98 protein-coding genes, 2 tRNA genes, 2 pseudogenes and 1 riboswitch (2 of these 103 cut by a window edge) are annotated in these 114,699 nt (G+C 70.0%); of the genes and pseudogenes, 38 read left to right on the forward strand and 64 right to left on the reverse strand.

Going from position 1 to position 114,699, the window contains the following annotated elements; all coding sequences use genetic code 11:
- From Q0747_RS05695 to Q0747_RS05715, 5 genes are all read right to left on the reverse strand, one after another.
- Nucleotides 1-81, reverse strand: a tRNA-Leu gene (locus Q0747_RS05695); it reaches 3 nt to the left of the window's first position.
- Nucleotides 82-173: 92 nt separating this feature from the next.
- Nucleotides 174-1,406: a kynureninase gene (locus Q0747_RS05700; RefSeq protein ID WP_298252484.1), complete on the reverse strand. Its 1,233-nt coding sequence runs from the start codon at nucleotides 1,404-1,406 to the stop codon at nucleotides 174-176.
- 41 nt (nucleotides 1,407-1,447) lie between these two features.
- Nucleotides 1,448-2,341: a MaoC/PaaZ C-terminal domain-containing protein gene (locus tag Q0747_RS05705; protein ID WP_298252486.1), complete on the reverse strand. Its 894-nt coding sequence runs from the start codon at nucleotides 2,339-2,341 to the stop codon at nucleotides 1,448-1,450.
- A 98-nt stretch (nucleotides 2,342-2,439) separates the two neighbouring features.
- The gene (locus Q0747_RS05710; RefSeq protein WP_298252488.1) at nucleotides 2,440-3,810 is read right to left on the reverse strand and encodes a 3-oxoacyl-ACP reductase; all 1,371 of its coding nucleotides are present in this window, start codon (nucleotides 3,808-3,810) and stop codon (nucleotides 2,440-2,442) included.
- On the reverse strand, nucleotides 3,810-5,126 hold the full coding sequence (locus Q0747_RS05715; RefSeq protein ID WP_298252490.1) for an acetyl-CoA C-acetyltransferase: 1,317 nt from the start codon (nucleotides 5,124-5,126) through the stop codon (nucleotides 3,810-3,812). The genes Q0747_RS05710 and Q0747_RS05715 overlap by 1 nt, the downstream gene beginning before the upstream one ends.
- Nucleotides 5,127-5,189: 63 nt before the next feature.
- Here Q0747_RS05715 and Q0747_RS05720 point away from each other — a divergent pair, with 63 nt between their 5' ends.
- Nucleotides 5,190-5,945 (forward strand): TetR/AcrR family transcriptional regulator, encoded by a 756-nt coding sequence (locus Q0747_RS05720; RefSeq protein ID WP_298252492.1) that lies wholly within the window; start codon nucleotides 5,190-5,192, stop codon nucleotides 5,943-5,945.
- On the forward strand, nucleotides 5,942-8,071 hold the full coding sequence (locus tag Q0747_RS05725) for an acyl-CoA dehydrogenase (RefSeq protein ID WP_298252493.1): 2,130 nt from the start codon (nucleotides 5,942-5,944) through the stop codon (nucleotides 8,069-8,071). Before Q0747_RS05720 ends, Q0747_RS05725 begins: the two co-directional genes overlap by 4 nt.
- Nucleotides 8,072-8,457: 386 nt before the next feature.
- Here Q0747_RS05725 and Q0747_RS05730 read toward each other — a convergent pair whose 3' ends face one another.
- Nucleotides 8,458-9,960: a GntP family permease gene (locus Q0747_RS05730; protein WP_298252495.1), complete on the reverse strand. Its 1,503-nt coding sequence runs from the start codon at nucleotides 9,958-9,960 to the stop codon at nucleotides 8,458-8,460.
- A 158-nt stretch (nucleotides 9,961-10,118) separates the two neighbouring features.
- Here Q0747_RS05730 and Q0747_RS05735 point away from each other — a divergent pair, with 158 nt between their 5' ends.
- Genes Q0747_RS05735 through Q0747_RS05750 form a run of 4 tightly spaced genes read left to right on the forward strand, consistent with a single transcriptional unit; the run spans nucleotide 10,119 to nucleotide 13,994 of the window.
- On the forward strand, nucleotides 10,119-11,600 hold the full coding sequence (locus tag Q0747_RS05735; RefSeq protein ID WP_298252497.1) for a four-carbon acid sugar kinase family protein: 1,482 nt from the start codon (nucleotides 10,119-10,121) through the stop codon (nucleotides 11,598-11,600).
- Nucleotides 11,584-12,534 carry an NAD(P)-dependent oxidoreductase gene (locus tag Q0747_RS05740; protein ID WP_298252499.1) on the forward strand — a complete coding sequence of 317 codons (951 nt, stop codon included), beginning with the start codon at nucleotides 11,584-11,586 and terminating at the stop codon, nucleotides 12,532-12,534. The genes Q0747_RS05735 and Q0747_RS05740 overlap by 17 nt, the downstream gene beginning before the upstream one ends.
- Nucleotides 12,515-13,246, forward strand: coding sequence for a FadR/GntR family transcriptional regulator (locus Q0747_RS05745; RefSeq protein WP_298253047.1), 732 nt, complete (start codon nucleotides 12,515-12,517; stop codon nucleotides 13,244-13,246). Before Q0747_RS05740 ends, Q0747_RS05745 begins: the two co-directional genes overlap by 20 nt.
- Nucleotides 13,230-13,994, forward strand: coding sequence for an SDR family NAD(P)-dependent oxidoreductase (locus tag Q0747_RS05750; RefSeq protein ID WP_298252500.1), 765 nt, complete (start codon nucleotides 13,230-13,232; stop codon nucleotides 13,992-13,994). The genes Q0747_RS05745 and Q0747_RS05750 overlap by 17 nt, the downstream gene beginning before the upstream one ends.
- Nucleotides 13,995-14,027: 33 nt before the next feature.
- On the opposite strand, the gene glgA is transcribed toward Q0747_RS05750, so the two are convergent.
- Nucleotides 14,028-15,221, reverse strand: a complete 1,194-nt coding sequence (glgA, locus tag Q0747_RS05755) for a glycogen synthase (RefSeq protein ID WP_298252502.1) — start codon at nucleotides 15,219-15,221, stop codon at nucleotides 14,028-14,030.
- 123 nt (nucleotides 15,222-15,344) lie between these two features.
- Between glgA and glgC the strand changes: the two genes are divergently transcribed.
- Both glgC and pepN read left to right on the forward strand, forming a co-directional pair.
- Nucleotides 15,345-16,589, forward strand: coding sequence for a glucose-1-phosphate adenylyltransferase (glgC, locus tag Q0747_RS05760; protein WP_298252504.1), 1,245 nt, complete (start codon nucleotides 15,345-15,347; stop codon nucleotides 16,587-16,589).
- Nucleotides 16,590-16,623: 34 nt separating this feature from the next.
- Nucleotides 16,624-19,233 carry an aminopeptidase N gene (gene pepN / locus Q0747_RS05765; protein WP_298252506.1) on the forward strand — a complete coding sequence of 870 codons (2,610 nt, stop codon included), beginning with the start codon at nucleotides 16,624-16,626 and terminating at the stop codon, nucleotides 19,231-19,233.
- On the opposite strand, the gene Q0747_RS05770 is transcribed toward pepN, so the two are convergent.
- From Q0747_RS05770 to Q0747_RS05785, 4 genes are all read right to left on the reverse strand, one after another.
- Entirely contained in the window at nucleotides 19,218-20,294 is a 1,077-nt protein-coding gene (locus tag Q0747_RS05770; protein ID WP_298252508.1) for a biotin/lipoate A/B protein ligase family protein, read from the reverse strand. The two genes, pepN and Q0747_RS05770, sit on opposite strands and share 16 nt — an antisense overlap.
- A 190-nt stretch (nucleotides 20,295-20,484) precedes the next feature.
- Entirely contained in the window at nucleotides 20,485-20,742 is a 258-nt protein-coding gene (locus Q0747_RS05775) for a type B 50S ribosomal protein L31 (protein WP_148600134.1), read from the reverse strand.
- Between the two features lie 115 nt (nucleotides 20,743-20,857).
- On the reverse strand, nucleotides 20,858-21,661 hold the full coding sequence (locus Q0747_RS05780) for an RNA methyltransferase (protein ID WP_298252511.1): 804 nt from the start codon (nucleotides 21,659-21,661) through the stop codon (nucleotides 20,858-20,860).
- Between the two features lie 79 nt (nucleotides 21,662-21,740).
- Nucleotides 21,741-22,526: an ABC transporter ATP-binding protein gene (locus tag Q0747_RS05785; RefSeq protein ID WP_298252513.1), complete on the reverse strand. Its 786-nt coding sequence runs from the start codon at nucleotides 22,524-22,526 to the stop codon at nucleotides 21,741-21,743.
- Between the two features lie 125 nt (nucleotides 22,527-22,651).
- Between Q0747_RS05785 and serB the strand changes: the two genes are divergently transcribed.
- Nucleotides 22,652-23,533, forward strand: a complete 882-nt coding sequence (gene serB, locus Q0747_RS05790; protein WP_298252515.1) for a phosphoserine phosphatase SerB — start codon at nucleotides 22,652-22,654, stop codon at nucleotides 23,531-23,533.
- A gap of 19 nt (nucleotides 23,534-23,552) precedes the next feature.
- Here serB and Q0747_RS05795 read toward each other — a convergent pair whose 3' ends face one another.
- Both Q0747_RS05795 and Q0747_RS05800 read right to left on the reverse strand, forming a co-directional pair.
- The gene (locus Q0747_RS05795) at nucleotides 23,553-24,302 is read right to left on the reverse strand and encodes an SDR family oxidoreductase (RefSeq protein ID WP_298252517.1); all 750 of its coding nucleotides are present in this window, start codon (nucleotides 24,300-24,302) and stop codon (nucleotides 23,553-23,555) included.
- A 66-nt stretch (nucleotides 24,303-24,368) separates the two neighbouring features.
- On the reverse strand, nucleotides 24,369-25,103 hold the full coding sequence (locus tag Q0747_RS05800) for a beta-ketoacyl-ACP reductase (RefSeq protein WP_298252519.1): 735 nt from the start codon (nucleotides 25,101-25,103) through the stop codon (nucleotides 24,369-24,371).
- Between the two features lie 159 nt (nucleotides 25,104-25,262).
- Here Q0747_RS05800 and Q0747_RS05805 point away from each other — a divergent pair, with 159 nt between their 5' ends.
- Genes Q0747_RS05805 through Q0747_RS05815 form a run of 3 tightly spaced genes read left to right on the forward strand, consistent with a single transcriptional unit; the run spans nucleotide 25,263 to nucleotide 26,796 of the window.
- The gene (locus Q0747_RS05805; protein ID WP_298252521.1) at nucleotides 25,263-25,673 is read left to right on the forward strand and encodes a DUF3099 domain-containing protein; all 411 of its coding nucleotides are present in this window, start codon (nucleotides 25,263-25,265) and stop codon (nucleotides 25,671-25,673) included.
- Nucleotides 25,666-25,956, forward strand: a complete 291-nt coding sequence (locus tag Q0747_RS05810; protein WP_298252524.1) for a hypothetical protein — start codon at nucleotides 25,666-25,668, stop codon at nucleotides 25,954-25,956. The genes Q0747_RS05805 and Q0747_RS05810 overlap by 8 nt, the downstream gene beginning before the upstream one ends.
- A complete protein-coding gene (locus Q0747_RS05815) occupies nucleotides 25,957-26,796 on the forward strand; it encodes an SURF1 family protein (protein WP_298252526.1) in 840 nt (279 codons plus the stop codon).
- Between the two features lie 12 nt (nucleotides 26,797-26,808).
- On the opposite strand, the gene Q0747_RS05820 is transcribed toward Q0747_RS05815, so the two are convergent.
- On the reverse strand, nucleotides 26,809-28,407 hold the full coding sequence (locus tag Q0747_RS05820) for an ABC-F family ATP-binding cassette domain-containing protein (RefSeq protein ID WP_298252528.1): 1,599 nt from the start codon (nucleotides 28,405-28,407) through the stop codon (nucleotides 26,809-26,811).
- Nucleotides 28,408-28,572: 165 nt separating this feature from the next.
- On the opposite strand from Q0747_RS05820, the gene Q0747_RS05825 reads away from it, so the two are divergent.
- Genes Q0747_RS05825 through Q0747_RS05835 form a run of 3 tightly spaced genes read left to right on the forward strand, consistent with a single transcriptional unit; the run spans nucleotide 28,573 to nucleotide 30,570 of the window.
- Entirely contained in the window at nucleotides 28,573-29,211 is a 639-nt protein-coding gene (locus Q0747_RS05825; RefSeq protein ID WP_298252530.1) for a biotin transporter BioY, read from the forward strand.
- The gene (locus Q0747_RS05830) at nucleotides 29,204-29,914 is read left to right on the forward strand and encodes an energy-coupling factor ABC transporter ATP-binding protein (RefSeq protein ID WP_298252532.1); all 711 of its coding nucleotides are present in this window, start codon (nucleotides 29,204-29,206) and stop codon (nucleotides 29,912-29,914) included. Before Q0747_RS05825 ends, Q0747_RS05830 begins: the two co-directional genes overlap by 8 nt.
- On the forward strand, nucleotides 29,911-30,570 hold the full coding sequence (locus Q0747_RS05835; protein WP_298252534.1) for an energy-coupling factor transporter transmembrane protein EcfT: 660 nt from the start codon (nucleotides 29,911-29,913) through the stop codon (nucleotides 30,568-30,570). Before Q0747_RS05830 ends, Q0747_RS05835 begins: the two co-directional genes overlap by 4 nt.
- Before the next feature lie 175 nt (nucleotides 30,571-30,745).
- Here Q0747_RS05835 and Q0747_RS05840 read toward each other — a convergent pair whose 3' ends face one another.
- The 6 genes from Q0747_RS05840 to Q0747_RS05865 form a co-directional block, all read right to left on the reverse strand.
- Complete coding sequence (locus tag Q0747_RS05840) at nucleotides 30,746-31,075, reverse strand: metal-sulfur cluster assembly factor (RefSeq protein ID WP_148600123.1); 330 nt, start codon at nucleotides 31,073-31,075, stop codon at nucleotides 30,746-30,748.
- Between the two features lie 54 nt (nucleotides 31,076-31,129).
- Entirely contained in the window at nucleotides 31,130-31,888 is a 759-nt protein-coding gene (gene sufC / locus Q0747_RS05845; protein WP_298252537.1) for a Fe-S cluster assembly ATPase SufC, read from the reverse strand.
- 62 nt (nucleotides 31,889-31,950) lie between these two features.
- The gene (locus Q0747_RS05850; protein WP_298253048.1) at nucleotides 31,951-32,310 is read right to left on the reverse strand and encodes a non-heme iron oxygenase ferredoxin subunit; all 360 of its coding nucleotides are present in this window, start codon (nucleotides 32,308-32,310) and stop codon (nucleotides 31,951-31,953) included.
- Complete coding sequence (gene sufD, locus Q0747_RS05855; protein ID WP_298252539.1) at nucleotides 32,307-33,644, reverse strand: Fe-S cluster assembly protein SufD; 1,338 nt, start codon at nucleotides 33,642-33,644, stop codon at nucleotides 32,307-32,309. Before sufD ends, Q0747_RS05850 begins: the two co-directional genes overlap by 4 nt.
- A gap of 2 nt (nucleotides 33,645-33,646) precedes the next feature.
- Nucleotides 33,647-35,131 (reverse strand): Fe-S cluster assembly protein SufB, encoded by a 1,485-nt coding sequence (gene sufB, locus Q0747_RS05860; RefSeq protein ID WP_298252541.1) that lies wholly within the window; start codon nucleotides 35,129-35,131, stop codon nucleotides 33,647-33,649.
- Complete coding sequence (locus Q0747_RS05865) at nucleotides 35,131-35,955, reverse strand: metalloregulator ArsR/SmtB family transcription factor (protein ID WP_298252542.1); 825 nt, start codon at nucleotides 35,953-35,955, stop codon at nucleotides 35,131-35,133. The genes sufB and Q0747_RS05865 overlap by 1 nt, the downstream gene beginning before the upstream one ends.
- Before the next feature lie 126 nt (nucleotides 35,956-36,081).
- Here Q0747_RS05865 and Q0747_RS05870 point away from each other — a divergent pair, with 126 nt between their 5' ends.
- The 3 genes from Q0747_RS05870 to Q0747_RS05880 are packed head-to-tail and all read left to right on the forward strand — an operon-like array spanning nucleotide 36,082 to nucleotide 38,806.
- Nucleotides 36,082-37,032: an ABC transporter ATP-binding protein gene (locus Q0747_RS05870; RefSeq protein WP_298252544.1), complete on the forward strand. Its 951-nt coding sequence runs from the start codon at nucleotides 36,082-36,084 to the stop codon at nucleotides 37,030-37,032.
- Nucleotides 37,029-37,826 carry an ABC transporter permease gene (locus tag Q0747_RS05875; RefSeq protein WP_298252546.1) on the forward strand — a complete coding sequence of 266 codons (798 nt, stop codon included), beginning with the start codon at nucleotides 37,029-37,031 and terminating at the stop codon, nucleotides 37,824-37,826. The genes Q0747_RS05870 and Q0747_RS05875 overlap by 4 nt, the downstream gene beginning before the upstream one ends.
- 5 nt (nucleotides 37,827-37,831) lie before the next feature.
- Nucleotides 37,832-38,806 (forward strand): heme A synthase, encoded by a 975-nt coding sequence (locus Q0747_RS05880; protein WP_298252548.1) that lies wholly within the window; start codon nucleotides 37,832-37,834, stop codon nucleotides 38,804-38,806.
- Between the two features lie 25 nt (nucleotides 38,807-38,831).
- Here Q0747_RS05880 and Q0747_RS05885 read toward each other — a convergent pair whose 3' ends face one another.
- Nucleotides 38,832-39,731, reverse strand: a complete 900-nt coding sequence (locus Q0747_RS05885; RefSeq protein ID WP_298252550.1) for a dihydrodipicolinate synthase family protein — start codon at nucleotides 39,729-39,731, stop codon at nucleotides 38,832-38,834.
- A 78-nt stretch (nucleotides 39,732-39,809) separates the two neighbouring features.
- Nucleotides 39,810-40,754 (reverse strand): heme o synthase, encoded by a 945-nt coding sequence (locus Q0747_RS05890; protein WP_298252552.1) that lies wholly within the window; start codon nucleotides 40,752-40,754, stop codon nucleotides 39,810-39,812.
- A 350-nt stretch (nucleotides 40,755-41,104) separates the two neighbouring features.
- On the opposite strand from Q0747_RS05890, the gene tkt reads away from it, so the two are divergent.
- Genes tkt through pgl form a run of 6 tightly spaced genes read left to right on the forward strand, consistent with a single transcriptional unit; the run spans nucleotide 41,105 to nucleotide 49,411 of the window.
- The gene (gene tkt / locus Q0747_RS05895) at nucleotides 41,105-43,291 is read left to right on the forward strand and encodes a transketolase (RefSeq protein ID WP_298252554.1); all 2,187 of its coding nucleotides are present in this window, start codon (nucleotides 41,105-41,107) and stop codon (nucleotides 43,289-43,291) included.
- A gap of 59 nt (nucleotides 43,292-43,350) precedes the next feature.
- Nucleotides 43,351-44,460 (forward strand): transaldolase, encoded by a 1,110-nt coding sequence (tal, locus tag Q0747_RS05900; RefSeq protein ID WP_298252556.1) that lies wholly within the window; start codon nucleotides 43,351-43,353, stop codon nucleotides 44,458-44,460.
- A gap of 5 nt (nucleotides 44,461-44,465) precedes the next feature.
- On the forward strand, nucleotides 44,466-46,121 hold the full coding sequence (locus tag Q0747_RS05905; RefSeq protein ID WP_298252558.1) for a glucose-6-phosphate isomerase: 1,656 nt from the start codon (nucleotides 44,466-44,468) through the stop codon (nucleotides 46,119-46,121).
- Nucleotides 46,118-47,665 carry a glucose-6-phosphate dehydrogenase gene (gene zwf / locus Q0747_RS05910; protein WP_298252560.1) on the forward strand — a complete coding sequence of 516 codons (1,548 nt, stop codon included), beginning with the start codon at nucleotides 46,118-46,120 and terminating at the stop codon, nucleotides 47,663-47,665. Before Q0747_RS05905 ends, zwf begins: the two co-directional genes overlap by 4 nt.
- Entirely contained in the window at nucleotides 47,662-48,606 is a 945-nt protein-coding gene (locus Q0747_RS05915; RefSeq protein ID WP_298252562.1) for a glucose-6-phosphate dehydrogenase assembly protein OpcA, read from the forward strand. Before zwf ends, Q0747_RS05915 begins: the two co-directional genes overlap by 4 nt.
- Nucleotides 48,596-49,411: a 6-phosphogluconolactonase gene (pgl, locus tag Q0747_RS05920; RefSeq protein ID WP_298252564.1), complete on the forward strand. Its 816-nt coding sequence runs from the start codon at nucleotides 48,596-48,598 to the stop codon at nucleotides 49,409-49,411. The genes Q0747_RS05915 and pgl overlap by 11 nt, the downstream gene beginning before the upstream one ends.
- A gap of 60 nt (nucleotides 49,412-49,471) precedes the next feature.
- On the opposite strand, the gene secG is transcribed toward pgl, so the two are convergent.
- From secG to Q0747_RS05980, 12 genes are all read right to left on the reverse strand, one after another.
- Nucleotides 49,472-49,723: a preprotein translocase subunit SecG gene (gene secG / locus Q0747_RS05925; RefSeq protein WP_298252566.1), complete on the reverse strand. Its 252-nt coding sequence runs from the start codon at nucleotides 49,721-49,723 to the stop codon at nucleotides 49,472-49,474.
- Between the two features lie 54 nt (nucleotides 49,724-49,777).
- Nucleotides 49,778-50,593 (reverse strand): triose-phosphate isomerase, encoded by an 816-nt coding sequence (gene tpiA, locus Q0747_RS05930; RefSeq protein WP_298252568.1) that lies wholly within the window; start codon nucleotides 50,591-50,593, stop codon nucleotides 49,778-49,780.
- 94 nt (nucleotides 50,594-50,687) lie between these two features.
- Nucleotides 50,688-51,938, reverse strand: a complete 1,251-nt coding sequence (gene pgk / locus Q0747_RS05935; protein ID WP_298252570.1) for a phosphoglycerate kinase — start codon at nucleotides 51,936-51,938, stop codon at nucleotides 50,688-50,690.
- 12 nt (nucleotides 51,939-51,950) lie between these two features.
- Complete coding sequence (gene gap, locus Q0747_RS05940) at nucleotides 51,951-52,961, reverse strand: type I glyceraldehyde-3-phosphate dehydrogenase (protein WP_298252572.1); 1,011 nt, start codon at nucleotides 52,959-52,961, stop codon at nucleotides 51,951-51,953.
- A 116-nt stretch (nucleotides 52,962-53,077) separates the two neighbouring features.
- Nucleotides 53,078-53,701 (reverse strand): superoxide dismutase, encoded by a 624-nt coding sequence (locus Q0747_RS05945; RefSeq protein WP_298252574.1) that lies wholly within the window; start codon nucleotides 53,699-53,701, stop codon nucleotides 53,078-53,080.
- Between the two features lie 114 nt (nucleotides 53,702-53,815).
- Nucleotides 53,816-54,796, reverse strand: a complete 981-nt coding sequence (gene whiA, locus Q0747_RS05950; protein WP_298252576.1) for a DNA-binding protein WhiA — start codon at nucleotides 54,794-54,796, stop codon at nucleotides 53,816-53,818.
- 9 nt (nucleotides 54,797-54,805) lie between these two features.
- Complete coding sequence (gene yvcK / locus Q0747_RS05955; protein WP_298252578.1) at nucleotides 54,806-55,828, reverse strand: gluconeogenesis factor YvcK family protein; 1,023 nt, start codon at nucleotides 55,826-55,828, stop codon at nucleotides 54,806-54,808.
- Entirely contained in the window at nucleotides 55,828-56,727 is a 900-nt protein-coding gene (rapZ, locus tag Q0747_RS05960) for an RNase adapter RapZ (protein ID WP_298252580.1), read from the reverse strand. The genes yvcK and rapZ overlap by 1 nt, the downstream gene beginning before the upstream one ends.
- A 98-nt stretch (nucleotides 56,728-56,825) precedes the next feature.
- On the reverse strand, nucleotides 56,826-58,925 hold the full coding sequence (uvrC, locus tag Q0747_RS05965; protein ID WP_298252582.1) for an excinuclease ABC subunit UvrC: 2,100 nt from the start codon (nucleotides 58,923-58,925) through the stop codon (nucleotides 56,826-56,828).
- Between the two features lie 113 nt (nucleotides 58,926-59,038).
- Nucleotides 59,039-59,695: an HAD hydrolase-like protein gene (locus tag Q0747_RS05970; protein WP_298252584.1), complete on the reverse strand. Its 657-nt coding sequence runs from the start codon at nucleotides 59,693-59,695 to the stop codon at nucleotides 59,039-59,041.
- Nucleotides 59,696-62,608, reverse strand: coding sequence for an excinuclease ABC subunit UvrA (gene uvrA, locus Q0747_RS05975; RefSeq protein ID WP_298252586.1), 2,913 nt, complete (start codon nucleotides 62,606-62,608; stop codon nucleotides 59,696-59,698).
- A gap of 85 nt (nucleotides 62,609-62,693) precedes the next feature.
- Nucleotides 62,694-63,071, reverse strand: coding sequence for a GntR family transcriptional regulator (locus tag Q0747_RS05980; protein WP_298252588.1), 378 nt, complete (start codon nucleotides 63,069-63,071; stop codon nucleotides 62,694-62,696).
- A 101-nt stretch (nucleotides 63,072-63,172) separates the two neighbouring features.
- Between Q0747_RS05980 and Q0747_RS05985 the strand changes: the two genes are divergently transcribed.
- The 4 genes from Q0747_RS05985 (at nucleotide 63,173) to Q0747_RS06000 (ending at nucleotide 68,352) form a co-directional block, all read left to right on the forward strand.
- Entirely contained in the window at nucleotides 63,173-63,808 is a 636-nt protein-coding gene (locus tag Q0747_RS05985; RefSeq protein WP_298252590.1) for an MBL fold metallo-hydrolase, read from the forward strand.
- An 80-nt stretch (nucleotides 63,809-63,888) separates the two neighbouring features.
- Nucleotides 63,889-66,432 carry an RNA helicase gene (locus tag Q0747_RS05990; RefSeq protein WP_298252592.1) on the forward strand — a complete coding sequence of 848 codons (2,544 nt, stop codon included), beginning with the start codon at nucleotides 63,889-63,891 and terminating at the stop codon, nucleotides 66,430-66,432.
- A 43-nt stretch (nucleotides 66,433-66,475) separates the two neighbouring features.
- Nucleotides 66,476-66,967 (forward strand): GNAT family N-acetyltransferase, encoded by a 492-nt coding sequence (locus tag Q0747_RS05995; protein WP_298252594.1) that lies wholly within the window; start codon nucleotides 66,476-66,478, stop codon nucleotides 66,965-66,967.
- Between the two features lie 86 nt (nucleotides 66,968-67,053).
- On the forward strand, nucleotides 67,054-68,352 hold the full coding sequence (locus Q0747_RS06000) for an alpha/beta fold hydrolase (protein WP_298252596.1): 1,299 nt from the start codon (nucleotides 67,054-67,056) through the stop codon (nucleotides 68,350-68,352).
- Between the two features lie 45 nt (nucleotides 68,353-68,397).
- Here Q0747_RS06000 and Q0747_RS06005 read toward each other — a convergent pair whose 3' ends face one another.
- From Q0747_RS06005 to coaE, 3 genes are all read right to left on the reverse strand, one after another.
- Nucleotides 68,398-69,510, reverse strand: coding sequence for a TerC family protein (locus tag Q0747_RS06005; RefSeq protein WP_298252598.1), 1,113 nt, complete (start codon nucleotides 69,508-69,510; stop codon nucleotides 68,398-68,400).
- A gap of 164 nt (nucleotides 69,511-69,674) precedes the next feature.
- Nucleotides 69,675-71,750, reverse strand: a complete 2,076-nt coding sequence (uvrB, locus tag Q0747_RS06010) for an excinuclease ABC subunit UvrB (RefSeq protein ID WP_298252600.1) — start codon at nucleotides 71,748-71,750, stop codon at nucleotides 69,675-69,677.
- 77 nt (nucleotides 71,751-71,827) lie between these two features.
- A complete protein-coding gene (gene coaE / locus Q0747_RS06015; protein ID WP_298252602.1) occupies nucleotides 71,828-72,793 on the reverse strand; it encodes a dephospho-CoA kinase in 966 nt (321 codons plus the stop codon).
- Nucleotides 72,794-73,072: 279 nt separating this feature from the next.
- On the opposite strand from coaE, the gene Q0747_RS06020 reads away from it, so the two are divergent.
- From Q0747_RS06020 to Q0747_RS06030, 3 genes are read left to right on the forward strand one after another with little or no spacing between them, the layout of a single operon-like run.
- Nucleotides 73,073-73,207, forward strand: a complete 135-nt coding sequence (locus Q0747_RS06020; protein WP_367277684.1) for a hypothetical protein — start codon at nucleotides 73,073-73,075, stop codon at nucleotides 73,205-73,207.
- Nucleotides 73,161-74,627 carry a RecQ family ATP-dependent DNA helicase gene (locus Q0747_RS06025; protein ID WP_298252604.1) on the forward strand — a complete coding sequence of 489 codons (1,467 nt, stop codon included), beginning with the start codon at nucleotides 73,161-73,163 and terminating at the stop codon, nucleotides 74,625-74,627. The genes Q0747_RS06020 and Q0747_RS06025 overlap by 47 nt, the downstream gene beginning before the upstream one ends.
- Nucleotides 74,628-74,670: 43 nt before the next feature.
- The gene (locus Q0747_RS06030) at nucleotides 74,671-75,843 is read left to right on the forward strand and encodes a methyltransferase (RefSeq protein WP_298252606.1); all 1,173 of its coding nucleotides are present in this window, start codon (nucleotides 74,671-74,673) and stop codon (nucleotides 75,841-75,843) included.
- A gap of 175 nt (nucleotides 75,844-76,018) precedes the next feature.
- Here the strand turns inward: Q0747_RS06030 and rpsA are convergent, their stop codons facing one another.
- From rpsA to polA, 3 genes are all read right to left on the reverse strand, one after another.
- Nucleotides 76,019-77,500: a 30S ribosomal protein S1 gene (rpsA, locus tag Q0747_RS06035; protein WP_148601179.1), complete on the reverse strand. Its 1,482-nt coding sequence runs from the start codon at nucleotides 77,498-77,500 to the stop codon at nucleotides 76,019-76,021.
- A gap of 212 nt (nucleotides 77,501-77,712) precedes the next feature.
- Complete coding sequence (locus Q0747_RS06040) at nucleotides 77,713-79,014, reverse strand: GNAT family N-acetyltransferase (protein WP_298252610.1); 1,302 nt, start codon at nucleotides 79,012-79,014, stop codon at nucleotides 77,713-77,715.
- A gap of 28 nt (nucleotides 79,015-79,042) precedes the next feature.
- Entirely contained in the window at nucleotides 79,043-81,691 is a 2,649-nt protein-coding gene (polA, locus tag Q0747_RS06045) for a DNA polymerase I (RefSeq protein ID WP_298253050.1), read from the reverse strand.
- Between the two features lie 181 nt (nucleotides 81,692-81,872).
- Between polA and Q0747_RS06050 the strand changes: the two genes are divergently transcribed.
- The gene (locus Q0747_RS06050; RefSeq protein WP_298252612.1) at nucleotides 81,873-82,361 is read left to right on the forward strand and encodes a hotdog fold thioesterase; all 489 of its coding nucleotides are present in this window, start codon (nucleotides 81,873-81,875) and stop codon (nucleotides 82,359-82,361) included.
- 31 nt (nucleotides 82,362-82,392) lie between these two features.
- On the opposite strand, the gene Q0747_RS06055 is transcribed toward Q0747_RS06050, so the two are convergent.
- Both Q0747_RS06055 and ligD read right to left on the reverse strand, forming a co-directional pair.
- Nucleotides 82,393-82,773, reverse strand: coding sequence for a response regulator transcription factor (locus tag Q0747_RS06055; protein ID WP_298252614.1), 381 nt, complete (start codon nucleotides 82,771-82,773; stop codon nucleotides 82,393-82,395).
- 9 nt (nucleotides 82,774-82,782) lie between these two features.
- Nucleotides 82,783-83,820 carry a non-homologous end-joining DNA ligase gene (gene ligD / locus Q0747_RS06060; protein WP_298252616.1) on the reverse strand — a complete coding sequence of 346 codons (1,038 nt, stop codon included), beginning with the start codon at nucleotides 83,818-83,820 and terminating at the stop codon, nucleotides 82,783-82,785.
- Between the two features lie 129 nt (nucleotides 83,821-83,949).
- On the opposite strand from ligD, the gene Q0747_RS06065 reads away from it, so the two are divergent.
- The 4 genes from Q0747_RS06065 to Q0747_RS06080 all read left to right on the forward strand — a co-directional run bounded on the left by Q0747_RS06065 (nucleotide 83,950) and on the right by Q0747_RS06080 (nucleotide 88,903).
- Nucleotides 83,950-84,705: a LamB/YcsF family protein gene (locus Q0747_RS06065; RefSeq protein WP_298252618.1), complete on the forward strand. Its 756-nt coding sequence runs from the start codon at nucleotides 83,950-83,952 to the stop codon at nucleotides 84,703-84,705.
- Nucleotides 84,702-86,432: a 5-oxoprolinase/urea amidolyase family protein gene (locus Q0747_RS06070; RefSeq protein WP_298252620.1), complete on the forward strand. Its 1,731-nt coding sequence runs from the start codon at nucleotides 84,702-84,704 to the stop codon at nucleotides 86,430-86,432. Before Q0747_RS06065 ends, Q0747_RS06070 begins: the two co-directional genes overlap by 4 nt.
- Before the next feature lie 11 nt (nucleotides 86,433-86,443).
- Complete coding sequence (locus Q0747_RS06075; RefSeq protein ID WP_298252622.1) at nucleotides 86,444-88,174, forward strand: biotin carboxylase N-terminal domain-containing protein; 1,731 nt, start codon at nucleotides 86,444-86,446, stop codon at nucleotides 88,172-88,174.
- A 123-nt stretch (nucleotides 88,175-88,297) separates the two neighbouring features.
- Nucleotides 88,298-88,903, forward strand: coding sequence for a GntR family transcriptional regulator (locus tag Q0747_RS06080; protein ID WP_298253052.1), 606 nt, complete (start codon nucleotides 88,298-88,300; stop codon nucleotides 88,901-88,903).
- Between the two features lie 43 nt (nucleotides 88,904-88,946).
- Here the strand turns inward: Q0747_RS06080 and Q0747_RS06085 are convergent.
- Together Q0747_RS06085 and Q0747_RS06090 are read right to left on the reverse strand one after the other, a co-directional pair.
- Nucleotides 88,947-89,540, reverse strand: a pseudogene (locus Q0747_RS06085) (divalent metal cation transporter); the annotation flags it as partial.
- Nucleotides 89,541-89,662: 122 nt separating this feature from the next.
- A tRNA-Leu gene (locus Q0747_RS06090) sits at nucleotides 89,663-89,744 on the reverse strand.
- Nucleotides 89,745-89,882: 138 nt separating this feature from the next.
- On the opposite strand from Q0747_RS06090, the gene Q0747_RS06095 reads away from it, so the two are divergent.
- Nucleotides 89,883-90,485, forward strand: coding sequence for an ANTAR domain-containing response regulator (locus Q0747_RS06095; protein ID WP_298252624.1), 603 nt, complete (start codon nucleotides 89,883-89,885; stop codon nucleotides 90,483-90,485).
- 104 nt (nucleotides 90,486-90,589) lie between these two features.
- Here Q0747_RS06095 and pyk read toward each other — a convergent pair whose 3' ends face one another.
- The 11 genes and pseudogenes from pyk to hisI form a co-directional block, all read right to left on the reverse strand.
- Nucleotides 90,590-92,080 (reverse strand): pyruvate kinase, encoded by a 1,491-nt coding sequence (gene pyk / locus Q0747_RS06100; protein WP_298252626.1) that lies wholly within the window; start codon nucleotides 92,078-92,080, stop codon nucleotides 90,590-90,592.
- Between the two features lie 48 nt (nucleotides 92,081-92,128).
- Nucleotides 92,129-93,586: a glutamate synthase subunit beta gene (locus tag Q0747_RS06105; protein WP_298252628.1), complete on the reverse strand. Its 1,458-nt coding sequence runs from the start codon at nucleotides 93,584-93,586 to the stop codon at nucleotides 92,129-92,131.
- Nucleotides 93,579-98,189 (reverse strand): glutamate synthase large subunit, encoded by a 4,611-nt coding sequence (gltB, locus tag Q0747_RS06110; protein WP_298252631.1) that lies wholly within the window; start codon nucleotides 98,187-98,189, stop codon nucleotides 93,579-93,581. Before gltB ends, Q0747_RS06105 begins: the two co-directional genes overlap by 8 nt.
- A 317-nt stretch (nucleotides 98,190-98,506) precedes the next feature.
- The gene (gene lgt / locus Q0747_RS06115) at nucleotides 98,507-99,505 is read right to left on the reverse strand and encodes a prolipoprotein diacylglyceryl transferase (protein ID WP_298252633.1); all 999 of its coding nucleotides are present in this window, start codon (nucleotides 99,503-99,505) and stop codon (nucleotides 98,507-98,509) included.
- Entirely contained in the window at nucleotides 99,502-100,344 is an 843-nt protein-coding gene (gene trpA, locus Q0747_RS06120) for a tryptophan synthase subunit alpha (RefSeq protein WP_298252635.1), read from the reverse strand. Before trpA ends, lgt begins: the two co-directional genes overlap by 4 nt.
- The gene (gene trpB, locus Q0747_RS06125) at nucleotides 100,341-101,696 is read right to left on the reverse strand and encodes a tryptophan synthase subunit beta (protein ID WP_298253053.1); all 1,356 of its coding nucleotides are present in this window, start codon (nucleotides 101,694-101,696) and stop codon (nucleotides 100,341-100,343) included. The genes trpA and trpB overlap by 4 nt, the downstream gene beginning before the upstream one ends.
- A 168-nt stretch (nucleotides 101,697-101,864) precedes the next feature.
- Nucleotides 101,865-102,689 carry an indole-3-glycerol phosphate synthase TrpC gene (trpC, locus tag Q0747_RS06130; protein WP_298252637.1) on the reverse strand — a complete coding sequence of 275 codons (825 nt, stop codon included), beginning with the start codon at nucleotides 102,687-102,689 and terminating at the stop codon, nucleotides 101,865-101,867.
- Nucleotides 102,690-102,995, reverse strand: a complete 306-nt coding sequence (locus Q0747_RS06135; protein ID WP_298252639.1) for an HGxxPAAW family protein — start codon at nucleotides 102,993-102,995, stop codon at nucleotides 102,690-102,692.
- An 82-nt stretch (nucleotides 102,996-103,077) separates the two neighbouring features.
- The gene (locus Q0747_RS06140; protein ID WP_298252641.1) at nucleotides 103,078-103,803 is read right to left on the reverse strand and encodes a Trp biosynthesis-associated membrane protein; all 726 of its coding nucleotides are present in this window, start codon (nucleotides 103,801-103,803) and stop codon (nucleotides 103,078-103,080) included.
- Nucleotides 103,800-105,389: an anthranilate synthase component I gene (locus Q0747_RS06145; RefSeq protein WP_298252643.1), complete on the reverse strand. Its 1,590-nt coding sequence runs from the start codon at nucleotides 105,387-105,389 to the stop codon at nucleotides 103,800-103,802. The genes Q0747_RS06140 and Q0747_RS06145 overlap by 4 nt, the downstream gene beginning before the upstream one ends.
- A gap of 175 nt (nucleotides 105,390-105,564) precedes the next feature.
- A pseudogene (gene hisI / locus Q0747_RS06150) lies at nucleotides 105,565-105,948 on the reverse strand (phosphoribosyl-AMP cyclohydrolase); the annotation flags it as partial.
- Nucleotides 105,949-106,041: 93 nt separating this feature from the next.
- Here hisI and Q0747_RS06155 point away from each other — a divergent pair.
- Entirely contained in the window at nucleotides 106,042-106,686 is a 645-nt protein-coding gene (locus tag Q0747_RS06155; protein WP_298252645.1) for a TIGR03085 family metal-binding protein, read from the forward strand.
- Nucleotides 106,687-106,772: 86 nt separating this feature from the next.
- Here the strand turns inward: Q0747_RS06155 and hisF are convergent, their stop codons facing one another.
- From hisF to aspS, 9 genes are all read right to left on the reverse strand, one after another.
- A complete protein-coding gene (hisF, locus tag Q0747_RS06160; protein ID WP_298252647.1) occupies nucleotides 106,773-107,543 on the reverse strand; it encodes an imidazole glycerol phosphate synthase subunit HisF in 771 nt (256 codons plus the stop codon).
- Between the two features lie 10 nt (nucleotides 107,544-107,553).
- Nucleotides 107,554-108,399, reverse strand: coding sequence for an ATP phosphoribosyltransferase (gene hisG / locus Q0747_RS06165; protein WP_298252649.1), 846 nt, complete (start codon nucleotides 108,397-108,399; stop codon nucleotides 107,554-107,556).
- Between the two features lie 49 nt (nucleotides 108,400-108,448).
- Nucleotides 108,449-108,712: a phosphoribosyl-ATP diphosphatase gene (locus Q0747_RS06170; RefSeq protein ID WP_148601157.1), complete on the reverse strand. Its 264-nt coding sequence runs from the start codon at nucleotides 108,710-108,712 to the stop codon at nucleotides 108,449-108,451.
- A gap of 67 nt (nucleotides 108,713-108,779) precedes the next feature.
- Entirely contained in the window at nucleotides 108,780-109,265 is a 486-nt protein-coding gene (ribH, locus tag Q0747_RS06175) for a 6,7-dimethyl-8-ribityllumazine synthase (RefSeq protein WP_298252653.1), read from the reverse strand.
- Nucleotides 109,266-109,375: 110 nt separating this feature from the next.
- Nucleotides 109,376-110,023, reverse strand: coding sequence for a 3,4-dihydroxy-2-butanone-4-phosphate synthase (gene ribB / locus Q0747_RS06180; RefSeq protein WP_298252655.1), 648 nt, complete (start codon nucleotides 110,021-110,023; stop codon nucleotides 109,376-109,378).
- Nucleotides 110,020-110,670 (reverse strand): riboflavin synthase, encoded by a 651-nt coding sequence (locus Q0747_RS06185; protein ID WP_298252657.1) that lies wholly within the window; start codon nucleotides 110,668-110,670, stop codon nucleotides 110,020-110,022. Before Q0747_RS06185 ends, ribB begins: the two co-directional genes overlap by 4 nt.
- Nucleotides 110,671-110,706: 36 nt before the next feature.
- Complete coding sequence (gene ribD, locus Q0747_RS06190) at nucleotides 110,707-111,798, reverse strand: bifunctional diaminohydroxyphosphoribosylaminopyrimidine deaminase/5-amino-6-(5-phosphoribosylamino)uracil reductase RibD (RefSeq protein ID WP_298252659.1); 1,092 nt, start codon at nucleotides 111,796-111,798, stop codon at nucleotides 110,707-110,709.
- Complete coding sequence (gene pnuC, locus Q0747_RS06195) at nucleotides 111,795-112,478, reverse strand: nicotinamide riboside transporter PnuC (protein ID WP_298252661.1); 684 nt, start codon at nucleotides 112,476-112,478, stop codon at nucleotides 111,795-111,797. Before pnuC ends, ribD begins: the two co-directional genes overlap by 4 nt.
- Nucleotides 112,479-112,600: 122 nt before the next feature.
- Nucleotides 112,601-112,742: riboswitch (FMN riboswitch) on the reverse strand.
- 171 nt (nucleotides 112,743-112,913) lie between these two features.
- Nucleotides 112,914-114,699 carry the 3' portion of an aspartate--tRNA ligase gene (gene aspS, locus Q0747_RS06200; protein ID WP_298252663.1) on the reverse strand. It continues 17 nt past the right edge of the window, so 1,786 of the gene's 1,803 nt are visible here — the last part of the coding sequence; its start codon lies off the right edge, out of view — the gene reads right to left on this strand; its stop codon occupies nucleotides 112,914-112,916.

Consider the following 114,699-nt stretch of genomic DNA (forward strand, 5'->3'; position numbering starts at 1 on the left):
GCGGAGGGGGACTTGAACCCCCACCCTCAATAAGAGGACTAGCACCTCAAGCTAGCGCGTCTGCCATTCCGCCACCCGCGCGGGTGGTTTTCCGCGGCCTGAACCGCTGAAAGCAACGAGAAGGACTCTACACGAGAATGGCTGCGATGGTGAATCGGCGCGTCTCGGCCGCGCTATGCCGCGGCATCCAGCCGGGCCGCGATCGCCTCGATGGCCAGCGCGGTCTCCTCGAACGACGTCGACAGGGGCGAGAGTCCCAGCCTGATGCCGTCGGGGTTGCGGTAGTCGGGGATGACGCCCTCCTTCCACAGCTCGGGCACCATGGCCGCGAAGGCGGGGTGGTCGATGGTGATGTGCCCACCGCGTCGGGCAGCGTCGCGCGGTGACGCCAGGACCACGCCGTGGGGCGCGAGGAGCGTGTCGACGGCGTCGACGGCGAACGCCGTCAGCGCCTCGGACTTCGTGCGGACGGCGTCCAGGCCGACGCCGTCGATCACGGAGAGCATGTCCTGGACGGGGAGCATGCCCATAATCGGCGGCGTGCCGGAGACCAGGCGTCTGATGCCATCGGCCGGCTCGTAGGCGGAGCCCATCCTGAACGGATCGGCGCTGCCCAGCCAGCCCAGGATCGGCTGGTCCAGGGTCGGCAGGTGCCGCTCGGCCACGTAGGCCCAGGCCGGGGCTCCCGGCCCGCCGTTGAGGTACTTGTAGCTGCAGCCCGTGGCGAAGTCGACGTCCCAGGCGTCCAGTTCCGCGGGGACGGAGCCCACGGAGTGGCTCAGGTCCCACAGGACGAGGGCGCCGGCGTCGTGGGCGATGCGGGTGATGGCCGGGACGTCGGCGATGAAGCCGGAGCGGTATGCCACGTGGCTCAGCAGCACCAGGGCGGTCTGCGCCCCGACGACGGCGGTGACGTCGTCGGGCGTGGCGCCGCCGTCGTAGTCCACGTCCAGCCAGCACACCGTGAGACCGCGTTCGCGGGCGATCCCCTCGACGATGAACCTGTCGCTCGGGAAGTTGTCCCGGTCCACCACGATCTCGGTGCGCTCCGGCCGTGCGGCGACGGCGGCCCGCGCTAGCTTGTACAGCAGCACGCTGGTGGAGTCGGCCACCACGCACTGGCCCTCCGCGGCGCCGAGCGCCACCCGGCCGAGCTGGTCGCCGATCCGCTGCGGCAGAGCCAGCCAGCCCTCGTCCCAGCCGCGGATGAGGCGCCCTCCCCACTGGTCGTGGACGAACGAGGTGAGCGTGTCGACGGTCGCCGCGAGCGGCCGTCCCAGTGAGTTCCCGTCCAGATACGCCCGGACGGAGTCGTCGGGGGCATCGAGGAAGAGCTTGCGCTGGGCGGCCAGCGGATCGGCGGCGTCGAGCGCGGTGGCGCGATCGAAGAGAGCGGTACGGGTCATGCGCCCAGTCTAGGTCTCGGTACGCCCGCGTGGTCCGTTGTTCAGCCAGTCGTCGGTGCTCCGGGAAGGTTGCGGTCCGCGTGCACCCACCCGGTGAAGTGTGGTCTCCGCAGCTCGGTCGACCACCCGACCACGTCGATCCTTCCGCCGTCCTCGTCCGAGCGGCGGAAGGACGTGGTCACGGAGCCGGGCAGCGGGACCGGCGTGTGGAAGTCGATGCGCCAGTCGATGACGCCCGACGGCGCCGGGACGGCCCGGTCCACCATCCGCGCGGCGAGATACATGCCGTGGGCGATGGCGCCCTTCATGCCGAGCAGCTTCGCCGTCGGCCGGCTCAGGTGGATGGGGTTCCAGTCCCCGGACACCGCTGCGTACCGGCGCCCGATCCCGGCGTCCAGACGCCACACGCCGGTCGGCACGGGCGGCGAGAACGCCGGGCGCTCCGGTGCGTCCGGCGTACCGGTACCGGAGGCGATCCGCACGCCGCGCGCCAGATAGACCGAGCGGCCCGTCCACACGCGCTCGCCGCCCACGCTGACCTCCGTCACCAGGTCCACCTGGGTGCCGGCGGCGTGTGCGCGGAGGTCCTCGGCCCGGGCCGTGATGTCGAGCTTCTCGGAGACGCCGACCTGGCGGCTCTGGTGCACCTCGTTGCTCAGATGCACCATGCCGAGCAGTGGCAGCGGGAAGTCGGTCCGCGCCAGGACGCTCATCGCGACCGGGAACGCGAGGGTGTGCAGATAGGCCGTCGGCAGCTGGTCCCGCATGGTCGAGCGCAGCAGGTGCTGGAAGCGTGCCAGTTCGGCGGGATCAGCCGTGATGCCCCGGACCGCGTGCTGCGCGTCGGGCAGCTGCGACGGCGCGTGCTCCCGGCCGACCCGGCGTCGTGCCGCCAGTGCGAGCGCCTGGCGGTAGAGGCCGGGCAGACCGGGCACCTGGTCCAGCTCCGTCGTGTCACCCGACGCTGTCCCAGTAAACCCTGTCCCATCCGGCCCGGTCCCATCCGACGCGGTTCCACCTGCCATCGGCCCGCTCACGCTCCGACCAGATTCTGGCCGCAGACGCGGACCACCTGACCGTTGACGCCGGCCGCGGCGTCGGACGCCAGGAAGGCGATCGTCTCGGCGACGTCCACGGGCAGGCCGCCCTGCTGCAGACTGCTCAGGCGCCGCGCCACCTGCCGAGTGAGAGGCGGGATCTTCGCCGTCATGTCCGTCTCGATGAAGCCGGGGGCGACGGCGTTGATGGTGCGGGCTCCGCCGTCGAACGCTGCTGCCTGCGCCCGGACCATGCCCATGACGCCGGCCTTGGAGGCAGCGTAGTTGCTCTGGCCGCGGTTGCCCGCGATGCCGCTGGTGGAGGCGAGGCCTATGATGCGCCCGGTCGGCGAGAACACCGGGGAGGCGAGGAACTGCTCGTTCATGAGCAGCTGCGACGAGATGTTCACCGCGATCACAGAGTCCCAGCGGGCGGCGTCCATGTTGGCCAGCAGCTTGTCACGCGTGATACCGGCGTTGTGCACCACGATATCCAGCGTGCCGTAGCGCTGCCCCACGTGCTCGAGGATCCGCGTCCCGGCATCGGGGTCGGTGATGTCCAGCTGCAGCGCCGTGCCTGCTACCCGATTGGCCACCTGCGCCAGCTGTTCGCCGGCCGCCGGGACGTCGACGGCGATCACGTGGGCTCCGTCGCGGGCGAGGATCTCCGCGATCTTCGCACCGATGCCGCGGGCCGCTCCCGTGACCACGGCCGTCCTGCCGGCGAGGGGCCGGTCGGGGATGCCCTCGGCGGCGGTGGCCGCCGCGACGTCGGACACGCTGTCCTCGGGTACCGCCCGCACCTCGATGAACTGCCCGTCCACATAGGCACTCTTGCCCGAGAGGAGGAAGCGCAGTGCGCCGATCGTGGAGGGGTCCGTCGTCGTCGTCTCTCCCCGCAGGACGATGCCGTTGGCCGTGGCACCTCCCCGCAGCTCGTGCGCCACCGACCGCAACGCGCCGTCGATGCCCTGCCGTGCGGCGGCCCGTGCCGGATCGGTCGTGTCCTCAGCCGCCCGGGAGATCCCCACCACGCGCCCTCCCGGGACGAGCAGCTTCACGGCCTGACCCAGTTCCAGCAGCGGCGCGGAGAGATCGGCGGGTGAGTCCGCGGCGTCGAGCACCACGACGGCGGCGCTGAGCTTCTCGCCGGGCAGCACGTGGCGCCGGACCTCGACGTCCCAGCCCAGGATGACCTCCGCGAGCGCATCCGCCCCGGCGCCGGAACCGGCCACCAGGACCGGCCTCGTGGCCAGAGCCTCGCCCGGGGTGTAGCGCCGCAGGACGGACGGCCGGGGCAGCCCGAGGGCCTTGGCGAGCCTTGCCGCGAGCGGTGTGTTGACGAGCTCCACGTACCGGTCGGTCATCAGTTCCTCGCCTCGAGGATCGCGACGACGCCCTGGCCGCCGGCCGCGCAGACCGAGATCAGGCCGCGACCGCCCTGCTCGGACAGCGTCTTGGCCAGCGAGGCGACGATGCGCCCGCCGGTTGCCGCGAACGGATGGCCGACGGCCAGGGAGGAGCCGTTGACATTGAGCTTCGAGCGGTCGATGCTCCCGAGCGCGCCGTCCAGGCCGAGGACGCGCTTGCAGTAGTCCTCGTCCTCCCAGGCTGCCAGTGATCCCAGGACCGTCCCGGCGAAGGCCTCGTGGATCTCGAAGAAGTCGAAGTCGTCGAAGGTGAGGCCGTTGCGCGCGAGCAGGCGCGGCATCGCATGGACCGGCGCCATGAGCAGGCCCTCCTCGCCGTTGACGAAGTCCACGGCAGCCGCCTCGGCGTCCACGATGTTCGCGAGCATGGGCAGATTGTGCGCGGTGGCGTACTCCTCGCTGCCGAGCAGCACGACGGCGGCGCCGTCGGTCAGGGGTGTCGAGTTGCCCGCCGTCATGGTGGCCGGGGTCTCCAGCGCCTTGCCGAACACGGGCTTGAGGGTCGCGAGCTTCTCCACCGAGGTGTCGGGGCGGAGATTCGCGTCCTTCACGAGGCCCCGGTAGGGGGTCATCAGATCGGTGAAGAACCCGCGCTCGTAGGCGGCGGCGAGATTGTGATGGCTCCGGTAGGCCAGTTCGTCTTGGGCCTCCCGCGTGATCTGCCAGGCCGCCGTCGTGATGGCCTGGTGCTCCCCCATGGACAGTCCGGTCCGCGGTTCTCCCGTTCCCGGCGCGTTCGGTGAGAGGTCCTTCGGTCGGAGGGTGCTCAGGATGCGGATCTTCTGCTGGGTGGTCTTCGCACGGGACAGGTCCAGCAGCACACGGCGCAGGCCCTCGCTCACGGCGATCGGGGCGTCGGACGCGGAGTCGACGCCTCCTGCGATACCGGAGTCGATCTGCCCGAGCTTGATCTTGTTGGAGAGTCCCACGACCGTCTCCAAGCCGGTGGCACAGGCCTGCTGCAGATCGTAGGCCGGCGTCTCGGGGGACAGCGCGGAGCCGAGGACTGCCTCGCGCGTCAGGTTGAAGTCGCGGGAGTGCTTGAGGACCGCACCCGCTGCCACTTCTCCGATGCGCTCGCCCTGCAGTCCGAAACGGGCCACGAGCCCGTCCAGCGCTGCGATGAGCATGTCCTGGTTGGAGGAGTACGCGTAGGCCCCACCGGAACGGGCGAACGGGATGCGGTTGCCGCCGATGACGACGGCCGTGCGGGGTGAGCGGGCGGTGGTCTGGGCTTCGGCCTGATCTGCCATGGGAGTACTCCTGGTGGGAGAGGTGAATTATCGATACCTATCGTAGCTGATACGCTTGGTATCATGAAGTTGGCCCCCGCCCCCTCGAAGGCATCCGCGGCGCCGGATGATCGTTCCGACCTCGTCCCCGACGGGCGCTCCAGCCGCTGGGCGGAGCACCGCACCGAACGTCGCAGGGAGCTCATCAAGACTGCGCGGCGGGCCATCGACGCCCTCGGTCCGGGGGCGTCCATGGAGGACATCGCGGCCACCGCCGACACCTCCAAGTCGGTGTACTACCGCTACTTCGGCGACAAGACCGGGCTGCAGCGGGCCGTGGCGGAAGTGGTGATCGCCCAGATGCAGCAGAAGGTGCTCGACGCCGCGAAGGCCGCGACCGGTCCACGGGAGGGCTTCCACTCGATGGTGCTGGCCTACCTGCAGATGGCCAGGACGTCACCGAACGTCTATGCCTTCGTCACGCGTGTGGGGATCGCCGAGTCGAGCGCGGCGGGCGGGGACGGCGACGACACGCTCGCACATTTCCTCGCCTCCGTGACCGCGATGATCTCGCGCCCCATGCGCGCCTACCTCCTCGCTCCCGAACGCTCCGCGGGCCCCGAGGACGCTGCCCCCGAGTACTGGCCCACGGCGGCGATCGGCATGGTGCGGGCCGTGGGCGAACAGTGGCTCTCCACACCACCCGGGCCGCGCCGACCCACCGAGGAGCAGCTCGCCCGGTACATCACGGGCTGGCTCTTCGACGGCATCAGCCATGACGGGACCCTGCTGCACCCCCTCTCCTCCCCCAGCCGTCCCCAAGCGAAGGACACGCCATGACACAGACCCTCTCCGTTCCACAGCAGATCCCTGCCACCGCCGAGATCACCGACGACGACCACGCCGCCGTCGACACCGCCGCGCTCGGCGAGCTCCTCCTGGGACGGTGGGCCGACGTCCGCCGCACCGCGCGTGAGCTTGCCGGTCGGCCCGAGGTGCACAAGATCGAAGGCCTCACGCACCACGACCACCGCGCACGCTGCTTCGATCAGCTGCACTACCTGGTCGAGCAGCAGGCGGTGCACCGGGCTTTCCCGGCCGCCTTCGGTGGGGAGGACAACCACGGCGGCAATGTGGCCGGTTTCGAGGAACTGGTGATCGCGGATCCCTCGCTGCAGATCAAGGCCGGCGTGCAGTGGGGCCTCTTCGGCTCCGCCGTGCTGCACCTCGGCACGGCGCAGCACCACGAGGCCTGGCTGCCGGGCATCATGTCCCTGGAGATCCCCGGCTGCTTCGCCATGACCGAGACGGGCCACGGCAGCGACGTGGCGAGCATCGCCACTACCGCCACCTTCGATCCGGCGACGGACGAGTTCGTCATCGACACACCCTTCCGCGCGGCGTGGAAGGACTACATCGGCAACGGGGCCATCGACGGGCGGGCGGCCGTCGTGTTCGTCCAGCTCATCACCAACGGCGTCAACCACGGTGTCCACGGTCTCTACGTGGAGCTCCGTCACGCGGACGGGTCCTTCAGGCCCGGCGTCGGCGGGGAGGACGACGGCATCAAGGGCGGTCTGAACGGTATCGACAACGGCCGCCTGCACTTCGACGGCGTCCGGGTGCCGCGGACCAATCTGCTGAACCGCTACGGCGACGTCGCGCCGGACGGCAGCTACAGCTCGCCCATCGCCTCGCCGGGCCGGCGTTTCTTCACGATGCTCGGCACCCTCGTGCAGGGGCGCGTGTCCCTCGACGGCGCGGCGGTCGCGGCGAGCAAGCTGGCCCTGACCGCCGCCATCACCTACTCGACGCAGCGGCGGCAGTTCAACGGTTCGTCGGATCTCGTGGAGGAGGTCCTGATGGACTACCAGCGTCACCAGCGGCGCCTGCTGCCGCGGCTCGCAGCGACCTATGCGGCGTCCTTCGCCCACGAGGAACTGCTCGAGAAGTTCGACGACGTCTTCTCCGGACGGCACGACACCGACGAGGACCGCCAGGACCTCGAGACCCTCGCCGCGGCACTGAAGCCCCTGAGCACCTGGCTGGCTCTGGACACCCTGCAGGAGTGCCGGGAGGCCACCGGGGGCCAGGGCTTCCTGATCGAGAACCGGTTCGCGTCGCTGCGCGCCGACCTCGACGTGTACGTGACGTTCGAGGGCGACAACACGATCCTCCTCCAGCTCGTGGCCAAGCGATTGCTGACCGACTACGCCAAGGAGTTCAAGGGCGTGGACTTCGGCGTGCTGGCGCGCTACGCGGTGTCCCAGGCCGCAGAGAAGACCCTGCACCGGTCCGGTCTGCGCCGCGTGGCGCAGACGGTGGCGGACTCGGGCTCCGAGAGGAAGTCCGCGATCGCGCTGCGCGACGAGGACACGCAGCGTGAGCTCCTCTCGGACCGCGTGCAGTCCCGCGTCGCCGATCTCGCCGCCGTCCTGCGCGGGGCGAAGGGCATGACCCAGGAGAAGTCCGCGGCCCTGTTCAACGAGCACCAGAACGAACTGATCGAGGTGGCCCACGCGCACGCCGAGCTGCTCCAGTGGGAGGCGTTCTCGCGGGGACTGCAGAAGATCGACGACCCGGGGACCAAGGAGGTCCTGACGCGACTGCGCGATCTGTTCGGGCTGTGCCTGATCGAGAAGGACCTGGCGTGGTTCCTCATGAACGGCCGGCTCTCCTCCCAGCGGGCCCGTACCCTCGACGGGTACATCAACCGCCTGCTGACGAAGATCCGGCCGCACGCGCTCGATCTCGTGGAGGCGTTCGGCTACGGACAGGAGCACCTGCGCTCGGCCGTGGCCAGCGGGGCCGAACGGGAACGGCAGGAGGAGGCGGCCGCCTACATCCGGCGCCGCCGCGCCAGTGGAGACGCGCCGATCGACGAGAAGACCCTCCTCGCTCGCGCGGCCCGGGAGAAGAAGGCCAGGAAGGCGAGGAAGACCGGGGCTGCGGCTGCCGCGAACTAGGGCGCCCGGCCCGGACGCCTCGATCCGTCGGGGGTGCGCCGTCCCCACCGGGGTTGCGGCGTCCCACCGGGGGTGCGCCGTCCCCACCGGGGTTGCGGCGTCCCACCGGCGGTGGGCGGTCCCACCGGGTTGCGGCGTCCCACCGGCGGTGAGCTCTCGCGTTCGAGGAGGGCCGTCGATCCCACCCTTCCGGGCCCGCCGGTGGGAACCACCGGTCGCTCCCACCGGTCAGGTCTCAGCAGTGGGATCGACGGTGGGATTCGGCCCAAGAGACTCCCCCGATCCCACTGTTCAGCCCCGAAGAGTGGGATCGGAGGAGCGTTCGACCGTACTCACGCGTGAATCCCACCATTCGCCCTCCAGGAGTGGGATCGACCGTCGCGAGATCAGCCGAGGACTGCGTTGGCGATGAACAGCAGCGGGATCGACCCCACCCAGACCGCTGTCGTGATGCCCGACCAGCCCCTGAGTGCTGCGACCCCGTCGAGACCGGCAAAGCGAGTGACGACCCAGAAGTAGGAGTCGTTGAAATAGCTGAACACCATCGAGCCGGCCGTGCAGGCCAGGGCCGCGACGATGGGATCGATGCCGAGCGACCCGACGAGTGGAGCCGTCACCGAGGCTGCGGTGATCATCGCGACAGTGCCCGAACCCTGTGCGATACGTACCAGTGTGGCGATGAGGAACGGCACCAGGAAGGCCGGCAACGGAGTACCTGCAATCGCCTCGGCGAGGGCATCGCCCACGCCTGAGCTCCGTAGTACCTGACCGAGTGCGCCACCGGCACCGGTGATGAGAAGAATCAGGCCGGCCGACGCGGCAGCCTCACCGAACCAGGCCTGCACCTTGGAGCGCGGGGTCCAGCGCGGGAGCAGGACGTAGACGGCGAGGATGACCCCGATGACGAGTGCGACGACAGGATTGCCGATGAACGCCAGGGGAACCACCCACGACGACGGCGTGTACTCGCCGCCGATCACACCCTGGTTGTTCTGGTCGATCGCGCCACTGACGGTGTTCATGATGATGAGGAGCAGGGGCACCAGCAGCGGCAGGGAGGCGACGAAGGCACCGACCGTGTGCGGCCTTGCGCCCGCGGGAGGGGTGCCGAGAGCGTTGTTGTCGACCTCCATCGACGGACCTGCCTCTTCCTCCGCGGTGCCGGCGCCACTGTGGTGGTCGCTGTCCTGATCGGTAACAGCAGTGCCACCCCGACGACCGGATGTGGCGAGGGCCGCGCCGTAGACCGCTTCACGCACTGTCTCGTTCATGGACGGCTCGAGCTTCGGGCCCATCCACCGTGCGTAGAAGACGACGACCGGTAGCAGCAGGACGGTGAACGCCAGACCCGCGAGGATCAGCGCGCCCAAGTCGGCCCCAAGGATACCGGCGACTGCGAGCGGACCCGGCGTCGGAGGTACGAGGTGGTGGGTCAGGGTCATTCCACACCCGAGGGCGAGTGCAAGCGTGATGTACCCGGCGCGCTTGACCCTGGCGATGGACCGGGCCAGTGGGTTCAGGATGACGTAGCCGGAGTCGCAGAATACCGGAATGGACACCAGGGCGCCCACGCTACCCAGGGCCCAGGGCTCACGGCCCTTCCCGAAAAGTTTGAGGAAGGCCAGCGCCAGGGAATTGGCGGCGCCGGACACCTCGAGAATCTTCCCGATCCCGACGCCGAGGCCGATGACGATGCCGATCGACGCCAAGGTGTTCCCGAACCCCGTCGTGATCGACGAGACGATGTCCAATGGCGCCTGCCCGGCGACGAGGCCCGTTACGAGCGCTGCGATCAACAGTGCGACGAACGCATCGAGCCGGGTCTTCAGCACCAGAATGATGATGGTGGCGATACCCAGCACGAGTGCCAGAAGAAGTTGTATGTCCACGGAGTGCTCCTCGATCAGCTGAGCAGGCCTCGTTGCCCTCTCAGGTGGTGACACCTGCCCGGATCCTGCGTTGACGGGCACTGTGCTGCCTGTCACACTAGCACTGGACATATGACATCTGACAAGTACCCCAAGGCGTCGGAAGAGGAAGCGGACCATTGATACTCGAAGACGAGTTGCTCGCCAGCTACCCTCCCGTCCGGGCCATCGGACCTGAGGTGATCGCCGACGCGGTTCGGGCCTCCGGGCGGATTCTAGTCGTTCTCGACGATGACCCGACCGGCACCCAGTCCGTCGCCGACCTCCCCGTCCTCACCTCTTGGGAGCCGAGCGACTTCGCATGGGCCTTCGCCCAGCGGATCGGCGGCGCTCCGGCACCGGCGGTCTACGTCCTCACCAATACCCGTAGCCTCGACCCCGGCACCACCGCGTCCCGCAACCGCGACGTCGTCACCAATGCCCTCGATGCTGCCCGATCGGTGGGAGTCGCTCTCGGGTTCGTCAGCCGAAGCGACTCGACCCTCCGCGGTCACTTCCCGCTCGAGACCGATGTCATCGCGTCCGCCCTCCAGTCCGAGACGGCTGTCGCGACCGACGGCGTCGTCATGGTTCCGGCCTTTCCCGATGCCGGACGCATCACCATCGGTGGTGTCCACTACCTTCGTGGCGGCGCCGGCGTCCTCACCCCGGTCGCTGCGACCGAGTTCGCCCGGGATGCCACCTTCGGCTTCACGTCATCGGACCTGGGGGACTACGTGGCGGAGAAGACCGGCCGGTCGGCTGACGCGGTCATCCGGCTGGACCTGTCGATCGTGCGCAGCGGCAAGCAGGGCATCGCCGATGTCCTGGACACCGCCGTCGACGCCGTGCCCATCGTCGTCGACGCCGTCACCGAGGACGACCTCCGCGCTCTCTCGCTGGGCCTCGAGGAAGCCGAACGCCGCGGTAAGAAGCTGCTCTACCGTGTGGGACCACCGTTCGTCCGCGCCCGGATCGGGCAGAGTGAGCGTCCTCCGCTGACTGCGGGAGAAGTCTTCGCCGACCTCGACGCCCCCGACTCCGGTGGACTGATCGTGGTGGGATCCCATGTGGGCCTGACGACCCGGCAGCTCGACGCCCTGGTGCTACGGCGGCCCGATGCCCGGCTCGTGGAACTTGACGTCGAGGCCGTCCTCGATCCGATCCGGCAGGACGCGGGCGTCGCCGATGCGGTGCGTGCCGTCGTCGACGGCCTTCCCCACGGCGAGGTCGTCCTCCACACCAGCCGCCGCCTGATCCGCTCCGACGACCCGGGGCAGAGCCTCGAGATCGCCCGGACCATCTCGGAGGCAGTGGTCGCCGTCGTGCGCCGGACCATCGCCGCGACGCCGGTCCGCTTCGTGATCGCCAAGGGGGGAATCACATCCTCCGACGTCGCCGCGCACGGGCTGTCCATCCGTCACGCACTGGTACGTGGACCGATGCTGCCCGGCATAGTCTCCCTCTGGCAGCCGTCCGACGGACCCGCGCGCTCCATTCCGTTCGTGGTGTTCGCCGGCAACGTCGGCACCGACGCCTCCCTCGCCGACGTGGTGGACATCCTCCGCTCCCCCGCTGCTGCTTCTCCTACGACGGGACCCCCTGATGACTCCTTTTACTGACCGGACTCCGCACACGGTGGCAGTCCTCGGTCTCGGCGCCATGGGCCTGCCCATGGCCGGCCGATTGGCCGCCGCCTTCCCCGTCATCGGATACGACCCGGTGCCGACCTCACGGAAGCGAGCCGAGGAGACCGGACTCGAGTGCGCCGCGACGGCCGCCGAGGCAGCCGTCAGGGCAGGCATCGTGGTGCTCGCGGTCCGAGACGCAGCCCAGGTGGAGGAGGTTCTCTTCGGGGACGACGGGATCGCTCCTGTCCTCGCGCCGGGTGCCGTCGTCGTGATGACCAGCACCGTAGGGGTCGACGCCGTCGCATCCTGGACCGAGCGGCTCTGTGACCTCGATATCGCACTGGTCGACGCGCCGCTCTCGGGCGGGCCCGTGCGCGCCGGCGGAGGCGACCTGCTGATCGTTGTGGGCGCCCACCCGGACGCACTGGAGACCGCACGTCCCGTACTGGAGCGGCTTGCGTCGACGTTGACCGTGATCGGGGACAAGGCCGGTGATGGCCAGGCGATGAAGACGGTCAATCAGCTGTTGTGCGGTGTGCACATCGCCGCAGCCGCTGAAGCGCTGGCGCTCGCGGACGCGTTGGGGCTGGACCAGCAGCTGGCGTTGGCCGCGCTGGAGACCGGGGCGGCGTCGTCGTTCATGCTTTCCAACCGCGGGCCACGCATGGTGCAGGGGTACGACGGCGACGCCGAGGTGCTCAGCCGACTGGACATCTTCGTGAAGGACCTGGGCATCGTGGGCAAGGCCGCCAGGACCGCCGGACTGGCCGCGCCCGTCGCCGCGGCGGCCGAGCAGCTGTTCCTGCTCGGGCAGACCCAGGGCATGGGGACCGCCGACGATTCGGCAGTGATCAAGGTCGTCGCACCCCAGCGGCGCGTACCGGCTGCCGAAGGGACCTGCGGTGATGCGGAAACCGCTCGCTGAGTCGGTGTTCGACGACCTGCTCGAACGGATCATCGACGGCACCTATCCGCCCGGCGCGGCGCTCCCGCCGGAGAACGATCTGGCGATGTCGTCCGACGTGAGCCGGCTGACGGTGCGGGAGGCGCTGAAGCAACTGCAGGCGCAGAACATCGTCCAGGTGAAACGCGGCCTAGGCACCTACGTCAATCATGCTACGCAGTGGACCGACCTGCAGGCCGTCCTGCGGTATGCCTCCACCGCCGCGGACTCGCCCGATATCTCACTTCGCCTGCTGGAGATCCGGCGGATGGTGGAAACCGGTGCTGCCGAGCTGGCAGCCCTGCACGCCAACGATGTCGACATCGCCCGGATGGAGGAAGCCAACACCGCGCTGCAGGCGGCCCACGAGGCGAGGGACCTCGACGCCGTCACCGCATCGGATCTCGCTTTCCACGACGCGATCCTCAGGGCTTCGGCCAATCCGTTCCTGCCGGTGATCCTCGGGCCGTTGAGTCAGCTGCTGTACACGATGCGGCGGGAGACGTCGTCGTTCCACGAGGTGCAGCAGCACGCCATCGACCATCACACCCTGGTGCTGGAGGCGATCCGTACGCGGAGCCCGGAGGCGGCGCGGAAAGCGATGCAGGCCCACATCAACCAGACCTACGACGACTACGAACATTTCATCCACCACAAGAACACCACCAGGAGATCACGTGACCTTCCCGATTGAACGCACAGCTGTCCTCACCGGAGCAGCCTCCGCCCGTGGCATCGGTCGCACGACGGCCGACCGGCTGGCACGCGACGGCTGGTCCATCGCGATACTGGACATCGACGGCGCCGCGGCCGAGGAGGCGGCAGCGGACATCGCGCAACGCCACGGCGTCCGGGCGGTCGGCGAGGCAGTCGATGTCTCCGACGAGGCGTCGGTGGACGCAGCCATCACCAAGGTCGAGGCGTCGGTGCCGCCGATCGTCGCGCTGGTGAACCTCGCCGGGATCAGCTCTCCCACCGCGTTCATGCAGGAGACCAAGGAAGCGTGGGACCGGGTGTTCGCGGTCAACATGACCGGTACGTTCCTGGTCACGCAGCGCGCCCTGCACGGCATGATCGAACGCAAGCTCGGCCGCGTGGTCAGTATCTCGTCCATCTCGGCCCAACGCGGTGGTGGCACGTACTCGAAAGTCGCCTACAGCGCGTCGAAGGCCGGCATCATCGGTTTCACCCGTGCTCTGGCCCGCGAAATGGGCGAGCACGGCATCACGGTCAACGCCGTCGCTCCCGGCCCGGTGGACACCGACATCATGGGCGGCACCCTGACCGAGGAGCGCAAGCAGGACATGTCCAGGGACATCCTGATGGGCCGGGTCGGCACCGTCGACGACATCGCTGCCCTGATCTGCTTCCTGGTGGGTCCCGACGCCGGGTACATCACCGCCGCCACCTACGACATCAACGGAGGCCTGCAGGTCTCCTAGCCCGGGCAGGTACCGGCAGTCCGCCGACCGGGACTACAGCACGCTGCGGTAGACCTCCAGCGTCGCCCCGGCGATGGAGCCCCAGTCGAAGTGCTGCTCTGCCCGGGCGCGACCGGCGGCACCCATCCTGGCTGCCCTCTCCGGGTCCTGCACCACGGCGGTGAGCGCAGCGGCGAAGTCGGTCACGAAGGCCTCCGGATCGAGCGGTGTCCCCGTGCCGTCCTGGACCTGCTCGAGCGGCACCAGGATGCCGGTGACGCCGTCGTCGACGACCTCGGGGATACCGCCCGTGGCGGAGGCGACGACGGCCGCGCCGCAAGCCATCGCCTCGAGGTTCACGATCCCGAGCGGCTCGTAGATCGAGGGGCACGCGAAGACGGTCGCGTGGCTGAGGATCTGGACCACCTCTCTCCGGGGCAGCATCTTCTCGATGAGCACCACCGAGCCGCGCCTCGCCCGGAGGTCGTCGATGAGTCCCTGCGTCTCGGCGGCCAGCTCGGGCGTGTCGGCGGCGCCGAGGCACAGGACGAGCTGGACGTCCGCGGGAAGATGTGCCGCCGACCTCAGCAGGTAGGGCACACCCTTCTGCCGCGTGTTGCGCCCCACGAAGACCACGCTCGGCCGGTCGGGATCGATGCCGTGGGTGCGCAGCACGTCGTCGTCCTCGTCGCGTGACCACTGGGAGACGTCGATGCCGTTGTGGACCACGTGCACCTTTCCCGGATCGACGTCGGGGTAGCTGCGGAGGATGTCGGCGCGCATGCCGGCAGAGACGGCGATGACGGCGGCCGCCGCCTCGTAGGAGGTCTTCTCGGCCCAGGACGAGAGCGCGTAGCCCCCGCCGAGCTGCTCGGCCTTCCACGGGCGCAGCGGCTCGAGGCTGTGCGCGCTCAGGACGTGCGGGATGCCGTGCAGAAGGGCTGCGAGATGACCTGCCATGTTGGCGTACCAGGTGTGGGAGTGGACCAGGTCTGCGCCGCCGATGCCCTCGAGCATCTGCAGGTCCGTCCCGAGGGTCTGGACCGCGGCGTTCGCCCCGAGGAGACCCTCGGGGACACCGTACGAGGACACCGAGGCACCGTGGTACTCGCCCGGCCGGGGCGCTCCGAAGGCGTGGACCCTCAGGTCCACCTGGCCGGCGAGGACCCGGCTGAGCTCGGCGACGTGCACTCCCGCCCCTCCGTAGATCTCGGGCGGGAACTCTTTCGTCACGATGTCTATACGCACCCCCTCAACGTAGTGCAGTGGGTCCGAGTCCTCTAGTGTGAGGTGACCGGAACGGTTCCGGGACGAAGACCTGCGCCCCGTCCGGGCAGCGGTCGACCGGGCAGTGAAGAGCGGGAGGTCGACGTGGCACCGAAGAAAGTACTCGCCGTCGTACTGGCAGGCGGGGAGGGCAAGCGGCTCATGCCGCTGACGGCCGATCGCGCGAAACCCGCGGTTCCCTTCGCGGGGAGCTACCGTCTGATCGACTTCGCCCTGTCGAACCTCGTCAACTCCCGGTACCTGCAGATCGTGGTGCTCACGCAGTACAAGTCCCACAGTCTCGACCGGCACGTGTCGGAGACGTGGCGCATGTCGACCCTCCTGCAGAACTACGTCGCATCGGTGCCGGCGCAACAGCGCAGGGGCAAGAGCTGGTTCCTCGGCAGCGCCAATGCGATCTACCAGTCGCTGAACCTGATCCATGACGCGCAGCCCGACATCGTGGTGGTGATCGGCGCGGACCACGTCTACCGTATGGACTTCGAGCAGATGGTCGACGCCCATGTGAAGAGCGGTGCCTCCGTCAGCGTCGCCGCCGTGCGCCAGCCGATGGATCTCGTCGACCAGTTCGGGGTCATCGAGGTGGATCCGGAGGACAGCGGACGCATCAAGGCCTTCGTCGAGAAGCCTTCAAGCACCCCCGGTCTTCCCGACGACCCCGACAGTTTCCTCGCGTCGATGGGCAACTACGTGTTCACCACCGACGCCCTGCTGAAGGCTCTCGAGGAGGACGCCGGACGCCTCGACACGAAGCACGACATGGGCGGGGACATCATCCCCTACTTCGTGGAGCGCAACGACGCCGCCGTGTACGACTTCACGATGAACGAGATCCCGGGCTCCACCGACCGCGACCGTCAGTACTGGCGCGACGTGGGGACCATGGACTCGTACTACGACGCCAACATGGATCTCATCTCCCCGTTGCCGCTGTTCAATCTGTACAACCTGAAATGGCCCATCTACACGCGGCAGAGCATCTCCCCGCCCGCGAAGTTCGTGCGCAGCTCCTCGGGCCGCTCGGGCGGGGCCCACGACTCGATCGTCTCGGCCGGCGTCGTGGTCTCCGGCGGGGCCGTCCAGTCCTCCGTCCTCGCCACCGACGTCTTCGTCGACGACGCCGCGGAGGTGACCGGCTGCGTGCTGCTCGACAAGGTCCAGGTCGGCGCCGGTGCCATGGTGCGCCGGGCGATCATCGACAAGAACGTGCGGATCCCCGCCGGTGCGCGGATCGGTGTCGATGCCGACGCGGACCGCCGGCGCGGCTTCGCCGTCACCGACTCCGGACTGACCATCATCAGCAAGGGCCAGGCCGTCCCTCCGGAGTGAGAGCACAGCCGGTACTGCGTGGTTGAATGACCGGATGGAGAACGAGAACCTGGGCCGGGACGAAGCCGCCGCACGCTCTGCACTGCTGGAGACCGAGAGCTACGCCGTCGAACTCGACCTCTCGGGGGCCCGCGCGGCCGGGGAGACCACCTACCCGAGCACCACGACGATCGTCTTCGCGTGCCGTGAGCCGGGCAGCAGCACCTTCCTCGACTTCATCGGCGAGGTCGTCGGGCTGGAGCTGAACGGTACGGTGCTCGACCCCGCCGCGGCGAGCGACGGCGCCCGGGTGGCGCTCCACGACCTGGCTGCGCGCAACACCGTGACCGTGACCGGGCGTGCACGCTACAGCTCCAGCGGCGAGGGCCTGCACCGTTTCGTGGACCCGGCCGACGGCGAGACGTATCTCTACACGCAGTACGAGCCCGCGGACGCGCGGCGCGTCTTCGCCGACTTCGAGCAACCCGATCTGAAGGCCACCTTCTCCTTCAGCGTCATCGCACCCGCGGACTGGACGGTCGCCTCCAACGGTGCCGAGGCGGACGTGATCGCGTCCGAGCACTTCCCCACACCGGTCTCGCGCTGGACGTTCACCCCGACCCGGCGCATCTCCACCTACATCACCACCGTGCTCGCCGGCCCCTACCACCGCGAGACCGATGTCTGGACGGGCAGGCCCGGCACGGCCGGCGAGGGCCTCGAGGTCCCGCTCGCCCTCTACTGCAGGCGGTCCCTCGCGCCCTCGCTGGACGCACCGGAGATCTTCGACACGACCAGGCGCGGACTCGATCTCTTCCACGATCTCTTCGACTACCCCTACCCGTTCGGCAAGTACGAGCAGGCCTTCGTGCCGGAGTACAACCTCGGAGCCATGGAGAACCCCGGTCTCGTGACCTTCACGGAGGACTACGTCTTCCAGTCCGCGGCCACCGAGGCGCAGCGGGAGGCCCGGGCGAACACGATCATGCACGAGATGGCCCACATGTGGTTCGGCGATCTGGTGACCATGTCGTGGTGGGACGACCTGTGGCTCAAGGAGTCCTTCGCCGACTACATGGGTGCACTGGCCGTGGCGGAGGCGACGCGGTGGAGTTCCTCCTGGGTCAGCTTCGCGAACCGCCGGAAGGCGTGGGCCTATGTCCAGGACCAGCTCCCGACGACGCACCCGATCGTCGCGGACATCCCGGACCTGGAAGCCGCGAAGCAGAACTTCGACGGGATCACCTACGCCAAGGGCGCGTCCGTGCTGAAGCAGCTCGTGGCCTTCGTGGGCCGGGACGCCTTCTTCGCTGCCGCACGGACGTACTTCCGGAAGCACGAGTACGGGAACACCACGCTCGCCGATCTCCTCGACGTCCTCGCCGACGCCACGGGCCAGGACCTGGACGCCTGGTCGCGGTCCTGGCTGCTGACCTCGGGAGTCCCTGCCCTGCACGCGGAGGTCACGGTCGAGGCGGGCCGCTACACCGACGTCACCATCGTGCAGGACGCGCCGGATCCCGTCACCGGTCGCCAGGAGCCCCGCCCGCACCGCATCCGGGTGGGCCTGTACGACGTCGACGACGACGGCCGGCTGGTCCGCACGTCCTCCGAGTCCGTGACGGTCGAGGGTGCACGCACACCGGTCCCCGCGCTCGCTGGCAGGCCCCAGCCGGAGCTGCTCCTGCTCAACGACGACGATCTCACCTACGCGGCGATCTCCTTCGACGAACGCTCCCTCTCCACGCTCCTGACCTCCATCCACCGGCTGCGCGATCCGCTGGCGCGCGCCACGTGCCTCGGCGCCCTGTGGACCAGTACCAGGAATGCGCTGCTGCCGGTCCCCTCCTACCTCGGAGCGGTGCTGCTCGCCGCCCCGGCCGAGACGAACGTCGGTGTGCTCCAGGTCATGCTGGCGAACGCCCGTGCTGCGATCGAGACTCTCGCGCCCGCGGACCTGCGTCCGGAGCTGCACGACCAGCTGGCGACGTGCCTCCGGGACGGCCTGCGCGAGGCGCAGGCCGGGTCCGATCTGCAACTCGTCTGGGCGCGTGCGCTCGCCCTCACCACCCGCAGCACGAGGAGCTCGGCGGACCTGGTCCGTGCGGTCCTGGACGGTGACGAACGGATCCCGGGACTGCGCGTCGACGCCGAACTGCGGTGGTTGTTCCTGCAGGCCCTCGCTGCCCAGGGACGGATCCTTCCGGGCGAACTGGAGACCGAACGCGAGGCGGACAGGACGGCGTCGGGCCGGGTCGGCTTCACGCTCGCCTCCTCGGCGATCCCCGACGCCACCATCAAGAGGGCCACCTGGGACGAGGCCGTGCACAACGACCGGCTGTCCAACGACCTCCTCAGCGCGGCGATCGAGGGCTTCGTGCTCGGACCCCGCGAGCTCCTGGTGCAGTACGAGGAGCCGTACTTCGGGATGCTCCGCACCGTCTGGGCGACGCGCGGGATCGAGATGGCCAGCAGGATCGTCCGGGGCCTGTACCCGGGGCGGCAGGACCTCGTGTCGACCCCGGAGGACCACGCCGTCGTCGTGCGTACGGACGCCTGGCTGACGGCCAATCCGGACGCGCCAGCGGCCCTGCGCCGCATCATCGTGGAGGAGCGCGACCACCTGCTGCGCTCCCTGCGGGGCCAGGCTCAGGGGACGCGGTAGAGCCAGTCCTCCGTGCCGAACTTCTGCCCCACGAGCTCCTCGGCCCGCCGCAGGTCGTCGGCGGTCAGGGAGGCGTCCACGGCACCGTAGCGTCGCCGGAAGGTCTCCGTCATGACGTCGATGATCTCCTCGCGCGAGATCCCCGTCTGGCGGCGCAGCGGGTCCACGCGCTTCTTGGCGCTCCCGGTGCCCTTGTCGGAGAGCTTCTCCTTGCCGATCCGCAGCACCTCGAGCATCTTGTCGGCGTCGATGTCGTAGCTCATTGTCACGTGGTGCAGCATGCCACCGCCGGCGAGGCGCTTCTGCGCGGCCCCTCCGATCTTCCCGATGCTCGTCGCGATGTCGTTGAGCGGCTGGTACCAGGCCTCGATGCCGAGTGTCCCCAGTGCCTCCATGACCCACGCGTCGAGGAACGGGTAGGAGTCGGCGAAGCTGAGGCCGTCCACGAGCGACTGCGGGATGTAGAGCGAGTAGGTGATCGCGTTGCCGTGCTCCATGAACATCGCCCCGCCGCCGCTGATGCGGCGCACCACCGTGACGCCGTGGCGTGCGGCGCCCTCGGGATCGATCTCGTTGCGCACGGACTGGAAACTGCCGATCACCACCGACGGCGCTTCCCACTCCCAGAACCGCAGCGTCGGATTCCGCAGGCCGGCGCCGACGTCACGGGACAGGATCTCGTCCATGGCGACGTGCATGGCCGTGGGGAGCGGGGTGGGAGGGATGATCTCCCACCGGTGGTCGGAGAAGCCGGACGCCTTGCCCAGGGCACGGCGCACGGCCGTGGCGATGGCGACGGGCGAGAAACCGAACAGCACCACCGACGGGTCCAGGGCGGCCGTGATCGCGGCTGCGAGGTCGCCCGGTCCTGTCGCGGCGGGCAGTCCCTCGAGGGCCGCGTTGATGTCGAGCAGCGCCTCGTCGGGTTCGAGGAAGAAGTCGCCGTTCACGGACACGTCGACGAGGCGCCCGTCCGCCACCGAGAGGTCGACCGCGGTGAGTTTCCCGCCCGGGGTCTTGTACTCGCCGTGCAGTCGCTCGGAGTCCGCTGGATGGGCCATGGGTACTGCTCTCCTCGATACGGGGTGGACCTGGGCTGGAGTGCCCTGCTGGTTCATCGGTAGGTCACCGGTGGGTTGTTCATCGGTCGATCATCGGTGGGTCGATCACCGGTTAAACGGGAGAAGCCACACCGGGCGGGCATGGCTTCTCCTCGAGGACGGGGTGCTCGGCACCCGGCGCGATGCTGGGCTACTTCTTGCCGCCGAAGTTCTTGAAGCGTGCGTTGAAGCGCTCCACGCGACCGGCGGAGTCCATGATCCGCTGCTTGCCCGTGTAGAACGGGTGCGACTCCGAGGAGATCTCGACCTCGATGAGCGGGTACGTGTTGCCGTCCTCCCACTCGATGGTCTTGGACGATCCGGCGGTCGACCTGGTCAGGAACGCCTTGTCGGAGGCCAGGTCGCGGAACACGATCGACTGGTACTTGGGGTGGGTGTCAGACTTCACGGGACTACCTTCTCTGGTTGCCTGGATTTTGCCAGGCACGGGTGGTGGAAAGAGTGGCAACGGGGCCAGCTGTCCATACTAGCGCAGCAGCGTGCCCGCCGCGAGAAGGGCCCGGTCAGGCGCGGCACTGCCAGAAGGCGACGGCGGCCGCCGCTGCCACGTTCAGCGAGTCCACCCCGGCGTGCATGGGGATGGTGAGTGTGACGTCGGCGCGGTCGAGGGCGCCTGCGCTCAGACCGTCGCCCTCCGTTCCGAGCAGCAGGGCCAGGCGCTCGTGCGCGCGGGCGTCGAAGTCGTCCAGCGGCGTGGCACCGGCGCCCAGCCCGAGCGCGGCGACGGTGAACCCTGCAGCGCGGAGGCGGCCGAGATCCTCCGGCCAGCTGCCCAGCCTGAGCCAGGGCACCTGCAGGACGCTCCCCATGCTCACCCGGACCGCGCGGCGGTACAGCGGATCGGCGCTGCGCGGGCTGAGCAGCACGGCATCGACCCCGAGGGCGGCGGCGGACCGGAAGACCGCGCCGAGATTGGTGTGGTCGATCATGTCCTCGATCACGGCGATGCGCCGGGCGGAGGCCAGCAGGTCGGGCAGATGCAGGGGCTCCGGCCGATGCATGGCGGCCAAGGCGCCGCGGTGGAGATGGAAGCCCGTGATCGCCTGCAGCGCGGTCTCGGAGGCGATGAAGGCCGGGATCGCGGGGAATCGTGCGAGCACGTCCTCGAGCCCCGGCAACCAGGCAAGGGTGAGCAGGAACGAGCGCGGGGCGTGCCCGGCGTCGATCGCCCGGCGCAGCACCTTCGGTCCCTCCGCGATGTAGAGCCCCTCGACGGGTTCCTTCAGCAGCCGGAGCTGGACGTCCGTGAGCCCCAGGTAATCGGAGATCCGCGGGTCGTCGGCAGCGGATATCTCGACGATCGGCATCAGGAGTCCCCCGTACGGCCTGGACGACCCGCGCCACCCGTAGGACCCGGGCGACCCGGGTGCCCGGAGGTCCGTCCGGTCACGCCCGGGCGACGGCGCCGTAGCGGCCGTTCTCCTCGCTCACCCTGAGCTCGACGCCGAACGCCGCGCCGAGATTCTCCTCGGTCAGCACCTCCCCGATGACCCCGGACGAGACCACCGCCCCGTCGCGCAGCAGCATGGCGTGCGTGAAGCCGGGCGGGACCTCCTCGAGGTGGTGCGTGACGAGCACCATGGCGGGCGCGTCCTCGTCCCGGGCCAGCTCGCTCAACCGGCGCACGAGATCCTCCCGTCCGGCGAGATCGAGGCCGGCAGCCGGTTCGTCCAGGAGCAGCAGCTCCGGGTCGGCCATGAGTGCCCGGGCGATCTGCACGCGCTTGCGCTCACCCTCGCTCAGCGAGCCGAAGGGCCGGTTCATGAAGCGTGACACCCCCCAGGTGTCGAGCAACCGGAACGCGCGGCGCTCGTCGAGGCGTTCGTACTCCTCGCGCCAGCGGCCCGTGACACCGTAGGAGGCCGTCACGACGACGTCCAGGACGGTCTCCTGCTCCGGCACCTGCGCGGCGAGGGCGGCCGAGGCGAACCCGATACGGGGGCGCAGCTCGAAGACGTCGACGGCGCCCATCACCTCGTCCAGGATCCCGACCACGCCGCTGGTGGGGTGGAGGCGCGCTCCGGCGAGCTGCAGCAGGGTGGTCTTGCCCGCTCCGTTGGGGCCCATGACGACCCACCGCTCCCCCTCGCCGACCTGCCAGTCGATGCCGTCGAGCAGCGTCTTGCCACCCCTGACCAGGCTCACTCCTGCCAGTTCCAGAACGTCACTCATGGTCCTAGACACTAGGCTAAGGAGCAGCTCCGTGGCGACATCGGCGGACCGCCGGCCAGGGGTCGGGGCACGGACGCGCGACGCCGGGACGATGCGACGCCGGGACGACGGAACAGGAACGGATCATGACGCCGAACCCACGGGTGGTGGCCTATGCCGAACGGCTCGACGACGGTCACCGCACCTCCCTGCTCGCGGTCCTGCGCGAACTCGGACGGATCGTCGACGAGGCGTCCGCACGGACACCGACGTTCGGGGTCCTCACCCTGGAGCTCGTCCCGTCCGCTCCGGCGTCGAGGATTTGTGCCGCCGTGTCCGCCTGGACCGCGGCGAGCGGTGTCGGTGCCGCCGTCGTCCCGGCACCCGTGTACCGGCCCGGACCGAAGCTGCTCCTCCTCGACGTCGATTCGACCCTCATTAGGCAGGAGGTCGTCGAACTGCTCGCCGTCCACGCGGGCCGGGAGGCGGAGGTGGCCGCCGTGACCGACGCCGCCATGCGGGGCGAGCTCGACTTCGCGCAGTCGCTGCACCAGCGGGTCCTCGCCCTGCGGGGACTCCCGGTCTCGGTCATCGACGACGTCGTCGACCGGATCGAGCTCAGTGTCGGTGCCGAACGGCTCGTCAGCGCCTACCACCGCGCGGGGCACCCCGTGGGCGTCGTGTCGGGCGGCTTCTCCCAGGTGCTGGAGCCGCTGGCGGCACGGCTCCGCCTCACCTTCGCGGTGGCGAACGAGCTGGAGATCGCGGACGGCCACCTGACCGGCCGCGTCGCGGGGGCCGTCGTCGACCGCCGCACGAAGGAGCGGGTGCTGCGCGAGGCCGCCGCACGCGCGGCCGTTCCCCTCACCGCGACGCTCGCGGTGGGCGACGGCGCCAACGACCTCGACATGTTGGCCGCCGCCGGCCTCGGCATCGCGTTCAACGCCAAACCCGCCGTGCGTGCCGCGGCGGGGGCGGCCCTCGATCTGCCGGACCTCGACGTGGTCCGGCACCTGTCGGACGTCTGACCGCCCTGCCGGCCGAGGGTCAGCCCTTGGCCAGGAAGTCCTCGGCGCCACCCACGTACTCGGTGTGCCCGGTGGGTACGTCACTCGTGACCATCCGGACGATCTCGGTGGCGAACTCCGCCACGGAGTAGAGCCGCCCGGCCTCCTGCCGCCGCGCCTCGATGGCACCCGGTGCGGCGCGGTCCAGCAGGGTGGCCGTGACCGTTCCCTCGATCATGTCCCCGGAGACCACCACGAGGGAGATGCCCTTCGCCTCCAGCTCCGGGATCATGGCCCGCAGGGCGTCCTCACCGGCCCGCTTGCTGCGGGCCACCGGCTCGTAGGCCTCCATGGTCTCGACCTTCTCCACGAAGTGCGCCTGGTGGCTCGTGATGAACACCACGCGCGAGCCCGGGGGCATCACCTCCACGGCCGCGGTCAGCATGGCCACCTGGGCATCGCGATTGAGCCGCAGGGCGTAGTCCTCCCCCATCGTGGACTCCATGCCTCCGGAGGCGTTGAGCACCAGCAGGTCCAGCCCGCCGAACGAGGTCACGGCGGCGTCGACGAGCGCCGCAGGACCGTCGGGGGCGGTCAGGTCGGCCCCCACGGCGACTGCCCGCCCGCCCGCGGCTTCGATGCCGGCGACCACCTTGGTGGCGCGCGGCGCCTTCTGCCGGTAGTTGACGACGACGGCGGCACCCTGCGCCGCGAGCTGCGTCGCGACGTCGGCGCCGATGCCGCGTGAGGATCCGGTGACGATTGCTGTGGTGCCCTCGAGGGTGGCCATGATGCTCCTTCTGGTCGGGGTGGACGCTGTGCCGGGGACGGCCGGGGACGGCCGGGGACGACGGGCTCAGTGGCCCATGCCGAGACCGCCGTCGACGGGGATGACGGCGCCGGAGATGTAGCCGGCCGAGTCCCCGGCGAGCCAGGAGACCACGCCGGCGACCTCCTCCGGGGAGGCGAAGCGGCCCGCGGGGATGGTGGCGAGATAGCTCTTCCGGGTGTCCTCGGGCAGTTCGGCCGTCATGTCGGTGTCGATGAAGCCGGGAGCCACCACATTGGCGGTGATCCCGCGGGACCCCAGCTCGCGGGTGATGGACCGGGCCATTCCCACCAGTCCGGCCTTGGAGGCCGAGTAGTTGATCTGGCCGGGCGCGCCGTACAGACCGGTCACGCTCGAGATGAGGATGATGCGCCCTCGCTTCAGGCGGAGCATGCCCCGTGAGGCGCGCTTGACCACCCGGAAGGCGCCCGAGAGATTGGTGTCGACGACGTCGGTGAAATCGTCCTCGCTCATGCGCAGGAGCAGCGTGTCACGGGTGATCCCGGCGTTCGCCACGAGGACCTCGACCGGGCCGTGCTCCGCCTCGACCTCGGCGAAGGCGGCGTCGATCTGCTCCCCGCTCGTGACGTCGGCCCGGACGCCGAGCATCCCGGCGGGAATCTCACCTTTTCGGTAGGTGATGGCAACCTTGTCGCCGTTGGCTACGAATGACCTTGCGATAGCAAGTCCGATACCGCGGTTGCCCCCGGTGACCAGGACACTCCGACCGGTCGTCGTCTTGCTCTCTGCACCAGGTGCCAAGGGGAAACTCCTCTGTCTGCGGACCCGGAAAGGTCCGTGGTGTTCTTCGATTCGTGGAAGAACCTCTGTCGAACTGTCCCGACGATCCTAACGGCGCTTTCCTCGACTTCGGGAACGGGACCCGGAGTGAGATAATGGGGGGAGTCTTCTTGGAGTGTGATGAGCAAGCAAACCAAGCACAACCCAGACATCCACAGCATCTCCGATGCGCGTGAGTCCCACACCGACGAGATGCGAAGCCGCATGATCCGGTACTCGGTGTCCATGAGCATCCGCCTCATCTGTTTCGTGCTCGTCTTCGTCGTCCCCTACCCGTGGCTGCAGTGGGTCATGATCGCCGGGGCGGTGTTCCTGCCGTACTTCGCCGTGATCCTCGCGAACGGCGGGAGCGACACCAGCCGCATCCGCCACAGCGACGCCCTGATCGATCGTGCGCCGGTGCGGGAGATCGAGGCGAAGGTCAGCGACGCGGGAGCCGACGACGACACGGTGCTCAGTGGCGAGGTACTCGACGATCCCCCGGCTCCGCACGGCGCCCACACCCCGGGGAGGACGGCCGCCGATGCCTGACCCGTCGGCGCAGCCACGACCCCCTGCCGGGCAGGCGGGTCTCGGTCTGTTCGCGGCACCGCAGCGCGACGACGGCCGGCCGGTCTGCTCGCGTAAGAACTGCCGTGCGCCTGCCCTCTGGCAGGTGCTGTGGAACAATCCGCGGATCCACACACCCGAACGGCGGAAGGCCTGGGGTGCGTGCGCCGATCACAGGACCTGGTTCGAGGAGTACCTGGGAGAGCGCGGCCTGTGGAAGGAGACACTTCCCCTCGCCGCCGACCAGCCGATGGAGACCCGCTAGGTGTACCGCTTCCTGTTCTCCGCGCGCTGGCTGGGCTGGCTGGCGCTGGTGATGCTGATCGCCGCCGGGTGCGTCGGCCTCGGACGATGGCAGTTCGAGCGGCGGGAGGCGGTCGTCGCCGATATCCAGCGCATCGAAGCGAACTACGACGCCGAGCCCGTGGACTACGTCCCGGGCGAGAGGCTCCTCGACAGCTACGACCCGGCCCGGGAATGGACTCCGGTCACCTTCAGGGGTACCTACGACGTCGGGCAGCAGGTCGTCGTGCGGAACCGTCCCCTCAACGGCCAGCCCGGCTACGAGGTGCTCACCCCGCTGAGGCTGGAGGACGGCTCCGCCGTGGTCATCGATCGCGGCTGGCTGCCGATCGGCAATGCGGAGGCCGGGCGCCCTGACGAGATTCCCGTGCCTCCCCGCGGCCAGGTGGAGGTCACGGCCCGGATCAAGCCGGCCGAGCCGGCCGTGAACCGCGGTGCCCCCGAGGGCCAGGTGGCCTCCATCGACCTCGCGTCGCTGGCCGAGGGACTCGACTACCCGCTGCAGGACGCGGCCTACGGGCTGCTGGACGTGGAGCGGCCCGCCGCGGCACGGACCCCCATCGCTCCGCCGAAACCCTCGATCGACGAGGGACCCCACCTCTCGTACGCCCTGCAGTGGTTCGCATTCGGCGTCCTCGCGTTCGTGGGCCTCGGCTACGCCGCCCGGCAGCAGCGCCGCAGCGACGCGGAACGGGAGGGTACGCGGACCGAACCCACCTCTCGTCGTCGACGTCCCACGGCCGAGGAGGAGGAGGATGCCATCCTCGACTCCCAGGCCCTGCGCGACGAAGCCCGTCGGTGACCGGGCAACGAGTCAGGCGAGGGTGACGAGCTCCAGGTAGTCCTGGTTCCACAGGTCCTCGACGCCGTCGGGCAGCATGACCACACGCTCCGGGTCGAGCGCGTCGACCGCCCCCTCGTCGTGGCTGACCATGACCACCGCACCGCTGTAGTTCTTCAGGGCGCCGAGGATCTCGGCGCGGCTGGCGGGGTCGAGGTTGTTCGTGGGCTCGTCGAGCAGCAGTACGTTGGCGGAGGAGGCCACGATGGTCGCGAGGGCCAGACGGGTCTTCTCTCCGCCGGAGAGCACGCCGGCCGGCTTGTCGACGTCGTCGCCCGAGAAGAGGAACGAGCCGAGGATGCCGCGCACCTCGGCGTCCTGCATGTCGGGTGCGGAGGACTTCATGTTCTCCAGGACACTGCGTTCGGTGTCCAGCGTCTCGTGCTCCTGCGCGTAGTAGCCCACCTTCAACCCGTGGCCCGCGATGACGCGTCCGGTATCGGGTTCGTCGACGCCGGCCAGCATGCGCAGCAGCGTGGTCTTCCCGGCGCCGTTGAGGCCCAGGATCACCACCTTCGACCCTCGGTCGATCGCCAGGTCCACATCGGTGAAGATCTCCAGCGATCCGTAGGCCTTGCTGAGTCCCTCCGCCGTCATGGGGGTCTTGCCGCACGGCGAGGGCTCCGGGAAGCGCAGTGCTGCCACGCGGTCGGTGGCGCGCACCGCGTCCAGGCCGCCGAGCAGGCGCTCGGCACGTTTGGCCATGTTCTGTGCGGCGACCGCCTTCGAGGCCTTGGCCCGCATCCTGTTGGCCTGGTCCATGAGGACCTGCGCCTTCTTCTCGGCATTGGCCCGTTCGCGCTTGCGGGCGCGCTCGTCCGTCTCCCGCTGGAGCTGGTAGCGCTTCCAGCCCATGTTGTAGATGTCGATGGTGGCCCGGTTGGCGTCGAGCTGGAACACCTTGTTCACGGTGGCCTCGAGCAGCTCCACGTCGTGGCTGATCACGATCAGCCCGCCCTGGTGGTTCTTGAGGAAGTCGCGCAGCCACGTGATCGAGTCCGCATCGAGGTGGTTGGTGGGCTCGTCGAGCAGCATGGTCTCGGCTCCGGAGAACAGGATGCGGGCGAGCTCCACCCGGCGGCGCTGACCACCGGAGAGGGTTCTCAGCGGCTGGTTCAGGATCCGCTCGGGCAGCGCCAGATTGGAGGAGATCGCAGCGGCCTCGGCCTCGGCGGCGTAACCTCCGCCCGAGAGGAAGGCCGCCTCGATCCGGTCGTAGCGCGCCATCGCCTTGTTGCGCACCGAGGTCTTCTCGCTGGCCATGTCCTCCTGGGCCTGGCGCAGGTCGTTGACGACGGCGTCGAGGTTGCGCGCGGACAGGATGCGGTCGCGGGCCAGCTGATCCATGTCCGGCGTGCGGGGGTCCTGGGGCAGATAGCCGATCTCCCCGGAGCGCGTCACCGTGCCGCCGGCGGGCAGAGCTTCACCGGCCAGCACCCGGGTCATGGTCGTCTTGCCGGCACCGTTGCGCCCGACGAGACCGATCTTGTCCCCCCGGTCGATGCGGAAGGACACCCCGTCCATCAGCAGGCGGGCACCGGCCCGCAACTCAAGGTTGGAAACGCTAATCACGATTGGGCCTTTCGGGGATGCACGGAGGATCTCTGTTGTAGGAACCCCACAAAGGATCCCGGGGTGACCGGCGCTAGTCTCGGTACAGAAGCAGGAGCGGACGGGGTGCCGGCACATGAGCCGACCGACCGGTGAGACCGAGGATCCGGAGAAGGAGCGCAAGCCATGGAGCCAGCCCAGACGACCGTCACAGGAACGGCCGGTACCGGTCGACGATCGACCCGACGCCGGTGGGACGCCACCGATCTCTCGCTGGTCGCCGTCTTCGCCGCCCTCATCGCCGCCCTGGCAATCCTACCCGGTATACCGGTGGGCCCGCTCGGGGTCCCCATCACACTGCAGACCCTCGGCGTCCTGCTCGCGGGACTCGTGCTCGGACCGGCTCGCGGGACGGCGGCCGTGCTGCTCTATCTCGTGGCGGGCCTGATCGGCCTCCCGGTGTTCAGCGGGTTCAGCGGCGGCTTCGGGGTCCTCGCGGGACCGACGGCAGGGTACCTCCTGGCCTTCCCCCTGGCCGCACTCGTGGCCGGGCTCCTCACCGTCGGTGTGCTGCGCCGTACCCGTAGGTTCCGCGTGGTGCTGCTGTTCCTGGCCGCGCTCACGGCGAGCCTGCTCACCATCCACCCGCTCGGGATCGCAGGACTCATGCTCAACGCGGGGCTCCCCTTGCGGGACGCGATCCTGGTCGACGTGGTGTATCTGCCCGGCGACGTCGTGAAGGACGTCCTCGCCGCAGTGCTGGCCGTCTCGGTCCACCGGGCCTTCCCGCGGCTGCTGGCCGCGAAGCCGCCCCTCCGTGCCTGATCCGATCGAGTTCCGCGGCGCGGGGGTGCGCACGCATCCCGAGGGCCGGATCCTGCTCGAGCCGCTGGATCTGTCCCTGACCGAGCAGCGCGTCTGCGTGATCGGCGCCAACGGTTCGGGTAAGTCGACCCTGCTGCGCCTCATCAACGGGCTGCTCCTGCCGACGGAGGGGGCCGTGGCGGTCCACGGCAACGACACCCGGACCATGGGCCGCACGGTGCGCCGCAGCGTCGGGTTCGTCTTCACCGATCCCCTCTCGCAGCTGGTGATGCCCACCGGCCGGGAGGACGTGGAACTCTCCCTCCGTACCCTGCGGCTCCCGTCCGGTGATCGCCGCGAGCGCGCCGGGCAGGTCCTCCGGCGCTTCGGCATCGACCATCTGGCCGATCAGAGTAGCTACGACCTCTCGGGTGGCGAGCGGCAGATCCTGGCCCTCGCCGTGGTCCTCGCGACCGAGCCCCGCGTCCTCGTCGCCGACGAGCCCACCACGCTGCTGGACCTGCGCAACGACGCCCGGATGCGCTCGCTGCTCGCCGGTCTGGACCAGCAGGTGGTGTTCACCACGCACAATCTCGATTTCGCGCTCGAGAGCGAGCGGACCCTCGTGCTCGACGCGGGCAGGATTGTCTTCGACGGACCGGCCGACGACGCCGTGGCGTACTATCGGGAGCTGTGCGGCTGCGCTCCGTCCCCGGGACAGTGAGAGGCTTCGGAGCGACCCTGGGGCTGTACGAACCGGGGCGCGGCTTCCTGTACCGGACGCCGCTGGCCGTCAAGGCCGTCGCGTCCCTGGCCTGCGCCGTCGCCGTCATCGCCTGGCGTTCCCCCGCGACCACCGCCGTCGCCCTCCTGCTCGCCGTCGGCGGCCTCCTCGTGGGTGCCCGCCTCTCACCGGCACGGGTGCTGCGGATGCTCCTGCCCGCCGCGCCCGTGCTGGGGATCCTCGCGCTCTACCAGGGAGTGGCGCAGGACTGGCTCCGCGCGTTCGTCGTGGTGGGCGGGATCACCGCCTGCCTGCTCGCGGCACGGGCCCTGACGCTGACCACCCGGACCCAGGACCTGCTCGACGGCGTCGTCCGGCTGGTCCGTCCGTTCCGCCGACTCGGCGCCGATCCGGAGCGCTTCGCGCTGGCCCTGTCCATCATGCTGCGCAGCATCCCCTACCTGGCGGGCCTGTTCGTCGACGTGCGCCAGGCCGCCCGTGCACGCGGGCTGGAGCGCAATCCCCGCGTGGTGGTCACACCCCTCGTGCTCGGGGCGGTCGCCTACGCCCACCGGACGGGCGAGGCCCTGGCCGCACGGGGACTCGGGGAGGGCGAGCCCGACGAGGCTCTGCCCGACGAACCCACCGGCCCGTGACGGGAGGGTCGTGACGAGCCTGTCGTGACCAGCCGGTCGAGACGAGCGGGCACCGCACCCAAGGCAGGACGACGGTGGGGCGGTCCCGGCTTCCGCCGTGACCGCCCCACTTCAGGGCCCACTTCAGGGCCCACGCCCTAGTCCTGCTCAGCTGTCGAAGCTCAGATGTTGAAGCTTAGATGTTGAAGCCGAGTGCGCGCATCTGGTCGCGGCCGTCCTCGGTGATCTTCTCCGGACCCCATGGCGGCATCCACACCCAGTTGAGCCGCCACTCGTCGACCACGCCGTCGAGGACCTGGCCCACCTGTTCCTCGAGCACATCCGTCAGCGGGCAGGCCGCCGTGGTGAGGGTCATGTCGATCAGGAGGGCGCCGTCGTCGGCGTAGGTCAGACCGTAGAGGAGGCCAAGATCCACGATATTGACGCCCAGCTCCGGATCGATCACGTCACGCAACGCCTCCTCGACGTCGTCCAACGCCGTTGGTGCCTGTTGCACATCACTCATCGGAGATCTCCTTTCGCGTGGTCCGGCACGCAGGGCGCCGGACGGGATGGTCGGTCAGGCCTCGACCGCTGTGAAACGATCGTAGCCCTCTTCCTCGAGGCGGTCGGCGAGTTCCGGTCCGCCCTGTTCGGCGATGCGGCCGGCGATGAACACGTGCACGAAGTCGGGCTTGATGTAGCGCAGGATCCGCGTGTAGTGGGTGATGAGCAGGGTGCCCATCTCGCCCTTGGAGTGCTCGCGGTTCACACCCTCCGAGACCACCTTCAGGGCATCGACGTCGAGGCCCGAGTCGGTCTCGTCGAGGATCGCGAACCTCGGGCGGAAGAGCTCGAGCTGCAGGATCTCCACCCGCTTCTTCTCACCGCCCGAGAAGCCCTCGTTGACGTTGCGCTGGGCGAAGTCCGCGTCGATGCGCAGCTTGCTCATCGCCGTCTTGACGTCCTTGGTCCAGTGCCGCAGGCTCGGGGCCTCGCCGTCGAGCGCGGTCTTCGCGGTGCGCAGGAAGTTGGTCATGGTCACACCGGGGACCTCGACCGGGTACTGCATGGCCAGGAACAGGCCGGCGCGGGCGCGCTCGTCGACACTCATCGACAGCACGTCCTCGCCGTCGAGGGTGATCGAGCCGCTGTCGACCTTGTAGCGCGGGTGACCGGCGATCGTCGACGCGAGGGTCGACTTCCCCGACCCGTTGGGGCCCATGATGGCGTGGGTCTCCCCGGTGTTGATCGTCAGCGTGACGCCGCGCAGGATCGGGACGTTCCCCTGATCCGTGTCGATGCTGACGTGCAGGTCCTTGATTTCGAGCGTGGACATCGTGTTCTCTCTCCTTCGCCTGCGATGCAGGTGGTGTGCAGGAAGTCGGTGGGCGTCGGCCGTCACCCCAGCTGGGGTGCGGGCGCTCCGTTGGTGACCGTGGTGATGTCGACGTAGACATCGTTGTTGTGGATCTCGAGTGCGAACACCGGGACCGGCTCGTACGCGGGGAGCTGCAGCGGCGCACCGCTGCGCAGGTCGAACTGGGACCCGTGGCCCCAGCACTCGATGGCGCATCCCTCGACCTCCCCCTCGGAGAGGGAGATGTCGGCGTGGGAGCAGGTGTCACCGAGTGCGTGGATCCCGCCGTCCGAGTCACGCACCACGACCACGGGGTAGTCGTCGATCAGCACGCGCAGCGCCTGCTTGACCTGGATGTCGTCGACGCTGCAGATGAGTTCACCCCTGGGCTCCGGCATCAGAGGTTCCCCGCGGCCAGTTCGCGTTCGACCGACTCCGAGAGCCGCTCCTCGAGCGCCGGGACCCTGATCTGCTGGATGACCTCGGTGAGGAACCCGCGGACCACCAGGCGCCGTGCGGCCTTCTCCGGGATGCCGCGGGCCATGAGGTAGAACAGGTGCTCGTCGTCGAACCGGCCGGTGGCGCTGGCGTGGCCCGCGCCCTCGATCAGTCCGGTCTCGATCTCGAGGTTCGGCACCGAGTCGGAGCGCGCGCCGTCCGTGAGGAGCAGGTTGCGGTTGGTCTCGTAGGTGTCGGTGCCCTCGGCCGCCTTGCGGATCAGCACGTCGCCCACCCAGACGGTGTGCGCGTCCTGGCCCTGGAGGGCGCCCTTGTAGGTGACCCGGGACGTGCAGTTGGGCGTGGCGTGGTCCACCAGGAGGCGCTGCTCCAGGTGCTGCCCGGCGTCGGCGAAGTACAGCCCGTACATCTCCACCTCGGCGCCGGGAGCGGAGAAGATGGACGACGGCGTCAGGCGCACCAGATCGCCGCCGAGGCTCACGACCACGTGCTTGTAGCGTGCGTCCCGGCCGATGCGTGCCTGCTGGGAGGAGACGTGGACGGCGTCGTCGTCCCATTCCTGCACGCTGACGACCGTGAGCTCTGCGCCGTCCTCGACCACGATCTCCACGTTTTGGGCGAGCGCAGCCGAACCGCCGTGATCGAGCACGACGACGGCCCTGGAGAACCGCTCCGCCCGGATCAGGATGTACTGGGCGGCGGGGTCCGCGCTGCGTCCGGTGATGCTCACCATGACCTCGCCCTCGGCCACCGTGTCCCGCGGGACGGTGATGACCGTCGCCTCGGAGAAGGCGTTCCAGGCCGCGGCCGAGACGCGGTCCTCCGGGGTGGCGCCCCTCCCCAGGCGCGGATCGTCGCGGCCCACGGTCTTGACCGTCACGTTGCCGGCGCCGGTGACCTCGATCGCCGGGGCGGGACCGGTGAGCTCGTCCGTGTGGAGGCCGCGCAGGCGCTTCAGCGGAGTGAAGCGCCAGTCCTCCTCCATGCCCGTCAGCGGCGGGAAGTCCGCCAGGTCGAACGAGCGTCGGCGTTCCCCGCGCGATGCCTCGGGGATCACCGGGGCATTGCCGTGGCTGTGCTTCTTGAAACCGAGCTGCTCCGTGCCGTCGTCCCCGCCGGGGAGTCGCTCGCCCTCCTCGGTGAAACCGTCGATGGAGGCCCGTCCGATGGTCGCGGTCCCGAGGCGTGCCTTCTTGTCGAGGGCACTGGTCCCGCCGTCGAGCGGGGTGTCGGGTGTGATGTCCGGTGTGGTGTCCGTATGTGTCGTCTCAGCCATTCCTAGCCCACGGCCCCTTCCATCTGCAGTTCGATCAGCCGGTTCAGCTCGAGCGCGTACTCCATGGGCAGCTCACGGGCGATCGGCTCGATGAAGCCGCGCACGATCATGGCCATGGCCTCGTCCTCCGGCATGCCTCGGGACATCAGGTAGAACAGCTGTTCCTCGCTGACGCGCGAGACGGTGGCCTCGTGGCCCATCGTCACGTCGTCCTCGCGGATGTCCACGTACGGGTACGTGTCCGAGCGGGAGATCGTGTCCACCAGGAGCGCGTCGCAGCGCACGGTGTTCGCCGAGTGCGTGGCGCCGTCCCGTACCTGGACGAGACCGCGATAGGCGGCCCGTCCGCCACCGCGTGCCACGGACTTCGAGATGATCGAGGACTTGGTGTTCGGCGCGATGTGCACCATCTTCGACCCGGTGTCCTGGTGCTGTCCCTCCCCGGCGAAGGCGATGGAGAGCGTCTCGCCCTTGGCGTGCTCCCCGACCAGGTAGACGGCGGGGTACTTCATGGTGACCTTCGACCCGATGTTCCCGTCGATCCACTCCATGGTGGCGCCCTCGTGCGCGATGGCCCGCTTCGTGACGAGGTTGTAGACGTTGTTCGACCAGTTCTGGATGGTGGTGTAGCGGACGCGTGCGCCCTTCTTCACCACGATCTCCACGACGGCCGAGTGCAGGGAGTCCGAGGTGTAGATCGGCGCGGTGCAGCCCTCGATGTAGTGCACGTACGAGTCCTCGTCCGCGATGATCAGCGTGCGCTCGAACTGGCCCATGTTCTCGGTGTTGATCCGGAAGTACGCCTGCAGCGGGATCTCGACGTGGACGCCCTTCGGGACGTACACGAACGAACCGCCCGACCACACGGCGGTGTTCAGCGACGCGAACTTGTTGTCACCGACCGGGATGATGGTGCCGAAGTACTCCTTGAAGATCTCCGGGTGCTCGCGCAGTGCCGTGTCGGTGTCGAGGAAGAGCACACCCTGGCGCTCGAGATCCTCGCGCAGCTGGTGGTACACCACCTCGGACTCGTACTGGGCGGCGACGCCGGAGACGAGCCGGGCACGCTCCGCCTCGGGGATGCCGAGCTTCTCGTAGGTGTTGCGGATGTCCTCGGGGAGGTCCTCCCACGTGTTCGCCTGCTTCTCGGTGGAGCGGACGAAGTACTTGATGTTGTCGAAGTCGATGCCCGAGAGGTCCGCACCCCAGGCGGGCATGGGCTTGCGATCGAAGTACTTCAGCCCCTTGAGACGGAGATCGAGCATCCATTCGGGCTCGTTCTTCTTCGCGGAGATGTCACGGACGACCTCCTCGCTCAGTCCACGCCGTGCATTGTCGCTGGCCTCGTTCTTGTCGGCCCAGCCGTACTGGTACGTACCGATGCCCTCGAGCTCCGGGTTGCGTTCCAGGATGTCGCTGATCGTCGACTCCGGCACTGCCGATTCTACTGCTGACGCCATTGGCGTGCGGTCTACTTGATCCGTCATCACGGCCTTCCTTGCTGATGGGTGGATAACGTTGCTGGGGCGGACAGGGCCGCAGGGTCCTGGCTGAGCGGATCAGCCATGGCCGCGGCCGGACGCCCCAGGGGAATGTGGGTCGTGCAGACGTGCCCGCCACTGGCGAGCGTGGACAGGCGCCGGACGTCGACGCCGAGCAGACGCGCGAAGACCGCGGTCTCCTGCTCGCAGAACGTGGGGAACTCCGCGGCCAGGCCCTGGATGGGACAGTGACCCTGGCACAGTTGCACCCCGAGCATCGTCGAGCGAGGCGCCTCCCGCCTGGGTGGACGGCGGACCGGAGAGCCGACGGTCCGCGTGGATCCCACGAAACCGTCCGCGCTCAGTGCCCCGGCCAGGGCCTCGGCCCTCGCCTCGAGTTCGGGCCCGGCGGCGTCCACGATCGGGCGGTAGCGCTCCTCCATGTCGGCGAACCGCTCACGGGCGAAATCCTCGATGCCCGCCGCACCCACTGTCTCCCCGAGGCGCGTCAGGGCGGCCCGGGCGATCGCCAGATAGTCCTCGCCGATGGCACTCTGCCCGCGCTGGCTGACCACGTAGCGCCGGGCCGGCCGCCCCGCGCCGCCGCCCTGTCCGCGCCCGCGCTTGATCTCGATGAGCCCGTCCAGGGAGAGCGCGTCGAGGTGTCGCCGCACTGCGGCCGGGGTGAAGCCGAGGCGCACGCCGAGCTCGGCGGCGCTCACGGGACCGTGCTCGAGGACCGAGGAAAGGACCCGGTCCCTGGTCCGTTCGTCGAGTGGCTGGGCCACGACAGGAGGAGTCCGGGTGGTCACCGCGTCCGATGCGCTCATCTCAGATCCTCCTTTCGCAGACACAATACAGAACACGATCATGACCTAATCTATTCCGGTCCACCAGTTAGGGGAGGCTACCCATCGCGCCCGCCGTCCCACTACTACCTGTCGTAGAATAGGGGGGTGCCGACACCTGCCCCCGCCCTCCTGATCGAGGGCCTGACGAAGGACTTCGGTCCCGTCGGCTCCCTCGACGGCCGCATGGTGCGCGTGCTCGACGGCGTCGGCCTCTCGGCGGCCCGCGGCGCCGTCACCGTGCTCCTCGGCGCCAACGGTGCCGGGAAGACCACGACCCTGGAGTGCGCGCAGGGATTGCAGCGGGCCGACGCCGGTAGCGTACGGCTCCTCGGTGAGGATCCCTGGCGCGCCTCGCCCCGGTTACGCGCCCGCGTCGGGGTGATGCTGCAGGAGGGGGGTCTGCCGCCGTCCGTGCGGCCGATTGCGCTGCTGCGGCACGTCGCCTCCATGTATCGCGCACCGCTGTCCGTCGACCTGCTGGCGGAGCGTCTGGGTCTCGTCGGGTTCGGAGCGGTGTCCATCCGCCGGCTCTCCGGAGGACAGAGACAGCGCCTCGCCCTGGCGTGTGCGCTCGTGGGCCGGCCCGAGGTGGTGTTCCTCGACGAGCCGAGCGCAGGACTCGATCCGCAGTCCCGGACGATCGTCTTCGATCTGATCAACGAGCTCCGCGCGGACGGGCTCGCCGTCATCCTCACCACGCACCTGCTGGACGATGCCCAGCGCCTCGCCGACTACGTCTACATCCTGGAGGGCGGGAGGACGGTCGCGGAGGGCACCGTGGCGGACCTGACGGCGGACCAGGACGCCGACGGGCTGCGCGAACTGGAGTACGAGACCGTTCCCGGACTGACACTCCCCACGGAGCTCCTCCCCCATCTGCAGCAGAGCGAACCCGGCCCCGGCCGCTACGTGGTGCGCGGAGCCCTGACGCCCCGGGACGTCGAGCTCCTGGCCGGATGGTGGGGAGCGAACGGTGTCATGCCCACCGCCATCACCATGGCACCGCGCTCGCTCGAGGACGTCTTCCTCGACATCTCCGGACGGAGCATCCGATGAGCACCCGCCCGACACCCGGCAGGCGATCGCCCGCGCTCGAGCCGCGGCCCTCCGGGGCGGCCGCGGCGCTCGGCACGCGCGTGGTGCGGCACGGCTCCTACGAGGCGCTGGGGATGCTCCGGAACGGGGAACAGCTGGTGCTCGCCATCGTGCTGCCCCTCCTGGCTCTGGTGGCGCTCGTGATCACCCCCCTCCTCGACGGCTACGGTGGCAGCCGCATCGATGTCGCGGCACCCGGCGTCCTCGCCCTGTGCACCATGTCCACGGCCTTCACCGGCCAGGGCATCGCCACCGGCTTCGACCGCCGCTACGGCGTGCTCAGATTCCTGTCGACGACGCCGCTGGGACGATCGGGGCTGATCCTCGGGAAGGCCGTGGCCGTGGCCGTCGTCCTGGCCGTGCAGCTGGTCGTGATCGGCGGTACCGCCCTCCTCCTGGGATGGTCGCCGATGCCCGGCGGGATCCTGCCCGCGGCCGTTCTCCTGCTGCTCGGCTCGGCGGCCTTCACGGCCCTGGGACTGCTCGTGGCCGGCACGCTCAGGCCGGAGGCGACCCTTGCCGTCACGAATCTCGTCTGGATCCTCCTCGCCGCAGCCGGCGGCGTGATCATCCCGGCCCGGAGCCTGCCGGAGATCGTCCAGGGCTTCGTGTCCGTCCTGCCGTCCGCGGCCCTCGGCGACGGCCTCCGCGACGCCTTCCTCGACGGCGCCCTCGACCCCATCGCGTCCCTGGTGCTGCTGGCCTGGGCCGTCCTCGCCAGCCTCGCGGCCATCCGCTGGTTCAAATGGAGCTGAATCCCATGACCCTCTCCCCGCTCTCCCGATTCACCGGAGCCCTCCCCACCACCACCACACCGGTGGTCCGCCGGCTCGCAGTCGCCTCGCTGGTCGCGCAGATCGGCATCGTGGTGACGGGTGGCGCCGTCCGCCTCACCGCCTCCGGCCTGGGCTGTCCGGAGTGGCCGCGCTGCACGGCGGACAGCATCGTGACGACGCCCGAGATGGGCCTGAACGGGGTCATCGAGTTCGGCAACCGGCTCCTGACCTTCGTCCTCGTGGTCATCGCCGTGGCCATGATCGTCGCGGTGCTCGGCATGCGCCGGGACCGCCGGGACCTGTTCCGGCTCTCGATCGGCATCGCCCTCGGGATCCCCGTCCAGGCCGTCATCGGCGGGGTCAGCGTCTGGATGGACCTGAATCCCTGGGTGGTGGGACTCCACTTCATCGTGTCCATGGCGCTGATCGCGCTCGCGACCGTGCTGGTCAACCGGTCGCGGCTGACCACCGGGCAGTACCGCGACGATCAGCACGCACCCGCCGCCCCGCCACTCCTGCGTCAGCTCCTCGTCACCTCCACGGCGCTGACGAGCGTCGCCGTCGTCCTGGGTGTGATGGTCACCGGGTCGGGCCCTCACGCCGGCGACCACGGCGCTGCCCGGAACGGCCTAGATCCTGATCTCGTCACCCGCCTGCACGCCCTGCCGGTGTACCTGCTCGTCGCCACCGTGGTGCTCGCGGCGGTCGTCGCCCACCGCTCACGCGTCACGGGCACGCTCCGGAGGGCGGTGGTGCTGCTCACCGCGGCCGTCCTCGTGCAGGGTGCCATCGGCTACGTCCAGCACTTCCTGCACCTGCCGATCGTCCTCGTCGCCCTGCACATGCTGGGAGCGTCGCTGCTCGTGGCCGCCGCCGTGCATGCGCAGTACACGGGGACCACGCGGAGGACCCTTCCCGGCACCCGGGCGCGGACCCGGGAGCCGCAGGCCGTCGCCTGAGCGCTGGCCGGGCGGACCCGGAGCCTCAGCCGGCGTCGAGGGCCGCCTCGACGAGATCGAGCAGGCGCCCCAGCTCCCGCAGCTCCGATCCGGGGCTGGGCAGCAGGGGTGCCCTCGGGTCCCCCGCGGCGATACCGCAGGCGCGGGCCAGGAGATGGAGGCCACTGATCTTCCGAAGCCCTGCGACGTGTTCCACGAGCGGCGAGAGGACGTGTCGGATCCGCTCCACCTCCGGCTGCTCCCCCGCGAGGACCGCCGAGCGGAGCAGGGCGTAGTACCCCGGCAGGAGTGCCGCGGGCCCGCTGTGCCAGGCGTCGGAGCCCACCTCCCCGCTCATCATGAGCAGATCCCCGCTGACACCGTGGCTGAGGGGTGCGCCGACGAGCCCCGCGAGGCGCGCGTGGCGTTCGTTGAAGGTCGCGGCATCGGCGGCGGTGTCCTTGAAGGCCACCACCTGCTCCAGCGCGGCGAGCTCCGCCACCACCGACAGAGAGTAGTCGAACTGTGTGGTACCGGGATTGTTGTAGAGGCACACCGGCAGATCGGTCTCGGCGCAGACGGTCCTTACCTGCACCATCACCTCGTCGTCGGTCAGGGGGACGTAGGAGACCGGTGACAGGACGAGACCGGCCGCGCCGGCCTCCTGTGCATCCGCTGTGGACTCCAGCACGCCGCGAGTACCGACGGAGCTGATACCCACAGCGACCGGAACCCGGCCGCGCGCGGCCTCGATGGCCGTCCGCGCCACCTCCGCGCGTTCCGCGCGGTCGAGGTAGGCGAAGCTTCCCGAGGATCCGAGGACGGTCAGCGCGTCGACTCCGGAGCGGATCATCCCGTCGACGAGGGTGCCCAGCTCGGCGTGCGAGACCTCGCCGTCGGGCAGGAACGGGGTGATGGGATAGGCGATCAGTCCGGTGAAGTCCATGCCTGCCAGCCTAGGTGCTCCACGCCCGCCGACCGGAGGAGCCGCTCGTCCTGCGGACCGTCCGGGAGTCCCTCTGGGCTACCCCAGGACGGCCGAGCCGACGAAGGGATCGATGGCCAGGGCCAGGAAGAGCACGGTGAGATAGCTGATGGAGCCGTGGAAGACCTTCATCGCTGCCTTGTTGCTCAGCTCGCCCTGGCGCGCGAGCGAGTACAGGCGATGGGACTCCCGGATGAACCAGGCGCCTCCGGCGAGGGCGGCCACCGAGTAGACCCAGCCCGCACCGGCAGGGACGAGCAGGAGCGAGCAGGCCACCATCGCCCAGGCGTACAGCACCACCTGGACCGAGACCACGCGGGCTCCGGCGATCGCCCCGAGCATCGGTACGCTGGCCGCCACGTAGTCGTCGCTGTACTTCATGGACAGCGGCCAGTAATGGGGCGGTGTCCACAGGAAGATGACGAGGAAGAGGACGACGGCCGGCCATTCGACCGAGTTCGTCACCGCTGCCCAGGCGATGAGCACGGGCATGCAGCCGGCCGCCCCGCCCCAGACGATGTTCTGCGACGTGCGGCGCTTCAGGACCAGGGTGTACAGGACGACGTAGAGGAAGATCGCGGCGACACCGAGGAGACCCGTGAGCGGGTTGGCTCCGAACCAGAGGATGGCGATGGCGGCGATCCCGAGGGCCCAGGAGAAGATCAGCGCCTCCCGCGGGGTGAGTTCACCCGTGACCAGCGGACGGTTCTCCGTGCGGTGCATGACCTTGTCGATGTCGCGGTCGAAGTAGCAGTTGAAGGCGCCCGCACTGCCTGCGGCGAAGGCACCGCCCACCATGGTCGCGAGGATCAGCCCGAAGGGCGGGAAGCCACCCTGCGCGAAGATCATGGTGGGCAGGGTCGTCACGAGGAGCAGCTCGATCACGCGCGGCTTCGTCAGCGCGAGATAGGCCCTGGCCTTTCGGCCGAAGCCCGGTCGGGTCTGCGGGGAACGCACCGGAGCAGTAACCTGCTGGGTCTTCACAAGGCAACACTTTCGATTCTTCCGGAGGAAAAGACACCACCAGCATACCCTTTTACGCTGTGTAGAACTTGGGGCGGGCGCCCTCCCCGGCAGCCCTCCTCCCCGGCCACCGCCACCTGCGGAGCCCCGGCTGCTCCCGAGTGACGCAGGACATCCGCCGACCGGGAAGTTCCCCCTGACGGCGAAAAGGATAGGGTGGAGTCCTAAGCCCGCTTCGCATCGGTACGAGCACGACCTGCGATGCAGGAGTGGGGCTTCGCAGGATTCAATGGTGAACGGCCGGCCCGACCGCGTGCCTGGAGGCACTCACCGGTGATTCGGCTGTTCCGGACAGAGAGGGGCCCGGAAACGTGCCACAGACGCAACAGCAGGACCTGAGCTGGACCGAACTCGACCAGAGGGCCGTGGACACGATCCGCGTCCTGGCAGCCGACGCCGTGGAGAAGGTGGGCAACGGGCACCCCGGCACGGCGATGAGCCTGGCCCCGGCCGCCTACCTCCTGTTCCAGAAACTGATGCGGCACGATCCCGCAGATGCCGAGTGGACCGGGCGCGACCGCTTCGTCCTCTCCCCGGGCCACACCTCGCTGACCCTCTACATCCAGCTCTACCTGTCGGGCTACGGCCTCGAGCTGGAGGACCTGCAGTCGCTGCGCACGTGGGGCTCCCTGACGCCGGGCCACCCGGAGTACCGGCACACCACCGGCGTCGAGGTCACCACGGGGCCCCTGGGCCAGGGCCTGGCCACCTCGGTCGGCTTCGCCTACGGCCAGCGCCGTCAGCGCGGGATGTTCGACCCCGAGGCCCCCGAGGGCACGAGTCCCTTCGACCACACCATCTGGGTGATCGCCTCCGACGGCGACCTCCAGGAGGGTGTCACGTCCGAGGCCTCCTCACTGGCCGGCCACCAGGAACTGGGCAATCTGGTGGTGCTCTACGACGAGAACCACATCTCCATCGAGGACGACACCGATGTGGCGTTCACCGAGGACGTCCTGGCCCGCTACGAGGCGTACGGCTGGCACACCCAGCGCGTGGACTGGACGAAGACCGGCGAGTACGTCGAGGACGTCGCCGAACTGTACTCGGCCCTCGTCGCGGCCCGGAACGAGACCTCCAGGCCGAGTATCGTCTCCCTGCGCACCATCATCGGCTACCCGGCACCCACCAAGCAGGACACGGGCAAGATCCACGGTTCGGCGCTCGGCGCCGACGAGGTGGCCGCCGTGAAGAAGGCGCTCGGCTTCGATCCCGAGAAGCACTTCGACGTGGACCCCGAGGTCCTCGAGCACGCCCGCGGCGTCGTCCGGCGCGGGGCCGAGGCCCACAGCGCCTGGCAGGAGGACTTCACTGCGTGGCGGGAGGGCCATGCCGAGGAAGCCGCCCTGCTCGAGCGTATCCAGGCACGCACCCTGCCCGAGGGCTGGACGGCGGAGCTCCCCACGTTCGAGGCGGGCAAGGACATGTCCACGCGCGCCGCGTCCGGCAAGGTCCTCACGGCCATCGGCCCCGTGCTCCCCGAGCTCTGGGGCGGCAGCGCGGACCTCGCCGAGTCCAACAACACGACCATCGAGGGCTCGCCGTCGTTCATCCCGAAGAGCCGCCAGACGGACCTGTGGTCGGGCGACAAGTACGGCCGCGTGCTGCACTTCGGTATCCGTGAGCACGCCGCGGCCGCGATCGTCAACGGCATCGTCATGCACAGCAGCACGCGTGCCTTCTCCGGGACGTTCCTCATCTTCAGCGACTACCAGCGCCCCGCGGTCCGGCTCGGTGCCCTCATGGGCGTACCGGCGATCTACGTCTGGACCCACGATTCGATCGGTCTCGGTGAGGACGGTCCCACCCACCAGCCGGTCGAGCAGCTCTCCTCGCTGCGCACCATCCCCGGCCTCGACGTGGTGCGGCCCGGGGACGCGAACGAGGTGGCCGTCGCGTGGAGGACCATCCTGGAGAACACCGACAACCCGGCCGGCCTCGTCCTGACACGTCAGAACATCCCGACGTACGAGCGTGGCAGCGGCGTGGCCGAGGGCGACACCTTCGCGTCGGCCGACGGCGTCGCGCGCGGCGGGTACGTCCTCGCGGAGGCGAAGAACGGCTCCCCAGAGGTGATCCTCATCGGCACGGGGTCCGAGGTGCAGCTCGCCGTCGACGCCCGCGAGGCCCTCGAGGCCGACGGCATCTCCACCCGCGTCGTGTCCATGCCGTGCCTCGAGTGGTTCAACGCGCAGGACGCCTCCTACCGCGAGAGTGTGCTCCCGCGGTCGGTCCGGGCACGCGTCTCGGTCGAGGCCGGGGTCTCGCAGAGCTGGCACGGCATCGTCGGCGACGCCGGTCGCCACGTCTCGCTCGAGCACTACGGGGCCTCCGCCGACTACAAGACGCTCTTCCGCGAGTTCGGTATCACCTCCGAGGCCGTCGCCGCCGCGGCGAGGGATTCGATCGAGGCTGCCGGCTCCGATCCCCTGGCCCCGAACGGCACCGCGGCCATGCCTTCCGGGCAGCGCGCCACGGAGACCGGCGACCAGCAGTAGCAGTGCCTTCCCGTCCCTCTTCCAGCACTAGTTCCGCTGACGCGGAAAAGGAGCACATCATGACCACACCCACTGCCGCGCTCTCCGCCGCCGGAGTCTCCATCTGGCTCGACGACCTCTCCCGGGAGCGCATCAACTCCGGGGCCTTCAAGCACCTCATCGAGGATCTGGACGTCGTCGGTGTCACGACCAACCCGAGCATCTTCGCGGCGGCGCTCAAGCAGGGCGAGTCCTACGCCTCCCAGGTCGGAGCCCTTGCCGCGGCAGGGGCCGACGTGGACCAGGCCGTCTTCGACATCACCACGCACGACGTGTCCCAGGCCTGCGATCTCTTCGCCGAGGAGGCCGAACGCTCCGAGGGTGTGGACGGTCGCGTCTCCATCGAGGTCGATCCCCGCCTCTCGCGTGACACCGCCGGCACGATCGCCGAGGCCAAGCGCCTGCACGCCAAGGTCCAGCGGACCAACGTACTGATCAAGATTCCCGCCACGGTCGAGGGACTCGAGGCCATCTCCACGACGCTCGGAGCGGGGATCAGTGTCAACGTCACGCTGATCTTCTCCCTCGAGCGGTACCGCGCGGTCATCAACGCCTTCATGCTCGGCCTGGAGCAGGCGAAGGAGAACGGGCACGATCTCTCCAGCATCCACTCCGTGGCGTCCTTCTTCGTCTCCCGCGTGGACTCCGAGGTCGACGCACGGCTCGACACCATCGGGACGGACGAGGCGAAGGCGCTCAAGGGCAAGGCGGGCCTGGCCAATGCACGGCTGGCGTACCAGATCTTCCAGGAGCAGTTCTCCTCGGAGCGCTGGCAGGTCCTCCGAGCAGCCGGGGCGAGGGCCCAGCGGCCGCTCTGGGCCTCGACGGGCGTGAAGGACCCCGATCTTCCGGACACCCTCTACGTCGTCGGGCTGGTGGCCCCCGACGTCGTCAACACCATGCCGGAGAAGACCCTCGACGCGACGGCCGACCACGGCGTGGTGGAGGGCGACACCGTCACGGGGACGTACGAGGAATCGACCAGGATCCTGGACAGCCTCGACGCCCTCGGTGTCTCCTACACCGAGGTCGTGGAGCAGCTCGAGACCGAGGGCCTCGACAAGTTCGTGGCCAGCTGGTCCGAGCTGCTCGAGACCGTCCAGTCCGCACTCGACGCAGCGAAGGAGTAGGGCTCATGGGTTCATTCGCGCTCACCGCGACCGGAGCGGCCCTGGCCGCCGTCGACGCCGTCGTCCCCGGACTCGTCGAGGAGCAGGTGGCATCCAGGCTCATGGCCGGGGACGCCACGCTGTGGGGTCGCGACGCAGAGGCGGAGGCGTCGATCCGGCTCGGCTGGATCGACCTGTTCGAGGGCTCCCGGGCCCTCCTCCCGGAGATCGCCGGCCTGCGCGCCGACCTCCGGGCCGAAGGCGTGGACCGCGTGGTCCTCTGCGGCATGGGAGGATCCTCGCTGGCCCCGGAGGTCATCACGAAGGAGGCGGGGGTCGAACTCGTCGTCCTGGACGCCACCGACCCCGAGCAGGTGCGGGCGGCCCTCGAGGGGGACCTGCACCCGACGATGATCGTCGTGTCGTCGAAGTCCGGCTCCACGGTGGAGACCGACTCACAGCGCCGCCTCTTCGAGCAGGCGTTCACCGACGCCGGCATCGACGCTGCATCGCGCATCGTCATCGTGACCGATCCGGGCTCGCCCCTCGAGGACGCCTCCCGGAAGGCCGGCTATCGCAGGGTGTTCACCGCGAATCCGGAGGTGGGCGGGCGCTACTCGGCGCTGACCGCCTTCGGGCTCGTGCCGTCCGGGCTCGCCGGGGCGGACATCGAGGCCCTCCTGGACGACGCGGAGGACAGCGCCGAGTTCCTCGGCGACGACGCAGAGGACAACGTGGGGCTGCAGCTCGGCGCAGTGCTGGGCGGCACCGCCCCGCTGCGCGACAAGATCGTCTTCGCCGACGCCGGGTCGGGCCTGCCCGGCTTCGCGGACTGGGCGGAACAGCTGATCGCCGAATCGACGGGCAAGCTGGGGACCGGCCTGTTGCCCGTCGTCGCATCGCTCGACGCGCCCGAGATCCACACGAGGGCTCCCGACGTGCTGCCCGTCCTCCTCGCACCGCTCGACGGCGACGCGGCGGACGACGGGGTGTCCGGTCCCGGGACGCCGGAGGCCACGCGTGTGACGGTCAGCGGGAGCCTGGGCAGCCAGTTGTTCGTCTGGGAGTACGCGGTCGCCGTCGCGGGCCGGCTCCTGGGCATCAACCCGTTCGACCAGCCGGATGTTGAGGCCGCCAAGAAGGCGGCGCGGGGCCTGCTCGACGACCGGCCGGAGTCCGCCCCTCCCGCTTTCGTGGACGGGGTCGTGGAGGTCCGCGGCGATCCCGACCTGCTCGGGTCCGCGACCACGGTCGGTGACGCGCTGGAAGCTTTGCTGGGACGCCTGCCGGACCGCGGGTACCTGTCGGTGCAGGCCTACCTCGACCGCCACGGGCAGCCGGACCTCGAGCAGGTCCGCGCGCCCCTCGCGGCGGCCACGGGGCGCCCGGTGACCTTCGGCTGGGGACCGCGCTTCCTGCACTCGACAGGTCAGTTCCACAAGGGTGGCTCCCCCGTGGGCGTGTTCCTGCAGCTCACCGGGGCGAGCGGCGAGGACGTGGCGATACCCGGTCAGCCCTTCGGCTTCGGTGAGCTCATCGCCGCCCAGGCAGCCGGTGACGCCCAGGTGCTCGCGGAGCACGGTCGGCCCGTGCTCCGGCTCCACCTGACGGACCGCGCCGCCGGCGTGGCCCAGGTGCGTGCGGCCGTCGACGCGCTCCCCCGTACCGGGGAGAACGGGTGAGTCCGTCCGGCGGGAGGTCCGGCACGTCCAATCCGCTCCGCGACTCCCGCGACCGGCGGCTCAGCCGGATCGCCGGGCCGTCCTCGCTCGTCCTCTTCGGTGTGACCGGTGACCTCGCCCGGAAGAAGCTGATGCCCGCGATCTACGACCTCGCCAACCGGGGGCTCCTGCCCCCGAGTTTCGGGCTCGTCGGCTTCGGCCGCCGTGAGTGGACCCACGAGGACTTCGTGGCGGAGGTCAGGGAGTCCGTCACGAAGTACGCGCGGACGCCGTTCAACGACACCGTGTGGGAGCAGCTCTCCGAGGGGATCCGCTTCGTCCAGGGCACGTTCGACGACGACGACGCCTTCCGCAGTCTCCAGGAGTGTCTCGACGAGCTGGACCGGAGCCGCGGGACACGCGGCAACCACGCATTCTATCTGTCGATCCCGCCCAATGCGTTCGAGGCCGTCTGCCAGAAACTCTCCGAACACGGCCTGGCACGGCCCGAGGACGACCAGTGGCGCCGCGTTGTCATCGAGAAGCCCTTCGGGCACGACCTCGAGTCGGCTCGGGAGCTCAACCGGATCGTGGAGGAGGTCTTCCCGCCCGACGCCGTCTTCAGGATCGACCACTACCTCGGCAAGGAGACGGTCCAGAACATCCTCGCCCTGCGCTTCGCCAACCAGCTCTTCGAGCCACTGTGGAACGCCAACTACGTGGACCACGTGCAGATCACCATGGCCGAGGACATCGGCATCGGCAGCCGGGCAGGATACTACGACGGCGTCGGAGCAGCGCGCGACGTCATCCAGAACCACCTCCTGCAGCTGCTCGCCCTCACGGCGATGGAGGAACCCATCTCGTTCGACGTGGACCACCTCCGCGCCGAGAAGGAGAAGGTGCTCGCCGCCGTGGAGCTCCCCGAGGACCTCTCGGGCCGCTCGGCCCGCGGTCAGTACGAGTCCGGGTGGCAGGGCGGTGAGCAGGTGAACGGCTTCCTCGAGGAGGACGGCATCCCCGCCGAGTCGACCACGGAGAGCTTCGCGGCCCTCCGACTCGACATCCACACGCGCCGCTGGGCCGGCGTGCCCTTCTACCTCCGGGCCGGCAAGCGACTGGGACGCAGGGTGACCGAGATCGCCGTCGTCTTCAAGCGTGCACCGAATCTCCTGTTCAGGGACCACAGCGAGGAGGACTTCGGCCAGAACGCCGTCGTCATCCGCGTGCAGCCGGACGAGGGGGTCACCATCCGCTTCGGGTCGAAGGTGCCGGGAACGCAGACCGAGGTCCGTGACGTGACGATGGATTTCGGTTACGGCCACTCCTTCACGGAATCCAGCCCGGAGGCCTACGAACGCCTCATCCTCGACGTGCTGCTCGGCGAACCACCCCTGTTCCCCCGCCAGCAGGAAGTGGAGCTCTCCTGGCAGATCCTCGATCCCTTCGAGAAGTACTGGCAGTCGCTCGACGGCCGGCCGGAGACCTATGAGCCGGGAAGCTGGGGCCCGGACTCGGCGGACGAGCTGCTCGCAGCCGACGGACGAACCTGGAGAAGACCATGATCGTGGAGCTACCCGACACCACCACGTCGAAGGTGTCGAAGGAACTGATGTCCCTGCGCGAGAGCGGCGGAGTCGTGGCGCTGGGGCGCGTGCTGACGCTGGTGGTGATGACGCGCTCCGGCGACGAGGAGGATGCCATCGACGCCGCGAACCAGGCCAGCCGCGAGCATCCCTGCCGCATCATCGTCCTCGCCGAGGGTTCCGCGGACGAACCCACGAGACTGGACGGCCAGATCCGTGTCGGCGGGGACGCCGGCGCCTCGGAGGTGATCGTGCTCCGCGGGTACGGGGCCCTGGCCGAGGAGAACGAGTCCCTGGTCTCGGCCCTGCTGCTGCCGGACGCGCCGATCGTCGCCTGGTGGCCGCACGGTGCCCCGGCTGCGACCGGACGGACCTCGATTGGCAGCATCGCCCACCGCAGGATCACCGACGCGGCGCAGGAACCCGATCCGACGGAGGCGCTGTTCACCATCGGTGCCACCTACACGGCCGGGGACACCGATCTCGCCTGGACGCGCCTCACGAACTGGCGTGTCCAGCTCGCGGCCGTCATGGACCAGGTCAGGGGCGACGCTCCGGTCACCGCCGTCAGTGTCGAGGGGGCCTCGGACTCCCCCAGCACCGTCCTGCTCGCCGCATGGCTCGGTCAGGCGTTCGACGTGCCCGTGACCGTCGTGGCCGGGGACCCCGGCACGGGGCTCAGGCGCGTCCGCCTGGGCCGTGACGGCGGGGACATCGAGCTGTACCGGCCCGATCTCGACGTTGCGGAACTCCATCAGCCCGGGCAGCCCGTCCAGCACATCTCCCTGCCCCGCCGGAGCCTGCGCGACTGCCTCGCGGAGGAGCTGCGGCGGCTGGACCCCGACGAGGTGTTCGGGGAAGTCATCACCCAGGGCCTCGCCCGGACCAAGCTGAGGAGCGTACCGAATCATGAGCGCTGAACCGAGAGTAGGCATCCATCCGTCCCAGGCCTCCCTGGCGGCGGCCGTCGCCGCCAGGCTCATCACCCGCCTGGTCGACGTGCAGAGCGAGCTGGGGACCGCGACGGTGGTCCTCACGGGCGGCTCGATCGGCACGGCCGCCCTGCAGGCGGTGGCCGAGTCGCCCGCCCGCCGGGCCGTGGACTGGTCCAGTGTGCACTTCTGGTGGGGTGACGAGCGTTTCCTGCCGGCCGACGACCCGGACCGCAACGCCGTGCAGGCACGCTCCGCGCTCCTGGAGCACATCCCGGTGGACCCCCGCAAGGTGCACGAGTTCGGGTCCTCGGACCGCTTCCCCGACCAGGACGCCGCCGCGGAGGACTACGCGAGGCAGCTGGCGGAGGCGGCCTCGGCGGAACGCACGGAGGAGCTGGGTGCGGACGGGCAGGACCAGCGGCTCCCCCGGTTCGACGTCCTCCTGCTCGGTGTGGGACCGGACGCCCACATCGCCTCCCTCTTCCCCGAGCTCGGCGGCATCCGCACCCGGGGCTCGACGACGGTGGGCGTCGCCGACGCACCGAAGCCTCCTCCGCGGCGCGTGAGCCTCACCCTCGAGGCCATCAACAGTGCCCAGGAGGTGTGGCTGACCGTCAGCGGGAGCGATAAGGCGGGCGCGGTGGGTCTTGCCCTCGCCGGTGCCGGCCACGTCCAGGTCCCGGCTGCCGGTGCACGGGGACGACTGAGGACCCTGTGGCTCGTCGACCAGGACGCCGCGCAGAAACTCCCGGGGCGCCTCATCACCGCCGACGACGACGCGGACGACTGAGCACCCTCCTCCGGACGCAGAACGCCCCGCAGCCGAGGCTGCGGGGCGTTCTGCGTCGATCTACGCGCTGACCGCGAAGCGCTGGATGAGACCGAGCGCGACGATCACCACGCCCCAGGACAGTCCCAGGGCGACCGTGAAGCGGTTCAGGTTGCGTTCGGCGACTCCCGAGGACCCCATGCTGGACGTCATACCGCCGCCGAACATGTCGGACATGCCGCCTCCGCGACCCTTGTGGAGCAGGATCAGCAGGGTGAGCAGGAGGCTCGTGACGCCGAGCAGGACGAGCAGGATGATACGGAGGATTTCCACGGGGCCCTTTCAAGGCTCGGATGACCACTTCACGGAAGCGGCCGACGCTCGGAACTAGTCTGTCACCAGATGCTGTTCGAACCTGACAATACTAGCAAACTCGGCCACATCGAGGCTCGCGCCGCCCACGAGGACGCCGTCCACATCACGCTCCCGGAGGATGCTGGCCGCGTTCGCGGCCTTCACCGAGCCGCCGTAGAGGAGGCGTGTCCTCGCGGCCGCCTCCGCGCCGGACAGCGTCTTGAGTTCGGCCCGGATCGCGGCGCACATCTCCTGCGCGTCCTCGGGACCGGCGACCTCCCCCGTCCCGATTGCCCAGACCGGTTCGTAGGCGACCACGAGGGAGGAGACCTGCTCGGCGGTCAGGCCGGCGATACCCCGGCGCAGCTGGTCGAGGGTGTGCTCCACGTGGGTCCCGGCCTGACGGATCTCCAGTCCCTCCCCCACGCAGAGCACGGGGACGAGACCGTGGCGATACGCGGCGTGGACCTTCCGGTTGAGCAGTTCGTCCGATTCGGCGTGGATCGTGCGCCGCTCCGAGTGCCCCACCAGCACGTAGGTGCAGTCGAGCTTCCGCAGGAACTGTCCGGAGATGTCCCCCGTGTAGGCTCCGGAGTCCTCGGGGGAGAGGTCCTGCCCCCCGTAGACCACGTCGAGGGTGTCACCCTTGACGAGGGTCTGCACGCCGCGCAGGTCGGTGAACGGCGGGAAGACGGACACCTCCACGCGCGAGAAGTCGTGACCGGCGTCGTCGAGGGTCCAGGCGAGTTTCTGCAGGAAGGTGATCCCCTGCATGTGGTCGAGGTTCATCTTCCAGTTACCGGCGATGAGCGGTCGGCGATCGAAGGCGCCATTGGTCGAGGTGGTCATCTGCTGCTCCATCCGTTGCGTTCATGACGGCGGGATCCGCTCGGGTTCCCCCGTGCGGATCCCGCCGTCGTCCTACCAGGGGGCCCGGGTCCGGTCAGTCGCGGGCGAGGGCCGTGAGCCCGGGGAGTTCCTTCCCCTCCAGGTACTCGAGGCTGGCACCCCCGCCCGTGGAGATGTGTCCGAACTGCTCGTCGGCGAAGCCGAGGCTCCGGACCGCCGCGGCGGAGTCGCCTCCGCCCACCACCGTCAGTGCCCCGGCCGCCTGCGCGTCCACGAGGGCTTGGGCGACGGCGCGGGTACCCGCGGCGAAGGCGTCGAACTCGAAGACCCCCATGGGCCCGTTCCAGAAGACGGTCCTCGCCTCGACGATGTTCGCGGCGAAGTCGGTGCCGGTGGCCGGACCGATGTCCAGTCCGATCCCGGCGGCGCCGAACGGCCCGGACTCCATGGCATCCGCCGCGACCACGCCGTGCTCGGCGTCTGCGGCGAACGACTCCGCGACCACGATGTCCGTGGGCAGCACGAACTGCGTGCCGTCCCGTGATCCGCGCTCCAGGTAGCCGCGCACCGTGTCGATGCGGTCCTCCTCGAGCAGGCTGGATCCGACGTCGTGCCCCTGGGCCGCGAGGAAGGTGAAGACCATCCCCCCGCCCACGAGGATCCGATCGGCGGTGCCGATCAGGTTCTCGATCACGGCCAGCTTGTCGGAGACCTTCGACCCGCCCAGGACGACGACGAAGGGCCGCTGCGGCTCCGGCGTCAGGCGTTCCAGCACGGTGAGTTCCGCCGTCACCAGATCCCCCAGGTAGGCGGGCAGCAGGGCGGCGATGTCGTAGACGCTCGCGTGCCGGCGGTGCACGGCCCCGAAGGCGTCGTCGACGTACGCGCCGTCCTCCCCCACGAGATCGGCCAGTTCCCGGGCGAAGGCGGAGCGCTCGGCGTCGTCCTTGCTGGTCTCGCGCGCATCGAACCGCACGTTCTCGAGGACCAGCACCTCGCCCTCCCCCAACCCGGCAGCGGCGGTGCGGGCACCGTCACCGCTCGTGTCGGGAGCCAGCGTGACCGGGAACCGCGCCAGATCGCGCAGGACGTCCACGGCCGGCCCGAGGGAGTACTTCTCCTCGGGAGCGCCCTTGGGTCGCCCTAGGTGCGCCATCACCACGACGGCGGCTCCGGCCTCCGTCAGGCGCTCCAGTACGGGCAGGGAGGCCCGCACGCGTCCGTCGTCGGTCACCCGGACGGCGGGGTCGTCCCCGCTGAGGGGGACGTTGAGATCGGACCGCACGAGGATGCGGCGACCGCGCACACCCTCGGCGAGCAGGTCGTCCAGAGATGCGTAAGCCATGGTGGATCCCCTCTAGGAGAGTTTGGCTGCGACGAGTTCGGTGAGGTCGACGAGGCGGTTCGAGTAGCCCCACTCGTTGTCGTACCACGCGACCACCTTGACCTGGTTGCCCAGGACCTTCGTGAGACCCGAGTCGAAGATGGAGGAGTGCGGATCCGAGACGATGTCGGAGGACACGAGCGGAGCGTCCGTGTAGGAGAGGTAGCCCTTCAGCGAACCCTCCGCCGCGGCCGCCCTGTATGCCTCGTTGACCTCCTCGGCGGTGACCTCGCGGCTCACCGTGGCGGTGAGGTCGGTCACGGAGCCCGTGGGCACGGGCACGCGGAGGGCGTAGCCGTCCAGCTTCCCCTTCAGCTCGGGAAGCACGAGGCCGATCGCCTTCGCGGCGCCCGTGGAGGTCGGCACGACGTTGATCGCCGCGGCCCGTGCCCGTCGGAGGTCGCGGTGCGGACCGTCCTGCAGATTCTGGTCGGCGGTATACGCGTGGACCGTGGTCATGAGGCCGCGCTCGATGCCGAAGCTGTCGTTGAGCACCTTCGCCAGGGGACCGAGGCAGTTGGTGGTGCAGGAGGCGTTGGAGATGATGTGGTGGTTCTCGGGGTCGTAGTCGCCGTCGTTGACCCCCAGGACCACCGTGAAGTCCTCGTCGGTGGCGGGTGCGGAGACCAGCACCTTGCGGGCTCCGGCCTCGATGTGCTTGCGTGCCCCCGACGCCTTCGTGAACAGCCCGGTGGACTCGATCACGATGTCGACGCCCAGGTCGGCCCAGGGCAGGTTCGCCGGATCCCGCTCGGAGTACACCTTGACGTGCTTGCCGTCGACGACGAGGTCGTCGCCGTCCACCTCGACCGATTCCGCGAGCCGTCCCGTGACCGAGTCGTACTTGAGCAGGTGGGCGAGGGTCGCGGTGTCCGTCAGATCATTGACGGCGACGATCTCGAGATCGGCGTTCTGGGCGAGTGCCGCGCGGAAGTAGTTGCGACCGATCCGGCCGAAGCCGTTGATGCCAATACGGGTAGTCACTGGTTTCCATCTCCTTCATAGGTGGTGCCACCGATCAACCCATCACGGGTGCCGGCGACTGGTCGAGTCGTGCCGGGCACACCGTCGTGCCGTTCTCGTGCGGGGGCGGTCGGGGTCTAGGGGGTGATGAGGGTGGAGGCCCCGGCGGTCGCCGCCTGGTAGCGGGCCTGGACATCGGCCCAGTTCACCAGGTTCCACCACGCCTTGACGTAGTCGGGCTTCACGTTCACGTAGTCCAGGTAGAAGGCGTGCTCCCACATGTCGAGCATCAGCAGCGGGATGGTGCCCACGGGCACGTCGCCCTGCTGGTCGTAGAGCTGCTCGATCACCAGGTTCTTGCCCAGGGGCTCGTACGCCAGGACCGCCCAGCCCGAGCCCTGCAGCGAGGTCGCCGCGGCGGTGAAGTGCGCCCGGAATGCGTCGAAGGACCCGAACGCCCCGTCCAGGGCGGAGGCGAGATCACCGTCGGGCTTGTCGCCGCCCTCGGGGGACATGTTCTTCCAGAAGATGCTGTGGTTGATCACCCCGCCCACGTGGAAGGCCAGGTCCTTGGAGAGCTTGGGGATGGTCGCGAACTGGCCCTGCTCGCGGGCCTCGGCGAGCTGGGCGAGGGCGTCGTTGGCGCCCTTGACGTAGGTGGCCTGGTGCTTGGAGTGGTGCAGTTCCATGATCCGGCCCGAGATGTGCGGCTCCAGGGCCGCGTAGTCGTAGTCCAGATCCGGCAGTACGTACTCGCTCATGCAATCCTCCTGGTCGGTCTGATGCGTCCGCGCTGGTCCGGCCCCCCGGGCCTGGAGACGGCGGACGCCCCGCTCGGTGGGAAGCGGGCTTCCTGCTCCATCCTATGCACTCCTTCACTCCTCCAGCATGTCCGCGGTGACATTCGCGTCCGTCCCGGGGATCCCGGTGTCCGACGCCTGCCTGTCGGCCATCGCGAGCAACCTCCTGATCCGCCCCGCGATCGCGTCCTTCGTCATCGGCGGATCCGCGAGCCGCCCGAGCTCGTCGAGGCTCGCCTGCTTGTGCGCCACCCTCAGCTCCCCCGCGTACCGGAGGTGCTCGGGGACGCTCCCGGCGAGGATCTCCAGCGCCCGCTCCACGCGGGCACCGGCGGCGACGGCGGCCTGCGCCGACCGCCGCAGATTGGCGTCGTCGAAGTTGGCCAGGCGGTTCGCCGTGGCGCGCACCTCCTTGCGCATGCGGCGCTCCTCCCACGTCATCAGGGCGTCGTGGGCGCCCATCCGGGTCAGGAGCGCGGCGATCGTGTCGCCGTCCCGGATGACCACGCGATCGACGCCGCGCACCTCGCGGGCCTTGGCCGCGATGTCGAGCCGGCGCGCTGCTCCGACGAGCGCGAGGGCCGACTCCGGTCCCGGGCACGTCACTTCGAGGGACGAGGAGCGGCCGGGTTCGGTCAGTGATCCGTGGGCGAGGAAGGCACCGCGCCAGACCGCCTCGGCGTCCGACGTCGAGCCGTTGACGACGGCGGACGGCAGACCGCGGACGGGCCGGCCGCGGCTGTCGAGCAGACCGGTCTGGCGGGCGAGCGACTCGCCGTCCCGGACCACCCTGAGCACGTAGCGGCTCCCGCGCCGGAAGCCTCCCCCCGTCACCACGACGATGTCGCTGGGGTGACCGTAGACCTCGGCGATGGCGGTGCGCAGGCGCCGCGCGGTCGAGGCGAGGTCCACCTCCGCCTCGATGACGATCCGGCCCGAGATGATGTGGAGGCCCCCCGCGAATCGGAGCAGGGCGGACACCTCGGCCTTCCGGACCGACGACTTCTTGACCTCGAGGTGCGACAGCTCCTCTTTGACATCAGCGGTCAGGGCCACGCAAAACTCCTAGTTCTCACCGAACATGTCGTTGTAGGACGTCGCCAGCCGCAGTGGGTCGTGGACGGGCTTACCGGTCGAAACCCCTACTGTACCGAAAACGGCCCGGCCGCCCAGCCGGGCGGCTGCACGCTCGAAGTCCGCACGGTCGCCCACCACGGACGGATCGACGAGGACGACGTCGACCGTGAAGTCGGGCGCGTAGCGGGAGATCACCGTGAGGTGGTCCACCGCGCTCATGCCCTGGGTCTCCTTGGTGTCGTTGCTCAGGTTCATGGTGAGGCAGCGCCGTGCCGAGGTGCGGCACAGGGCGTCGCGCAGTTCCGGGAGCAGCAGGTGCGGCAGGACCGACGTGTACCAGGAGCCGGGTCCGAGGATCACCCAGTCGGCGAGCTCGACGGCCTCCAGCGCGTCCTGGCAGGCGGGGGCGCCGGCCGGCAGCAACCGGACGTCACCCACGTTGCCCACGTCGGCGGCCACGGCGAGCTTCGCCTGGCCGGTGACCGTGCTGACACGCAGGGAGCCCTGGTTCTCGCTGAGGATGTCCCCCTCGATGGTGAGCGGGACGCTGGCCATCGGCAGGACAGTGCCCCGGGCACCCAGGAGCGCCCCGGCCCACTGGAGGCCGGCCACCGGGTCACCGAGGAGCTCCCACAGCGTGACGATCAGCAGATTGCCCATGGCGTGGTCGTCGAGCGACCCCTCGGCGCCGTCCTTCGAGGTGAAGCGGTGCTGCATGACATCGCGCCAGGTCCGGCCCCAGTCGGTGTCGTCGCACAGTGCGGCCAGCGCCATCCGGAGATCACCCGGTGGCAGGACGCCGAGTTCCCGCCGCAGGCGGCCGGAGGATCCGCCGTCGTCGGCGACGGTGACCACGGCCGTCAGCTCCTGGGTCAGCAGTCTCAGTGCGGACAGCGACGAGGACAGTCCGTGGCCACCGCCCAGGGCGACGACGGAGGGCTGGGTCCCGTGCCCCCCGTGTCCGCGACCCGCAGGCGGGATCAGCGGCAGTGGTCCGGAGAACAGCGCCACTACTCGCGACCGAGATCACGGTGGTGCGCGGTCACCTGCACGCCGGGGAGCTGTGCCAGGCGCTGCGCGATGTCCTCCGTCACGGCGACGGACCGGTGCTTCCCGCCGGTGCATCCGATGGCGAGCGTGGCGTAGTGCTTGTTCTCCCGGCGGTACCCGTCGAGCGCGGGGACGAGCGCGTGCACGTACCGGTCGATGAAGTCCCCTGCGCCCTGCGCACCCAGGACGTAGTCGCGCACCTGCGGGTCGAGCCCCGTGTGGGGGCGGAGCGCGGGCACCCAGTGGGGATTGGGGATGAAGCGCACGTCCGCGACGAAGTTCGCGTCCACGGGGAGCCCGTACTTGAAGCCGAAGCTCATCACGTTGATGCGCAGCACGATCGGGCCGGAGTCGGAGAACAGTTCGGTGACACTCGTGGCCAGGGCGTGGACGTTCAGCTCGGTGGTGTCGATCACGATGTCCGACGACTGCTTGAGCACCGTGAGCAGCTCGCGCTCCGCGGCGATGCCGTCGAGGATCCGCCCGTCCCCCTGCAGGGGGTGCGGGCGGCGGCCCTGCTCGAACCGGCGCACGAGGACGGCGTCCGAGGCGTCGAGGAACAGGACGCGGTAGTTCATGCCCGCGGCGCGGAGACCGTCCAGTGCGGCCTTCATCTCGCTGAAGAGCTCCTTGCCGCGCACATCCATCACGACGGCGAGCTTCGGGATGGAGTCCGGCGTCCGGGCGACCAGTTCCGTGAGGGTGCTCAGCATCTGGGGTGGCAGGTTCTCCACCACGTACCAGCCGTGGTCCTCCAGGGCGTTCGCCGCCGTGCTGCGGCCGGCACCGGACATGCCGGTCACCACGAGCAGTTCTGATTCGGGCGGTTTGACCGGCGTCAGGCTCGTGGCCTCAGTCATCGTGGTGCATCCGTTCCGGCTCGACGGGGAACCCGCTCTGCGGGCAGCCCTGGTGTGGTCTCTGGAGCGGTCGTCCTGCAGCCGCCCGCCCAGCCTAGCTAACTCTCGATGATCTCGCCCGTGGCCATGTTGACCGCCGGCGACGCGGCGTCGTCGTGTCCGGCGGACAGCGACGTCCGGATGGTCGTCGCGAGGGCCGGACCGATCCCCGGCACGCCCACGAGCTCCTCCACCGAGGCACCACGGATCTTCTTCACCGACCCGAAGTGCTTGAGGAGGGCCTTGCGCTTCGCCGGGCCCAGCCCTGCGATCTCGTCCAGCGCCGACGCCGTCATCGAGGCCCCCCGCTTCTGGCGGTGGAAGGTGATGGCGAAGCGGTGGGCCTCGTCGCGGATGCGCTGGAGCATGAACAGGCCCTCCGACGCCCGCGGCAGGATCACGGGGAACTCGCTGTCCTGCACCCAGACCTCCTCGAGCCGTTTGGCGAGGCCGATCACGTACACGTCGTCGATGCGCAGGTCCTCGAGCGCGCGGGAGGCCGCTGCCACCTGCGGCGGCCCGCCGTCGACGACGACGAGATTCGGGGGGTAGGCGAACCTGTTCCGCGTGGTGGCCGTCGTCGTGTCACTGATCGGCTGCCCACTGATCGGCTGCCCGTCGAGCACGCCCCCGTCCTCCACCGGCCGGACGGCAACGTCGTCGGGCACGGCTGCCGCCGCGTCGGGGTGGTCGATCACCGATGCGTCGTCGTCGATCGGTCCGTCGAGGGCCTCACCCGCCGGAGCCGGGACGGCCCTCCCGGCGAGGTAGTTCCTGAAGCGGCGGTGGACGACGTCGTACATGGACGCGGTGTCGTCGCGGGCCGCCTCCCCGGTGATGGAGAACTTCCGGTACTCGGACTTCCGCGGCAGGCCGTCCTCGACGACGACCATGGACGCCACGACATTGGTGCCCTGGACGTGGGAGATGTCGAAGCACTCGATGCGCATGAGCGGCTGCGGGAGGTCGAGTGCCTCCTGCAGTTCCTGGAGCGCCGCTGAGCGCGTGGTGATGTCCCCGGCGCGCCGGCTCTTGTGCAGGCGCAGGGCATCCGCGGCGTTCTGCGCCACGGTGCTCATGAGGGTGGCCTTGTCGCCACGCTGGGGCACGCGCACGTCGACCCGGGCGCCACGAAGTCCGCGGAGCCACTCCAGCATCTGCTCCTGGTTGCTGGGGAGGACGGGCACGAGTACCTCCCGCGGGATCTGCTCGTTGCTGCTGCTGCCCTCGCCGTAGACCTGCTGGAGCAGGTGCTCCACGAGCTCCGGCGTGTCCATGTCCTCGACCTTCTCGACCATCCAGCCGCGCTGCCCGCGGATCCGGCCGCCTCGCACGTGGAACACCTGGGCCGAGGCTTCCAGCTCGTCCTCCCGGAGCGCGAAGATGTCCGCGTCGGTGTCCTCGCCCAGCACCACGGTGTTGCGCTCGAACACGCGGCGCAGTGCCGCGATGTCGTCGCGCAGGCGCGCAGCCGACTCGTAGTCGAGCTCGGCGACGGCCTCCTTCATCTTCTGCTCGAGACCCGAGATGAACTTCTTCGAGTCGCCCGCCATGAAGTCACAGAAGTCGTGGGCGAGTTCCCTGTGGTCCTCGGCACTGATCCGGCCCACACAGGGGGCGGAGCACTTGTCGATGTAGCCGAGGAGGCAGGGGCGCCCCGTCCGCTCGGCCCGCTTGAACACCCCGGAGCTGCAGGTGCGCACGGGGAACACGCGGAGCATGGTGTCGACGGTCTCGCGGATGGCCTTCGCCGGGTAGAAGGGGCCGAAGTAGCGGGTGTCCTTCTTCTTGTCCCCCCGCATCACCTGCACGCGCGGGTACTTCTCCCCCATGGTCACGGCGAGGTAGGGGTAGGACTTGTCGTCGCGGAACATGATGTTGAACCGCGGATCGAACTCCTTGATCCAGGTGTACTCGAGCTGCAGGGCCTCGAGTTCGCTGCCGACGACGGTCCACTCCACGCTCGCCGCCGTGAAGACCATGGACCGGGTGCGCGGCAGCAGCGACTGCGGATTGGCGAAGTAGGAGTTCAGGCGCGATCGGAGATTCTTGGCCTTGCCCACGTAGATGACCCGGCCGTGCTCGTCGCGGAAGCGGTAGACGCCCGGATCGAGGGGGATCTCGCCGGTCTTCGGCCGGTATGCCACTGGGTTCGCCACGGCTTCAATCCTAGGGCTGGGCGGTGACACACCCCCACCCGGGGCCGGTCTGTCCGCTGACCGCTGAGTGCGTCGGGACCCGTGACCCGGTGCCGGGCGCAGGAGCAGGGTACTCAGCGAAGGAGGGTCTGCAACTCACCGGCGGAGTGAACTACGGCGAGGGCACCGGCGCCCTCCAGTTCGCCGGGAGCGGCGAAACCCCAGTCCACGCCGATGCACGGGATGCCGTTGGCCCGCGCGCCCTCGACGTCGTGCCGACGGTCGCCGACCATCACGGCACGCCCGGCATCGTGCCGGTGGGCCTCCAGTGCAGCCCGGATGATCGGGGTCTTCCCGCCGCTGGTGGCGCTCTCGTCGCGGGGCGACCCGTGCACGGACGCGAAGAGGTGCCGCATGCCCTGGACGCCCAGGAGCTCCTCCGCGAGCCACTCGGGCTTCTGGGTCGCCACGACGACCACGGCGCCGTCGTCGGCCAGCGCCCGCACGCTCTCGATGACCCCGGGGTAGGGCCGGCTCTGCTGCAGGCCCGTCGACAGATACCCAACACGGTACGTGGCGACGACGTCCCGGACGGCGTCCGCGGGGACGCCGGCGACCGCGGTGAGCGACTGGACCAGTGCGGGTCCCACCATCGCGTGGAGTGTCTCCTCGTCGGGGACCTCGAAGCCGTGGCTGTGCAGCGCGGCGCCGATCCCGCCCGTGATCGCCCCCGCCGGATCCACGAGGGTGCCGTCGAGATCGAACAGGACCAGCGAGTAGGTGGGAGCCACCTAGCGGGCGGCCTTCTCGAACAGTTCCTTCAGGAAGGCGCCCGTGTAGCTGCGCTCGTTCCTGGCGACCTGCTCGGGCGTCCCCGTGGCGATGACCTGGCCACCGCCGGAGCCGCCGTCCGGGCCCAGGTCGATCACCCAGTCCGCGCTCTTGATCACATCGAGATTGTGCTCGATCGTGATCACCGTGTTGCCCTTGTCCACCAGGCCCTGCAGCACGAGCAGGAGCTTGCGGATGTCCTCGAAGTGCAGGCCCGTGGTGGGCTCGTCGAGCACGTAGACGCTGCGGCCGTTGGAGCGCTTCTGCAGCTCGCTCGCGAGCTTCACGCGCTGCGCCTCACCGCCGGAGAGGGTCGTGGCCGGCTGTCCCAGGCGTACGTACCCGAGACCCACCTCCACGAGTGTTCTCAGGTGCCGGGCGATCGGGCTGAACGCCGCGAAGAACTCGGCGCCCTCCTCGATCGGCATGTCGAGCACGTCCGCGATGGTCTTACCCTTGTAGTGCACCTCCAGCGTCTCGCGGTTGTACCGTGCGCCGTGGCAGACCTCGCACGGGACGTAGACGTCGGGCAGGAAGTTCATCTCGATCTTCAGCGTGCCGTCGCCGGAGCACGCCTCGCAGCGCCCGCCCTTGACGTTGAACGAGAAGCGGCCGGGCAGATACCCGCGGACCTTCGCCTCGGTGGTCTCCGCGAACAGCTTGCGGATGTTGTCGAAGACACCCGTGTAGGTCGCGGGGTTGGAGCGCGGCGTCCGGCCGATCGGGCTCTGGTCCACGTGGATGACCTTGTCCAGATGTTCCAGGCCGTCGATCCGCTTGTGCCGTCCGGCGACCTGCTTGGCGCCGTTGAGCTTGTTGGCCAGCACCTTGTACAGGATGTCGTTGACGAGCGTGGACTTGCCGGACCCGCTGACGCCGGTCACGGCGGTCAGGACTCCCAGCGGGATGGTCGCGTCGACGTTCGTCAGGTTGTGCTCCCGGGCACCGACGATCTTCAGCTGCCGCGACCTGTCGATCTTGCGGCGCTTCGCGGGTGTCTCGATGCGCCGCCGGCCGGCCAGGTAATCGCCGGTCATCGATCTCTCGTTGGTGAGCAGATCCTCGAGCAGCCCCGAGTGCACCACCTCGCCGCCGTGCTCCCCCGCACCCGGGCCGATGTCCACGATCCAGTCGGCCTCCGCGATGGTGTCCTCGTCGTGCTCGACGACGATCAGGGTGTTCCCGAGGTTCCGCAGCCGTGTGAGGGTCTCGATGAGCCGCCGGTTGTCGCGCTGGTGCAGGCCGATGGAGGGCTCGTCGAGCACGTAGAGCACGCCGACGAGCCCGGACCCGATCTGCGTGGCGAGCCGGATGCGCTGGGCCTCCCCGCCGGAGAGCGTGCCCGAGGCCCGTTCCAGATTCAGGTACTCCAGGCCGACGTCGAGCAGGAAGGTCAGGCGCGCCTGGATCTCCTTGAGGACCTGCGTGGCGATCTGCGCCTCGCGTCCCGTGAGCACGAGGTTGTCGAGGAACTCGGCGCAGTCGCGCATCGGCATGGCCGAGACCTCCGCGATGGAGCGGCCGTTGATGAGGACCGAGAGCGACGCCGGGTTCAGCCGGGCGCCGCCGCACGTGGGGCACGGGATCTGCCGCATGTACTCCTCGTAGCGGTCGCGTGCATGCTCGGACTCCGTCTCCAGGTGCTTGCGCTGGATGTACTGGATAGCACCCTCGAACCCGGTGCTGTACTTGCGCTCGCGGCCGAAGCGGTTGCGGTACTGCACCACGACCTTGTGGTCCTTGCCGTACAGCGCGGCCTCCCGCGCGCGGTCCGGGAGCTTGCGCCAGGGTGTGTCGATGTCGAAGTTCAGTTCGGTGGCGAGGCCCTGCAGGAGTCGCGTCCAGTACTCCAGGGTGGCGGTGCCGAGCGACCAGGGCGCGATGGCGCCCTCGGCGAGGCTGAGATCCGGGTTGGGGACCACGAGTTCCTCGTCGACCTCCAGCTTGGTCCCGATCCCGGTGCACGCGGGGCAGGCGCCGAACGGGTTGTTGAACGAGAACGACCGCGGTTCCACCTCGTCGATGGCCAGCGGGTGCTCGTTGGGGCACGCCAGGTGCTCGGAGTAGGCCTGGAGGCGCTTCGCGTCGTCCTCGGGCAGGTCCACGAACTCGGCCAGCACCCGTCCGTCGGCGAGTTTCAGGGCCGTCTCGACGGAGTCGGTGAGACGCTGCTGGATCCCGCCCTTGACCACCAGGCGGTCCACGATCACCTCGATGGTGTGCTTGTACTGCTTGCCCAGTTTCGGCGGATCGCTCAGCTGGATCAGCGTGCCGTCCACCCGGGCGCGGGAGTAACCCTTCGCCGTGAGTTCGGAGAACAGGTCGACGAACTCGCCCTTGCGTGCCCGGACCACCGGCGCGAGGACCTGGAACCGCGTCCCCTCGTCGAGCTCGAGCAGCTGGTCCACGATCTGCTGGGGGGTCTGCTTCGCCACGGGCTCCCCGCAGACCGGGCAGTGGGGACGGCCCACGCGCGCCCACAGCAGGCGCATGTAGTCGTAGATCTCCGTGATGGTGCCCACGGTGGAGCGCGGGTTCTTGCTCGTGGACTTCTGGTCGATCGAGACCGCGGGCGAGAGTCCCTCGATGAAGTCGACGTCGGGCTTGTCCACCTGGCCGAGGAACTGGCGCGCATAGGCGGAGAGCGATTCGACGTAGCGGCGCTGGCCCTCGGCGAAGATGGTGTCGAAGGCGAGGGACGACTTCCCCGAGCCGGACAGGCCGGTGAAGACGATCATGGCGTCGCGCGGCAGGTCGAGGTCGACGTTGCGCAGGTTGTGTTCGCGAGCGCCCTTGACGATCAACCGGGACAGGTCCTGTGGGACGGGCTCCGGATTGTGGGCATGCTGCTCGAGGGAATTTGCTATAGACACCCGATAACTGTAGGTGAAACCCGCTTCGAAGACATCTTCTATTTGCGTGGTTCCCGCGCCGTGCTGGCGCATCCTCCGGTGCCGTTCACGCTCGGCGCAATGCCGCCCTGACGATGGCGACGGCATCGGCCTCCGGGAGTCCGGCCGAGTGCACGACCGCGGCGAGCGCCTCGGCGGCCTCGGCCACCCGGCGACGCGCGTCGTCGCCCCCTGCCGCGATGAGCGTGCCGGCTCTCCCCCGGGTCTCGACGACACCGGCCTGCTCGAGTTCGCGGTATGCGCGGGCGACGGTGTTGGCGGCGATCCCGAGGTGGGTGGCCAGGGTGCGGACGGGTGGGAGCCGCGTCCCCACGGCTGCCGTGCCGGAGTTGGCCGCAGCGAGGACGGCCTGCTTGAGCTGCTCGAACGGCGGGACGGCGCTGGTGGTGTCGAGCGTGAGCCAGCGGGGAATGCCCTGCTCCATGCCGTCCACCTTCCCTCGGGTCGTCGGGAACCGGACTGACCCCGTGCCAGAACCCTACCGTCAGGCCGTCCGCGTGGCCGTGCACTCCCTACACTGGACCCATGTTCGACCTCAGTGAAGTCACGATCCGCAGCATCTCCGTCTCCGAGATGGACAACAACGTCTATCTCCTCACCTCCAGGTCCTCCGGGGCACAGGTCCTGATCGATGCCGCGGACGACGCGCCTGCCATCCTCGCGCTCCTCGCCGACGCCCAGGAGGACACCGACGCCGAGGCACGCCTCGCGCTCATCATCACCACGCACTCGCACTGGGACCACGTGCGGGCCCTGGCCGAGATCCGCGCCTCGACGAAGGCACGCACGGCCGCAGGGGCCGACGACATCGCGGACATCGAGGTCCCCACCGACGTGCCGCTGGGGCATCGCGACGTCGGGTCCTTCGAGGGCTTCGAGCTCGAGGCCCTGCACCTCCGGGGGCACACGCCGGGATCCGTGGCGCTGCTCTACCGGGATCCGCACGGACCGGCCCATCTCTTCACGGGCGACTCGCTCTTCCCCGGCGGTGTGGGACGGACGACGTCGGCCGAGGACTTCACCACCCTCCTCGACGACGTCACCGCCCGCGTGTTCGACGAGCTGCCGGACGACACGCTCGTGCATCCCGGTCACGGGGCGGGGACCACGCTGGGCGCCGAGCGCGGCTCGCTCTCCGAGTGGAGGCAGCGCGGCTGGTAGCTGCCCGTCCGGCGGGGCGGGCACCGGTTCCTCCCGGCGCACGGGTCACCCCGCCACGGCCCCGGTAGGCTGGACGGACCATGAGGATCCACGAGTACCTTCCCCTGCACGACGACGGCCGACTCACCGCGGACGCGGTGTACGAGGCCTTCACGGCCTGGACCACGGCTCGCGGCCTGAGCCTCTACCCCGCGCAGGACGAGGCCGCCATGGAGCTGGTCTCGGGCAACAACGTGATCCTGGCGACGCCCACCGGCTCGGGCAAGTCGCTCGTCGCGATCGCGGCGCACCTGAAATCGTTCGCCGAGGGCAGGACCACCTACTACACGGCGCCGATCAAGGCTCTCGTCTCCGAGAAGTTCTTCGCCCTGATCGAGATCTTCGGCGCGGAGAACGTCGGCATGATCACGGGCGACTCCGGCGTCAATCAGGACGCCCCGATCATCTGCTGCACGGCGGAGATCCTCGCGAATCTCGCTCTCCGCGAGGGCGCGGCGGCGGATCTCGACACCGTGGTCATGGACGAGTTCCACTTCTACTCCGACCCCCAGCGTGGATGGGCCTGGCAGGTGCCCCTCCTGGAACTGCCGCAGGCCCAGTTCCTCCTGATGTCCGCCACCCTCGGCGACGTGACCCGCTTCGAGAAGGAGCTCACGGAGCGCACGAAGCGCCCGACGGCCACCGTCACCTCGGTCGAGCGCCCCATCCCCCTGCACTACTACTACGTCGAGACCCCCGTGCAGGAGTCGCTCGAGGAACTGCTGGGCACCCGCCAGGCACCGGTCTACGTGGTGCACTTCAGCCAGGCCGAGGCCATCGAGCGGGCGCAGAATCTGATGAGCGTCAACATCTGCACGCGCGAGGAGAAGGACCGCATCGGTGAGCTGATCGCGGCCTTCCGGTTCTCCTCCGGTTTCGGCAGGACCCTCAACCGCCTGGTCCGCCACGGTATCGGCGTCCATCACGCGGGCATGCTCCCCAAGTACCGGCGGCTCGTGGAACAGCTCGCCCAGGCCGGACTGCTCAAGGTCATCTGCGGCACCGACACCCTCGGTGTGGGCATCAACGTGCCCATCCGCACCGTCCTGCTCACGGCACTGAGCAAGTACGACGGCGTCCGCACCCGCCTGCTCAACGCCCGGGAGTTCCACCAGATCTCCGGCCGCGCCGGACGCGCCGGGTTCGACACGGCGGGGACCGTCGTCGTGCAGGCGCCCGAGCACGTCGTCGAGAACGCGAAGGCCATGGCGAAGGCCGTCTCCAAGTTCGGCGACGACCAGAAGAAGCTCCGCCAGGTCGTCCGGAAGAAGCCGCAGCAGGGGTTCGTCTCCTGGGGCAGACCCACCTTCGAGCGTCTCGTGGAGAGCACCCCCGACCCGCTGACGTCGTCGTTCTCGGTCAGCCACTCCATGCTCCTGAATCTCCTCGAACGCCCCGGCGACCCCTTCGTCGCGGCGAAGCGGCTCCTGACGGAGAACCACGAGACGCGTGCTGCACAGTTGCGGCTCATGCGGCGCGCCATCGGCATCTACCGTGAGCTCGTCACCGCCGGGATCGTCGAGCGGCTACCCGAACCGGAGCCCGACGGCCGGCAGGTGAGACTCAAGGTGCACCTCCAGGCGAACTTCGCGCTCAACCAGCCGCTGTCCCCGTTCGCGCTCGCCGCGCTGGAGCTGCTCGACCCCGACGGACCCGGCTACGCCCTCGATGCCGTCTCCGTGATCGAGGCGACGCTCGAGAAGCCGCGGCAGGTGCTCAACGCCCAGGAGAAGAAGGCCCGCGGCGAGGCCGTCGCGGCGATGAAGGCCGAGGGCATCGACTACGACGCGCGCATGGCACGCCTCGAGGAGATCGGCTACCCGAAGCCGCTGGAGGAGCTGCTGCAGCAGTCCTTCGACGTGTACCGTGCGTCGGCACCGTGGCTCGGAGACTTCGAGCTGGCACCCAAGTCGGTGGTCCGTGACATGTACGAGCGGGCCATGAGCTTCGGGGAGTACGTCGCGTTCTACGCCCTGACCCGCTCCGAGGGCATCCTGCTGCGGTATCTGGCGGACTGCTACAAGGCGCTGCGCCACACCGTGCCCGTGGAGGCCCTCCGCGAGGACCTCAGCGACATCGTGGAGTGGCTGGGGGAGCTGGTCCGCCAGGTGGACAGCAGCCTCCTCGACGAGTGGACGCAGCTCGCGGCCGGAGTGCTCGAGGGACCCGCGGCCGACGCCGTCGACCTCCCCCCGGAGCCGCCCTCGGTCACCTCCAACGAGCGGGCCTTCCGCGTGATGGTGCGCAACGAGATGTTCCAGCGGGTGAAACTCTTCGCCGACGAGCAGGACGAGGCCCTGGGTGCGCTCGATGCCGACTCCGGCTGGACGGCGGAGCGGTGGGCGGAAGCCCTCGACGGCTACTTCGCCGACTACGAGGACATCGACGACGGCCCGGACGCCCGTGGCCCCGATCTGCTCATCATCGGGAAGAAGCCGGGCATGTGGACCATCCGCCAGATCCTGAAGGACCCGGAGGGCAACGGGGACTGGGGCATCAACGCCGAGATCGACCTGGCGGCTTCGGACGACGCCGGAAGCCCCGTGGTGCGCGTACTCGGTGTCGGCGCCGCCGTGGCGGCCTGAGCGGACCGCGGGGATCCTGCGCGCCTATCGCTAGGCTGGTGACATGTCTACCCTTCGTACAGCCCGGCCGGCGGACGTCCCGGTCATCCTCCAGCTGATCCATGATCTCGCCGTCTACGAGCGGGAACCCGATGCGGTCCGCACCACCGCCGAGTCGCTCGGCGACGCCCTGTTCGGGGACCGGCCCACCATCTACGCGCATGTCGTCGAGGCGGACGGCAGGATCCAGGGTTTCGCCCTCTGGTTCCTGAACTACTCCACGTGGGAGGGGGTCAACGGCATCCACCTCGAGGACCTCTACGTGCGCCCGGAGGCTCGGGGCGCGGGCCACGGGAAGGCGCTCCTCGCCGCCCTGGCGGCCATCGCGGCGGAGCGTGGCTACGCGCGCGTCGAGTGGTCGGTGCTGAACTGGAACGAGCCCTCCATCCGGTTCTACGAGAGCCTGGGAGCCACGAACCAGACCGAGTGGAGCACCTTCCGCCTCTCGGGTGACGCTCTCGCGGACGTCGCAGCGCTCGCCGGCTCCGCCGCGTAGTGCAGCCGCTGCACGGACGCCCCGACCTGCCGACCGACGCGTCCGCGCAGGGCGCAGCCGCTCACAGCGTCGGGAGGACGGCGGTGATGCGCGGGCTGCGGGCCACGGGCCATGTCTTCCACGTCCCGCTCGATCACGCGGACCCCTCCTCGGGGACGATCGAGGTCTTCGCGCGCGAGTACTCCTCCCTCGACCACAGCACCGAAGCCGTGGCGCACCTCCCCTGGCTCCTGTTCCTACAGGGTGGCCCCGGTGGTCGGGGCGCGCGCACCACACAGCTGACCGGGTGGATGAAGGCCGCCGCGCGTCGGTTCCGGATCCTCATGCTCGACCAGCGCGGCACCGGACTCTCCACACCCGCCGATGCCGCCACCTTGGCGTCGCTCGCCTCGCCGGAGGCACAGACCGCCTATCTCTCCCACTTCCGGGCCGATTCGATCGTCGCGGACGCCGAACTGATCCGCCGCCGACTCGGCAGCCCGCCGTGGACGGTGTTCGGCCAGAGCTACGGCGGTTTCTGCACCCTCACCTATCTGTCCTTCGCGCCGGAGGGGATGGACCGCGCACTCATCACCGGTGGTCTCGCTCCCCTGACCGGGCACCCGGACCAGGTGTACCGGGCCACCTTCGCCCGCGTGGAGGAGCGCAACCGCGAGTACTTCTCCTGGTACCCGGAGGACAGGGACCTCCTGACCCGCATCATGCATCACCTCGACGACGTCGAGGAGTACCTGCCGAGCGGCGAGCGGCTCACGGCGCGGCGGCTCCAGCTGATCGGGTCCTACCTGGGCGGGAACACGAGAATCCACGGCCTCCACTACCTGCTGGAGGACGCCTTCACCCGCACCCCCTCCGGTCCGCGCCTGTCGGCGACGTTCCTGGAACAGGTGGCCGGTCTCGTCAGCCGGGCGTCGCAGCCGCTCTATGCGCTGCTGCACGAGTCCATCTACTGTCAGGGAGCCCCTTCCGCCTGGTCCGCGCAACGCGTCCTGGCGGAGTACCCGCAGTTCCGCGAGGACGCCGCGGAACCGCTCCTGACGGGCGAGATGGTGTATCCCTGGTACTTCGAGGAGGACCCGGCACTGCGGCCGTTGCTCGCCACGGCCGAGCTGCTCGCCGCGAAGGACGACTGGGGACCGCTCTACGACACCGCGGTCCTCGCGGAGAACACGGTTCCCGTCGCGGCCGCCGTCTACCGTCACGACATCTACGTGGACCGGGACCTGTCACTGGCCACGGCCGGCGCCGTGCGGCACCTGCAGGTGTGGGAGACGGATGAGTTCCACCACGACGGGATCGCCGACGACGGGGAGGCCGTCCTCGAGCGGCTGCTCTCCATGACCGACAGCCGGGACGCCGTCGTCGGGGTCACGCCGGACCACTGAGGCCCGGCCCGCAGGATCAGGGCCCGCAGGATCAGGGCCGCAGGATCAGGGCCGCCGGCGCGGGTTCTTCCTCCCGGCCTCCTCGGCGGCCTCGTCGAGTGCCGGATCCACGGCGGGTGCTCCGGAGTCGTCCGCGTCACGGTCGTGCGCGTCCCTGTGCTGTCCGTCGCCCGGTCCCTCGGCGTTCTCGACCGCCCGGGAGCGGATGAGACTGGCGACCACCGCGACGACGATCGTCAGCACGATGACGGCCAGGGAGACGAACGTCGGGATCTCGGGCGCCCACTCGATGGGTTCTCCCCCGTTGATGAACGGCAGCTCGTTGACGTGCATGGCGTGGAGGATGAGCTTCACGCCGATGAACGCGAGGATCACCGACAGCGCGTGCTTGAGGTAGACCAGGCGGGTCATGAGGCCGCCGAGCAGGAAGTACAGCTGGCGCAGGCCCATGAGGGCGAAGATGTTCGCCGTGAAGACGATGAAGGCGCTCTGCGTGAGGCCGAAGATCGCCGGGATGGAGTCGACGGCGAACAGGAGATCGGTGAGGCCGATCGTCACGAAGACGATGAGCATCGGCGTGAAGACCTTCTTGCCGTCGACCACGGTGCGGATCTTGTTGCCGTCGTAGGACTGGGACATCGGCAGCACGGATTTCAGCTTGGCGATGAGCCTGTTGTCACCGGCGTCCTCCTCGTCGTCGCCCGCGTCCGTGGCCTGCTTGTAGGCGGTGTAGAGCAGGAAGATCCCGAAGATGTAGAAGATCCAGCTGAAGTTCTCGATCACGGCTGCGCCGAGGGCGATGAAGATGCCGCGCAGGACGAGCGCGATGATGATGCCGATCATCAGGACTTCCTGCTGGTACTTCCGAGGTACCGAGAAGCGCGCCATGATGATGATGAACACGAACAGGTTGTCGATGCTGAGGCTGTACTCGGTGATCCAGCCCGCCACGAACTGCCCGCCGTACTCCGGTCCGGTGAACACGAACATGAGGACCGCGAACACCAGGGCGAGGCCCACGTAGAAGCCGACCCACAGACCGGCCTCCTTCATGGAGGGCTCGTGGGGCCGCTTGACGACCAGCAGCAGGTCGAAGAGCAGGATGATGCCGAGCACGATGAACGTGCCGACCTCGAAGACGATGGGCAATTCGGGCATGGGATACCTTCCGGAGTTCGCGCTGGACTGCCGTAAGTCTCTCCGCCGCGGCCTCGGGCCGGCTGACCGCTACGTCCGGCGGAGCGACCGTGCCCCGCGTGCTGACGTCCGTAGCGCTTGGGATACTCCCCTACGTCCCCACGATCCTACCGGACCCTCACCTCTCAGGCGTGGCCGGCCGACTGCATCTGCCGGAGCTCCTTCTTCAGGTCGCCCACCTCGTCCCGGAGCCGGCCGGCCAGCTCGAAGTGCAGATCGGCGGCGGCCGAGTGCATCTGGTCGGTCAGCTGCTGGATGAGATCCGTGAGGTCCTCCGCCGGGACGGAGGCGAGACCCTCGGTGCGACCCGCGCCCTTCTTCGGCTTCTTCCCCCGGGCAGCCTCCTCGAGCAGCGCCCGCGTGTCGGCGTCCTCCCGGTTGATGGTGTCCGTGATGTCGGCGATACGCTTGCGCAGCGGTGTGGGATCGATGCCGTGCTCGAGGTTGTGCGCCACCTGGATGGCACGGCGCCGGTTCGTCTCGTCGATCGCGCGCTCCATCGAGTCCGTGATCCTGTCGGCGTACATGTGGACCTCGCCGGAGACGTTGCGCGCGGCGCGGCCGATGGTCTGGATCAGCGACGTCGTGCTCCTGAGGAAGCCCTCCTTGTCCGCGTCGAGGATGCTCACGAGCGAGACCTCCGGCAGGTCGAGACCCTCGCGGAGGAGGTTGATACCCACGAGCACGTCGAAGGTGCCCATCCGCAGCTCCCGGAGGAGCTCGACGCGCCGCAGGGTGTCGACGTCGGAGTGCAGGTACTCGACCTTCACCCCGTGTTCCAGGAGATACCCCGTCAGGTCCTCGGCCATGCGCTTGGTGAGTGTCGTGACGAGGACGCGCTCGTTGATCTCCACGCGCTTGCGGATCTCGTCGAGCAGGTCGTCGATCTGCCCCTTGGTCGGCTTCACCACCACCTCGGGGTCCACGAGACCCGTGGGCCGGATGATCTGCTGCACGTAGCCGTCGGCCTTGCCGAGTTCGAACTTGCCCGGGGTCGCGGAGAGATAGACGGTCTGGCCGATACGGTCCTGGAACTCGTCCCACTTGAGCGGCCTGTTGTCCATCGCCGACGGGAGCCGGAACCCGTGGTCCACGAGGGTGCGCTTGCGTGACATGTCCCCCTCGTACATCGCACCGATCTGCGGGATCGTCACGTGCGACTCGTCGACGACCAGCAGGAAGTCGTCGGGGAAGTAGTCCAGGAGGCAGTGCGGTGCCGAGGCCGGATCGCGGCCGTCGATGTGCCGGGAGTAGTTCTCGATGCCGTTGCAGAAGCCCATCTGCTGCATCATCTCGAGATCGTAGGTCACACGCATCCGCAGCCGCTGGGCCTCGACGAGCTTGTTCTGCGACTCGAGTTCCGCCAGGCGCTGCTGCAGTTCGTCCTCGATGTCCTTGATGGCACGCGTCATGCGGTCCTCACCGGCCACGTAGTGCGAGGCCGGGAACACGTACATCTCCTCCTCCTCGCGGATCACGGTGCCGGTCAGCGGGTCGAGCGTGTAGATGTTCTCCACCTCGTCCCCGAAGAACTCGATCCGCAGCGCGTGCTCCTCGTACATGGGAATGATCTCCACGGTGTCCCCGCGCACGCGGAAGGTGCCGCGGTGGAAGTCGATGTCGTTGCGCGTGTACTGCATGCCCACGAACTGCCGGAGCAGCTCGTCCCTGTTCATCTGGTCGCCGCGCCGCAGGGTGACCATCTTGTTGATGTACTCCTCGGGCGTGCCGAGTCCGTAGATGCAGGACACGGTGGCGACCACGATCACGTCGCGGCGGGTCAGGAGCGCGTTGGTGGCGGAGTGCCTCAGGCGCTCCACCTCCTCGTTGATCGAGGAGTCCTTCTCGATGAAGGTGTCGGTCTGCGGGACGTACGCCTCGGGCTGGTAGTAGTCGTAGTAGGACACGAAGTACTCCACCGCGTTGTTCGGCAGCAGTTCCCGGAACTCGTTGGCCAGCTGCGCGGCGAGCGTCTTGTTCTGCACCATGACCAGGGTGGGGCGCTGCACCTGCTCGATCAGCCAGGCGGTGGTGGCGCTCTTGCCGGTGCCGGTCGCGCCGAGCAGGACCACGTCCTTCTCCCCCGCGTTGATGCGCTCCGAGAGTTCCCTGATGGCCGTGGGCTGATCGCCCGCGGGCTCGTACTCGCTGATGACCTCGAACGGTGCCACGACACGCTTGATATCCTGCGCAAGACTCATGCCTCAAAGATAGTGCCTGACGGTGACACTCCACCCGGAGTGTGCTGCGGGCTGAATGCGCCCCGGCCCGCGCCCGGTCAGGCTCCTCCGGCGTCCGGCGCGGCGACGAGGATCGCCACGTCGAGTGCCGGATCCGCGGAACGGTGGACGGCCTCCGGACCGGCACCGGGGTGGTCCCGGCCGGCAGCCCGGGGGAAGCCGGCAGCCGTCAGGGCGAGGGACACCCGGGCGGACTCCGCCCCCTCACGGAGGGGCAGGCGGATGCCGGTGGCCGTCACGTCGTCGGGTGCGGTACGGAGCATCTCGTCCCGGACCGGCGGGAGGGCGGTCCCCTCCGGGAGGGCGGCCTCCAGCTTCGCGACGGTCCGTCGGCCCAGCGCGCTCGTCCCGGCGAGACCCTCCGTCGTCGACGGCGGCAGGACGGCGGGCCGGGACGCCGCCAGGTTGTCGCGGAACGGGACGACCCGCCCGTGCCAGAGCGCCCGGGTCGCCGCGAGGAGGTCGTCCAGGGCGGCGTCGTTCACGAGCACGGCGTCGGCCTCGCGCAGCCTCTCCTCCCGCGACGCCTGCGCCGCGATGCGCTGCAGCGCATCGGCACGCTCCATGGAGCGCTGTTCCACCATGCGCGCCACCCGCTCCTCGTCCGGGGCGTCGACGACGACGACGAGGTGGAACCGCGGCGCCTGGCCCGTCTCGACGAGGAGCGGGATGTCCTCGACCACGATCGCGTCCTCGGGTGCGGCCGCGATGAGCCGGGCGGCCGCGGACCGGACGCGGGGATGGACGATCCCGTTCAGCTGCTCCCGTGCCCGGTCGTCGGCGAAGACGAGCCTGCCGAGCATCGCCCGGTCCAGGTTGCCATCGGCCCCGAGCACCGCCGGGCCGAATGCCGCGACCACCTGGTGCAGACCCTCCGAGCCCGGTTCCAACGCCGCTCGTGCGAGCACGTCGGCATCCACGACGACGGCCCCGAGATCCCGGAACCGGCGGGCGACCACCGACTTCCCCGCGGCGATGCCTCCTGTGAGTCCGATGCGCAGCATGCGTTCACCCTAGCGCGGCCGGCATTCCCTGCCGCGGCCGATCCTCCCCCGCCAGCAGGCAGCACGCGCTGTCAAGACCCCTCGTGGCGCCGATCCGGCGGCGGACCGTCGGAGGATCTCCCTACGCTGGAACCACCGATGTCGATGAGGAGGACCGTGGAGACCACGCTGGAGGAGTGCCGACGCACTGCGGCAACCGTGTTCGGGTGGAGCGAGCTGCGCCGGAGCCAGGAACAGGCGATGCAGGCACTGCTGGGTGGCAGCAGCGTGCTCTGTGTGATGCCCACGGGGTCCGGCAAGTCGGCGATCTACCAGGTACCGGCCATGACCCTGCCCGGTGTCGCCGTGGTGATCTCCCCCGCTCATCGTGCTGCAGCACGACCAGGCCGAGTCCATCAACGGACACACCGGTAGCGAGCGGGCCCGCGTCCTCAATTCCGACCTCGGTGCCACCGGAAGGGAGGCTGCCTGGGAGGCCGCGGCCGACGACGACGAGACCACGCGCGCCAAGTTCCTCTTCCTCGCGCCCGAGCAGCTGGCCCGCGACGACGTGATGGAGCGGCTGCAGGGTCTCGACGTGTCCCTCGTGGTCGTCGACGAGGCGCACTGCGTCTCCTCCTGGGGGCACGACTTCCGGCCCGACTACCTCCAGCTGGGCCATCTCCTGAGGAGCCTGCATGCTCCGGTGGTGGCCCTCACCGCGACGGCGTCGCGGCCCGTCCAGAAGGAGATCGTCGAAGGGCTGCACCTGGAGGACCCGTTCGTGCTCGTGGAGGGGTTCGACCGCCCCAACATCTCCCTCGAGGTGATCCAGTACGTGGAGGACGCGGACAAGGATCGCGCGGTCCGCGAGCAGGTCCTCGGTCTCGACGGCCCGGGCCTGGTGTACGTCGCGACGAAGAAGGCGGTCGACGCCCTGGCCGCCGAGCTCAGGACCGCCGGGAGGAAGGCCGACGCCTACCACGCGGGACGGCGGAAGAAGGAGCGCGAAGCCGTCCACGACGGCTTCCTGGACGGTCGGATCGACGTCGTCGTCGCCACAACCGCGTTCGGGATGGGCGTGGACAAGCCCGATGTCCGTTTCGTCGTCCACGCGGACGTCGCGGACTCCCTGGACAGCTACTACCAGGAGATCGGCCGCGCGGGCCGCGACGGACACCCGGCGCGGGCGGTGCTGCACTATCGTCCGGAGGACCTCTCCCTCCGACGGTTCTTCGCCTCCACCTCCGCGAGCCGCAGCCGGCTCAGGGAGCTGTTCCTCCTCCTCAGTGCGCAGGACCGGCCCGTCGGCATGAAGGAGCTCAAGGAACTGTCCGGCCTGTCCGGGCGGAAGCTCACCGGTCTGGTGAATCTCCTGGTGGCGGGGGGCAGCGTGAAGGACGGGGTGAAGGGGTACCGCGCTCGCAGGACGAGCGCGTCCGACGCCGTGGCAGGGGCGGTGGAGCAGGCGGAGAATCGCGAGAGCATCGATCTGTCGCGCATCGAGATGATCCGCCGCTATGCCGAGACCAGCCGCTGCCGCCGGCAGTCCCTGCTCTCCTACTTCGGCGACGAACCCGCCGACCCGTGCGGGAACTGCGACAACTGCGCGGAGGCCGAACGCTCCGCCGACACTCCGGACGGGACGGCTGCCGCACCGGAGCAGGCCCCGCCGGAGGCACCGTTCGACATCGAGGCGGAGGTCGACCATCCGGAGTGGGGCCGCGGGACGGTCATGGGGTACGAGGACCACGTCGTCACGGTGCTCTTCGACACGGTGGGGTACAGGACGCTCTCCCTGGCCCTCGTCACGGAGAAGGACCTCCTGGTGGAGGTGCAGGCGGCGTCCCGCTAGGACTGCCGGGCCGGTACGGCGCGGGTCGCCTACGATGGAGCGGATGATCCCGTTCAGTCTCGACCTCCTGCGCCGCCGTCCTGACGTCGAGGCGCCCGAGCTGGTCGCGGTGGACGCGGCGGACCGCCTGCTCCTCGCCACCGCGCGCCGCCGGCTGGCAGGCGACGACCCCGGCGGCAGGGGCGGCATCGTCACGATCAACGATTCCTTCGGTGCCCTGACCCTCGGAGCGGCCCAGCTCTCCGGCCGGAGCGATATCAGGGTGTTCCAGGACTCGGTGGTCGGCGAACGCGCGCTGGCCCTCAACGCCGCCGCGCAGGGCCTCGACGGGGTGTACCGCGTGTTCCCCCTCGGCGCCTCCCTGCTGACCGGCGCGGACACCGTGCTGGTGCGTCTGCCGCGGTCCCTCGACGAACTCGACGAGATCGCCCGGACCATCGCCGCCCACGCCGCGCCCGGCGTCCGGGTGTTCCTGGCCGGCCGGGTCAAGCACATGACCCTGTCCATGAACGCCGTGCTCGACACCTCCTTCGGCGAGGTGGGCGCCGGTCTCGCCCGGCAGAAGGCCCGCGTGCTGACCGCCGGCGACCCCCGGGGAAACGTCGCGCCGTCCCTGCCCCGGAGCGCGGGGTACGACGTCGGCCTCGACCGCCCGCTCGAGCTGCGGGCCTTCGGAGCGACCTTCGGTGGTGCCGCGCTCGACCCGGGGACGCGGCTGCTCCTGCCCCACCTGCGCAACCTGACCGGCCCGGCGGTCCCCTCCGACCCGTCGGGTGCGGTGGCCCCGGACGTGATCGACCTGGGCTGCGGCAACGGGACGGTCGCTGCGTATCTCGCCCTGACCGACCCGGGGCGGCGCGTCCATGCCACCGATCAGTCCGCCTCGGCGGTCGCCTCGACGCTGGCGACCGCCGAGGCGAACGGCGTCCGGGACCGGATCACGGTGAGCCGGGACGACGCCCTGTCCGGACGGCCGGACGGCTCTTCCGGGCTGATCGTCCTCAATCCGCCGTTCCATCTCGGCAGCACCGTGCATACCGGTGCGGCCCATCGCCTCTTCCGGGCGTGCGCGCGGGTTCTCGTCCCGGGGGGAGAACTGTGGACGGTCTGGAACAGCCACCTGCGCTACCGATCGGCCCTCGAGCGGACCATCGGCCCCACCCGGCAGGTGGAGCGGTCCTCCCGGTACACGATCACCTGCTCCACCCGCCGCTGATCCACCGCCGATCCGCCGGCGGGCCACCTACCGGTCGCCGGCGGACCGGACGGGTCCCATCCGGGTCCGGACCGGACAACGCCGGCGCCTGGCAACACACTGTCACCGCAGAGGACAGCAGCCCCCCGTCCGATGGACGGGGGGCTGCTGTCGGTGTGCTGCAGGACCCGGCGAACTACGCTCCGGTGAGCTTCTCGCGGAGTGCCGCGAGAGCCTCGTCGGAGGCGAGTGTCCCGGAACCGGTGTCCGCGACCACGGGGTCCGAGGAGTAGCTCGAGGAACTCGATGAGCTGGACTCCGCCGGCTCGCTGGCGGCGCGGGCGTCGTCGGACTCGTGCTGGACGACCTGCTTCTTGTGGGCCTCCCAGCGGGACTGGGCCTCGGCGTACTGCGCTTCCCAGGTGGCCCGCTGCGTCTCGTAACCCTCGAGCCATTCGTTCGACTCGGGGTCGAAGCCCTCGGGGTACTTGTAGTTGCCCTCGTCGTCGTACTCCGCGGCCATGCCGTAGAGCGCGGGATCGAATTCGGTGCTGTCCGCGTCGACGCCCTCGTTGGCCTGCTTGAGGCTGAGGGAGATGCGGCGGCGCTCGAGATCGATGTCGATGACCTTGACGAAGAGCTCGTCACCGACCGAGACGACCTGCTCGGCCAGTTCCACGTGGCGGACGGCCAGCTCGGAGATGTGCACGAGACCCTCGATGCCGTCCTCGACGCGCACGAACGCGCCGAAGGGGACGAGCTTCGTGACCTTGCCCGGGACGACCTGGCCCAGGGCGTGCGTGCGGGCGAAGGTCTGCCAGGGATCTTCCTGCGTGGCCTTCAGCGACAGCGAGACCCGCTCGCGGTCGAGATCGACCTCGAGGACCTCCACCGTGACCTCCTGGCCCACCTCGACGACCTCGGACGGGTGGTCGATGTGCTTCCAGGACAGCTCGGAGACGTGCACCAGACCGTCGACGCCGCCGAGGTCCACGAACGCGCCGAAGTTGACGATCGAGGAGACGACGCCCGGACGGACCTGGCCCTTCTCGAGCTTGTTGAGGAACGTGGAGCGCACCTCGGACTGGGTCTGCTCGAGCCATGCGCGACGCGACAGGACCACGTTGTTGCGGTTCTTGTCGAGCTCGATGATCTTGGCTTCGATCTGCTGGCCGATGTACGGAGCCAGGTCACGGACGCGACGCATCTCGACGAGGGACGCGGGCAGGAAGCCACGCAGGCCGATGTCGAGGATGAGCCCACCCTTGACGACCTCGATGACGGTGCCGGTGACGACGCCGTCCTCTTCCTTGACCTTCTCGATGTCGCCCCAGGCACGCTCGTACTGAGCGCGCTTCTTGGACAGGATCAGGCGGCCTTCTTTGTCTTCCTTCGTCAGGACGAGGGCTTCCACCTCGTCGCCCACGGAGACGACGTCCCCGGGATCGACGTCGTGCTTGATGGACAGCTCGCGGGAAGGAATGACACCCTCGGTCTTGTAACCGATGTCGAGCAGGACTTCGTCGCGGTCGACCTTGACGACCGTACCCTCGACGAGATCTCCGTCGTTGAAGTACTTGATGGTCGCGTCGATCGCGGCGAGGAAGTCCTCAGCAGTGCCGATGTCGTTGATAGCGACCTGCGGGGCACCTTGCTTCTCGGTGGTGGTGATGGTCATGTAGTTGGGGCTCCGTTGTGGATGTGGACGATGTGGGAAGAGCCTCGGGAGGCTCTCTGATGGTCTAGCAGTGGCAGCGCACCCCCTGATCGATCGGCATGGGCCGGGATCCGCAGAGCGCACTACGCGCCTGCTCAGTGTAGCTCCGGGCCACAACACGGTCAAAGCAGGGCCGCAGGCGGCAGGTGCTCGGCCCTGCGTGTGGCGTCCGGCTAGAAGTGCGTGATGCAGTACGGTTCCTCGGCGCGGCCGAACAGGGTGTCGAGGAGGTCCACGGCGTCCTCCGCGTGGGCGGTGAGGGCACCGGCGGCCGCGAGTGCCGATGCCTGCACCCCGCCGAAGTACAGCGAGCCGAGCGCGTTGACCGAGAGGGTGGCGTCGGGTGCCGTCGCGGCGTCCACCGGCTCGACGTCGGCCACGCCGTCCACCACGGTCAGGACGTACGAGCCGTCGGCGAGTCCGAGGGAGTCCTCGACCTCCAGCACGAGCCGGCCGCTGCCCCGGTAGGAGCGCGCCCCCAGGGCTGCAGCGACGTCGAGCAGTCGGACCCACAGGACGTCCTCCGCCCCCTTGACGCTGTAGCAGCGGCGGTCCCGCAGCGCCCAGTCCAGCGGGTCGTCGCGCCGTGCCTCGTCCCACGTGATCCGCTGCACGAGGTCCAGTGCTCCGAGATAGCGCCACAGTTCCAGGTACGCCGACGGCGTCGCGGCCACGAGGTCCACGATCTTCATGGTGTACGGCGTGGTCTCCCACCCCGCGAAGCGGTAGGAGACGTAGCCGGCGGGAGTTCCCTCGGCGTCGTAGTGCACGGCCATCCGTACCGCGCGGTCCTCGACGGGTCGCTCGCGTCCCCACTCGCCCGACGCCCGCCGCGGATACGCGTACTGCCGGCCCACGGACCCGAAGGTCTTCCCGTGGAACGACTCGAAGATCTCGGCGGCGAGTCGCGTAGCGTGCTCGCGGCCCACGAGCGTCGTCGTCCCGCTCCGGGGCGCGGTGAGCTCGAACCGCTCCCTGGCGTCCACCTCGACGCTCTGGGTGAAGGTGGCGCACCCGAAGCCGAACCGCCCGTAGATGGTGGCCTCCGACGCCGTCAGGATCGCCAGCGGCAGGCCCCGCTCCTTCGCCTCGCGCAGGTCCCGCGTCATCATCGAGCGGAGGATCCCCCTGCGTCGGTGGCTCGGCCGCACCGTCACGGCCGTGATCTGGTGCGCCTCGAGCTGGGCGGCACCCACGGTGATCGGATGCACCATGGTGGCGTAGGTGGCGACCGGGTAGCCGGCGTCGAGCGCCTCGGCGGGTTGCGCGCGGTCGTACACGCCCCACAGGACGCGCTGGTCGGCTCGGTACGCCTCCAGGAAGCGGGGGAAGTCCTCGGGGTCGGTCATGCTCTCGTGGAAACCGATCCCCTCGGCGTCGAGCCACTTCGCGAAGCGGCCCTCCCGTGTTGCGTCCTCGTCGGCCCCGAGGGTGAAGAGTTCGGTCGTCAGGTCAGGTGTCGTGTAGTCGCTCACAGCAGACAACCCTAGTGTGCTCGATTCCTCAGTGCGCGGCGTCGTGCCAGCTCGCCCCGGTGCCCACCGACACGTCGAGCGGTACGGACAGCTCGGCGGCGCCGCCCATCTGGTCCCGGACCAGGGCCTCGACCTCCTCGGCCTCTCCCGCCGCGATCTCGAGGACCAGTTCGTCGTGCACCTGCAGCAGCATGCGCGAGGAGAGCCCACGCGTCCTCAGGGCGTCGTCGACGCCGAGCATCGCCTTCTTGATGATGTCCGCGGCCGAGCCCTGGATGGGCGCGTTCAGCGCCGCGCGCTCGGCCATCTCGCGCAGCTGGCGGTTGTCGCTGGACAGGTCGGGCAGATAGCGCCGCCGCCCCTCGATGGTGGAGGTGAACCCGTCCTTGCGGGCCTGCTCCACGATCCCGCGCAAATAGTCGCGCACCGCTCCGAAGCGCTCGAAGTAGTCGCGCATGAGGGTACGGGACTCGTCCACGGAGATATTGAGCTGCTTGGAGAGCCCGAAGGAACTCAGTCCGTACACGAGACCGTAGGACATCGCCTTGACCTTGGAGCGCATCGCGTTGCTCACGTCCTCGGGAGCCACGCCGAAGATGTGCGAGCCGACGAACCGGTGGAGGTCCTCGCCCTCCTGGAAGGCGGCGATCAGCCCGTCGTCCCCGGACAGGTGCGCCATGATGCGCATCTCGATCTGGGAGTAGTCCGCCGTCATGAGGCTCTCGTACTGCGTGCCGTCGGCTGCGCGCCCGACGACGAACACCTCCCGGATCCGCCGGCCCTCCTCGGACCGCACCGGGATGTTCTGCAGATTCGGGTTCGTGGAGGACAGGCGACCGGTCGCCGCGACGGTCTGCAGATAGGTGGTGTGGATGCGCCCGTCGTCGCCGACCGTCTTCCGCAGGCCCTCGACGGTCTGGCGGAGTTTGCTGGCGTCGCGGTAGGCGAGGAGCTGCTCGAGGAACGGGTGGCCCGTCTTGGCGATGAGATCGGTCAGGGCGTCGGCGTCCGTCGAGTAGCCGGTCTTGATCTTCTTCGTCTTCGGCAGGTCCAGCTCGTCGAAGAGGACGGTCTGCAGCTGCTTCGGGGAACCGAGGTTGATCTCCTTCCCGATGATGCGGAACGCCTCCGAACCCGCGGCACTGATGGTCTTCGAGAAGTCGTCGAGCAGGCGCTCGAGTCCCTCGACGGAGACGGCCACGCCGGTGAGCTCCATGCGGGCCAGCACCTCGGCCAGCGGCAGTTCGAGTCCGCCGAGGAGCTGGTTGGCGCCGCGCTCCACGAGCTGCCCGGCGAAGTGCTCACTGAGGCGCAGGGCCGCGTAGGCCGCCACGACGGCGGGCGAGGCGACGTCGTTGCCCCCCAGGTCGAGGGCCTGCTGACCCGAGGAATCGTTCGCCGAGGCGGTGATGGACAGGCGCAGGTGGTACTGGGCCAGATCCGCGAGATCGTAGCTGCGGCGATCGGGCTGGATCAGGTAGCCGGAGATCGCCGTGTCGTCGACCTCGCCCACGAGCTCGAAGCCCCGCGCCGCGAGCAGTTTCAGGACCGTCTTGAAATCGTGCACGATCTTGGGCGCGTCGCGATCGGCGAGCCAGCCGCCGAGCACCTGCTCCGCGGCGGCGTCCAGCCGCTCGAGGGGGACGAAGGCCGCCTGCTGCGCGGTGACGACGGCGACGCCGACGACGTCGGTGGTGCCCGCCGTCGTCTCTGTCGCCAGGGCGAGTGATGCCTGCGCCTGGTTCGTCGCGGAGAACCACTGCTCCAGGGCGGCGGCGTCCTCGAGCAGCACGTGCTCGGGGGCGTCCTGCTCGTCGCCCGGCTCGTCGGTCTCCGCCTCGCCGAAGAGGTCGAACAGTCTCTTCCGCAGCGTGTTGAACTGCAGCGAGTCGAAGAGATCCTCCACGGCCGAACGGTCGGGATGCCGTGACTCCATCGCGTCGAGGTCGACGGGCAGGTCGAGATCCGTGAGCAGGCGGTTCAGCCGGCGGTTGCGCTTGACGTCCTCGATGTTGGCCCGCAGGGAGTCGCCGACCTTCCCGCCGATGGCGTCGAGATTCTCGAGGATTCCCTCGAGCCCGCCGTACAGCTTGATCCACTTGGCGGCCGTCTTCGGGCCCACGCCCGGGACGCCCGGCAGATTGTCGGCGCTCTCGCCCACCAGCGCCGCGAGATCGGAGTACTGGTGGGGCGGGACGAAGTACTTCTCCTCGATGGCGCCGGCGTCCATCTGCGGGATGTTCGTGACACCCTGCTTCGGGTACAGCACGGTGACGCGATCGTTGACCAATTGAAAGGCGTCGCGGTCGCCGCTGACCACCTGGACGTCCCAGCCGGCCTCCGCAGCGCGGGCGGCGAGCGTGGCCAGGATGTCGTCGGCCTCGTAGCCGTCCATGGAGAGCGTGGGGATCCGCATGGCCTCCATGACCTTGATGATCAGGTCCACCTGGCCGTGGAACTCCTCGGGCGTCCTCGAGCGCCCGGCCTTGTACTCGGTGTACTCCTCGGAGCGGAAGGTGGGCGTGTCGAGGTCGAAGGCCACTGCCACGTGGCTGGGCTGCTGGTCCTTGATCAGATTGATGAGCATGGCGGTGAAGCCGTACACCGCGTTGGTGTGCTGACCGGTGTCCGTGGAGAAGTTCTCCGGCGGCAGGGCGTAGAAGGCGCGGAACGCCATCGAGTGCCCGTCGATCACCAGCAGCCGCTTGCGTGAGCCGTCGCTGCGCCGGTCGCCGGACGCCTGCCCGGCCGGGGCTCCCGCGCCCTCCGGCGCTGCGGGCGATGCCTCGTCCGGGTCCGTCAGGGTCGGCGTCGGCGCGGGTTTGGTTGTTTCACTCACAGGTGCCAGCCTAGTTCCCATGACAGACAACCGCACCCGGTCCGACGCCGTCCGGCCACCGTCCCCGGAGCGCCTGGCCGAGCTCGTCGCCGCGGGGGTTCCCCCCGAGATGCACGATTGGCTGGGGCGGTACGGCGTGGGTGCGCTGACCGTGAAGATGGGGATCGTCTTCCAGGAGATGAGCCCCGAGCGCATGGTCGCGACCATGCCCGTGGAGGGCAACGAGCAGGTCGCCGGGATCCTCCACGGTGGTGCCCACGTGGTCCTGGCGGAGACGCTCGGATCCTTCGCCGCCGGACTGCACGCGGGACCACGACGTCAGGCCGTCGGCATCGAGGTCAATGCCACCCACCACCGCAGTATCGCCGCGGGTCTGGTCACCGGCACCGCGACGGCCGTCCATCTGGGCCGTACCCTCACCACGCACGAGGTGGTCATGACGGACGAGCAGGGCCGCCGGCTCTCCACCGCCCGCATCACCAATCTCATCAGGGACACACGCGCCTGACCGCCCGCCACCGGCGCGTCGGGAGCGGTCGTCAGGCGTGGGCCGCCAGGCCCTCCGCGATGTGCCGGCGCAGTTCCGCCGCCCGGAAGGGCTTGCGCAGGTACCGGTCGGCGCCCGCGGCGAGGCCGCGCTCCTCGTCCGCGGGATCGGTGCGGGCGGTCAGGATGACGATGAAGGTCGAGGAGAACCGCCTGATGCGTGTCGCGACCTCGAATCCGTCGATGTCGGTGAGGCCGACGTCGAGCGTCACGACGTCCGGGGCCAGCTGGCGCACCATCTCCACACCGGCCAGACCGGCCGGCGCCGTATGGACGCGGAACCCCGATCCGGTCAGCACCGCGTGGAGCAGATCCCTGACATCGTCGTCGTCCTCGATGACCACGGCTGTGCGGGAGTGCTCCTGGGTCGGCATGGCTCGAGTTTACTCCGCCTGCGCTGCATCCCCCTTGCGGGCGCGGCTCGGCTGGACGCGTGGCGGCTCCCCCGGCATCTTCGGGAAGTCCGGTGGGAACGGCAGCTCCCCCAGTCCGGCGGCGACGTCGCGGTCCCACCACTCGAGCAGTCCGTCGATCCGGCCGGGTGAGGCGTGGAGCTGCTCCCAGGGGTCGCCGGTGCTGCGCAGACGCTCGGGCACGGTGGCGACCGTGAAGGCGGCGGGCTCGACGCCGGTCAGCTCGTCCCAGGTGACGGGACACGAGACCGGTGCGTGCGTCAGGGCCCTGGGGCTGTAGGCGCCGGCCATGGTGCGGTCCCGGTTCGCCTGGTTGTAGTCCACGAAGATCCGGGCGCCGCGCTCCTCCTTCCACCAGGCGGTGGTGACCTGCTCCGGCATGCGGCGCTCGAGCTCCCGCGCCGCGGCGATCACGGCACGGCGTACGGTCAGGAACTCGTGGACCGGCTCGACGGCGGCGAACACGTGCAGTCCCCTGTTCCCCGACGTCTTGACGAAGGACTCGAGACCGGCCTCGCGGAGCACGGTGCGCAGGGCGAGCGCGGCCGCGACGACGTCGGCGAAGGTGGTGCCGGGCTGGGGGTCGAGATCGAGGCGCAGCTCGTCGGGCAGATCGGGCTGCTCGGCCCGTGAGGCCCAGGGGTGGAAGACGATCGTGTTCATCTGGATCGCCCAGACGGCGCCGGCCGGTTCGTCGAGGACCACCTGCGGGTGGGACCGGCCACTGGGGTAGGTGACGGGCTCGCTGCGCACGTAGTCGGGAGCACCCCGGGGCGGATTCTTGCTGAAGAACGAGTCGCCCTCCACCGTCCCTCCGAACCGCTCCAGCGAGACCGGACGCCCGCCGTTGGCGCGCAGGAAGGCCGGGGCCACCTCGATCAGGTACCGCGCGAGGTCGAGCTTGGTGAGGCCCGCCTGCGGCCACACCACGCGGGAGGGGCTCGAGAGGCGCACCTTGCGCACTCCGTGGGGACCGTCGACGTCGAGGATCGTAGCTTCGCTGGCCATCGGCCCAATGTACCCCCGGGCGGCGACGCCGCGGCCGCTTCCGCGCCCCACTCCTTCCGCAGAATTGTTGAACAATCCGGTGTACTCGTGCATGCTGGACGCACATCCAGCACAGAGACGGGGATCACAGTGACCATCGACCTGAACAGTGACGTCGGGGAGTCCTTCGGCACCTGGACCCTGGGCGACGACGCCGCCGTCCTCCGCTCCGTCTCCAGCGCGAACGTGGCCTGCGGCTTCCACGCGGGCGATCCCTCCACGATCGCGCAGACCTGCCGGGATGCCGTCGCCTCGGGCGTGACCATCGGGGCGCACGTGGGCTACCGCGACCTGGCGGGCTTCGGACGCCGCTTCCTGGACTGCTCCGCCACCGAACTCGCGGACGACGTGCTCTACCAGCTCGGGGCGCTCGACGCGATCTCCCGGGCGGCGGGTGGCGCCATCGAGTACGTCAAGCCCCACGGCGCCCTCTACAACACCATCGTCACCCACGAGGTCCACGCCCGGGCCGTCGTCGACGCCGTCACGGCGTTCGGGGGCGAACTGCCGCTGTTGCTCCTGCCCGGCTCCGTGGCCCTCGTCGCGGCCGAGCGGGCCGGCCTCCGCGGTGTCGCCGAGGCCTTCGCCGACCGCGCCTACAATCCGGACGGGACGCTGGTCCCACGCCGTGAGCAGGGCGCGGTCCTCCACGACGAGTGTGAGGTGGCGGCGAACATGGTCCGGCTCGCCACCGAGGGCGTCATCGTGGCGCGCGACGGCTCCATCCTGCGCACCGCTGCCGAAAGCATCTGCCTCCACGGCGACACCCCGGGTGCCGTGGCCATGGCCGCGGCCGTCCGGCGCGACCTCGAGGCCGCCGGCGTCGAGATCCGCAGCTTCGTATGAGGCCTGCCGGGATCCGCCGCGCCGGGCCGCGGGCGCTCCTGCTGGACTGCCGTTCCCTGGAAGCGGTCCTCGCAGTCCACGCGCAGCTGCAGCGGCACCCGCTCCACGGCCAGGTCGACGTCCTGGCCGCGGCGCGGACCGTGCTGGCCGTCTTCGACTCCGCCGCCGCGGCCCGCGCCGCGCACGGCGCCATCGCCGGTCTCGACGCCGCACCCCCGCAAGACGCGGCAGCAGCCGGCCGTCCGATCCGTATCGAGGTCGTCTACGACGGGGAGGACCTCGCCGAGGTGGGCCGGCTCACCGGCCTGGACCCCGACGGCGTCGTCTCCGCGCACACCGGGCAGCTGTGGACCGCGGCCTTCGGGGGCTTCGCCCCGGGGTTCGCGTACCTAGTCGGTGAGAACGAGGTCCTCTCCGTCCCCCGGCGCGACACGCCGCGCACCGCGGTGCCGGCAGGAGCGGTCGGCCTGGCCGGCCCCTTCTCGGCGGTCTATCCGCGGCGCTCCCCCGGCGGCTGGCAGCTCATCGGACGTACCGCGGCAGCGCTGTGGGACCTGGAGCGGGCCGAGCCCGCCCTCCTGCGTCCGGGCGCCGTGGTGCAGTACGTGGCGGTCCGGGAGGTGGTGACGGTGCAGCATCGCGCGGAACGACACCGGACGGGGCTGCATCGGACGGAGCTGCACCGGACGGGCGGCGGCACGCCGACGACCGGGAGTGACCCCTCCGGCGACACCGACTGCTCGCTCACCGTCGTGACGCCCGGCCCACAGTCGCTCCTCCAGGACCTCGGACGCCCCGGTCTCGCCGACCTGGGTGTCCCCACGGCCGGTGCCGCCGACACCGCCGGCGCCCGGCAGGCCAACCGCCTGGTCGGGAACGGCCCGGATGATGCGGTGATCGAGACGCTTCTCGGCGGCCTCGCCGTCACAGCCGGCGGTGAACTCACCGTCGCCCTCGCCGGTGCCGTCGCTCCCGCCGAGATCACCCGGGCCGGGGCGGAGCCGCGCCCCGCCCCCATGTACTCCCCCTTCGCCCTGCACGACGGCGAGACCCTCCGCCTCGATCCGCCCGAGGTGGGACTTCGGACCTACCTGGCGGTCCGCGGCGGCATCGACGTGCCCCCGGTCCTCGGGAGCCGGTCCACCGACGTGCTCTCGGGACTCGGCCCCCCGCCGCTCATCACCGGAACAGTGCTGCCGATCGGTACCGTCGGGCACGGCAGGACGGTCGGCGCGCCGGAGTCCTCCACCCTGCCGGCCGCCCTCCGGCACGGCAGCGCGGGGTCGCGCCGGCCGGAACCGGTGGAGCTGCGCATCACGGACGGACCGCGGCAGGACTGGTTCACCGATGCGTCCCGGCAGCGGCTCACCGACCAGACCTGGACCGTGACCGCGGAGTCGAACAGGATCGGCGTACGGCTGGCCCTGGGCGACACCGCGGGTAGGACCCGGGAGCGGCGGGACACACCGCTGGAACGCAGCACCACCGACGAGCTTCCCAGCGAGGGCGTGGTCGCCGGATCCCTGCAGGTGCCGCCGTCCGGCCTGCCCGTGGTGTTCCTCGCCGATCACCCGGTGACCGGCGGCTACCCGGTGATCGGCGTCGTCGTCCCCGAGGACCTGCCCGTCGCCGCCCAGCTGCCGCCCGGGACAACCGTGCGCTTCCGGGCCGTCGACCCGGACACCCTGCTGCCCCTCGGGCGGCCCCCGACCACCCGAACCCCGTGAAAGCAGCAGCCATGCAGAAGATCCTGATCGCCAATCGCGGCGAGATCGCCGTCCGCATCATCCGTGCCTGCGCGGACGCGGAGCTGGCGTCCGTGGCCGTATACGCCGATCCCGACGCCGACGCCCTGCACGTCCGCCTCGCCGACGAGGCCCATGCGCTGGGAGGCTCGGCCGGCGCGGACATCTATCTCAACGTAGAGAAGGTGCTCGGCGTCGCCGCCAGGTCCGGCGCCGACGCCGTCCACCCCGGGTACGGCTTCCTGTCCGAGAACGCGGACTTCGCGCAGGCGGTGCAGGACGCCGGGCTCACCTGGATCGGTCCCTCACCGGCTGCGATCAGATCGCTCGGCAACAAGGTCACGGCCCGTGGGATCGCGGTGAAGGTCGGCGCGCCCCTGGTCCCCGGCTCGGACGGGCCGGTGGCCGACGCCGCCGAGGTCCGTGCGTTCGCCGAGCAGCACGGCGTACCGGTCGCCATCAAGGCGGCCTACGGGGGCGGCGGCCGGGGGATGCGGATCGCCCACCGCCTGGAGGACATCGATGACGCGTTCGCCTCGGCCGTCCGCGAGGCCACGGTGGCGTTCGGCCGCGGTGAGTGCTTCGTGGAGCGCTTCCTCGACAGACCCCGCCACGTCGAGGCGCAGGTCCTTGCCGACACCCACGGCAACGTCGTGGTCGTCGGCACCCGCGACTGCTCGCTGCAGCGCCGCAACCAGAAACTCGTCGAGGAGGCGCCCGCCCCTTTCCTGACCGACGAGCAGCGCAGCCGCATCCACGAGTCGGCCCGCGCCATCTGCCGTGAGGCGGGCTACACCGGTGCGGGCACGGTCGAGTACCTCGTGGCACCCGACGGCGTGATCTCCTTCCTGGAGGTCAACACCCGCCTGCAGGTGGAGCACCCGGTGACCGAGGAGACATCGGGCCTCGACCTCGTGCGGGAACAGTTCCGGATCGCCGACGGCCTGCCGGTCAGTGTCACCGAGGACCCGGCGCCGCAGGGGCACGCGATCGAGTTCCGGCTCAACGCCGAGGACGCCGGACGCGGCTTCCTGCCCTCCCCCGGGCCGGTCGAGGTGTTCGAGGCCCCGACCGGCGCAGGCATCCGCGTCGACACCGGGGTCCGCTCGGGATCGAGTGTCCCCGCGGAGTACGACTCGCTCATGGCGAAGCTGATCGTCCACGGCGAGGACCACCCCCAGGCGCTGCGCCGCGCCCGCACCGCCCTCGACGAGCTGAGGATCGAGGGCGTGCCCACCGTGGTCCCGTTCCACCGCGCGGTGATCCGGGACGCCGATTTCACCGACCCGCACACGTTCGGTGTGTACACGACGTGGATCGAGACGACGTTCGCCGCGCGGCTCGACGCCGCACTCGCGGGCGGCAGCGCCGGGCGCGTGGCCCGGCGGGAGACCCTCACCGTGAAGATCGACGGCAGAGCCGTGCAGCTGGGCCTGCCGGGAGAGCTGTTCGCCGCGCTCATGAGCGTCGGCGTCGGCGTCGGATCCGCCTCTGGCCGAGACCACGACGACGACGGCGCGATCACCGCCCCGATGGGCGGGACCCTGGTGACGTGGCTGGCCGACGACGGCGCCACCGTCACCGCGGACCAGCCCGTCGCGGTGCTCGAGGCCATGAAGATGGAGACGCAGGTGGTGTCGCCCTCGGCGGGGATCTTCAGCCGCGCAGGCCAGGTACCGGGTGACGCGGTGGGGCGGGGGGACGAACTCGGGACCGTGGGCTAGCATCTGGTGGTGACGCGCGCAGGGGGACCGACGACCACGGCAGCGGCGACGGGACACCCGGCGACCCCGGGCGGGAGCGGCGGTCCTGCCGAGCACGCGCACACGGCCGCCTGGATCGCCGGCGTGCTGCGGGGACGCATCGCGGCCGGGGAGCTCGTCCCCGGATCGAAACTGTCGGAACAGGCACTGTCGACGGCGCTGGGAGTCTCCCGCAACACGCTCCGCGAGGCGTTCTCCATTCTCGCGGCCGAGTCCGTGGTCACGAAGATCCCCAACCGCGGTGTGTTCGTCTCCTCGCCCGGAGCGGACGAGGTGAGGGAGATCTACCGTGTCCGCCGCATGATCGAACCCGCCGCCGTGCTGTGGGGCGAGGCCGGCCCCGAGGCGCTCGCGGAGCTGGAGGCCATCGTCCGGCAGGCCCGGGAGGCGCAGAGGATCGGATCGGTCCAGGGCATGGCGGACGCCAATCAGGCCCTCCACAGCGCCGTGGTGGGCCTCTCCGGCAGCGAGGAGCTCCGGAGGCTGATGGCTCGGGTGCTGGCGGAGATGCGGCTGGTGTTCCATGCGATGGCGTCGGCGCCGGACTTCCACAGCCACTACGTGGATCGCAACGTGGAACTCGTGGAACGCCTCCGCGCCGGGGAGCGGATGGAGGCCGCGGCGGGCCTGCGGGCCTATCTCGACTCGGCGGAGGCCGAACTCCTCGCTCGTCTCACCGAGGACCGGTAGGACCCTCCGCGCGGACGGCCCTCCGGAACCAGGAGCGGGTCGGTCAGCCCCACAGCTTCGCCAGACCGCTGAGCGAGGTGTAGCCCAGGAACAGGGTGAGGAACCAGGTGATGACGCCGACGATCAGCAGCCACCGCGGGTAGGCGTAGCCGTGCAGCAGGTCCCGCCGGCGCCAGGCCACCCAGAGCAGCACGCCGAACCCGACGGGCAGGATCAGGCCGTTGAACGCTCCCGCGAAGATCAGTAGTTGCTGCGGTGCCTGGCCGAGCAGGAGGTAGGCCACGGCGCACCCGGCGATGAAGGCGACCGTGATGAGATTCCGGGTGCGCTCAGGCGTCCGCGAGGACGTGATGAAGGAGACGGAGGTGAAGGCGGCGCCGATCACGGAAGTGATGGCGGCGGCCCAGAGCACGATACCGAAGACCCTCATCCCGACGGCTCCGGCGGCGACGCCGAAAGCCTCGGCTGCCATGTTCTCGCTCGAGAGCACTGCCCCACCGGCGACGACCCCGAGGATGGCCAGGAACAGCAGCACGCGCATGACACCCGTGACGATGATGCCCAGGACCGAGCTGCGGGTGATCTCACGGACGTTCTCGATGCCGGTGGCACCCGAGTCGAGCATGCGGTGCGCGCCGTCAGGGCCTCGCCGACGACACCGGGATGATCCTGTAGCAGAGCTCCTGGGCGCGGGGGTCCGTGCCCCGAGGGTGACCGGGATCACTCTCCGGCAGTTCCAGGATGCTTCCCCCGACCAGGTGCCCGAAGTGGGACTCGAACCCACACACCTCTCGATACTGCATTTTGAGTGCAGCGCGTCTGCCGATTCCGCCATTCGGGCCGTTCCCGCACCGGTCGTCCTCAGCGGCGTGGATCACTCGTCGCCGGTGCGCGGAACAACTCTACATGCCGATAGGCTGGATCCGGGATCAGGACCGAATCCTCGGTCCCGCACGTCAGTCCCGACCTAGGAGTACCAGTGTCCGAAACCACCGAGTCCACACCCTCCGGGCCCGCACGCCGGGTCGTCGTGGCGGAGGATGAGACGCTCATCCGCCTCGACATTGTCGAGATCCTCCGTGGCGAGGGCTACGACGTCGTCGCCGAGGCCGACAACGGCGAGAAGGCCGTGGCGCTGGCCTTCGAGCACAAGCCCGATCTCGTGCTCATGGATGTGAAGATGCCCGTGATGGACGGCATCACCGCCGCCGAGCAGATCGTGAAGGCGCGCATCGCCCCGGTGGTCCTGCTGACCGCGTTCAGCCAGAGGGAGCTCATCGAGCGCGCACGCGACGCCGGGGCCATGGCCTACGTGGTGAAGCCCTTCACGCCGGCCGATCTCATCCCCGCCATCGAGATCGCCATGTCGCGCCACGAGGAGATCACCGCCCTCGAGTCCGAGGTCACCGATCTGCACGAGCAGTTCGCCACGCGCAAGCTCGTGGAGCGCGCCAAGAGCCTGCTCACCACGAAGATGGGCCTCACCGAGCCGGAGGCCTTCCGCTGGATCCAGAAGACGTCGATGGACCGGCGCCTGGGCATGCGTGAGGTCGCCGAGACCATCATCAACCAGGTCAACTGAATCGAACAGGTCACCACGGACCCGACTGACGCACAGGACCCCTGCCCGGGATCGGGCAGGGGTCCTGTCGTACGGTGCGGCGGTGGGCCAGTTGGTGGGTCGGGCTACTTCTTCTTGACGGGCCAGGGGCCCACGCCCTCCTTGATGAACGACGTGTGGTCCTCGGGCAGCTGACCCGCGTCCGTGATGTCACCGACGCGGTGCACCTTGATGGAGTTCGTGGAACCGGCCTGCCCCGGAGGTGACCCGGCGGCGATGACCACGAGATCGTCCACCTCCACGAGTCCCTGCTCGAAGAGGACGCGGTCCACCTGCGACGTCATCTGGTCCGTGTGCTCCACGAACTCGACGAGCTTGGGCTGGATCCCCCAGAGCAGCGACATGGCGTTCAGCGTCGACTGCACGGGCGTGAAGGCGAAGACCGGCTTCTTCGGCCGCAGGCGGGAGAGGCGACGCGCCGAGTCCCCCGACTGCGTGAACGTGCAGATGTACTTGACGTCCAGCTGGCTGGAGATCTCCACGGCCGCGCGCGTGATGGCCCCGCCGCGTGTCTTGGGCTTGCTGCCCAGTGCGGGGACCCGCTCCAGGCCGTGACGCTCCGTGGACTCGATGATGTTGGCCATGGTCCGCACGGTCTCGATCGGGTACTTGCCGACGCTCGTCTCGCCGGAGAGCATCACGGCGTCGGCGCCGTCGAGCACCGCGTTGGCGCAGTCCGAGGCCTCCGCACGCGTGGGGCGGGGATTGTCGATCATGGACTCGAGCACCTGGGTGGCCACGATCACGGGCTTGGCCCACCGGCGGGCGAGTTCCACGGCCCGCTTCTGCACGATCGGCACGTCCTCCAGCGGCAGTTCGACGCCGAGGTCGCCACGGGCCACCATAATGGCGTCGAAGGCGTCGACGATCGACTCGAGGGCCTCCACGGCCTGCGGCTTCTCGATCTTGGCGATGACCGGGACGCGGCGTCCCTCCTCGTCCATGATCTCGTGGACCCGCGTGACGTCCCCGGCGTCCCTGACGAACGACAGGGCCACCATGTCGACGCCGATCCGGATGGCCCACCGCAGGTCGTCCTCGTCCTTCTCGCTCAGGGCCGGGACATTGACGGCAACTCCGGGCAGGTTGATGCCCTTGTTGTTGGACACCAGCCCGCCGACCACCACCTCGGTGGTCACGCTCGTGCTGTCCACCTTCGTGGCACGGAGGGACACCTTGCCGTCGTCGATCAGGAGCATGTCGCCCACGCTCACGTCCTCCGGGAGGCCCTTGAAGGTGGTGGAGCTGATCTCCTGCGTGCCCTCGATGTCCTCGACGGTGATGGTGAAGACATCACCGGGCGTGAGGAGGTGGGGTCCGTCGGCGAAGCGGCCGAGCCGGATCTTCGGACCCTGGAGATCTGCGAAGATGCCCACGGGCTTCCCGAGCTCCTCCGCGGCGCGCCGGACGTTCTCGTAAGTGGTGCTGTGCACCCCGTAGTCGCCGTGGCTCATGTTCATGCGGGCGACGTCGACGCCTGCCTCGAGCACGGCGAGCGTGGCCTCGTAGCTGGCGATCGCGGGGCCGAATGTTGCAACTATTTTTGCGCGTCTCATGGGACCTAGCCTAGTCGTGTCGAGTGATGGTAGACGTGCGCGGGTCCGTCAGGAGTAGGAGATGGACCGATCCGTCGGCGACACCGGTGCCGTCAGCCGCGTCGCTCCCATCAGCCACAGATCCACTGCGGCCGCACAGGCGCGGCCCTCGGCGATGGCCCAGACGATCAGCGACTGGCCACGGCCGGCGTCACCCGCCGAGAAGATGCCCGGCGTGCCCGTCATGTAGTGGCCGTCGCGCACCACGTTCCCCCGCTCGTCGAAATCGGTCTGCACCTGCTCCGCGAGACCGGCCGGTTCCGGACCCGAGAATCCGAGGGAGAGCAGCACGAGGTCCGCCGGGATCTCGTGCTCGGTACCGGCCTTGGGCCGTCGCCGGCCGTCGACGAATTCCGTCTCGGCCACGCGGATGCCGCGGAGCACGCCGTCCTCCCCGGTGAACTCGATGGTGGACGCCAGGAAGCGCCGCTCCCCGCCCTCCTCGTACGCACCGGCGAGGTCGAACAGCGTGGGGAAGGTGGGCCACGGCTGATCGGGGCGCCGCTCCAGCGGCGGCTGCTGGCCGATCGCGAGGACGGTGACCGACGCCGCCTTCTGCCGGTGGGCGGTACCGAGGCAGTCGGCGCCCGTGTCCCCGCCGCCGAGGATGACGACGTGCTTGCCCTCGGCGTGGATCTGGCGCTCCACCACGTCGCCGGCCACCATGCGGTTCGCCTGGACGAGGTAGTCCATGGCCACGTGGACGCCCCGGAGCTCCCGGCCGGGGATGGGGAGCTCGCGCGGCACCGTGGCGCCCGTCGCGACGACGACGGCGTCGAAGCTGCGCTTGAGCTCCCCCCAGCCGATGTCCCGGCCCACCTCGATCCCGGTCCGGAAACGCGTGCCCTCGGCCCGCATCTGGTCCAGGCGGCGCTCCAGGTGGATCTTCTCCATCTTGAAGTCCGGGATGCCGTAGCGCAGCAGGCCCCCGATGCGGTCGTCCCGCTCGTACACGGCGACGGTGTGGCCGGCGCGGGTCAGCTGCTGGGCGACGGCGAGGCCCGCGGGACCGGACCCGACGACGGCGACCGTGCGCCCCGTGAGGCGCTCGGGCGGGAAGGCCTCCACCCAACCCTCCGCGAACGCCTGGTCGGCGATGGAGACCTCGACCTGCTTGATGGTCACCGGTGGCTGGTTGATACCCAGCACACAGGAGGACTCGCAGGGCGCCGGGCAGAGCCGGCCGGTGAACTCGGGGAAGTTGTTCGTCGCGTGCAGGCGGTCGCTCGCCTCCCGGCCCTTGTCCCTGACCGTGAGGTCGTTCCACTCCGGGATGAGGTTGCCGAGCGGGCAGCCCTGGTGACAGAACGGGATGCCGCAGTCCATGCAGCGCCCGGCCTGCGCCTTCAGGACCCCCTGCTCCTGCGCCTCGTACACTTCCTTCCAGTCCATGATGCGCACCGGGACCGGGCGCCGGGGCTGGGTCTGGCGTTCGCGCACCTTCATGAATCCGCGTGGGTCAACCACCGGTCACCTCCAGGATCGTGGACCACGCCTCGTCGCCGTCGGGATCGATGCCCTGTTCGGCGGCGGTGGCCCTGGCCCCGAGGACGGCCGCGTAGTCGCGCGGCAGGACTTTGGTGAAGCGGGACACGGTGTCCTCGAAGGACCCGACGAGGGTCGCCGCGAGGTCCGAGCCGGTCTCCTCGGCGTGCCGGGTCAGCAGTCGGCGGACGATCCCGCGGTCCTGCTCGTCCAGTCCGAGGAGCAGGAGTTCCCCGCTCTCGAGACCCTGCCGGTTCACCCGGGCGCGATCGAGATCGAGGACGAAGGCCGTTCCGCCGGACATGCCCGCACCGAAGTTCCGGCCGGTACGCCCGAGGACGAGGGCTTGGCCTCCGGTCATGTACTCGCAGCCGTGGTCGCCGATCCCCTCGGCCACCGCCGTCGCTCCCGAGTTGCGCACGAGGAACCGCTCCCCCACCTGACCGCCGAGGAACAGCTCCCCGCTGGTCGCGCCGTACCCGATCACGTTCCCCGCGACGACGTTGTCCTCGGCGCGGAACACGCTGGAGCGGTCGGGCCGGACGATGATGCGCCCGCCGGAGAGCCCCTTGCCCACGTAGTCGTTCGAGTCACCGAGGAGCCGCAGCGTGATCCCCTCCGGGAGGAAGGCTCCCAGCGACTGGCCGGCCTGGCCCGTGAGGGTGATGTCGATGGTGTCGGTGGCCAGCGTGGCCGGCCCGAAGACGCGGGTGACCTCGTGGCCGAGCATGGTCCCCACCGCGCGGTCCGTGTTCGCGATGTCCAGCGAGATGCGGACGGGCGAGCGGTGGAGCAGCGCGTCGGCGCTCATCTCGATGAGCGTGCGGTCGAAGTGCCGGTCCAGGTCGTGGTCCTGCCCGACCAGGCTGCGGGTCGGCCCGCCCGGGGTGGACCCGCCGCCGCGCAGGATCGGCGTGAGGTCCAGTCCGTCGGCCTTCCAGTGCTCGACGGCCCGGTGGGCGTCGAGCAGATCGCTGCGCCCGATGGCCTCCTCGAGCGTGCGGAGGCCGAGCTCCGCCAGGATCTCGCGGACCTCCTCGGCGATGTACTCGAAGAAGGTGACCACGAACTCGGGCTTGCCCGTGAACCGGCTGCGCAGCTCCGGATTCTGCGTGGCCACGCCCACCGGGCACGTGTCGAGGTGGCAGACCCGCATCATGATGCAGCCGGAGACCACCAGCGGCGCGGTGGCGAAGCCGAACTCCTCGCCGCCGAGCAGGGCGGCCATGACGACGTCGCGCCCGGTCTTGAGCTGGCCGTCCACCTGGACCACCACGCGGTCGCGCAGACCGTTGAGCATGAGTGTCTGCTGGGTCTCGGCCAGCCCGAGCTCCCACGGGATGCCCGCGTGCTTGAGCGAGTTGAGCGGGCTGGCGCCCGTCCCGCCGTCGTGTCCGGAGACCAGGACGACGTCGGCTTTGGCCTTCGTGACGCCGGCGGCGACCGTGCCGATGCCCACCTCGGAGACGAGCTTCACGTGGACCCGCGCCGCCGGATTGGCGCGCTTCAGATCGTAGATGAGCTGCGCGAGGTCCTCGATGGAGTAGATGTCGTGGTGGGGCGGCGGGGAGATCAGGGCGACGCCGGGCGTGGAGTGGCGGGTCCGGGCGATCCACGGGTAGACCTTCTGGCTCATGAGCTGGCCGCCCTCGCCGGGCTTGGCCCCCTGCGCCATCTTGATCTGGATGTCGTCGGCGTTGGTGAGATAGAGGCTCGTCACGCCGAAGCGGCCGGAGGCCACCTGCTTGACGGCGGACCTGCGCGCCGGATCGAGGAGCCGTTCCACGTCCTCGCCGCCCTCACCCGTGTTCGACTTCCCGCCGAGCCGGTTCATGGCGATCGCGAGGGTCTCGTGGGCCTCCCGGGAGATGGAGCCGTAGCTCATGGCCCCGGTGGAGAAACGCCTGACGATCGACGCGACGGGCTCCACCTCGTCGATGTCGATGCTTCGCCCCGCTGCCCGGAAGCCCAGCAGTCCGCGCAGCGTCATGAGCTCGGCGGACTGGTCGTCGATGCCCTTCGTGTAGGCCCTGAAGATGTCGTAGCGGCGTTCCCGCGTGGCGTGCTGCAGGCGGAATACCGTCTCCGGGTTGAACAGGTGCCCCGGTCCGTCGCGGCGCCACTGGTACTCGCCGCCGGTGTCGAGTGCGCGGTGCGGGTCCTCGCTGCCGTCCGCCGGGTACGCGCTCCCGTGGCGCGCGGCCGTCTCCGCGGCGACGACGTCGAGACCCACACCGCCGAGCTGGGTCTGCGTGCCGTGGAAGTACTCGTCCACCAGTTCCTGCGACAGGCCCAGCGCCTCGAAGGTCTGTGCCCCGCAGTAGGAGCTCACCGTCGAGATGCCCATCTTGGACATGATCTTCAGGACCCCCTTGCCCAGGCCCTTGATGAGCTGCGCGACGGCGGTCTGGGCCGTGACACCGGTGATGTCACCGTTGCGCACGAGTTCCTCGCAGCTCTCCATGGCCAGGTACGGGTTCACGGCGGAGGCACCGTAGCCGATGAGGACCGCCACGTGGTGGACCTCCCGCACGTCGCCGGCCTCGACCACGAGGGAGGTCTTGGTACGCGTGGCACTCCTGAGCAGATGGTGGTGCACGGCGCTGGTCAGCAGCAGGGACGGGATGGGGGCCCACTGCGCGTTCGAGTCGCGGTCGGAGAGCACCACGTACTCGACCCCGCGGGCCAGCGCGCTGGAGACCTGCTCGCAGATCTCGGTGAGGCGCGCGCGCAGGGCCGCCTGCCCGCCGTCGTGCCGGTAGAGGCCGCGGATGCGCACCGCGAGCCGGCGGCCGTCGTCGGACTCGAGATTGGCGATCTTCGCCAGCTCGTCGTTGGTGATCACCGGGAACTTCAGGGCGATCTGCCGGGCGCGCACCTGCCCCGTGGAGAGCAGATTGCCGTCGGGCCCGATCGTCACCCCCATGGAGGTGACGAGTTCCTCGCGGATCGAGTCCAGCGGCGGGTTGGTCACCTGGGCGAACGACTGCACGAAGTAGTCGAACAGGAGCCGCGGGCGCGTGGACAGCACGGCGATGGGGGTGTCGGTCCCCATGGCGCCGAGCGGCTCGGCCCCGTTCTCCGCCATCGGCCGGAGCAGGATCCGCAGCTCCTCCTCCGTGTAGCCGAAGGTGCGCTGCCGGCGGTTGATCGACGCCCGGGTGTGGACGACGTGCTCGCGCTCGGGCAGGTCCTCGAGCTGGATCAGGTTCTCCCGCACCCAGTCGGCCCACGGGTTCGCGGCGGCGACCTCCGCCTTGATCTCGTGGTCCTCGACGATGCGGCCCTCCTCGGTGTCGACGAGGAACATCGTCCCGGGTGACACGCGGCCCCTGCGGACCACCCGGGACGGCTCGACGTCGACCACGCCGACCTCCGACGCCAGGATCACGAGGCCGTCGTCGGTGACCCAGTAGCGGGCCGGGCGCAGGCCGTTGCGGTCCAGGACAGCGCCGACGAGCCGGCCGTCCGTGAAGGAGACGGCGGCCGGCCCGTCCCACGGCTCCATGAGCATCGAGTGGTACTGGTAGAAGGCGCGCCGGTCGGGGTCCATGGTGGCGTGGTTCTCCCACGCCTCCGGGATCATCATCATGATCGCGTGGGTGATGGGCCGGCCGGACAGCGTGAGCAGTTCCGCCACCTCGTCGAAGGACGCCGAGTCCGAGGCACCCGGGGTGCAGACGGGGAACAGCTCCTCGGGCGCGTCGCCGAGCAGCGGGTGGGACAGCTGCGACTGCCGGGCACGCATCCAGTTGCGGTTGCCCTTGACCGTGTTGATCTCGCCGTTGTGCGCGATGGTCCGGAACGGCTGGGCCAGGGGCCAGGACGGGAAGGTGTTCGTGGAGAAGCGGGAGTGGACGATCCCGAGGCGGGTGGTGAAGCGCGTGTCCGAGAGATCGGGGTAGAACGGCTCGAGCTGCGCCGTGGTCAGCATGCCCTTGTAGACGATGGTCCTCGAGGACAGGGAGGGGAAGTAGACGCCGAGCTTGCCCTGGGCGCGCTTGCGGACGCGGAACGCGCGTCCGTCGAGTTCCGCCGGGTTGTCGCCAGCACCGCCCAGGAAGAGTTGCGCGAAGTGGGGCATGCACGCGCGCGCCGAGGGGCCGATGAGGTCGGCGACCACCGGCACCTCGCGCCAGCCGAGGACGCTCAGGCCCTCGGACAGTGCAATGGCCTCGAGCCCGGTGCGTGTCGCCTCCTGCTCCTGGGGATCGACCGGCAGGAAGGCGGTCCCGACGGCGTAGGACCCGGCCGGGGGCAGGGGGAAGCCGGTGACGGCCCGGAAGAACGCGTCGGGGATCTGGGTCAGCAGGCCGGCGCCGTCGCCGGTCCCGGCATCGGAGCCCACGGCGCCCCGGTGTTCGAGATTGCGCAGTGCCGTCAATGCGGTCCGGACGATGTCGTGCCCGGGCTCGCGGCGCAGCGTGGCGATCACGGCCAGGCCGCACGCGTCCTTCTCGTTCTGCGGATCGTAGAGACCGGTGCCCTCGGGGACGTCCGCGAACGCCGTGAAGGGCGACTCCGCGTCGGTCGGCGTCGGCGCGGGAGACTCTGCGGTCGGCCCCTGGTGGTCGATGGTGGTCATGGACGAGGTCCTTTCCCTGCGGCGGGAGGGGACGACCTTGGCCCCGGTGGCACCGCCGACGTGCAGCGGATGCCGAGTGACGGTGGTTCGATTCCTCTCGCCCCGGGATCAGGAGGAGCGCATGCCGCGCGGACGGCACCGATCGTGCCGATGATCGGCGACGGACGACGCCGGGATGCGTCCGGGAGGGGTGGTCCGGCCTGTGCATCGGCGGCCCACGACGGTGTGGTGTCCGGGTCCGCGGGCGGTGGCCCCCGGAACGCGGGGAACGGGTCTGCCGGTGCCGTCCGGGACGGGCGCTGCCCGCGCCCGGACGCTCAGGAGCCGTTCGTTCCGGTCACGTTATCACGCCCGTCGCGCTCCGCGGAGGACCGCGCCGGTAGCCCAGAATCCGTGGCGGCATCCGTATCCGGGTCCGGGTCCGTCGCTGATCCGGTGGTTCCCGGCTCCCGCCCCGGCAGGTACACGGAGGGGTCGTCCCCGGGCCGACGGCGGACGAACAGGTACACGAGGATGCCGACCGCCACGAGGAGCACCGCGATGCTCGTCCAGACGTTCAGTCGCTGCGTGACGCCGAACAGCGTCACCAGCTCGGCGTCGTCGATCCTGAGTGTCTCGATCCAGACCCGGCCCAGGGTGTAGTAGGCCACGTACAGCCACACCATGCGTCCGCCGCGGAGGCGGAGCTTCCGGGCGAGCAGGAGCAGGAGCGCGACGCCGGCCAGATTCCAGAGGAGCTCGTAGAGGAAGGTGGGGTGGAACAGGGTCCCGGGGGCCTCGCCCGGCGGGAAGTTCGCGTTGTCCGCGTCGATCTCCAGGCCCCAGGGCAGGGTGGTGGGCGCACCGAACAGCTCCTGGTTGAACCAGTTGCCGATCCTGCCCACCGCCTGGGCCAGCAGGACACCGGGCGCCGCGGCGTCCGCGAAGGCGGAGAGCCTCACACCGGCCCTGCGCGCCCCGATCCAGGCGCCGACGGCGCCGAGGGCGATGGCGCCCCAGATGCCGAGGCCGCCCTGCCAGATCTGCGGGATGCGGGCGAGATCGCCCTGCGGACCGAAGTAGGCATCGGGAGAGGAGATGACGTGGTAGAGCCGACCGCCGACGATCCCGAAGGGGATCGCCCAGATCGCGATGTCCCACACCGTGTCCGCATGACCCCCGAAGGAGACGAAGCGCTTCTGCGTCAGGACCAGCGCGAGGATGATCCCGGCCAGGATGCACAGTGCGTACGCGTGGATGGTGACCGGCCCGAGGTCGAAACTGGCCCACTGCGCAGGTGGGCTCGGGATCGACGCCGCGATGGCGGCACCGATCACGGGTGACCGCCCGCGGAACCGTGCGCCGTGCCGGAGCTCAGCTCGCGGGTCAGCTCGGCGACGGCGTCCACACCGCCGTCGCGCAGGGCGGCCACGAGGGCGGTGCCGACGATCACGCCGTCGGCATAGGCGCCGATCTCGCGCACCTGGGCGGCGGTGGAGACCCCGAGGCCCACGCACACCCGCTCCGCGCCGGCCTCGTGGGCCGCCGCGACGACGGCCTCGGCTGCTGCCCCGACGGAGCTCCGCGCCCCGGTGACGCCCATCACCGACACGGCGTAGACGAACCCGCGGCTCGCCTCCACGGTGCTGCGCATCCGCTCCGGGGAGGTGGACGGCGCCACGAGGAACACGCGGTCCAGCCCCAGTTCCTCGGACACCTCGAGCCACTCGGAGGCCTCGTCGGGGATGAGGTCGGGCGTGATGAGTCCGGCACCGCCGGCCGCGGCGAGCCGCTCGGCGAACGCGCGGACCCCCATGCGCATCACGGGGTTCCAGTAGGTCATGACCAGGACGGCGGCATCGGTGCTGCGCGTGATGCCTTCCACGACGGCGAAGATCTCGGAGACCGTGAAGCCGTTGGACAGCGCCTCGACCGTGGCCTCCTGGATGACGCGGCCGTCCATCACCGGATCGGAGTAGGGGATGCCCACCTCGATCAGGTCCATGCCGTTGCGGGCCATGGCGATACCGGCGTCGATGGTGGTCTGCACGTCGGGGAAGCCTGCGGGCAGGTACCCGATCAGCGCCGCGCGGTTCTCACTGCGGGCCCGCTCGATCGCCGCGGCCGCACGGGAGCCGGTGGCTCCCGGTCCGGAGGACTGCACGGTGGACGTCACAGCTGCTCACCCTCTTCGGCGATCTCCTGCTCGGCGCTCTCGTCCGGGAGCAGATCGAAGTACCCTGCTGCGGTCGCCACGTCCTTGTCCCCGCGACCGGACAGATTGACCACGATCACCCTGTCCGCCGCCTGCTCGCCGGGCTCCAGACCGGCTGCGAGGCGCTGCCCGATCTTCATGGCTCCGGCGAGGGCGTGCGCCGTCTCGATGGCCGGGATGATCCCCTCGGTCCTGCAGAGGACGGTGAAGGCGTCCATGGCCTCCGCGTCCGTGATGGGCTCGTACTTCGCGCGTCCGATGTCGGCGAGAAAGGCGTGCTCCGGACCCACGCCGGGGTAGTCGAGACCGGCGGAGATCGAGTGCGACTCCATGGTCTGACCGTCCTGGTCCTGCATCAGGTAGGATCTGGCGCCGTGCAGCACGCCCGGCCGCCCGAGCGTGATCGTCGCGGCGTGGCGCCCGGTCTCGACGCCGTCCCCGCCGGCCTCGAAGCCGTAGAGGGCCACGTCCCGGTCGTCGAGGAAGCCGTGGAACATCCCGATGGCGTTCGAGCCGCCACCCACGCAGGCGCACACGGCGTCGGGCAGCCTGCCCGTCTGCTCCAGGATCTGCTCCCGCGTCTCCTCGCCGATGACCTCGTGGAAGTAGCGGACCATCGAGGGGAACGGGTGTGCTCCGGCCGCCGTGCCGAGCAGGTAGTGCGTCGTCTCCACATTGGCCACCCAGTCGCGCAGCGCGTCGTTGATGGCGTCCTTGAGCGTCTGCGACCCGGTGGTGACGGGGACCACCGTGGCGCCGAGCAACTGCATGCGCGCCACGTTCAGTGCCTGGCGCCGCGTGTCCTCCGCACCCATGTAGACCACGCACTCGAGCCCGAGGAGCGCCGCCGCCGTCGCGCTCGCGACGCCGTGCTGCCCGGCGCCCGTCTCGGCGATCACGCGGGTCTTGCCCATGCGCTTGGCGAGCAGGGCCTGGCCCAGCACGTTGTTGATCTTGTGGGAACCGGTGTGGTTCAGGTCCTCCCGCTTGAGGAAGACGCGCACTCCCCCGCAGTGCTCCGCGAAACGCTGGGCCTCGGTGAGCAGTGAGGGACGCCCGGCGTAGGTCTGGTTCAGCTCGGTGACCTGCGCCGTGAACTCGGGATCGGCCTTGGCCTTCTCGAACGTGTCCTGCAGTTCGTCGAGCGCAGCGATGAGGGATTCGGGCATCCAGCGTCCGCCGTAGGAGCCGAAGTAGGGCCCGGGGGCGTGGCGGAGGCTCTCGTCATGGCTGAGGAACGCCTCGGCCGTGCCGGAGTCGATGGCGTCCGCTGCTCCGGCGTCCGTGCCCTGACGGCCCGTGTCCTGGTGCATGTCGGTCATGACGGCCTTCCTGTCCTGTTGGTCCTGACCCGGCGGAGGAGTCCTCCGGGTCCCTGGTGACCGGATGTGCCCGGTCCGTGTGGTGTTGTGCTCCTGCCGGTCCCACCCCTGCCGGCACCTGTGCCCGGGAACCGCGCCGGGTGGGCGTCGCGCGGTCGGTCAGCGTGCCGCCGTGCCTGCTTCCCGCCAGGCCTGTCTGCCCGCCTCCCGGAACTCGCCGATGGTCGCCGCGGGGTCCTCCCCGCGCACGAGTGCCTCGCCGACCAGCACGGCATGGGCGCCGGCCGCGGCGTACGCGGCTACGTCGGCGGCTCCGCGCACCCCCGACTCGGCGATGACGACGGCACCCTCCGGCACGAGCTCCGCGAGTCCGGGGAAGACCGTCCGGTCCACCGCGAGGGTCTTCAGGTCACGGACGTTGACGCCGATGATCCTGGCTCCCGCGAGGGCGGCCCGGCGCACCTCGTCGGCGGTGTGGGTCTCCACGATCGCGCTCATGCCCAGCTCGTGGGTCAGGGCGAGGAACGAGGCCAGCTCCGCGTCCGAGAGCGCGGCGACGATGAGCAGGACCACGTCGGCGCCGTGTGCCCTGGCCTCCCAGATCTGGTACTCGTCGACCGTGAAGTCCTTGCGGAGGACCGGGATCCCGACCGCGCTGCGCACGGCGTCGAGATCGGCGAGCGATCCGCCGAAGCGGCGCTGCTCGGTGAGGACCGAGATGATGCTCGCGCCACCGCGTGCATAGCTGGCTGCGAGGGTGCCGGGGTCGGCGATCTCGGCCAGCACGCCCTTGGACGGACTGCTCCGCTTGACCTCGGCGATGACGGCGATGCCGCTGTCCTGTCCCCGGCGGAGTGCGGCGAGCCCGTCACGGGGAGCCGGTGCCGACCCGGCGGCGGCCCGGAGATCGGCGAGGGGAACGGCGCGGCGTCGTTCGGCGAGATCCTCGCGGACGCCCTCGATGATGTCGTCGAGGACCGTCATCTAGTGGCCGTTGTTCTTCAGTTTCGACCCGCCCACGCCGTAGCCGATCCTGCGCAGGACGAAGCCGACGAGCAGACCCACGAACATCACGCCGATGCCGACCCAGAACAGGAGGGTGCCGAAGTCGTTGTTGCCCTCGGTGCTCGCGAGGACGTAGGCGAAGGAGGAGACGGCCGCACCGGCCAGCATGATGAGCACGCAGGTCCAGGCAGCGGGGCTGTTTCCGTGTCCGATCGTTTCGTCTCCCTGCCGTGCGTGGTTCTCGGGCGTGTTGCGGGTCTGGGCCGTGTGAGTCTCGGATGCCATGAAAAATCTCCTTCGAACGGGTTGCACTCATTCTGCCATTGATGCACCGGACGGGCGGTACGGAGCGGGAGCGCGCTCCCGCTCAGCCGGTCGGGTCGTTGCCGCGCGAGAGCTCGTCCCAGCTGTCGATCTCGTCCGCGTGGGCCGTGCTGCCTCTGCCGGCCCTCGGGGGCGGTCCCGTGTCCTCGCCGGGGACCACGCCGGGCGGGATGTCCCCCGTGGAGGGTCGCGGAGCTGCGGGCGGGGTGCCGGGAGCGTGCGTCTCCGCACCCGCGCGGCGGGCGTAGCGTCGGTCGGTGCCCCAGTGCCGGCCGGCGAGGATCACCCACACGGCCGCGAGGACCAGCAGGAGGCCTGCGGCGACGGCGAGCCACGGCAGCATCGTGGCCTCGGACCCGGCCCCGGGCAGCCCACTGACGCCGATGGCCGTGCCGATGGCCGGCTCGGCCGCTGCCGCGGGGTCGAGAGCCACGCCCGCGCTCGAGAGGACGATCCCGAGACCGGAGAGCACGAGGATGACGGCGATGACCCAGCGCGCCACGCGTCCGGCGATGGACACGGCGATGGCGGCAGCCAGGGCCACGAGCGCGAACGCGGTGACGGGCGTGGCGGCGTCGCTGCCGGCGATCATGAGATCGGGGGTCTGTACGGCTTCCTGCGGCAGGCGTACCACGAGCCAGGTCTGCGTGGTGGACCCGAAGGCCACCAGCGCCAGGACCACGATGCCCAGGACCACCGAGCCCCGGCGCAGCAGACGGCCGGGAGGCCGGGAGTGCCGCTCCCGCGGGTCCGCCGGACGCCGGCTCACTGCACACCGGCCGTCCGGTGGGGCTCGGCGCGTCCGCCCCCGGCGGCAGCCGGGGCGGACGCCGGACGCAGGCCTGCTGCCGCGAGCACCGCACGCAGGGGCGCCGCCGCCTTGTTGACGGTCTCGAGGGCCTCGGCGTCGAGGACGGAGTCCGCCACGATACCGCCACCGGCCTGCACGTAGGCCGTGCCGTCCAGCAGCAGGGCCGAGCGGATGGCGATCGCAATGTCCATGTCGCCGGCGAAGTCGAGATAGCCGACCACTCCCCCGTAGATCCCGCGGCGGTGCGGCTCCACCTCGTCGATGAGGCGCAGGGCGCGGGGTTTCGGTGCGCCGGAGAGCGTGCCCGCGGGGAAGGTGGCGGCGAGGACGTCGTAGGCGCTCCTGCCGGGCGAGAGCCGGCCCACCACGGTGGACACGAGGTGCATGATGTGGCTGAACTTCTCCACCTCCATGAACTGCGTCACCTCGACACTGCCTGGTCGGCACACCTTGGACAGATCGTTGCGGGCGAGGTCCACGAGCATGAGGTGCTCGGCGTTCTCCTTCGTGTCGGCGCGGAGCTCGACGGCGAGCCGGCGGTCCTCGTCGGTGGTGCGGCCGCGCGGCCGCGACCCGGCGATCGGATGCGTGATGACCTCCCCTCCGGTGACCGTCACGAGGGCCTCGGGCGAGCTCCCCACGATCGAGTAGGGCCTGCCCCCGGCGTCCTCGAGGCTGAACAGGTACATGTAGGGGCTGGGATTGGTGGTGCGCAGGATCCGGTAGATGTCGAGCGCCGGGGCGTCGCACTCGATCTCGAAGCGCCGGCTGATGACCACCTGGAAGACGTCCCCGTCCAGGATGGCGCGCTTGCCGCGCTCGATGGCGGAGAGGTAGTCGGGGGCGAACCACGACTCGCGGACCCGGTCGGTCGCACCGTCCGCGTCCGCGGTCAGCACCGACACGGCGGGCTCCGCCGGCGCCACGAGCCTGGAGAGCATGGCCTCCACGCGCCCGACGGCGTCGTGCCAGGCCTCGTCGACGCGGTCGGCGGTCCCGTCGAAGTTGATCGCGTTCGCCACGAGGGTCAGTGTTCCCTCGGAGTTGTCGTGGATGGCCAGGTCGGAGACGAGGCACATGGCCAGTTCGGGGAGGAGGAGATCGTCCTCGGGCGGACTGGTCAGCTTCTCCCAGTGCCTCACGGCCTCCCAGCCGACGAAGCCGACCATGCCGGAGGTGAAAGGGGGCAGGTCCTCGAAGCGGTCCGTGCGCAGCGCCTCGACCGTGCGCCGCAGGGCCTCCACGGGATCGCCGTCCACCGGCACTCCCGCCGGGGGCTCGCCCAGCCAGTGCGCCTGGCCGTCGCGCGTGGTCAGGGTGGCGCGGGAGTGCGACCCGATGAAGGAGTAGCGCGACCAGACGCCTCCGACGGCCGCGGACTCCATGAGGAAGGTCCCGGGCTGGGACGCAGCGAGCCTGCGGTAGACACCGATCGGCGTCAGTGCGTCCGCGAGCACCACCTGGCGCACGGGGACCACGCGGCGTGTCCTCGCGAGCTCACGGAACTCCTCGAGCGTGGGGCTGATGGTTCCCAGCTGCCGCATCGGGTCAGGCTCCTTCACTGTCGAGTTCACCGGTGAGTTCACTGTCGAGTTCACCGGTGAGTTCACTGTCGAGTTCACCGGTGAGTTCACTGTCGAGTTCACTATTGAGTTCACTGTTGAGTACGCTGTCGGATCCACTGTTCGACGTACTCCCGGGGCGCTCGGCCCGCACCGCGGGGAGGGCGCGGCCGTCGAAGCAGGTCCGCGTGCCGGTGTGGCAGGCGGCGCCCTCCTGGTCCACCGTGACCAGCAGGGCATCGCCGTCGCAGTCCAGGGCCACGTCCCGGACCCACTGGCGGTGCCCGGAGGTGTCACCCTTGCGCCAGTACTCGGACCGGGAACGCGAGTAGAACGTCACGCGGCCGCTGGTCAGGGTGCGCCGGAGCGCCTCCTCGTCCATCCAGCCGAGCATCAGCACCTCGCGGGTGTCGAACTGCTGCACGACGGCGGCGACGAGTCCGGCGTCGTCCTTCCGCAGGAGCGCGGCGACGGCCGGGTCGAGGTGCTCCCCGCCCGCCTTCCCGTGCGTGATCGGGGCGGGGTTCGGTGGAGGGGGCATCGAGGAGGACATCACGCCCAATTCTAGGGCCGTCGCCGGGACGCCGGTGCGCGCCCTGCGCCGCGCCGGTGCAGCGTGCTAGTTTCAGCAGTGATGCGCTACGTAATCCCGTCCCGTGAGGTCCTGGCCGAGACGCTGCTGGCAGCCGGCCCCGACGCCCCCACCCTGTGCGAGGGGTGGACCACCCGCGAGCTGGCGGCCCATCTGTATCTGCGCGAGCACCGTCCGGCGCTCGGCGTCGGCATGGTGGTGAAGAAGCTCGCGGCCGTGACGGAGCGCGCCACCTTCGAGACCGCCGAGCGCGCTGGGTCCCCGGCCGGCTACACGGCCCTCGTGAAGCGGTTCGTCGCCGGACCGCCGGCCCTGTCGCCCATGCGCATCCCGATGGTGGATCGCAGCGCCAATCTCATCGAGTACTTCGTGCACACCGAGGACGTCCGGCGCGCCACGAGCCGCTGGGCGCCGCGGGCCCTGGACGACGAGTACGCCGACGCGCTGTGGGACGAGCTGATCAAGCGCGCCGCGATCATGTACCGGGGTGCCGACGTGGGGATCGTCCTGGTCCGCCCGAACGGTCCGCGGCACGTGGCCAAGCGGGCGCCGGTCTCGGTGGCGATCGTCGGCGAGCCCGGGGAACTGGTCATGCACGCCCACGGGCGCCGCGCCCAGGCGCTGGTGACCTTCGAGGGCCAGCCGGACGCCGTCGCACTGCTCGAGAGCGCCGACATCGGTCTCTGACGCAGCACCCTGAGTGGCAGCGCCCGCCCCGGCGCTCTGCAGACCCTGACGGTCAGCGGACCCTGACGGTCAGCGGACCCTGACGATCAGCGGACCGGGAAACCTGCCTCGCGGATGGCCGCCTTGACCCGGGCTATCGCATCCGGTGCGCCGAAGTGGAAGACGGAGGCCGCGAGCACGGCGTCCGCACCTGCCTGGACCGCCGGGGGGAAGTGCTCGGGGCTGCCGGCTCCCCCGGAGGCGATCAGCGGCACGTCGACCGCGGCGCGTGCGGCGCGGATCAGCTCCAGATCGAAGCCCTCCTTGGTCCCGTCGGCGTCGATGGAGTTCAGCAGGATCTCCCCGACACCGCGGTCGGCGGCCTCCCGGGCCCACGCGACGGCGTCGATCCTGGTACCCCTGCGGCCGCCGTGCGTGGTCACCTCGAAGCCCGACGGTGTGCTGCCGTCCCTGGTCCGGCGTGCGTCCAGCGAGAGCACGAGCACCTGGGCGCCGAAGTGGGCGGTGATCTCGTCGATGATGGCCGGGCGGGCGACGGCGGCCGTGTTGATGGAGGCCTTGTCCGCGCCGTGGCGCAGGAGGCGGTCCACGTCGGAGAGTTCGCGGACTCCCCCGCCCACCGTGAGCGGGATGAAGACCTCCTCCGCGGTGCGGGCGACGACGTCGAAGGTCGTCTCCCGGTTCCCCGAGGACGCGGTGACGTCGAGGAACGTGAGTTCGTCCGCCCCTCCCCGGTCATAGCGGTGCGCGAGCTCCACCGGATCGCCGGCGTCGCGGAGCCCCTCGAATCTAATGCCCTTCACCACGCGTCCTGCGTCGACGTCCAGGCACGGGATCACACGGATGGCGACGGTCATGACGCCTCCCCTAGATCCGGCACGCGTGGATGCTGCTCACCAGGATGGCGCGGGCGCCTAGCTCGTAGAGCTCGTCCATGATCCGGTTGGTCCGGTTCCGCCGGACCATCGAGCGCACGGCCACCCAGTCGGAGTCGCGCAGCGGCGAGACCGTGGGCGACTCGAGCCCCGGCGTCAGGGCCGCGGCCGCCTCGACGAGGTCGGTGCGGATGTCGTAGTCCATCATCACGTACTGGCGCGCCACGAGGACACCCTGCAGGCGGCGCAGCAGCACCTCGAGTCCGGCGGGCGCCTCCACGCCCGAGCGGACGATCAGCACGGCCTCGCTCTCGAGGATCGGCTCGCCGAAGACCTCCATCCCGGCCGCGCGCAGCGTGGTGCCCGTCTCGACGACGTCGGCGATGGCGTCCGCCACACCGAGGCGCACGGACGACTCCACGGCGCCGTCCAGCCGCACCACCGTCGCGGAGATGTCCCGCTCCCGCAGGTAGTCGTTCAGGAGGCATTCGAAGCTGGTCGCGATGCGCTTGCCCGCGAGCTCCTCCAGCGACGAGAAGTGGCCGGCGGGACCGGCGAAGCGGAAGGTGGATGCTGCGAAGCCGAGCTGCAGACGCTCCTCGGCGGCGACCTGCGCGTCGAGGAGGAGATCGCGGCCGGTGATCCCCACCTCGAGGGTTCCCGAGCCCACGTACACGGCGATGTCGCGGGGTCGGAGGAAGAAGAACTCGATCTCGTTCTCGGGGTCCACGAGGACGAGTTCACGGGAATCACGGCGCTGCCGGTACCCGGCTTCGGCGAGCATGGACGAGGCGGCCTCGGAGAGGGCGCCCTTGTTGGGGACTGCTACACGGAGCATGGGGGTCTTTCATTCGGGACGGGAGGGGAGGAGCGCGGGCCGGCTGCGGCTACAGATGCCTGTAGACGTCCTCGGGGCTCAGACCCTTGGCGATCATGAGCACCTGCAGGTGGTAGAGCAGCTGGGAGATCTCCTCCGCGGTGTTCTCGGTGGTCTCGTACTCGGCCGCCATCCACACCTCGGCGGCCTCCTCGACGATCTTCTTGCCGATGCCGTGGACGCCGGCGTCGAGCTCGGCCACGGTGCGCGACCCGGCGGGACGGTCGACGGCCTTCGCGCTGAGCTCCCCGAACAGGGAATCAAAGGTTTTCACGCTTCTAGGCTATCGGCTCGCAGGTGCCCGGACCGCACCCGGGGGGCCCGCTGTGACGCAGGCCCCCTCACCGCTCCCACCGGCGCAGGAGGGCCGCCGTCGCGAGTGCCGCGGTCACCGCTTCGTGTCCCTTGTCCTCGGAGGAGCCGGGCAGCCCTGCCCGGTCGAGGCCCTGCTGCTCGGTGTCGCAGGTCAGCACCCCGAATCCGATCGGCACTCCGGTCCTGACGCTCACCTCCGTGAGGCCCGACGTCGCGGCCTGGCAGACGTAGTCGAAATGCGGTGTCCCGCCGCGGATCACGACGCCGAGGGCGGCGACCGCGTCGACGTGCGGAGCGAGCCGGGCCGCGGCCACGGGGAGTTCGAAGCTGCCGGGCACGCGGAGCTGCGTCACCGCGACTCCTGCCTCGGCCGCCGCGCGGAGGGCGCCCCCCAGGAGCCCGTCCATGATCTGCGTGTGCCAGCTCGCTGCGATGACCGCCAGGCGCAGCGGTTCACCCGCTCCCGCCTGCACCGTGCTGAGGTCGATGGTGGGTGCTCCGTGGCCGCTCATGGTTCTCCTTCGTGTGCTGGTACTCGACTGGTTCGAACGCTCATCCAACCGGGTGACTCGTGATGCTCGGGGTGTCGGGGTGTGTCGGGGGTGTCGGTGCTGACCTGTGCCTACGTGTCAGGCTTCCCGGGCTGCGCCCCACCGACGAACGCGACGAGGTCCTCGATGGAGACGAGGGGCAGGCCGTACTCGTCCGCGAAGCGGCGGAGGGCGGGCAGGCGCATCATGTCGCCGTCGTCGTGCACGAGCTCCGCGATCACGGCGGCGGGCTGCTTGCCGGCGAGGACGCTCAGCTCGACGCCCGCCTCGGTGTGGCCGGGACGCTGCCGGACCCCGCCGGGCGCGGCCCGGAGCGGGAACACGTGACCGGGACGGGTGAGTTCGGCGGGGCCGCTGGACGGGTCCGCGAGTACGCGGGCGGTGAGCGCCCGGTCGGCGGCGCTGATCCCGGTACTGACGCCGACGGCCGCATCGCACGAGACGGTGTACGCGGTCCCCTTCGCGTCCTCGTTGACCGCCGTCATGGGCGGCAGCAGCAGGCGGTCCGCGTCGACGTCCCGGAGCGGCACGCAGAGCACTCCCGACGACCAGCGGACCGTCCACGCGACGAGCTCGCGCGTCGCGTCCTCCGCCGCGAAGACGATGTCGCCCTCGTTCTCGCGGTCCTCGTCGTCCACCACGACGACGGCGCGGCCGTCCCGGATGGCGGCGACGGCGGCGGGGATGGGATCGAGCCGGACGGCCGTCCCCTCGGTCACGGCGCATCCCGTTCGGTGGTCGCGGGTGCGTCGACCGCCATGAAGCCCAGGAGCCGCTCGGCGTACTTGGCCAGGACGTCCATCTCGAGATTCACGGGATCACCCACCGCCCTCGCACCGAGCCCGGTCTCCCGGAGCGTGGTGGGGATCAGCCCCACCTCGAACCACTGCTGCGGCTCCTCCAGAGGGCTGACCGCGGTCACGGTCAGGGACACGCCGTCGATCGCCACGGAGCCCTTCTCCGCGGCGTAGCGGCCCAGCGTGGACGGCAGGCCGAAGCGGAGCCGGTGCCACGCCCCCAGGTCCTCGCGCTCCAGCAGCACACCGATGCCGTCCACATGGCCCTGGACCACGTGCCCGTCGAGCCGACCGCCGGCCGGGACGCACCGTTCGAGATTGACCGGGGCGCCGGGCTGCAGTGCGCCGGTCGTGGTGCGTCGGAGGGTCTCGCCCATGACGTCGACTCCCACGCGCGGGCCGTCGAGGGTCACGGCGGTGAGGCAGACCCCGTTGACGGCGATCGAGGCCCCGGGTGCGAGGTCCTGGCCCGTGGCCGGAGCCTCGACCACGAGGAGGCCGCTCTCGCCGTCGTCGGCGAGGTCGAGGGAGACGACACTGCCCTGTTCGGACACGATTCCTGTGAACACTGGTACTTCCTTCGGTGGACGGGGCTGGCGGGGAGGTCAGGAGCCGGGCGGGCCCGGGGGGCGCAGGTGGAGCCGGGTGTCCGGTCCGAGCTGGAGCAGCCGCGGCCCTCCGGCGTCGTCGGGGATCCAGCGGTGGCCGTCCGCGAGCGACACCACGCCGAGGTCGGGGAACGCCGGCGCACCGTCCCCGAGGATCAGCGGGGCCACGTACGAGAACAGTTCGTCCACGGCTCCGGCCCGCAGGAAGGCGGAGGTGATCCGCGGACCGCCCTCCACCAGGAGGTGCCGCACGCCCTGCTCGTACAGCGTGTCGAGTGCGGCCCGGACGTCGCGGGTGGCCAGCCGGACGAAGCCCGGTCCGCGCATCGCGGCGCGCTCCGGCACGGGTGTCATGCCCATCACGACCCGCAGCGCCGAGCGCCCGCGTGGCTCGGACTCGGCGTCGGGTCGGCGTGCCGTCAGGCGTGGGTCGTCGGCCAGGACCGTGCCGCTGCCCACGAGGACGGCGTCGGCCAGCCGGCGCAGCCGGTGCCCGTCCTCGCGTGCCCGGTCGCCGGTGATCCACTGGCTGGAGCCGTCCGGAGCGGCGACCCGACCGTCGAGCGACTGGGCCGACTTCGCGGTGACGAACGGGCGGCGCTCCGCCAGGGCTCCGGTCCATCGTTCGTTGAGGGCGCGCGCCGCCGCCGCGCCGGGCCCACCGACGCACTCGACACCGGCCTCGCGCAGGTGCTGCGCGCCACCCGCGGCCACGCCGTGGACGTCGGCCACCGCGTAGACCACCCGCCGCACCCCTGCCTCGCGCAGCACCTGCGTGCACGGCGCCGTCCGGCCGGTGTGATTGCACGGCTCGAGCGTCACCACCACGGTGGAGCCGCGAGGATCGTTACCGCGGCGCAGTGTGTCGGTCAGGGCGGCGGGCTCGGCGTGCGGTGTCCCGGCGCCGCGGTGGTACCCCTCCCCCAGGATCCGCCCGTCGGCGGACAGCACGACGGCGCCCACCAGCGGGTTGGCGCCCCTCACGCCGAGGGCGGCCAGCTCGAGGGCGCGCTCCATGGCTGCGTGCTCCTGCCCGCTGGCCTCCGGCCCGCTGGGGTCCGGCACGGTGCCGGTCGGCGTCGCGCTCATCGCAGGGTCGGATCGGGCAGGAGGGCCTCGACGCTCGGCTTGGCGGAGCGCTGTGCGCGGGCCCAGACGACGAAGCCGACGAGGGTGAACCCGCCGTAGAACACGTACATGAAGGCGCTCGCGTAGTACCCGGCGCTGAAGAGCAGGGGTACGCCCACGAGGTCCACGGCCACCCATACGAGCCAGAACTCCACCCACCCCTTGGCCATGCCGTAGGTGGCCAGGAGGGAGCCCACGAAGGTCCAGGCATCGGCCCAGACCGGCTCGTAGGAGCCGAGCGCGCGGAAGACCGGGGTGAGGGCGAGGGTGCCTGCGATCATGACGACCACCATGCCGAGACGTATGCGCGTGCCCGCCCACTGCGGGGTGACGGCCTGGCCACCGCTGCGCCGGCTGAGCTGCCACTGCCGCCAGCCGTAGACGGACACGATGATGAACATGAGCTGCCGTCCGGCCTGGCCGAGCAGATTGGCGGCTCCGACCCCACCGAAGAGGGAGCCGAGGAAGACGGTCAGGAGCAGCACGTTGCCGATGATGCCCACGGGCCATGCCCAGATGCGGCGCCGCATGCCACCGAGGGCACTGAGCAGCCCGAAGATGTTGCCCGTCACCTCACGGACCAGGAGGGAACCGCCACCCACGGGAATGCGTGCCTCGAACAGCCACTGCAGGAAATCCATGCCGATCCTTCGTCATCACGACGACTCCGGGCGATGGCAGCGCCGGACACGGCAGGCACCAGCCGTGCCTGGACCGCGTCCTGGCCGCCGACAGTGAAACCGGCAGCGGCAGGACCCTGCTGTTCGTGCTTCTCCCATCCAGACTTTGACTGTCGGTCCCGGAATTCCACCGGCTCAACCGATCCCGTTCCGCGGGTGCGGAACGAGGAGCGGGTCGCGGACTATCACCGCCGGTTCGGAATTACACCGACCCCGGAGCACGTACTGGGTCAATTCTGACACAGCCGGGCGGCGGTCGCCGCTGACCCGCTCCGATTCCTCCGGCAGCGATCACCGGAACCAGCAACGATCACCGGAACCAGCAACTGAGCCACGAGCACCGGGCCAGCGATCACCGGTGTCGGGTCGATCGACCGACACCGGTACGGGGGCGGGTCAGCCCTCGCTCGCCGGTGCGGCGCCTGTCGCCGGTGCGGTGCCGGTCTTCGGCCTCGCGTCCACGCCCGCCTCCCTGCGCTGCTGGGCCGTGATCGGCGCCGGAGCGCTGGTCAGCGGGTCGTAGCCGCCTCCGGACTTGGGGAACGCGATGACGTCGCGGATCGAGTCGGTCCCGGCGAGCAACGACACCACGCGGTCCCATCCCAGGGCTATGCCGCCGTGCGGGGGTGCACCGTACTTGAACCCCTCGAGCAGGAAGCCGAACTTCTCCTCCGCCTCCTCGGCACCGAGGCCCATGACGGCGAAGACCCGCTCCTGCACGTCCCGGCGATGGATCCGGATGGATCCTCCACCGAGTTCGTTGCCGTTGCAGACGATGTCGTACGCGAATGCCAGGGCGTTCTCGGGATCCGTGTCGAAGGTGTCGAGGAATTCCGGCTTCGGGGAGGTGAAGGCGTGGTGGACCGCCGTCCACGCTCCAGCTCCGACGGCAACATCCCCCGCCGCCACTGCGGCCGACGCCGGTTCGAACATGGGGGCATCCACCACCCAGACGAAGGCCCAGGCATTCTCGTCGATGAGGCCGGTGCGCCGGCCGATCTCGACGCGGGCGGCACCCAGGATGGCACGTGAGGACACGCGGTCGCCGGCGGCGAAGAAGATGCAGTCGCCCGGGGCGGCACCGACGGCGCCCGCGAGGCCCTCCCGCTCCCCGTCGGTCAGGTTCTTGGCGACCGGTCCGCGCAGGCTGCCGTCGTCGTCGATCAGGACGTACGCCAGTCCCTTGGCACCTCGCTGCTTGGCCCACTCCTGCCAGGCGTCGAGCTGGCGCCGCGGCTGTGCTGCGCCTCCGGGCATCACCACGGCGCCCACGTAGGGCGCCTTGAACACACCGAATTCGGTGTCCCTGAAGAACTCCGTCAGTTCCGTGAGCTCCAGGCCGAAGCGCAGGTCCGGCTTGTCGGAGCCGTACCTGGCCATCGCCTCCCCGTAGGTCATGCGGCGGATGGGCAGGGGGATCTCCACGTCGATCAGTCGCCACAGGGCGGCGACGAGCTGCTCGCCGAGGGCGATGATGTCGTCCTCCTCCACGAAGCTCGCCTCGATGTCGAGCTGGGTGAACTCGGGCTGGCGGTCCGCGCGGAAGTCCTCGTCGCGATAGCAGCGCGCCAGCTGGTAGTACTTCTCGAACCCGCCGACCTGCAGGAGCTGCTTGAACAGCTGGGGCGACTGCGGCAGGGCGTACCAGGAGCCCGGCGCCAGCCGCGCGGGCACGAGGAAGTCACGGGCACCCTCGGGGGTGGACCGGGTCAGCGTGGGGGTCTCGATCTCCACGAAACCGTCGCGGTGCAGCAGTTCGCGGGCCACCCGGCTGGCCTCGGAGCGGAGCCGCAGGTTGGCCTGGGGGCCGGGCCGGCGCAGATCGAGGTAGCGGTGGCGCAGGCGCGCCTCCTCACCCACCTCCACGTGCTCGTCGATCTGGAACGGCAGCGGATCCGAGGTGTTGAGGATGGTGACGGTGTCCGCGACGACCTCGACGGCCCCGGTGGGAAGGGCGGGGTTCTCGTTGCCCTCGGGTCGCTGCTGCACGGTCCCGACGATCTGCAGGACGTACTCGTTGCGCAGTGCCGAGAACACCTCCTCCTCGCGGACCACCACCTGCGCCACCCCGGAGGCGTCCCTGAGGTCGACGAACGCCACACCGCCGTGGTCCCGACGGCGTGCCACCCACCCGGCGAGGGTGATGGTTTGTCCTACGTGCTCGGGCCGAAGCGAACCGAGT

The sequence above is a fragment of the uncultured Arthrobacter sp. genome, from assembly GCF_947493765.1.
GTDB lineage: Bacteria > Actinomycetota > Actinomycetes > Actinomycetales > Micrococcaceae > Arthrobacter_D.

What these genes read in the sequence shown, in the direction of transcription:
- trpC (WP_298252637.1), bottom strand. Translation starts at nt 102,689, where the DNA reads ATGACGGTCCTCGACGACATCATCGAGGGCGTCCGCGAGGATCTCGCC.
- rpsA (WP_148601179.1), bottom strand. Translation starts at nt 77,500, where the DNA reads ATGACCATCACCACCACCGAGAAGCAAGGTGCCCCGCAGGTCGCTATC.
- Q0747_RS06000 (WP_298252596.1), top strand. Translation starts at nt 67,054, where the DNA reads ATGCGCGGGCTGCGGGCCACGGGCCATGTCTTCCACGTCCCGCTCGAT.
- gltB (WP_298252631.1), bottom strand. Translation starts at nt 98,189, where the DNA reads ATGACCACCATCGACCACCAGGGGCCGACCGCAGAGTCTCCCGCGCCG.
- polA (WP_298253050.1), bottom strand. Translation starts at nt 81,691, where the DNA reads ATGGCGTTCCGCGCCTTCTACGCCCTGCCGCCGGAGAACTTCTCCACG.
- Q0747_RS05825 (WP_298252530.1), top strand. Translation starts at nt 28,573, where the DNA reads ATGGAGCCAGCCCAGACGACCGTCACAGGAACGGCCGGTACCGGTCGA.
- tpiA (WP_298252568.1), bottom strand. Translation starts at nt 50,593, where the DNA reads ATGACCACCTCGACCAATGGCGCCTTCGATCGCCGACCGCTCATCGCC.
- Q0747_RS05810 (WP_298252524.1), top strand. Translation starts at nt 25,666, where the DNA reads ATGCCTGACCCGTCGGCGCAGCCACGACCCCCTGCCGGGCAGGCGGGT.
- Q0747_RS05785 (WP_298252513.1), bottom strand. Translation starts at nt 22,526, where the DNA reads ATGAGTGACGTTCTGGAACTGGCAGGAGTGAGCCTGGTCAGGGGTGGC.
- Q0747_RS05995 (WP_298252594.1), top strand. Translation starts at nt 66,476, where the DNA reads ATGTCTACCCTTCGTACAGCCCGGCCGGCGGACGTCCCGGTCATCCTC.
- Q0747_RS05840 (WP_148600123.1), bottom strand. Translation starts at nt 31,075, where the DNA reads ATGAGTGATGTGCAACAGGCACCAACGGCGTTGGACGACGTCGAGGAG.
- Q0747_RS05915 (WP_298252562.1), top strand. Translation starts at nt 47,662, where the DNA reads ATGATCGTGGAGCTACCCGACACCACCACGTCGAAGGTGTCGAAGGAA.
- Q0747_RS05720 (WP_298252492.1), top strand. Translation starts at nt 5,190, where the DNA reads ATGAAGTTGGCCCCCGCCCCCTCGAAGGCATCCGCGGCGCCGGATGAT.
- Q0747_RS06050 (WP_298252612.1), top strand. Translation starts at nt 81,873, where the DNA reads ATGACAGACAACCGCACCCGGTCCGACGCCGTCCGGCCACCGTCCCCG.
- Q0747_RS05725 (WP_298252493.1), top strand. Translation starts at nt 5,942, where the DNA reads ATGACACAGACCCTCTCCGTTCCACAGCAGATCCCTGCCACCGCCGAG.
- Q0747_RS06135 (WP_298252639.1), bottom strand. Translation starts at nt 102,995, where the DNA reads ATGGCATCCGAGACTCACACGGCCCAGACCCGCAACACGCCCGAGAAC.
- sufB (WP_298252541.1), bottom strand. Translation starts at nt 35,131, where the DNA reads ATGACGGATCAAGTAGACCGCACGCCAATGGCGTCAGCAGTAGAATCG.
- trpB (WP_298253053.1), bottom strand. Translation starts at nt 101,696, where the DNA reads ATGCACCAGGACACGGGCCGTCAGGGCACGGACGCCGGAGCAGCGGAC.
- coaE (WP_298252602.1), bottom strand. Translation starts at nt 72,793, where the DNA reads ATGCTGCGCATCGGACTCACAGGAGGCATCGCCGCGGGGAAGTCGGTG.
- Q0747_RS05795 (WP_298252517.1), bottom strand. Translation starts at nt 24,302, where the DNA reads ATGGCCACCCTCGAGGGCACCACAGCAATCGTCACCGGATCCTCACGC.
- Q0747_RS06030 (WP_298252606.1), top strand. Translation starts at nt 74,671, where the DNA reads ATGATCCCGTTCAGTCTCGACCTCCTGCGCCGCCGTCCTGACGTCGAG.
- sufC (WP_298252537.1), bottom strand. Translation starts at nt 31,888, where the DNA reads ATGTCCACGCTCGAAATCAAGGACCTGCACGTCAGCATCGACACGGAT.
- pgk (WP_298252570.1), bottom strand. Translation starts at nt 51,938, where the DNA reads ATGGCTTACGCATCTCTGGACGACCTGCTCGCCGAGGGTGTGCGCGGT.
- Q0747_RS06155 (WP_298252645.1), top strand. Translation starts at nt 106,042, where the DNA reads ATGCGCTACGTAATCCCGTCCCGTGAGGTCCTGGCCGAGACGCTGCTG.
- Q0747_RS06020 (WP_367277684.1), top strand. Translation starts at nt 73,073, where the DNA reads ATGCCCACGGGGTCCGGCAAGTCGGCGATCTACCAGGTACCGGCCATG.
- hisF (WP_298252647.1), bottom strand. Translation starts at nt 107,543, where the DNA reads ATGACCGTCGCCATCCGTGTGATCCCGTGCCTGGACGTCGACGCAGGA.
- Q0747_RS05740 (WP_298252499.1), top strand. Translation starts at nt 11,584, where the DNA reads ATGACTCCTTTTACTGACCGGACTCCGCACACGGTGGCAGTCCTCGGT.
- serB (WP_298252515.1), top strand. Translation starts at nt 22,652, where the DNA reads ATGACGCCGAACCCACGGGTGGTGGCCTATGCCGAACGGCTCGACGAC.
- Q0747_RS05745 (WP_298253047.1), top strand. Translation starts at nt 12,515, where the DNA reads ATGCGGAAACCGCTCGCTGAGTCGGTGTTCGACGACCTGCTCGAACGG.
- Q0747_RS05905 (WP_298252558.1), top strand. Translation starts at nt 44,466, where the DNA reads ATGGGTTCATTCGCGCTCACCGCGACCGGAGCGGCCCTGGCCGCCGTC.
- ribH (WP_298252653.1), bottom strand. Translation starts at nt 109,265, where the DNA reads ATGAGCGGCCACGGAGCACCCACCATCGACCTCAGCACGGTGCAGGCG.
- Q0747_RS05985 (WP_298252590.1), top strand. Translation starts at nt 63,173, where the DNA reads ATGTTCGACCTCAGTGAAGTCACGATCCGCAGCATCTCCGTCTCCGAG.
- Q0747_RS05770 (WP_298252508.1), bottom strand. Translation starts at nt 20,294, where the DNA reads ATGGCCCATCCAGCGGACTCCGAGCGACTGCACGGCGAGTACAAGACC.
- Q0747_RS06005 (WP_298252598.1), bottom strand. Translation starts at nt 69,510, where the DNA reads ATGCCCGAATTGCCCATCGTCTTCGAGGTCGGCACGTTCATCGTGCTC.
- pepN (WP_298252506.1), top strand. Translation starts at nt 16,624, where the DNA reads ATGGAGAACGAGAACCTGGGCCGGGACGAAGCCGCCGCACGCTCTGCA.
- uvrB (WP_298252600.1), bottom strand. Translation starts at nt 71,750, where the DNA reads ATGAGTCTTGCGCAGGATATCAAGCGTGTCGTGGCACCGTTCGAGGTC.
- Q0747_RS06075 (WP_298252622.1), top strand. Translation starts at nt 86,444, where the DNA reads ATGCAGAAGATCCTGATCGCCAATCGCGGCGAGATCGCCGTCCGCATC.
- Q0747_RS05945 (WP_298252574.1), bottom strand. Translation starts at nt 53,701, where the DNA reads ATGAGCGAGTACGTACTGCCGGATCTGGACTACGACTACGCGGCCCTG.
- Q0747_RS05880 (WP_298252548.1), top strand. Translation starts at nt 37,832, where the DNA reads ATGACCCTCTCCCCGCTCTCCCGATTCACCGGAGCCCTCCCCACCACC.
- Q0747_RS05980 (WP_298252588.1), bottom strand. Translation starts at nt 63,071, where the DNA reads ATGGAGCAGGGCATTCCCCGCTGGCTCACGCTCGACACCACCAGCGCC.
- sufD (WP_298252539.1), bottom strand. Translation starts at nt 33,644, where the DNA reads ATGGCTGAGACGACACATACGGACACCACACCGGACATCACACCCGAC.
- Q0747_RS05875 (WP_298252546.1), top strand. Translation starts at nt 37,029, where the DNA reads ATGAGCACCCGCCCGACACCCGGCAGGCGATCGCCCGCGCTCGAGCCG.
- Q0747_RS05885 (WP_298252550.1), bottom strand. Translation starts at nt 39,731, where the DNA reads ATGGACTTCACCGGACTGATCGCCTATCCCATCACCCCGTTCCTGCCC.
- Q0747_RS05715 (WP_298252490.1), bottom strand. Translation starts at nt 5,126, where the DNA reads ATGGCAGATCAGGCCGAAGCCCAGACCACCGCCCGCTCACCCCGCACG.
- rapZ (WP_298252580.1), bottom strand. Translation starts at nt 56,727, where the DNA reads ATGACTGAGGCCACGAGCCTGACGCCGGTCAAACCGCCCGAATCAGAA.
- hisG (WP_298252649.1), bottom strand. Translation starts at nt 108,399, where the DNA reads ATGCTCCGTGTAGCAGTCCCCAACAAGGGCGCCCTCTCCGAGGCCGCC.
- pnuC (WP_298252661.1), bottom strand. Translation starts at nt 112,478, where the DNA reads ATGGATTTCCTGCAGTGGCTGTTCGAGGCACGCATTCCCGTGGGTGGC.
- Q0747_RS06055 (WP_298252614.1), bottom strand. Translation starts at nt 82,773, where the DNA reads ATGCCGACCCAGGAGCACTCCCGCACAGCCGTGGTCATCGAGGACGAC.
- Q0747_RS05865 (WP_298252542.1), bottom strand. Translation starts at nt 35,955, where the DNA reads ATGAGCGCATCGGACGCGGTGACCACCCGGACTCCTCCTGTCGTGGCC.
- Q0747_RS06070 (WP_298252620.1), top strand. Translation starts at nt 84,702, where the DNA reads ATGAGGCCTGCCGGGATCCGCCGCGCCGGGCCGCGGGCGCTCCTGCTG.
- pgl (WP_298252564.1), top strand. Translation starts at nt 48,596, where the DNA reads ATGAGCGCTGAACCGAGAGTAGGCATCCATCCGTCCCAGGCCTCCCTG.
- tal (WP_298252556.1), top strand. Translation starts at nt 43,351, where the DNA reads ATGACCACACCCACTGCCGCGCTCTCCGCCGCCGGAGTCTCCATCTGG.
- Q0747_RS05710 (WP_298252488.1), bottom strand. Translation starts at nt 3,810, where the DNA reads ATGACCGACCGGTACGTGGAGCTCGTCAACACACCGCTCGCGGCAAGG.
- Q0747_RS05805 (WP_298252521.1), top strand. Translation starts at nt 25,263, where the DNA reads ATGAGCAAGCAAACCAAGCACAACCCAGACATCCACAGCATCTCCGAT.
- Q0747_RS05990 (WP_298252592.1), top strand. Translation starts at nt 63,889, where the DNA reads ATGAGGATCCACGAGTACCTTCCCCTGCACGACGACGGCCGACTCACC.
- Q0747_RS05780 (WP_298252511.1), bottom strand. Translation starts at nt 21,661, where the DNA reads ATGCCGATCGTCGAGATATCCGCTGCCGACGACCCGCGGATCTCCGAT.
- ligD (WP_298252616.1), bottom strand. Translation starts at nt 83,820, where the DNA reads ATGGCCAGCGAAGCTACGATCCTCGACGTCGACGGTCCCCACGGAGTG.
- ribD (WP_298252659.1), bottom strand. Translation starts at nt 111,798, where the DNA reads ATGAGCGCGACGCCGACCGGCACCGTGCCGGACCCCAGCGGGCCGGAG.
- Q0747_RS05700 (WP_298252484.1), bottom strand. Translation starts at nt 1,406, where the DNA reads ATGACCCGTACCGCTCTCTTCGATCGCGCCACCGCGCTCGACGCCGCC.
- Q0747_RS06145 (WP_298252643.1), bottom strand. Translation starts at nt 105,389, where the DNA reads ATGCGGCAGCTGGGAACCATCAGCCCCACGCTCGAGGAGTTCCGTGAG.
- pyk (WP_298252626.1), bottom strand. Translation starts at nt 92,080, where the DNA reads ATGAGACGCGCAAAAATAGTTGCAACATTCGGCCCCGCGATCGCCAGC.